Source organism: Aquamicrobium sp. LC103 (assembly GCF_001014615.2).
Taxonomy (GTDB): Bacteria; Pseudomonadota; Alphaproteobacteria; order Rhizobiales; family Rhizobiaceae; genus LBCQ02.
The window spans coordinates 173,015-286,199 of record NZ_LBCQ02000008.1 but is presented as its reverse complement, the minus strand read 5'-3'; the positions used below and the strand labels follow the sequence as shown (position 1 = coordinate 286,199).

The window sequence follows — 113,185 nt, the reverse complement described above, 5'->3', positions numbered from 1 at the left end:
CGGATCGACATAGGTCTCGTTGCGGCTGCCGCTGTAGCCGCGATAGGTGTGCGCGCTCTGGCGCGTCCCGTCCACCATCACGTTGACCCGGTTCTGCCCTTGAAGGCCGCGTATGTTGGGATCGATCGAGGCGCCGACGCGGTTGCCCGCGACGATCACGCCCGGCGTGGACTTGAAGATGTCGCCAAGAGAGCTCGGCGGCACGCGCTCCAGCTGCTCGGCGCTGATGTGGCTCGACGAACCAGGCGTCTCGAAGGGAACGTTCGCCGGATTTGCGCTGCCGTCGGTGACGTTGATGACGTCGAGAAGGAGGGAGCCGTCGCCGACAGCGCCGCTGCCCGCACCCGCACCGGACGCCACCAGCGCGGCCGAGCCGGAAGCGCCTGCCCTCACCTCGACGCCGGTACCGGCAACGAGGCGCCGCAAGGCTTCTTCCGGCGGCATTGTGCCGACGACCGAGCCGGATGTCTTGCCGCGCGCCAGTTCCGACGAATAGCTGATCTGCCATCCGGTCGCGCGAATGAACGCGTTGACGGCCGAGGAAAGCGGCTGGGCGGGAATGGAAAAGCTGACGCTCTGGCCCGCGGCCGCGGCCGGCACAGTCTGGGCATATGCGTCGGAGATCGTCGCAACTCCCGCGCAACAAAGCACGGTCGACGCCAGCAACGTCGAGATCAGGCCTCGCCTGCCCCCCGCCCCGTGAAAAATGATTGATGCGCGCGCGTCCCCAGCCCGTCCGTCCATGTCCGATCTGCCCTCTTGTCGATATGAGGGACCAAACCGGCACCGTGCCGGAACGCGCCCCTCACAAGCCTGACGTTTCGGAAAAGCGGAGTCGGAAAAAATAGTTGAGTATTTAGCGAAGGATTATGATTCCGCCCGGGAGGCCGTAGGCTTCGGCTCCGACGGCGTCCGCCAGCGTGCGGATGGCGCCTTCGACGTCGTCGAGTCGGTAGTTGCCGCTGACGGCGACATTGCCGATGCGGCCGTCGGCGACGAACACCGGTCCGCCATGATAGCGGCGCAACTCGTCGAGCACGTTTGCGAGCGGCTGATCCTCGAAGATGGCGCGCCCTTCCCGCCAGGCGAGCGCATTAGCGGCGTCGACAGGCATGGCGACCGACAGAGCGGATGCCGTCGCCGTCGTCATCTGCCCCGGCTCGAGCGCGACCTGCTCCGTCCGGTCCGTGAGCCGGCTGACCTCGACGCGGCCCCGTTCAAGGACGACACGGTCTTGCTCGTCATCGCTGCGAACCGAAAACGCCGTGCCCTTCACCTCGACCTCGCCGAACCGTCCCGCGACGCGAAAGGGACGGTCGGGATCGTTCTTCACGTCGAAGAAGGCTTCGCCTTCGAGTAGCCGCACATTTCTTCGGCCGTCCTCGAAATCGACCGCAACGGCCGAGGCCGTGTTCAGGATCATCGACGAACCATCGGGCAGGATCACCGTCGACTGACCGCCCGTCGCGGTGACGTAGTCGGCCTGCCAATACAGCATGATCGTCGGGAATTGCCGGACGCCGACCGCAAGAACCAGAACCGCGGCCGCGGCCGCCATGCCCATTGCCCAGCGGGTGGGACGGCGCGCCGGAGAAACGCGCCGCGCCGCTTCGCCTGCGGCATGGGCGCCGGCGTGAGCGCTTTCAGCCGCCTTGCCGAAGGCCGCCGATCCCCAGATCGCCTCCAGATTGCGGAACTCTTCCGCATGGCGCGGGCTCCGGGCCAGCCATGCGTCGAATTCAGCCCGCGTCGTCGCGTCCAGGGAGGCGTTGCGCGACCGGACGAACCATTCGAGCGCTTCGTCCACGACTGGATCGTCATGCGTGAACGCGTCCTCCAGCTGCCCCTCATCGTCCGCCTTGCGGTCCACTCCCGTCATCCGATGCTCGTTGCGTCACGATTCTTATAGCTGAGACGTCTGGCGCACGGGAATCCGGCAAAATTGATCCTGTGCCGGTGGAAAAGCATGCTTATACAGGGATCATGCGCGGTCGAGGCGGGCGAGTACGTCGCGGCAATGCGCCATCGCCAGCTTGATGTCGTTGAAAACCGTCCGCTCCGAAACGCCGAGCCAGTCCGCGATCTTCCTGTTGGACCATTCCTCGATACGGCTGAGCATGATCACCGTCTGCACCCGCTCGGGCAGGCCGGAGAGAGCACCCAGGAAGATCTTCAGCCGCTCGCGCTCGATGATCGCATCTTCCAGCGAAGGCATGTCGGCGGGTATGTCGAGAATTTCATGCTCGCCGAGGCTGTCCGCCTCGATCTGTCCGCGCGTCCTGCGCCGGCGCAGGTGGTCGAACGCCAGATTGCGGGCCGTCTGGTGAAGGAAGGCCTCGATATGCTCGATCGGCTCGCGCTCGAGCGCCTTTCGCGCCCGCAGATAGGTTTCCTGCGCGACGTCTTCCGCCGTCTGCGGATCGCGGACGATGCGCATCACGCTCCACATCAACGATCGGCGGTGCAGTAGGAAAACGTTGTTCAGGGTCGCAGGCATCGTTCGGCGCTACGCGTCAGATTGTTCTCTCGCACGCCTTCGCGGCGCCGAGCGGCCAATTCGTTAGAGCAAATGGAAAAACTTCGCAACGTCAATAATTTAGAGGGATTCTAGAGACCCGCGGCGTTTGCTGGGCCGCTCCCTCGCACCGAGAAAACCTTGTGGCCGCGCCATGAGACCGCTAGACGGGGCCCAACCCGCCACCCGAAGGCACTGCATGCGCCGGCCGAAAATCGACAAATATCTGATTGTCTTCATCGGCGTCGAGATTGTTCTCGTCACAGCGTTCATCTTTCGCGACGAAATCTGGAGAAACACCAGGATACCGGCGCTGATGACTCGGAACGAGCGACTGATCCGCCGCTTTCTCGGGGATTGGGTCTACGAGGCCTATATTGAAGTCACGCTGGTCGCGACGATAGCCTTCTTTCTCTCGATCATTGTCGGGCTTGTCCGGCAGAACCGGAAAAGGCGTCGGCTTAAGGGAAGCGAGTAGATGCGGAGGAACTGGCTTTCCTGGCTCGGTTATCTCGTGCTCGTCGCGGCACTTCCTTTAGCCGCGCTCGGCGCGACGCTGGATGCCAACGAGTATCGGGCGATGGGGATCGAAGCGGTCGATTGCGACGGCCCGTTGAGCGTCCTTATCTTCGCCGTTCCGGCCTTCCTGATCTACGGCGCCGGCATGGCCGCGAACGCCCGTCATACGCGAAGCCGAGGCGCCGCCGTCGTCGCCGTCGTCTGCGGACTCGTCTGCGTGGCACTGGCAGTGAACATCGCCTCCGCGATAAGCGAGGGCGCGCATCAGGAATGCAGTTCCACGGCAACTTTTCCCGACGCGGAGGCGATTGCTTGAGCCGGTCGTCTTTCGATCGGCCCTTGCGCTACGAACGCCTGCGCTTCCTCCTCGCCGGCGCAATTGCCGCCGGCTTTGCATGGTTCTGCTGGCGAGGGTTCGAGTATCTGGCCGGACTGCTCGGCATCGTCACCCGCATCCACCGCGCCCCTCCCGTCGAGCAGTGGGTCCAGATCGGAGAAAGCTGGCAATCGGTGTGGGTCTCGGAGGATTTCACCTATGCCGGCTTCATGCTGGTCGTTCTGTCCCTCGTGCTCGCCTACTACGTCGCGCGGATCGCCTATCGGCGCGACATCCGCGCGGTGCTCGACCGGCGGGCGCTCTGGCTGATCGCGGGCTGGTTCGTCGGGACGGCCGTTCTTCTCGCCGAATTGCGACTCATCGCTCTGCTCCATCGCGAAATGCCGATCCTGGCCCGATGGCACCTTGTCTCGAACCTGGCGGATTTCGTGGCGCTCGCAGGCTCGGCCAATATCTTTGCCTCGTTCTGGGGCCTGCTCATGCGCCGGCGCAAGGTTCCACCGTCCGGGCTCTGAGCGAGACGGCCCGCTGGCACGTCACAATTCGAGGATCCAGGCGATCAGCGCCATGGCGACGACCATCACCACGACGGCGATGGCCACGAGATCCGATATCGCCCCGCGCAATTCGCGCACCGGATGAGGCTCCCGTTTCTCGTATTCGCTCCAGGCGCGCGCCTTCAGCGTACCGGCGACGAGGCGCCGGAGATTCTTCGTCAGCCTGGACATGAAGAAGCCATAGCCGCTTCGAGCGTCCGTTCCAAGTTCGCACCCGCGATCACGGGTTGCAGCGGGCCCTACCGAAGGCGCGGCGCGGCGCAGCCCTGCCGACTACTCCAATTGTCCACAGGCTCATGCGAAGGCTGTTGCGTGTTACGTCCTGTATGTTACATACAACAGAAAGAGGCAGTCGCCGACGGCCTTGGGAGGATGTCGATTTTGAGTGAGGTAAAGAGCCTTCGCATCAAGCAGCCGCGTTCCTTGACGGAGCTTGTCGTCGAGCGCATGCGCGAAGCGATCATCGAGGGTCAGTTTGCGCTCGGTGAGAACATTTCCGAGGACAAGCTGGCCGAGGCGTTCGGCGTCAGCCGCACCCCGGTTCGCGACGCGCTGATGCAGTTGCAGCAGACCGGCCTCGTCGTTGTCCGCCCCAAGCGCGGCAGTTTCGTCTTTTCTCCCACCCTCGCCGATGTCGAGGAGCTTTGCGAATACCGGCTCATGCTGGAGATGCAGGCGCTTCGATTGTCGATAGCCCGCGATCATAAGGGGCTGGTGAAGGCGGTGCGGGCCGCGATCGCCGCGATGGATGGGGCGCAGGCTGCAGGCGATCAATATGCCTACGGCCGCGCCGACGCCGCCTTCCACCGCGCCGCCTTCGACCATTGCGGCAACCGGCTTGTGGAAGCGGCCTACAACACCGCCGAGGGGCAGCTCGCCGCCATCCGGACCTCGCTGAGCGAGGAATACGGCCGGCCGGGGGACGCCAGCTATCCCGAGCATCTGCAGATGGCCGAGATGATCGCTGCGAAGGACATGGAAGCCCTCGCCACGGTGATGGACGAGCATGTGTGGCGAACGATGCGCGTCGCCCGCAAATCGCTTCCCGCCCATAAGGGCACCAGGAGAGCCTGAACAATGAACCAGACCGAAAAACTTCGCAGCCTGCTGCGGGGGCCGAGGATTTTGGCCGCGCCCGGCGCACCCGACAGCCTCAGCGCCCGGCTCGTCGAGCAGGCGGGCTTCGAGGCCGTCTACATGACCGGCTTCGGCGCAACCGCCACACGGCTCGGCACGCCCGACATCGGGCTGCTGACGCAGACCGAGATGACGGAGCATGCGCGCAACATGACGCGCGCCGTTTCGATACCCGTCATCGCCGACGCCGATACCGGCTATGGCGGCCCGTCCAACATTCACCGCACGGTGCGCGAATATATCCAGGCCGGCGTCGCGGCGATCCACCTCGAGGACCAGGTGGCGCCGAAAAGATGCGGCCAGATGGCCGGTATCAGGCTGATGGATCGCGACGAGGCGGCGTTTCGTCTGAAGGCGGCGCTCGAAGCACGCGGCAACGACGATCTCGTCATCATCGGCCGAACCGATGCGCTGCCGGCCAAGGGAGCCCAGGAGGCCATCGATAGGGCGAAGCTCTATCAGGATGCCGGCGTCGATCTCGTCTTCGTCGACGGCATCAAGAAGATTTCCGAGATCGAGGCCGTCGCCAGGGCAGTGTCCGGGCCGAAGGTGGTGTCAATCGTCGACGGCAACGAGACGGTGGCGCTGAAGGCCTCCGATCTCGAGGAAATGGGTTTCACGGTCGTGTTTTACGCACTGACCGCGCTGTTGAGCGCGACTCGCGCGGTCGCCAACGCACTCGCCCATCTGCGCGACGCCGGCACGCCGGAAGGCGGACCGGCGCAACACAGTTACGCCGATTTCTGCGACATCGTCGATCTGCGCTTCCATCAGGACCTCGACGAAAGGTTCGGCCGGTGAAGGACGCCGTCGTCCTGATAACCGGTGGTGCCGCCGGCATCGGCCGGGCCATCGCCGACGCGGCGGTGGCCGGCGGCGCACGCGCGGTTCTCTGGGACGTGGATGCGGCCCGGCTCGAGGCCGCGCAGGAAGCGCTCGGCGACAAGGCACTGACGGCCAACGTCGACGTTTCCGATCCTGCTTGCGTCGAGAGCGCGGCGGCCGGGCTCTCCGGCGCCGGCTGGAAGCCGACGCATCTCGTCAACAATGCCGGCATCATCGGCCGACGCATGACGCTCGACGCAATAGATCCGGCGGAGGTCGACCGCGTGCTGGCGATCAATGTCCGCAGCGCCTTCGTCGTCACCGGCGCCTTCCTCAACCGGCGCGCCGATCATCCGAAGGCGGCGATCGTCAATCTCTCGTCGATCGCCGCGAGCAATGGCGGCGCGGCCGGCAACGCCGCATACGCCGCCAGCAAGGGCGCGCTGCAGTCGCTGACGCTTGCCATGGCGCGCGAGCTTGCACCCGGCATCCGCGTCAACGCCCTGGCGCCCGGCATCATCGATACGGACATCCAGAAAGACGTCTTCGCCGACCGCTCCGAGATGGAGGAACGCGCGACGACCATACCCCTTCACCGCCTCGGAACCGCCGGCGAGGTCGCGGAAGCCGCCGTCTGGCTCTTGTTTTCCGCGCCTTACACGACCGGGGAAGTGATCACCATTTCGGGAGGAAGGAAATGATCGACAGGGCAATAGACCTGTTCTTCAAGTTTCTCGAGCTGCTGCTCGTTCTGCTCTTGGCCGGCATGACGGTGATGGTATTCGCCAATGTCGTGCTGCGCTACGCATTCAGTTCCGGCCTCGACATCTCGGAGGAACTGTCACGGTTCTTCTTCATCTGGCTCATTTTCCTGGGCGCGATCGTCGCGATGCGGCATCACCAGCATATGGGCTTCGACCTTGTCGTCGCCTCGGCCGGGCCGGCCATGCGCCGCGTCCTGCTCTTCGTCGCCAATGGTCTGATCCTCTATGCTTGCTGGCTGCTGTTTTCCGGCGCCTGGCGGCAATCGGGCATCACGGCCACCGACCATGCGCCCGTCACCGGCATCTCGATGATCTGGGTGTTCGGCATCGTCATCCCGACCGCCATCTGCATCGGCATCATCAGCCTTTACCGCATGATCGGCGCGCTTCGCGGCACCTACGACCCCTATAAAACCCCTCGCCCCGTAGAGGTGGAGCTCACCGCATGACCCTCGCAATCTTCATCGCGACCCTCGGGGGCGCGCTGGTCGTCGGCGTGCCGGTCGCCTTCGCGCTCATTCTCTGCGCCCTCACCATGGGCCTCTATCTCGACATGTTCGACCCGCAGATCATCGCGCAGCGCATGGTCGTCGGCGCCAACAGCTTTCCGCTTCTGGCGATTCCGTTCTTCCTTCTCGCCGGCGAGCTGATGAATGCCGGCGGCATGTCGAAGCGCATCATCGCCTTCGCCACGGCATTCCTCGGTCACCGGCAGGGTGGCCTTGGCTTCGTCGCGATCCTCGCGGCCGTCATCATGGCCAGTCTTTCCGGCTCGGCGGCAGCCGACACGGCGGCCCTCATCGCCATGCTCCTGCCGATGATGCGCGCCGCCGGCTACGAGGAAGGCCGCTCGGTCGGCCTGATGGCGACGGGCGGAACCATCGCGCCCATCATGCCGCCGTCGATCGCCTACATCATCTTCGGCGTCGCAACGAACATCTCGATCACCCAGCTCTTCCTCGCCGGCATCGTGCCCGGCCTGATGATGGGCATTGGGCTTGCCGTCGCCTGGGCGATCGTGTCGCGCCGCGACAATGTCCAGACGATGGAGCGGCAGGGCTGGAAGGCGCGCCTCGACGCCACCGCCAAGGCCGGCTGGTCGCTCGGCATGCCGGTCATCATCCTGGGCGGCATCCGCTTCGGCATCGTGACGCCGACGGAAGCCGCCGTGGTCGCCGCCGTCTATGCCATCTTCGTCGGCACCGTCATCCACCGCGAGCTGAAATTCCACCACATGTTCGACGTCCTGCGTAACGCGGCGGTCACGACGGCGGTGGTGATGATGCTGGCCGCCGCCGCGCTGACGACCGCCTGGTTCATCTCGATCGCCGATCTCTCCGGCGTCGTCATGGATATGGTCGAGCCGATCGCGGAGAACCCGACGATGCTTCTCATCGTCATCATGTTGATCATCCTGGTGATCGGCATGGCGCTCGACATGGGGCCGACGATCCTGATCCTGGCGCCGGTGCTGCTTCCCGTCGTCACGGCGGCAGGCATCGACCCGGTCTATTTCGGCGTCCTCTTCGTCATCAACACGGCGATCGGCCTCGTCACGCCGCCGGTCGGCATCGTGATGAGCGTTGCGAGCGGAGTGGCGCGATTGCCGCTGCACACGGTCATCAAGGGATCCCTTCCCTTCATCGCCGCGCAGATCGTCGTCTTGTTCCTGCTCGTCCTGTTCCCGCAACTCGTTCTGGTCCCGCTGGAATTCCTGCGCTGAGCCGAAAGGGGCGCGGCACTACGTCCCCGTACAAACCTGTCTTTTGGAGGAAACGGAATGAAACTGAAAATCTTCACCGCTGCCTTGATGGCTGCTTCCATGTTCGCCGGAACCGCGTCGGCCGAGTTCAACAGCCGCACGATCAAGGTGTCGAACGGCGCCTCGAAGGACCATCCCGTCTCGGCGGGCGTCGACGCGATGTCGGCATGTCTGGAGGAAGGCTCGGGCGGCAAGATCAAGCTGCGCGGCTTCTATTCCGGGGCGCTGGGCGACGATCTCGACGCCACGCAGTCGACCCGCTCCGGCTCGATCGAGATGGTCGTCGCGGGTTCGGACGCACTGGGCGGCATCGAACCCGGCATGAACGTCTTCGGGCTGCCGTTCCTGTTCGGCTCGGACGAGGAGGCCGATGCGGTGCTCACCGGCCCCTACTATGATTATCTCGCCGAAAAGATGCCGGCGCACGGACTGGTTCTGCTTTCCTTCTGGGAGAACGGCTTCCGCAACGCGACGAACTCGAGGCATCCGGTCGAGAAGATGGAGGATTTCAAGGGCCTCAACTTCCGCGTGATGCAGAACAACATCTTCCTCGAGACGTTCCGACGCCTCGGCGCCAATCCGGTTCCGATGGCGTTCGGCGAGGTGTTCACCGCCCTTGAAACAGGCGCGGTCGACGGTCAGGAGAACCCGCTGACGCTGATCGAGGCCTCGAAATTCTACGAGGTCCAGAAGTATCTGACGCTGACACGCCACGCCTATTCGCCGACACCGGTGATGTTCTCGAAGAAGGTCTGGGACAGCTACACGCCGCAGGAGCAGGAGCTTCTGCAGAAATGCGCCGGCGAGGGCCGCACCGCGCAGCTCGCCCGCAGCCGCGAGGCGACCGGCGAGGCCCTTGCTGTCCTGAAGGAGCACGGCATGGAGGTCGGCGAGCTTTCCGAAGAGGAAATGGCGCGCCTGCGCGAAGCCGTGATGCCCGTCTACGAAGCCAACGCGGCGACGATCGGCAAGGAGGCGCTGGAGATCGTCCAGGGTCAACTCGCCGAAATGCGCGGTCAGTAAGCCCGAACAAGCCTCCCAAGGCTCCCGGCGGCACCACGTTGCCGCCGGGAAAATCTTCTCGACAAAGGACAAGAAATGACCGTCGCCTCTTCCCGTGCGAGCGCCTGTATCGAGGCGCTCACAGGATTGTTCGATAAAAACGCACTTCTGACGGGAGACGACATCCCGGCCCGTAACCGGGCCGACACGAGCTTCCTGCCGCCGGTGACACCGCTTGCCGTGTTTCGTCCCGGAACGCCCGGAGAAGTCGCGGCCGCCTTGAGGATATGCGCCGAGTACGGCGTTCCGGTCGTTCCGCAGGGCGGATTGACGGGGCTGGCAGGCGGCGCTCACCCGATCGCCGATGCGATCGCGCTGTCGCTCGAGCGCCTGCAGGGAATCGAGGAAATCGACCCGGCTGCGGCCACGATGACGGTCAGGGCCGGCACGCCGCTCGAAGTGATCCAGAAAGCCGCTGACGAGGCCGGCTTCTTCATCCCGCTCGATCTCGGCGCCCGCGGAAGCTGCGCGATCGGCGGCAATCTCGGCACCAATGCGGGCGGCAACCGGGTCATCCGCTACGGCATGGCGCGCGAAATGGTCCTCGGCATCGAGGTGGCGCTGGCCGACGGCACGCTCATCACCAGCCTCAACAAGATGATCAAGAACAATGCCGGCTACGATCTCAAGCAGCTCTTCATCGGCTCGGAAGGCACGCTCGGCGTCATCACGCGCGCCGTGTTGCGCCTGCAGCCGCAGCCCGGCTGCACCATGGCGGCGCTTTGCGGCGTCGACGATTACGAGAGCGTGGTCAAACTGCTTGGCGGCGCGCGAAAGGGCCTTGGCCCGCTCCTTTCGGCTTTCGAGGTCATGTGGCCGGACTACTGGCACGCCGCCACCGAGCGTGTGCAGGGCATCCGCAAGCCGATCGAGGGCAAGCACGCTTTCTACGTGCTGATCGAGGCGCAGGGACTCGACGAGGCCGTCGACGGCGAGCGCTTCAACCGCTGGATGGAAGCGCAGTTCGAGGCGGGACTGATCGCCGACGCGGCGATCGCCCAGAGCAGGGCCGACATACTGGCCTTCTGGCGCACCCGGGACGCAGCCGGCGAGTTCCAGACCGTGCTCGGGCCGCATTGTGCCTTCGACATCGGCCTGCCGGTCGCCGAGATGGACAGGTTCGCCGGCACCTGCCGCAAGCGGCTGGAGAACGAAGTCGCCGGGTGCCATTCGGTCTATTACGGCCATATCGGCGACGGAAACCTCCATATCGTGGCGCTTGTGGAAGGTGCCGCCGAGCAGCCTTCGAAGGAGATCAATCGCATCGTCTACGAGACGGTTCGCGGCTTCGGCGGCACGGTCTCGGCCGAGCACGGCATCGGCACGGTCAAGAAACCCTATCTGCCCTTCACGCGCAGCGCCGAGGAGCTCGCGCTGATGGCGCGCATCAAATTCGCGCTCGATCCGAAGGGCATTCTCAATCCGGGCAAGGTGATCGACCTGCCCAAGACGGAGACTTTCGCATGAACCGACTGAAAGAACGCCTCCAGGCCGGCGAGATCGTCACCGCCGCCTGGTCGGAGATGGGAAGTCCGGACAATGCCGAAGCCATGGCGATGAACGGCTGGCCGACGATCGTCATCGACGGCGAGCACGGCGTCGGCGGCATCGAGCAGGCCGTCCACGTCGCCCGCGCCGTGGAGGCTGCGGGCGGTGACGTGGTGATGCGCGTGCCGGACGGATCGGAGACGACGCTGAAGCGTGTGCTCGACCGCGGCATCAGATCGATCATCGTGCCGCAGGTGAACACCGCCGCACAGGCGAAGTCGATCGCGGATTTCTGCCGGTATCCAGGTCGCGGGCGCAGGGGCTACGCAGCTCCGATCCTGCGCGCCTCGCGCTATGGCGCGCGGCCGGACTATGCCGCCCGCGCCCACGAGGAGCTGCTGCTCATGGTGCAGATCGAGCACGTCGAGGCGGTCGAGAACCTGAAGGAGATCGCGGCGGTTCCCGGCATCGACATGCTGTTCGTCGGGCCGAACGATCTTGCCGCCTCCATCGATCATATGGAGCGCATGGAGGAACCCGCACCGCAGGAACTTCTGAAGCGGATCGAGAAAGGCGCGGCGGAAGCTGGAAAGCCGCTCGGAACCATAGTCGGCGCCGGCCGCGGCATGAGCGACCTTGCGCGGCTCGGCTATCGCTTCATCATCGGGCCGAACGACGTGTCGCTGTTGGTCAATTCAGCCCGCGCGGCAGCCGCCGAGCGAGACAGGATGTTGAGCGAATTCGCCGGCAGGACGGAAACGTCGACGTCGAACGGCGCTCCTACCTCCAACTATTGACCAAGGGCGACCGCGGCGCGTTCAAATAGGCGCGTCGCGCTGCGCCTATTTGAAGATCAGCGGCGTCGGATCCGGGAAGAGATCCGTCCAGATGGAAAGGAAGGCGCCCTCGCCCACGCCCGGCATCATTCCGAAATCCGGATATTTCTCCGCGCTGAGCTGGAAATGCAGGTGCGGCAGCCACCAGCCGTTCTCCTCGAAATCGCCCATGTCGCAGAAGGTCGTTCCAGCGGCGATGCGATCTCCCGGTTTCCAGGCCCGCGCCGAGGCATGGCTGAGATGGCCCCACAGCGACCAGAACTTCCGTCCCTCCGCGAATTCATGCTCGAGGACGAGAACGCCGCCATAGTCGAGCCGCGCATCGATGATCCGCGCGTCGACCACCTCGCCGTCCATCGGCAGGACAAGCGCGGTCCCCGCGTCGCAGAAGAGATCGATGCCGAGATGATGGTCGCGGCGTACCGAGGGATCGAACACGGAGACATAGGCATCGGTGCTATAGACCGTACGGTATTCGTGCCAGGTTCCGATGCCGAGCCGCGCCCCTTCGGCGGCCATCAGCGCGTCGTATTTCGTCTGCGCGGTCTCGCGGTCCTGCATCGCCGAAGCGGCCGCGATTTCCGCCGCCGCACCGCCGAGCTCGAGGATCGTCGTCGGGATGTCCCTGACGGAAGGCTTCAATATGCCATGCCAGCTTCCCGCGTTTGCCGCGATCCATTCGCGCAGCGCCCGACCGCCCGGCACCGGTTCGAGGCCCGCGCCCTTGCGCAGAAGCGCCCTCGCGACGACCGGATCCATGCGGCCTACCCGGCTCTCGGCCGCCGTGCCTCTGGCGATATCCGCAAGCCGCGCCAGCACCGCATCGGGACGGGCGGACAGGTCAAGCTCGCCGGCCGCATGCGGCCCGAGGGCTTCGAGCGAAAAAACAGGATTGCTCAAAAGAGCAGAAGCGGTCTGCGTCATTTTGTTCCTCGTCATGGCTGACCCGCTGGCCGGTCGCGGCCCCGCGCGGCCATCGCGCGAGGCGCAACCGACCGCTATTCGGCGTTCTTCGTCACGGCCCAGAAGCGGTGCGAGCCGCCGAGCCAACCCGAATAGCCCTTCACCGACGGAGCAAGCGCGGTGACGCTCGGAAGATTGAACAGGCCGAGGATCGGCACCTGCTGCCCCATCTCCTCGTTGAGCTCGGTGAACACCGTCTTGCGGTCTGCCGGCTCACGCAGGCCGACGACCTTCTCCAGCAATTCCTCGGCCTTGTCGTCGTCCCACATGCGTGTCGGCTCGGCGGACTTGTCGCCGATCAGCGATTGAAAGCTCAGGAGCGGGTCGAGACGCGCGGAATAGGCGAAGATGGAAAGCTCGTACTTGCCGGCGCGATAATCCTCGAGCTGCGTCGCCCAGTCGCGCACGTCGAGCTTGGCGTTGATCCCGGCCGAGGCGAGCATCGCCTGGACGATGGTGGCGACCTGGACGCGGTTCTGCCGGTTGGCGACGAGTATGGCGATGGGCTTGCCGTCATAGCCCGCCTCGGCCGCCAATGCCTTGGCCTTTTCAACGTCGTAGCTCGGCCATGCCGCGGCCGAATTGTCGTAGTAGTAGGTTCCCTCGGCGAGCACCGAGGGGTTCGGGCGATAGAAGTCGCCGCCGAGCGCCTCGGAAAGCTGCGTGAGGTCTATCGCATGGGCGATCGCCTGGCGCATGCGGACATCCTCGAGCGCCGGAGCTTCGGTCTGGATCAGCAGCGTCATCCATGCCGGGGTGGGCTGGATGTCGACCGTGATGTTCCTCGCTCGAAGCGTCTCCACCAGCGTCGGCTCGACCTCGTCGATGACGTCGATCTCACCGGACTGAAGTCCGTTCGACCGTGTGCTCGGGTCCGGCACCGTCATGAAGCGGATGTGCTCCACGCTCGGCGCCTTGTTGCCGACATTCCCGTCCGGCTTGCCAGGCAGCGCCGCGTACTCGTCGAATTTGGAAAGATCGAGATAACGGCCACTCTCCATCCGGTCGAACCGGTAGGGGCCGGTGCCGACCGGTTTGACGAAGGTGCCGCCGGCATCGACCGATGACGGACTGAGGATCCACGGCGTGCATTGAACCGTCGCCATGGTAATCGGGAAGTTGGGCGCCGGCTCGGCGAATGTGAAGCGAACGAGCGTGTCGTCGGCCGCTTCGACCTTTTCGAGCTTGGGGCCGATACCGCCATTGTAGCGGGCGGCGCACTGAAAGGCGGTCGCCGGATCGAGATAGCGCTCGAAATTCCAGACGACGTCCTGCGCGGTCAGCGTCTTGCCGTCGTGAAAGGTCACGCCGTCGCGCAGGCGGAACTCGTAGATCTTGCTGTCGTCGCTGACGGTCCAGCCCTCGGCCAGCATGGGCTTGACTGTGAGATCGTCGGCAAAGCCGACGAGGCCTTCAACCACGTGCAGAAGCACGATGTCTGAGTTGGCGTCGCGGTTGACGCCCGGATTGGTGCTTCCGATGTCGGCGTGAATTGCGACGCGCAGCGTGCCGGCATCCTGGGCGAGGCCGGGAGCGGAAAAGATCGACAGGCCTCCGGCAAGCGAGGCCACGAAGGAAAATGCGGGATATTTCATGCGCAGGCTCCTTTTACGAATGGAAGGCATCGCTCAGCGCGATGCGGTGACGATGGCGGTGAAGAAATCCTCCGCCGCGCCGACCATCTCGAACGGAGAATGGGCGATGCCCGGAACGATGTCGCGACGAACCGAAATGCCGTTGGCCTCGAAGGAGCCCGCCAAGGCCGCGATGCGCTCCAGGCGGTTGACGCCCTGCAGCTCGGCGCCCTCCATCCACAGCCTGCTCTCGCGCGGAATGGTGATCTCCCAGGTGGCATCGTCGGCGCTGCCGATCAGCGTCTGGACCTTGACCCGGCGCATCGCCTCCAGGTCGATCCCGATGCCGAAGCGGGCCTTCAGGTCGCGCACGCCTACCCACCAGTCGTAGTCGCGATCGAGCAGGGTCACCACGCCCGGCGCACCGATGGAAACGGCGCGCAGGCGTTGCGGGTGCAACATGAAGAAGCGCTGGCAGAACTGGCCGCCGCCCGAATAGCCGTACATGAGGAAGCCGCCCGGCCGGATGCGATACTTGGCCAGCACCTCGTCGACCATGGAAAGCAGGATCAGGTCGTAGCGGATGCCGTGGAATTCGATGCGCTTGTAATTCGCAAGCTCGCCCGGCTCGATGATGCCGACGGGAAACAGCGGGGCGAGGATGATGCATCCGTGCTTCTCGGCGAAGGCCGCGAATCTGTCCCGATACTGCGCGGCCGTTCGCCCAGTGCCATGAACGATGACCGCCAGGTCGTACTCCCGGTCCTCAGTTTCGCTATAATCTTCAGGGACATAGAGGCAATAACTGAAACGTTGATCGAACTGACTGGCGAAGAACGGAGTCGCACCGAAATCGTAATAGCTGAGCCTGATGCCATGGCCGTGGCGTTTCGGCGGGGACGGCGTTGCGATTGCGTCAGACATTATCCCTCTCCTCTAGTCGGCGAATGCTTTTGCGCCCTGTCCCAACTCGGTGCGCCATCTCAGCTCGACTCCGCCGGCCGGCGTCGTGTCGAGCACGGGGATCGCGCTCAGGAGCCTGCGCGTGTAGTCGTGGCGGGGCCGATCGAGTATCTCGTCACGCGAGCCCTCTTCGACGATCCTGCCCTCGTGCATGACGACGACGCGGTCGGCGATCTGCTCGACCACCGACAAGTCGTGCGTGATGAACAGGCAGGCGAAGCCGAATTGCGACTGCAAATCCGCAAGCAGCTTCAGGATTTGCGCGCGCACGGTGACGTCGAGGGCCGAAACCGCCTCGTCCGCGATCACGAATGAGGGGCGCCTGATCAGCGCGCGGGCGATCGCGACGCGCTGGCGCTGGCCGCCGGACAGCTCGTGCGGAAAGCGCGAGGCGAAGGATGCATTCAGGGCCACGCTCTCGAGCGCTTTCTCCACGCGCGCGGCATGTTCCGACGAAGGGACGTCGTGCAATGCCTGCAGGCCCTCAGCGATCAGCGCGCCGACCTTCATGCGCGGATCCAGCGAGGAGAACGGATCCTGGAAGACCATCTGGCAGTTGCGCCGATAGTCGTCATATCCGGCCGAGCCCGGCCGGATGCCGTGACCGTTGAAAAGCACATGTCCGCCCTGATGGCCGGTGAGACCGGCGATGACCCTTGCCAGCGTCGTCTTGCCGGAGCCCGAGCCGCCCACCACCGCCAGCACCTCTCCCGGACGGATATCGAGACTGACGTCGCGGACCGCATGCTTGACACCACCGCGGCCAAACAGCCCCGAGCGGGCGGCGAAGTCGACCTTCAGCTTCTCGACGGAGACGATCGGCCTCGTCTCCGGCAGCGCGCGCGCCGATGCGCGCATGGGCAGCGATGCGAGCAATTTTCTGGTATAGTCGTGCTTCGGGGCGCCGAGCAGTTCGGCGGTCTCGCCCATTTCCACGATCTCGCCGGTCTGCATGACGACGATCCTGCTGCAATAACGCGCGACCATGGGCAGGTCGTGGCTGATCAGGATGACGGCGGTGCCGAATTCGCGGGTGAGATCGACCAGCAAGTCCATCACGTCGCGCTGGGTGACGGCATCGAGCGCGGTCGTGGGCTCGTCGGCGACCAGCAGGGCCGGTCGCATCAGCATGGCGCTGGCGATCATGATACGCTGACGCATTCCACCGGAGAATTCGTGCGGATAGGCTGCGAGTGCGCGTTCGCCGTCGGCGATGCCGACCCGACGCAGCATGTCGAGCATGCGCGCCTTCCGCTCCTTGCGTCCTATGTTGCCATGAAGCTCCAGGCCTTCCTCGAGCTGGCGCCCGATCCTCATGGCCGGATTGAGCGACGTCATCGGCTCCTGGAACACCATGGTGACGCCGGCGCCGCGCAGCGCCCGCATTTCCGGCTCGCTCATGCCGCTATAGGCCGCTCCCTTGAAGTAGATCTCGCCTGCGGTCATGCTGATCGGCGCCGGAGAGAGGCCCAGAACGGCGCGCCCGAGCATGGTCTTGCCCGAACCGGATTCACCGACGATGCCGACGATCTCGCCGGGCGCGATCGCGAGATTGGCGCCCTTCACGATCTTCGGACCCGTCCGCCCGATTCCCAGGGTCACATCGCGGATTTCGAGAAGCGGGTTGCTCATCCGACGCGTCTCCGCATGCGGGGATCGAGCCGGTCGCGCAGCGCGTCGCCGAGAAGATTGATGCCGAGCAGAGCGAGCGAGATCGTCAGGCCGGGGAAGATCACCAGCCAGACGGCCTGATCGAGAAAGGACCTGCTTCCCGCCAGCATGTTGCCCCAGGTCGGCATCGGCGGCGCGACCCCCAGCCCGAGAAAGCTCAACGCGCTTTCGGCGAGCAGCGTCCAGCCGCACATGGACGTCGCCAACACCGTCAACGGCGCGATGCAGTTGGGCAGTATGTGCCGGCGCATGGTGAAGGAAAGCGAGTTTCCCATCACGTAGGATGCCTCGACGAATTCGCGCTCCCTCAGGCTGAGCACCGTGCCGCGCACGACACGCACCACCGACGACATGTAGACGAGCCCCAGCGACAGGATGATGCCGTTCTCGTTGGCACCGAGGACCGCCAGCAATCCGAGCGCGAAGAGCAGGCCGGGGAATGCCAGCAAGGCATCGTTCAGCGACATGATGATGCGGTCGGGCCAGCCGCGCAGGAAACCGCTGACGATGCCGATGATCGTGCCGGACGAGATCGCCAGGATCACGGTCAGGATGGAGATCTTCACGCTCGCCGAGGCGCCGAGCATCAGCCTGGAGAGCTGGTCGCGACCGAATTCGTCGGTGCCGAGCCAGTAACTCCAGCTCGGCGGCGCCAACCGCGACGCGAAATTCATCGCCAACGGATCGTAGGGCGTCCAGAAAGCGCCGAGGAGAGCCATCGCTCCCACGAGCCCGGTGAGCGCGAGCCCGATGACGAGATTTGGAGCAACAGGCCTCATTGCGCCGTCACCCGCGGATCGAAGATCGGGTAGAGCAGATCCACCATCAGGTTCACCAGCACGTAGATGCCGGCGATGAAGAGCAGGCAGCCCTGGATGACGGGATAGTCGCGCGCGAAGATCGAATCGACCAGCAGACGCCCGAGACCGGGTATGGTGAATACCGTCTCGATGATGGCGACGCCGGCAAGCAGATTGCCGAGGATCAGCCCCAGCAGCGTCCAGGTCGGGCCGAAGGCGTTGCGGAACGCATGGCGCCACATCACCGCGCGCTCCGGCAGGCCCTTTGCGCGCGCATGGGTGATGTAGTCGAGGCCGAGCACCTCCAGCGTCGAGGCGCGCGCCATGCGCAGGATCACGCCGACCTCGTGCAGAAACAGCGTGAAGATCGGCAGGATCAGATAGAAAGCCGCGCCCTTGAAGCTCTCCGAGAAGCTGACATAGCCGACGATGGGCAGCCAGCCGAGCTTGAGGCCGAACAGGAGCAGGAGCAACATGCCCATCCAGAAGGTCGGTACGGACATCAAGAGTGTCGCCGAAGTGACGAGGGCGATGTCGCCGAGCTTGTTCTGCCGCCATGCGGCAAACATGCCCATAGGCACGGCAACGAGGGTGGAGAGGATAACGGCCGGCACCACCACCTGGACGCTGATCAGGAAGCGGCCGATGATCGTCGGCAGCACGGGGTTGCCGGTCGCGATCGAGGTGCCCATGTCCCCTTGCAGCAGAAGCCCGGCCCAGATGAGGAACTGCTGCGGCAGGCTCTTGTCGATGCCGAGCCGTTCGCGCAGTGCGGCAAGCGCGGCCGCATCGCCAGCATCGCCCAGCATCAGGGATGCCGGGTCGCCGGGGATAACCCGAACCAGGATGAAGACGGTGACGCCGACCATGATCAACGTCGGTATCGCCATTGCCATCCGGGTTAGGGCGAAACGCAGCATCGTCAGTCTCCGACCTGGCGGGATGTGGCCCTCGCCCCCGCATCCGCCGGCAGCGCTTTCGCGTCATCCAGCACATAGGTCAGGAATTCGCGATTGAGCGCCGGAAGGGCCGCCACCTCCATGAAGCCTTCCGATGCATCGATGACGATCATGGCCACGGTGGTGGAGATGTTGCTGGTCTCGTTCTCTCGGGGAGGACGGCAGACCGAATAGGGAGTGAGAAAATCGTCGAAGAACGCGGCTTTCAGGTCGGCGCGCGCCAGCGCCTCGCCGCCAGCCTCGAGCAGGCGCCGCACGCGCCAGTCGCGATAGTAGCTTTCGGGTACCCACGGAATGCCGGTGTCGCGCAGCTTGGCAAGCGCCACGGGACTGACCCAGTGATTGGCATGAACGAGCAGGCCGTTTTCAGGAAAGATCGGAAAGGCTTCATCCGGCGCGCATTCGAAATCGATGCCGAAGCCCGCGGACGTCGCGATCATGATGTTGTTGGAGCAGGATTTCGGCGTCGTCGCCACCGCCTTGATCGCGCGCGCGAAATGCTCGTTCTGCAGCACCTTGCGGCGGATTGCGCCGAGCGGCACCCCCTGCTGCGTGAAATCGCGCTCGCATTCGAGATAATTTGCGGTGATCGACGTGCCGGATGCGTTGAAGCCGCTTCTCGCAAGCCCTCCTGCCTCGACGAAAGTCACGAAATCGGGGCCGTGCTCCTGCCTGACCCTCAGCACGATGCCAGTCTCGGCGCATTCGTAGCGCCAGTCCCAGTTCTGCCCGTGGATCAGGCGCCCGGTTGCGCTGCGCTCGGGCATGATGAGCGCGCAGGTGCATCCGTCGTCGGGCTCTTCCGGTTCCGGCTTGTCCAGCTCGGCCCGCGCCGCCGCGACGATCTCGGTGCGCGCATTGATCATTACGATGTCCTCGAAGGCGGCGCCCGAGCCCTCGGCGATGCCCTGCATCTCCTCGACATAGGTTTCGTCGAACTCGCCGATGCGGTCGGCATAACCGTGGATCAGCGCGAGCTTGCGTTCGGCGGGCAGTCCGAGCTGGTCGAGCGAGCCGGCGTAGAACTCCGCGCTGCGCCTGATGCGCCCGGAAAGAAGCACGCCGTACTGGCGGCCGCGCTCATAGGCCGATCCTGTAACCGTAATGAAGGGAAATGGCTCGACGGGCATCGGTGCTCCACGGAACAACAAAGGCAATTTGTTCGTTCTTTATTTGCACACAAAACATATGTCTAGCCGGATAGGAAAAATTTTTGGCTTATCCATCTTTATTGTGCATTTGAATAAGCACAGCTCATTCGCTATCTTGAACACGCTTCGACAAAGACCCGGCCGCCATAAGCGACTGAATCCAGAGGTTCAATGACAGTTTCATCAGACGTTTCGGAACAGCTTGCGTCCCTCAGCGGCCTTCAGTCCGAAATCGCCAGGAAGGTCCTCGGCCTCATCGGTCAGGGCCGCTGGGCGCCGAAGGAGAAGGTCTCGGATTCCGCCCTCGCCCGGGAGTTCGGCGTATCGCGAACCCCCGTCCGGCAAGTGCTCCAGGTGCTGACATCGCAGGGATTGCTCGAACAGACGGAAACGCGCGGCTTCCAGCTGGCGCGCATCCTGGACGACGGGGAGAGTATCGGGAAAATCGTGCCTCCGTCCGAAAGCGAGAGCCTCTACAACCGTCTGATGAGCGCGCGTGCCGCCGGCAAAATCCCGGAAGAGGTATCTGAAACGGAGCTGGTCGAGGAATTCGCCACCACGCGCGGCGCAATCAGGCGGGTGCTGATCCGCATGTCGGACGAGGGTCTCGCAAGCCGTCGCGCCGGCCATGGCTGGCGGTTCGCCGAATGCCTCGTCAGCAAGGAGGCGGTTGACGAAAGCTATCAGTTCCGTCTGATCATCGAATGCGGCGCGCTGCTGGTGCCGGATTATAAGCCCGACAGCGGCCAGATAAAATCGCTCGAACGCGATCAGCGCGGCATTCTGGAACGCCCCTTCCGCGCCATCAGCCGTACCGACTGGTTCAGCGTCAATGCCAATTTCCACGAGACGATCGTCTCATGGTCGGGCAATCGCTTCCTCGTGCAGAGCCTGCAGCGCCAGAACAGCCTGCGCAGGATGACGGAGCTGACCGACTTTTCACGTCTCAGCAAGACGCGGCTCAACGAGGCCTGCAAGGACCATCTCGGCATATTGGAGGCGATCGCGGGAGGCGATTACAAATTCGCAGCCGCGCTCCTGCATCGCCACATCACGCGCGCCAGCCAGGACGAGCCGGACAGCTGAAGCCACGGCTCATTTCTGGCCGCAAAGCGGCATTCACCCTGGCGTAGGACATGGCTCTCGTCCACCGACGCGTGGTGGATGAAGGCCGCTGGCAGCCGACCATGGTCAAAGCCGCAGCCCTAGCCTGAATGAGCGGACGTCTTTCCCGCCCTTCCAGCAATCCTGTGGCAGACCGTGGCTGCGCCCCCCGGGCCTTTTTCAAGCCTCAACAGGTAGCGAGGCCGAGATGTCGTCGGAAGCGGTTCTTCACTTCGACCGCATCGCGTGGCGGCAAGGAACGCGGAAGGTTCTCTGCCGAGATCTTGAGCACGAAGAGCCGCGGCCCCTCGGCGGACTCGCGCAACCGCCCGCATAACGAATCCACCTCGTCCAGCGTGCGCAGCTCGGCGGCTTCGGCGAAACCGCAGGATGACGCCACCTTGTCGAAGGCTATGCCACGGCCGGTGTGGCTTGCCTGCATCCCCGTCTCGCCGAAATGCTGGTTGTCGAGCACGATCACGTCGAGGTTCCTTGGCCGGGCGACCGAAATCGTCGCCAACGCCCCGAAGGCCATCAATTGCTCGCCGTCACCGGTTATGACCATCACCTGCCTGCCCGGCTGCGCCTGGGCAAGGCCGAGCCCGACGAGCGCGGCACCGCCCATCGCGCCCCAGAGGTAGTAGTTGTCGTCACGATCACCGGCCGCGTGGACATCGTAGCTCGGCGAGCCGAGGCCGGTGACCACGAGCGCATCACCGCGTGCGTCGAGAAGCTTTTTGACCGCGGCGCGGCGGTCCATCGTCGATGACGTCATGAGGCTCACCACTTCTTCCTGCCCAGAAGGCGCTGCCCGATCAGCACGGCGATCTGCTGGTCGGCGTCGAAAGCCATCGTCGCCGCCTGCGCCACGGTTTCGACGAGGTCGGGTCCGCTCTCCGCACGCAGCACGGTGACGCCGATCGCCTTCAACGCCGATTCGGTCGCCTGGCCCATCGGCACCTGCCACGGGTTGAACTCGGCCCATTCGCCGCGCATCGTGACGAGCACCAGAAGCGGGATGCGCGCGTGCACCGGCAGCGAGAGCATGTTGATGCAATTGCCCACGCCGGAAGATTGCATCAGCACCACGCCACGCTTTCCGCCAAGCCAGGCGCCCGCGGCGATCGCGATGCCTTCCTCTTCGGTGGTCAGCACATTGGTGACGACGTCCGGGTCGGCGCTAAACAGCCTGATCAGCGTCGAGTGACCGGCATCCGGCACGTAGGACATCTGGCTGATGCCTGCGGATTTGAGCGTCTCGTAAAGCTCGATCGGCCACTCGGTGGCCAAATCACGATCCTCGGAAATGACTTCAGCGGCACTCACGGCTCGCCTCCTTGCAGGTTCGTCGGCACTTCCGCCTCTATGCCTTGCCGAACACGACTACACATCGACCCTTTTTCACGATCAGATATACCGATATTCTATAGCAATGGACATTTCCCAGCTTCGCACCCTCATCCACGTGGCCGAGCTCGGCAGCCTGTCGAAGGCCGCGGACCGTTTGCATATCGCCCAGCCAGCGCTCAGCAGGCAGATTCGGCTGCTCGAAGAGGAGCTTGGCGCGCGCCTCTTCGACCGACATGGCCGCGGAATGATCATCACGAACAAGGGCGAGGACGTGCTGCGCCACGCCTTGCGGGTCATGGCGGAGCTCGAAGAGATGCGCGCGGCGGTGGCGGACGAGAACGCGCCGCTACGAGGCCATGTCTCGATCGGACTGCCTCCCACCGCCAGTGACATCCTGTCGGAACCGCTGGTCTCCGCCTTCCGCGACACGCATCCGGAAGCCACCCTGCGGATCGTCAGCGCCTATTCAGGCTACCTGTTCGATTGGCTGCACCGTGGAGAGGTCGACGCAGCGATCCTTTACGATCCAAAATCGGCGCGGACGCTGCGTGTCCAGCCGCTTCTCGAGGAAGCGCTCTTTTTGATCGGCCCTCCGCAATCCGCTCTTTCGCCGGATCAGCCCGTGGAGTTCGCCGATCTGGAGAACCTGCGTCTCCTGTTGCCGAGCAACAGTCATGGCTTGCGCATCATCGTCAATCGCTATGCCGAGGAAGTCGACATCCGCCTGAACGTCAAGGTCGAGGCCGATAGCTATTCGACCCTGAAATCGCTGGTGCACAGCGGCCACGGGTTCACCGTCCTCCCGCTGGCACCGATGCACGAAGAACTCACGACAGGCAGGCTTCGCGCGGCTCCGCTGATCAACCCGGTGCCGCTGCGCCGGCTGATCATGTCCTATCCCACCGATCGCCCGACACCGAGGCTCGCGCGCTTTGCCGGGCAGGTCATCGCTTCCACCATCGGCTTGCTGGTCGAGCAGGGCGTCTGGTCCGGCAGGATACTAGAAGCCGGAGGTTGAAACGCAACCACCCCGCCGCTTATAAAATTCCAGCATAGCTGATCTTGCCAATCGGTCGTTGTCGCAACGGGCGAACGGCCGCTAACAAGGGACGTGTCGCGAGGAGCCAACGGGGACATGAGCCAAGCCATCGATGCCTATTCGGATATCCGCGAAGCGGTCGCCAGGCTTTGCGCGCGGTTTCCCGGGGAATATTGGCGCTCGCTCGATCGGGAGATGGCTTATCCGCAGGCCTTCGTCGACGCACTGACCGAAGCCGGCTGGCTTTCCGTCCTCATCCCGGAAGAGTATGGCGGTGCCGGCCTGCCGCTTTCGGCCGCCGCCGCGGTGCTTGAGGAAATCCAGCACACAGGCTGCAATGGCGGCGCCTGCCACGCGCAGATGTACACGATGGGCACCTTGCTGCGCCATGGCTCAAAAGCGCAAAAGCAGCGCTACCTGCCGAGCATCGCCGCCGGAGATTTGCGCCTTCAGGCCTTCGGTGTGACCGAACCCACAAGCGGTACCGACACCTCGGCGTTGAAGACCACGGCGAGGTTGGAAAATGATCGTTACGTGGTGAACGGCCAGAAGATCTGGACCAGCCGGGCCGAACATTCGGATTTGATGCTCCTTCTCGCGCGAACCACGCCATACAGCGAAGGCATGAAACGCACGGACGGGCTGTCGGTGCTGCTCGTCGACATGCGCGAGGCCAAGGGCAACGGACTCACCATCCGCCCGATCAGGACCTTGATGAACCACGCGACGACCGAAATTTTCTTCGACAACGTGCCGGTCCCGGCGGAAAACCTCATCGGCGAAGAGGGCAAGGGCTTTCGCTACATCCTCTCCGGCATGAACGCCGAACGCATCCTCATCGCGGCGGAATGTGTGGGCGACGCCAAATGGTTCATCGACAAGGCGGGGGGCTATGCGAGGGACCGCATCGTTTTCGGCCGGCCGATCGGACAGAACCAGGGCGTCCAGTTCCCGATCGCCAAGGCCTATGCGAACATGCGGGCGGCCGAACTGATGGTGCGGGAGGCGCTCAGCCTCTACGAAGCCGGCAAGAACCCCGGCGCGGAAGCGAACATGGCCAAGATGCTGGCGGCCGACGCCTCTTTCGAGGCGGCCAATGCCTGCATCCAGACACATGGCGGCTTCGGCTTTGCCGAGGAATACGACGTCGAACGCAAGTTCCGCGAGACGCGCCTCTATCAGGTCGCGCCGATCTCGACCAATCTGATCCTGTCGTACCTGGCCGAGCACGTGCTCGGCCTCCCGCGCTCGTATTAGGAGAACCGCTTCGGATGCTCTCTGATCCTGCCCGACCGCTGGACGGCCTGCTCGTCATCTCGATCGAGCAGGCGGTCGCCGCTCCGCTCTGCACCGTGCGGCTTGCCGATGCCGGCGCCCGCGTCATCAAGATCGAGCGGCTGGAGGGGGAAACCGCACGGCATTACGATTCGACGGTCGAAGGAATGTCGGCCTATTTCGTGTGGCTCAACCGCGGTAAGGAAAGTGCCGCACTCGACCTCAAGTCGGAAGCCGATCTCGAACTGCTCTACCGCATGGTCGCGAAGGCGGACGTTCTCGTCCAGAACCTCGCACCGGGCGCCATCGATCGGCTCGGACTTTCCAAAGAGATGATCGCCGCCCGGTTTCCGCGCCTGATCGCGGTGAGCATCGTCGGCTATGGCCAGGACACGCCCTATGCAGCCATGCGCGCCTACGACCTGCTGGTGCAGGCCGAAAGCGGGCTGTGCGCCGTCACCGGAACGCTCGACACACCCAGCAAGGTCGGCGTGTCGGCCGCCGATATCGCCACCGGGATGAATGCCCATGCGGCCATCCTGGAAGCGCTGATTGCCCGGGAGAAGACCGGCCGAGGGCGCGCCATGGAGATCTCCATGTTCGACGGCATGGCGGACTGGATGGCGGTTCCGCTGCTGCACTATGAACATGCGGGCCGCGAAACCGGCCGCCACGGCCTCGCGCATGCATCGATCTATCCCTACCGGCCCTACACGTGCCGCAGCGGCGGCGCCGTCGTCATCTCCATCCAGCAGAACAGCGAATGGAAGCGTTTCTGTACGGCGGTCCTGCAGCGCCAGGACCTCCTTGCAGACGAGCGCTTCACGACCAACGCCTCGCGGGTCGCCAATCGCGAGGCACTCGACCTGGAAATCGATCCGGTCTTTGCCGCGATGGACCGCGACGAGGCCATCGCTCGCCTCGACCAAGCCCAGATCGCCTGGGGCAGGCTCACCGAGATACGCGACCTGCCGCGGCACAAGGCGCTTCGGCGGATCGAGGTCGACTTGCCGGACGGAAAACGGATCGCCGTGCCCAAACCGGCCGGACGGGCATCCCCGGGCGCGGTTTCGTCCGTCCCGGCACTCGGCGCCGACACGCACCGGCTTCGCACCGAGTTCGCGGGCTGAAAAAGAGGAGCTCTTCATGCATTCCGATGCCGTGGACCTGCAGGACTGGATCGGCCGGACGAGCGAGGCTGAGGATATCGTGACGCCCCGCCTCCTCGCAAGCTTCAGCGCAATGCTCGCACCGCATCTGGCCGCGTCCAGCGAGGGCGAAGCACCTGTCGGGCTGCACTGGTGCCTGGCTCCAGAAATCGCCGAGGCCCGTGAACTGGGAGACGACGGCCATCCCGCCAAGGGCGGATTCCTGCCCCCTGTTCCGCTTCCGCGGCGGATGTGGGCGGCCGGCGATCTCCGGTTTCTCGCGCCGCTAAGGCCTGGCGATCGCGTGCGGCGGCGTTCCACCGTCAGCAAGATCGAGGAAAAGCATGGGCAGTCCGGCCGGCTCGTTTTCGTCACCGTCCGACATGAAGCGGAAAACGAAAACGGTCCCGTCATCGATGAGGATCACGTGATCGTCTACCGCGAGGCGGGCGGGCCGAGCCGGCCAGCGCCTGCGGCAGCTTCACCGACGGAGCCAGCACCTCACCAGCAGGAAATCGAGATAGATCCCGTCCTTCTGTTTCGCTACTCGGCCCTCACCTTCAACGGCCACCGGATCCACTACGACGCGCCCTATGCGCGCGAGGTGGAGGGCTATCAAGGGCTCGTCATTCACGGCCCGCTGCAGGCGACCTTGCTGATGAACTTCGCCGCCACCATAGGCGGCCGGGCGCCGCGGCGTTTCTCCTTCCGCGGCGTGCATCCGGCGACCGGAACGCAAAAACTGCTGCTACGGGCGACGCCGGGCGAGGATGACAGCCTTGCACTGGAGGTGCTGGCGGCCGACGGCCATATCACGATGAAAGCAGCGGCGCGGTGGTAAGGCAGAGTTCTTCAACGATGAATGAACAGGAAAAGATCATGTCCGAGACGGAGCAGCCGCCCACATATGCGCTTTGCGATTTCGTCGCCCGCCTCGACTTTGCAGATGTCCCGCCACGCGTCATCGAGTTCGCGAAAGGATTGATGATCGACTGGCTGGGTTCGGCCCTCGCCGGCAAGGGATCGCGGCAGGTGGAAATCCTCGAGGCGTTTGAACGTTCGATGGGACCCGAGACCGGCCCGAGCGTCATCATTCCGAGCAGGCGGCGGACCAGCCCCTATTTCGCGGCCATGATCAACGCGGCGGCTTCCCATGTGGTCGAACAGGACGACGTCCACAACGGTTCCGTCTTTCACCCGGCGGCAGTGATTTTCCCCGCGGTTTTTGCCGCCGCCGAAGCAGAGAAGAGGACGGGGAAGGAAATCCTGGTCGCCTGCATAGCGGGCTACGAGGTGGGCATCCGCGTCGGCGAATTCCTCGGCCGCTCGCACTACGAAATCTTCCACACCACCGGAACGGCGGGCACCGTGGCCGCCGCCGCTGCCGTCGGCAAATTGCTCGGCCTGGACGCCGCCGGCCTCAACCACGCGCTCGGCTCCGCCGGCACCCAGGCGGCGGGGCTCTGGGAATTCCTGCGCGACGCCGCCGATTCGAAACAGCTTCACACCGCGAAGGCAGCCGCCGACGGGCTGATGGCGGCGCATCTTGCCCGCGACGGTTTCAAGGGCGCCTCCCGCATCCTCGAAGGCAGGCAAGGCATGGCCGCGGGCATGTCGAGCGATGCCGACCCCACAAGGCTGACCGATGGTCTCGGCAGCCGCTGGGCGACGGAAGAAACCTCCTTCAAATGGCATGCATCCTGCCGTCACACGCATCCGGCGGCCGATGCGCTCCAAGTCCTGATGGCGCGGGAAAAATTGAACGCCGCCGACGTCGCCGAGGTCGTCGCGCACGTTCATCAGGGCGCCATCGACGTCCTCGGCGCGGTCGACGAACCGCGAACCGTCCATCAAGCCAAGTTCTCGATGGGCACGGTTCTCGGCTTGATCGCCGTTCACGGACGCGCGGATCTCGATGCCTTCGAACGCCACGCGCTTTCGGACGAACGCATCGCCCACTTCCGCTCCAAGGTTGTAATGGAGCGCGACGAGGAGGTGGACGCACTCTATCCGCGGCGCTGGGTGGGAAAGCTCAGCGTGAGGACGGCCGACGGACGCTCCTTCGCCGCCCGAGTCGACGAGCCCAAGGGCGACCCCGGCAACACGCTGACGAAGGAGGAACTGGAGGCAAAGGCCATCCGGCTCGCGGAATTCCGCAATGGAGCGACGGCCGAGGAGATGCGCAACCTGATCGCGCGCGTATGGAAGCTGGACGCTGTCGACGGCTATGCCGACATTCTGCCGCGATGAGGATCAAGCAGGGTCAGGCCGCCGGCCTTCACCGAAGGGGGAAGCCCAGCCTGCCCAGCACATCGCGCAGCACGTGCCGACCCTTCAGCGATGCCACCGTGCGCAACCGCGCGACGACAAGATCCGACCAGGACGATGGGTCGAGCCCCTGATTCACCCGAAATGCCCGCGTATGGTGATCATGCCGCGCGATGGCGTCGAGTTGAGCCTCACGCGAATATGCCTCGCGATGCAGCACCGCTTCCTGCGGCAGGCGCGGCTTCACCTCCGCCCGTACGGCCGGATCGGGATAGCCGATCACGAGACCGAAGACCGCGTAGCTGCGGGGCGGCAGACCGACTTCGGCGGCGACGTCCGCCGGGTGGTTGCGCAACGCGCCTATGTAGACCGTGCCGAAGCCCAGGGATTCGGCCGCGACGACGGCGTTCTGGGCGGCGAGCGCCGCATCTATGGATGCGATCAAGAAGGTTTCCGTGAAGTCGAGCCCCTCCAATTGCAGGTCGCGCTCGGCGGCGACATCGTGATGCCGGGACAGATCGGCGACGAAAACGAGGATCAGCGGGGCATCGACGATATGCTTCTGGCCACCGGCAAGCGCCGCCAGCCGCGCCTTTCGATCCCGATCCTCCACGGCGACGACGCTCCACGCCTGGACGTTGGAGGAGGTCGGCGCCGACTGGGCCGCGGCAACGATCGTCTCGACGGTACCCGCCGGCAGCGGATCGGACAGAAAGGCCCTCACCGACCGGTGACCGAGCAGCACGCCGAGCGTTTCGTTCCACGACCCGCCGATTTCGGGAAAATCCTCGCCGTAGCGCCGGAGAACCGCGTCGCGAACTGCTGGCGGTCGCGCTTCCTCGCGAGCCGGTTGGAGGGCGTGTGCAGTGGTCATGCAGGTCTCCTACAATCAATTCTATCGCTTCGAGAGCCGAGAGTCGGCGCTACATTACCGATCCCCTATTCGGCGGCCAACCCGGCACTCGCACGGGCTATCCGCGACTGTGGAAGGCCGAGATTGCCGCGCAACGTGCTCGCTTCATATTCCGAACGGAACAATCCGCGCCGGCGCAATTCCGGAACCACCAACTCGATGAAGTCGGTCAGCCCGCCCGGCTTGATCGGCGACATGACGTTGAAACCGTCCGCCCCGTAGTTCTCGAAACGCTCCTCCATAAGATCGGCGACCTGCGCCGGCGTGCCCACGACCTGCCAGTGCCCGCGCGCGCCGGCGATGCGCTTGTAGAGCTGCCGGATCGTCAACTTCTCCCGTCGCGCAAGCTTCAGAAGCAGGTCCTGCCGGCTCTTCCCGCCGTTCGTTTCGGGCAGATCGGGAACCGGCCCGTCGAGCGGATAGGCGGAAAGGTCGGTACCGATCATTCCGGAAAGGAGATCGAGCCCCACCTCGGGCTGGATCAGTTCCTGAAGTTCCTCGAACTTCTCCTCGGCTTCCGACAACGTACGGCCGACGACCGGGAAGATACCCGGCAGCACCTTGAGATCCTCGGCCGCGCGGCCGTAGCGGCCGAGCCGTCCCTTCAGGTCGGCATAGAACCTGACCGCATCTTCCAGCGTCACCTCGGCGGCAAAGACCGCTTCGGCCGTGCGCGCGGCGAGCTCCTTGCCCGGTTCAGACGCACCGGCCTGCACGATCACCGGCTGGCCCTGCGGCGAACGGGGAACGTTGAGCGGCCCGCGCACCTTGAAATGCTTGCCATGATGATCGAGCACATGCACCTTTTCCGGATCGAAATAACGTCCGCTTTTTCTGTCGCGCAGGAAGGCGTCGTCGTCGAAACTCGCCCACAGGCCCGTCACCACATCGGCGAACTCCTCCGCCCGCTCGTACCGGTCCGCATGCAGGATCGCGGCCGAATGGCCGAAGTTGAGCGCCGATTCCGGTTCGCCCGAGGTAACGAGGTTCCAGCCCGCCCTGCCCTTGGAAAGGCGGTCGAGCGACATGAACTGGCGGGCGAGGTTGTAGGGATCGGAATAGCTGGTCGAGGCGGTGGCGATCAGGCCGATATGGCTGGTGACCGCCGCGAGTGCCGAAAGGAGCGTAAGCGGCTCGAAAGGCATGGCGCCGCTGTGCGCCTTGCGGCTGGCTGCCTCGACATTGCGCAGCCTGACGCTGACACCGTCGGCCAGGAACAGCCCATCGAACTTGGCTGCCTCCGCGAGGCGCGCAAGCGTGACATAGTCCTCAAGCTCCACATTGGTGAAGGCTTTCGGGTGACGCCAGGCGGCTACGTGATGGCCGGTGAAATAGAGGAACGCATTGAGCTTGAGCTGTTCACCGCGTCGCGACATCGCATGAAACTCCTTTGGGATCAGTTGAGGGGTTTGGGCGCCAGCAGGCGCAGGCCGTTGAGACTGCCGACCTTGGCGCGGGCCTCCGCATCGAGGCCGGCCGCCGTCAGCGCATTCTCCGCGGCGCGGCTGATCGGACCGTCGCTGACGATCGGCCAGTCACTGCCGGCGAGCACGTTGTCAACGCCGAGAATGTCGACCGCGGCGCGAATGAGTACCGGATCGAAGCCCATCGTGTCGACATGGACGTGGCGGCGCAGGATCGCCCCGATCTCCGGCCTGCGCCCGAATTCGGCACCGAAGCCCGAGGCGAGAACGATGCCGCCGATCGCCAGCGCCGTCACCACCACCTTGAGATCGGCGAGTTCATCGAACACGCCGCCCTCGATGAGCGCGATCAGACTGGCGGAATTGACGGTGCCCCGTGCCAGAAGCGTGCCCAGCCGCCCATAGGGCGCCAACTGCGTCGTAAGCGGCTCCGGGTTGACGGGGTGGACGAAAACGACGACGCCCAGCTCGGCCGCTGCCCGCAGTACCGGACGGGCTTGCGGGGCATCGAGCAGGAGAGCTCCCTTGGCGCTGTCGACGAAGACGCCTCGCAAACCAAGCTCCCGCACCGCGCGATGCAGCTCGCGGGCGGCCGCCTCACCGGCGAAGACATCGACGCTGGCGAGCGCATGGATGCGTCCGGCGTGACGCGCTGAAAGCTCGGCGAGCTGGTCGTTGATGCGGCGGTAAGTATCGTCGTCCGCCTCGGGCGCGAACAACGCCGTCGGCGTGTTGACGACGCGTCCGGCAAGGTCGCCTGCCTCGATGCTTTCCAGCAGCGCCTTCTCGTCGGCGATGCGGCGATGGATCGTCGACCACAGATCCTTCTGCGCGGGCGTGTTTCCGCGCGGCTCGGGCAGCGTCCAGCCAGGATGGACATAGTGGGTGTGAAAGTCGATGAGGGCGGGCCCGGTGGCGTTCATCGCTGGAAATCCTTCTAGCTTTCTGGATTGTCGCGGCCGGCCTGCCGCGCATCGGCTTCTGCAAGCGCCCGCGTGAGGGTATCGAGTTCCGTGCAGCCCTGCGGGCACAGCAGCCGCAGCAGCTCGACATTCGAACGCGCGCCGTCGAGATTGCCGACGGCGATGAAAAGCTCGCCCTGATACTCGATCGCCGGCCGGTGGGTGGGATCGTAGTAAAGCGCCTCGCGATACCAGCGGTCGGCTTCGTCGTAGCGGGCCAGGCTGCGAAGGCTGAAGCCGAGCAGGTTGTAGAGGTCGGCATGACGCACCTCGCCGGTCAGCGCCAGCAATGCATCGGCCGCGGCTTCGTACTCGCCCGAATAGATCTGGGCACGTATCGCCGACAGGTCCGGCACCTCGGTCGAGGGCGGCGTGTCGACGGCGCAGGCCATTCCCGCCGCCGCCAGCCAGCTTGCAACCGCGCCCGCTGAAACACTTAAACGCATCGCTCGTTCTCCTCGCGGCCGCCGTCAGGCCGCCTCGGCATGGACGTACTCGCCCATATGCTCCAGCACCTGCCGCTTGAGATCGACGAAGGCGTGGGTCGCCCGGTCGCGGGGCTGCGGCAGATCGACGTCGAGCTCCCGGACGATGCGGCCGGGGCCGGTATTCATCACCACCACCCGGTCGCTCAGATAGATCGCCTCGTCGACATCGTGGGTAACGAGGATCATCGTCACCTTCTCGGCCCGCCAGATGCGCAGGATCTCTTCTTGCAGACGCACCCGCGTCAGCGCGTCGAGCGCGCCCAGCGGCTCGTCGAGCAAGAGTATCTCCGGACGACCCACAAGCCCGCGAGCGATAGCGGCGCGTTGCGCCATGCCGCCGGAAAGCTGATGCGGGTAGGCGGTCTCGAAGCCTTTTAGCCCGACGAGCGCTATGTGCTCGGCGACCGTGCGCCTCTTCTCGTCTTCGGGAAGTTCGGCGTTCAGCAGCGCGAGGCCGATATTTTCTTCCAGCGTCAGCCAGGGCAGGAGCCGGTGGTCCTGGAAGACGATGCCGCGATCGAGGCTGGTTCCGGAGACGCGCCTGCCGTCGAGCAGGATTTCGCCGCTGTATTCGTCGTCGAGCCCGACGATCAGCCGCAGCAGCGTGGACTTGCCGCAGCCGCTTGGGCCGACGAGGCTTATGAAGGAACCGGGTTCCACCTTGAGGTCGACATCGTCCAGCACGTCGAGCCGCTGACCGTCTACCTCGTAGTGCTTGCCGACGTTGCGAATGTCGAGACTGCCGCGTTGATTCATGGAAAAGCGTCCTTGTCGTTGTTCAGGGATTTTCGGGAAACGAGGGCTCAGCCCTCGAAACCCTGCTTCCAGCGCAAGACGTAGCGCTGCAGCGCGAGCATGGCGCGATCGATGGTGAAGCCCACGGCACCGATGATGACCATGCAGACCACGAGCTGGTCGGTCAGAAGAAGCCCCTGTGCACGGAAGATGAGGTAGCCGATCCCCTCGAGCCCGCTCAGGCCTTCCGCCACCACCACAAGGGCCCAGGCGACGCCCGCCGAATAGCGCAGGCTGACCATGATCGACGGAACGGCCGCCGGCAGGATCACCTTGCGCACGAGCTGCCAGCGCGTCAGCGTCAGCACGTCGGCCAACTCGATGTAGCGCTTCTCCACGTCGCGGATGCCCTGAAGCGTGTTGAGGAAGACGGGGAAGAACACCGACTTGGCGATGACCAGCACCTTGGCCGGGGCGCCGATGCCCAGCCACAAAACGATCAGCGGCAGCCAGGCGATGCCTGGAATGTGACGGATCGTATCGAAGGTCGGCCCAAGGAAGCGCTCGACATTTCTGGAGAGGCCCGCCGCGATGCCGAGCGCCACGGCCAGCGCCGCGCCATATACGAAAGCCTGGCTTACGATGAGGATGGAGGCGGTGAAGTCGACATGCAGGTTCTGCCTGGTCAGCATCGTCCAGAAAGCCTGCACGGTCGCCAATGGCGAGGGCAGAAAGACGGGCTGGATCCAGCGCAGCGACGTGGCCGTCTGCCACAGCACCAGCAGGCCGAGCGGCAGGACGGCGCCGATCAGGTTCGCGCCACCGAGGAGGCGCGCCAGCCGGGAAGTCAGCGGCTCGGTGCGCGCGGGCGGAGAACGTTCCGCGAGGATGTTCGTTGTGCTCATGGTCGGATTCCGGGGAAAAAGCGCCGCCCAGCCGGATAAGCGGAGGGCGGCCTTGCTCGATCAGTTGTAGACGGAGAACTGGCCGCCGGCGAAGAAGCGCTCGTCGATGAAATCGTCGATTTCGGTATCGCTCAGGCGGCGGTCGACGAGGATGTCGTCGCCGTTCTCGATATACCAGGCCTGGAATTCCTTGAGATTCTCGCGCGCGGCGTCCGGATCGGTCTCGCCCGCCATGAATTCGAAGGTCGAGGGGTCGGTGATCTGGAACTTGGCTATCTCCACGGGAACGCGGGTGCCCTCGGCAATGATCTCCGCCGCCTCGTCGACATTTGCCTGGATCCAGGCCTTGGTGCGTTCATGCGCAACCAGGAAGGCCCTTATCGCTTCGGGATACTTGTCGACGAATTCGCGCATCGCGAAATAGGAAACGCGGCCGGCCCCGTTGACATAGACGCCGTCGTCGGGCGACCGGCCGATGACCTTGACCTCGCCGGAAAGATAGAGCGCGGCGGCGTTGTTGACCGCGAGATGGGCGGCGGTGGCGTCGATCGCCCCGCTCAGCAGCGCGGCGTTGACGGCGGCCGAATTGTCGATCGACTGATAGCGTACCCTGCCCTTCTCCAGGCGCGAGTCGAGCGGCAGGCCGGCCTTGTTCAAAATCTCGAAGGGCGAGGTGAAGTAGCAGCTTATCCGGCTGGACGCGAAGTTCTTGCCGTCCAGATCCTGGATATCGTTGATCGCATCGTCGTTGGCCCGGGCCAGGATCGGGGTGCGGTACTTGTCCGACGGCTCCGACAGCCAGACGATGACGGCATCGAGCCCGTTCGCCCTGTGGACCGTTGCCGGATAGACCATGCGCTGGGCGATCGCTATGGAGCCATGGTCGAGTGCTGCGGATTCGGCACCCACGAGTTCGGCGGAGCCCGACGCGATCAGGTTGATCTTGTCGATGCCGATCTTTGCATACTCCTCCCGGAGGATGCCTTTCTCCTGGGCGACGACCGTCCAGGGTCGCAATTGCAGGTTGATGTAGGGCAGCTTCTCCTTGTCGTCCGCGGCCGCTAATGTCGCGGTGGTGCCGGCGGCGATGCCGGAAACAGCAAGTGTAGCGCCCAGAAGGGCATTGCGGGCAAGCTTCGTCAGGTGTCGTTTCATCTTCCAGCTCCGGTGAACGAGGCAATGTTCATGCCCCGTTGGTAGAGAAGTATTCCGGAGAACGAGAGAAACTATTTCTATGCTTACGGCGAAAATTCCCTTTCTATAAATAATTATTTTGGCAGCAATGAAATTTATAGCATATAGTTTTATATATTTTTCCATATATAGACGGAATTTTCTTCATAACTCATAAGCCCGTTTCGTCCGAACGGCGCGAAGAATTTCTTCCGCCGGACGCTTCTTTTCCTTTCTTTGGAGCTTTCCCCATCCCTGCTAGCCCTCTCCCATGACAACGCATGGGACCCACGGATGAAGGCTGGACACTTGTTGCGCTCGACGCTTGTCGCAAGCGCCGCGGCATTGTCCGGCGCGGCGGCGGCCGGCCTCGGGCAGCCGGACCATCTGCGGATCGGCGTGGCTCATATCGCTCCGGAAATGAAGTCGACCGAATTCCGCGTCTTCACCGACGAAGGTTTCGAGCAGGAGATCGGCCGCAAGATCGCCGCTTCGCTCGGCCTGGAGGTGCGGTTCGTACGGATCGCGCCGGGCGACGGCCGGGATCTGCTGGAGACCGGCGTTATCGACATGGTGGTGGAGCGGGTCGCCTCCGAGGAGCTTGCCCTGTCGCGTCAATCCGCGCTCGACACCGGCTTTGCCTCCGCGATGACGGTTGCCATGCGCGGCGACACCGACATCAGGAACTGGAGCGATCTGGCGGGACGGACCGTTTGCGTGTCGGAGGCAAATCGCGAAGCTCGACGCGTCGCCGCCGGCCATCGCGCCAGGTTGAGGATCGAACGCGCGCCGGCACTGTCGCTGATGCTGGTGCGCACCGGCGAGTGCGACGCCGCCCTCCATGACGAAGCGACGCTTTCAGCCCTGTTCGAACAGGAGGGCTGGCAAAAGTTCTCGGCGACGCTGGAGCCCATCGAGCCTTCGTCCTTGGTTGTGGAGACGGCTGCCGCCAATGAAACGCTGCGCGGCGACGTGGCGGCCGCCCTCGCCTCGCTATCGACCAGCGAACAGTGGGAGGCGCGGCTTTCACGCTGGGCCCGCAACGTTTCCTTCGAAGTCTATCTGGAACAGGACGCACCGGATTGTCACTGATGAGCACAGTTCTCCTTCGTCTCTGCGCCGTGTTCGGCGTTTCGCTTCTCCTCGCCATTCCGGCCGCCGCACAGCAGCAATCAGGTTCGGATATCGGCGGCCCGTTCGAATTGCAGGGGGTGGACGGAGCACGCTTCGGCAGTGTCGATCTCAAGGGCAAGCCCTACGCGCTGTTCTTCGGTTTCACCAATTGCCCGGAAGTGTGCCCGATGGCGCTTGCGGAGATGAGCTTCAGCCTCGCTGCCCTCGGCGAGGACGCCGACCGCCTCACGCCCGTCTTCGTGACTGTGGACCCTGAGCGGGACACGGCCGAACACCTCGATACCTACCTCGAAGCATTCGACGAACGCATCGTCGGTCTTCGCGGCACCGACGACGAGACGGCGGCCGTGGCCGGCGCTTTTCGAGCGACCTATCGCAAGGTGCCGACTTCCGGAGACGACTACACCATGGATCACACCGCGATCATTTATCTCATCGACGCTAATGGCGCGTTCTTCGACAAGATCGACTACCGCGAGGATCATGAAGCCCAGCTCGCGAAATACCGCCGGTTGATTGCGGCCCACGAAACTGGCCATCACGAGCATTGACGCTCGCCACCTGAAGACGGCATTCGCGTCTTGGCTTCCCGTCGTTGCGACCGGCAAGATTTTCTTGCGGAGGCCTTTCGGTTTGGGTCGCCGCAGGAATATCGCGGGCTCCTGATCTGGATACTCTTCCGGACGGGAATCGCCCTTCTTGCCCTTGCGGTGTTGGCCGGTTCTGGCGCGCGGGAGCATTCCTATTCCCAAGCCCCGCCACGCCACCTTTCCGAGGCATATCGCGCTCCGCCACATGATTGGCCCGCCGCTCTGGTCGACGCCGACGGCGATTTCATCGAGCTGGGCGCGCTCCAACTTCCCACCCACGTTCGAAGCCGCGATCCCGACGAGGCTCGGCTGGGCCGCGACCTGTTTCACGATCGCTCGCTCTCGGCCGGAAACGACATCGCCTGCGGCGATTGCCATCAGGAAAGTCATGGCTGGAGCGACGGGAAGCCGGCACAGGCTCGCCGCAACACGCCCTCGCTATTCGCAGCCGCCCACCGGCGGGTATTTTCGTGGGACGGACGCCACGAGACCCTGCAGGCGCAAATGCTGGCGCCGCTGACCGACAGGCGGGAAATGGCCAATCCGGACCTGGAAGCAGTGCTCGACAGGCTGCGCAGCGATGCCGTTTATTCTTGGCGCTTTCGAAGCCTGTACGGCGACGAAGGCGTCAATGCCGCGACTTTGGCCAGTGCGTTCGCCGCCTTCGCCGCCCGGATCGAACGGCCGACCCGCTTCGACCATTTCGTGCTGGGCAACTACGATGCGCTCGATCGCGAGGAAATATGGGGGTTGCATCTCTTCCGCACGAAAGCCGGCTGCGCAAACTGCCATTTCGGTCCGCTTCTGACGGACGACCGCTTTCACAATCTCGGCCTTTCGGCTTTCGGCGAGCCGGCGGAAGACCTGGGTCGTTTCGCCGTGACGGGAGAGCCGGACGATGCTGGACGCTTCCGCACGCCCTCGCTACGCCACGTCGCGCGCACGGCACCCTATATGCACAACGGCCATTTCGGCACGCTGGAGGGCGTCATCCATTTCTATGCGCGCGGCGGCGGCGAGGTGTGGGCACGCAACGAGGCGGAGGCCAACCGCCCTCTCCACCGCTTCGCCTCACGGCTTTCCCCGCATCTTCGGCCGCTCGATCTTTCGGTGCTGGAACGACGGGCACTGGCAGCGTTTCTGCGCGCGATCTGATCCGCTTAACTCTATCTATCTAGTAGACATTAGTTTCCACTGCTATGCGAAGAAGCCTCGACAAAAATTCATGTCACCTTCGCGAAGAAAATTTGCAATCGCCGACCTCGCGGTTCCGGGGCTCTTGATGTCCAAATGGACGCATGAACGACAAACGACTCCTTGACCGCCGCAGGACGCCATCGCCCAGCCTCGCCAGGCTGCCGCCGCTGACCGCCTTGCGCGCCTTCGTCGCCAGCGCAAAGCACCTGAGCTTCACCGCGGCCGCCGACGAACTGCATGTCACTTCCGCCGCCATCGGCCAGCAGGTCAGGCTCCTGGAGGATCACCTCGGCCAGTCGCTCTTCCACCGCAATCGGGGGCAGCTCGAGCTTACCGCGACCGGTCGCCTGCTGATGCCCGGCCTGTCGGAAGCTTTCGCGTCGCTTGTCGAATCGATCGCCATGCTCGCCGAGAACGAACCCGCGGTTACGATCCGCATCTCGGTCTCGCCATCATTTGCCAGCAAATGGCTCGTGCCCCGGTTCGACGACCTGAGAAACGCCGCGCCCCACATCGAGGTGCTTGTCGAGGCAACCACGGAACTTGCCGATATCGAAGCCGAGGATGTCGACTGCGTGATCCGCTACGGACCGGACGTCGGATCAGGCCTTGTGGTCGACCGGCTTTTCCCGGAGGCGGTCGTGCCGATCTGCAGTCCCGAGTTCTATCGGAAGTACGGGCTGAACGCGGGCACGCATGCGGCACTCCGCGCGCCATTGATCCACGAGCACGGTCCCGAGCACGACACGAGTTGTCCGGACTGGAACGAATGGCTGCGGAACGAGGGGCTGACGACGCGCCCGGAGGCCGGCGGCGTCAGGGTCAATCTCTCGTCGCTGGTGGTCGACGCGGCGCTTGCCGGAAAGGGGCTCGGACTGGGCAAGCTGCGGCTGTGCGAGGCCGACCTCGCGACAGGACGCCTCGTCGTTCCGTTCGGCGATCCGAGGCCCGTCTATTTCTCCTATTACTTCGCGGCCCTGCCGCACAAAGCCAAGCTGCCACAGGTGGACCTCTTCCGGCGGTGGCTGCGCGGTCAGGCGCTTGCCCTGTCGAGCCTGGAACGGTTCCTCACCCCGTCCACCGATCCAGAACCGCTCGGTATAGTCGCCGAGTAGCCGGGATCACTCGGCCGCGACCGTCTCGAACTCGTGCCCCAGCAGGCGGTCCGCCAGGGCTTTTGCCTGGGTGAGCTGCTCCGGAATCGAGCTCGACTCCCATGCCACCCCCCTCAGCGGGTGGCCGATCGCGCGCAGGCCGGGGATGAGCTCTCCGCGGCGATCGATGATGTCTCCCTCCAGCGTGGCGTCGATGCCGAAGCCGGTCGCGTGCGGGCGCACCAGCCCTCGTTCGAGCAATCGCTGCACGAAGGGGTCGTCGATGCGCCGCCAGTCGTGCTCCTGATGCCCACGACAATCCACCACCGCGTCGAAATCGGCCTGCTCCACTTCTCCGCCGCGCCATCTGATCCGTGCGGCGAGACGATCGCCACGCGGGGAAAGGTCGAGCAACCGGCCCGCCGCGCTGGCGAAGCGGCCTTCGCGTTCAGCCTGCTCCAGCCATTTGCGGGACGGCGGCGCGGCCTGATGAAGCGTTACGTCCCAAAGCGAGCGCAGGTGTCGCGCGAAGCGCACGCGCTCGTCGGTGGAGGCGCCCCGCCAAAGATCCGCGATCCGCGGCCGGAGCACGGAGAGCAGGCTTCGCCAGTCGCCGTTCGCCGCCGCGATCGCGCGTCGTTCGGTCCGGACGCGCCTCAGAAGCTCGCGCGTGGTGCTCGGCAATGGCTGCCCGGCAAAAAAGTCCGGCCATTCCGCAACCTCTCGACGCGCCTGCACGAGGTGCCCCCTCCGGGAAATGACGCGGTAGCCGCCGCGAAAGCCCCGCGCTTCCATGCTGGCCACCACGTCGACCATGCTGAGGCTCGCGCCGATCAGCAGGATGTCGCGCGCGCCGGCTATGCGATCGAGCGCCGCCGGGTTCCAGGGATCGGCAACGAAGCCGGGATGGCCGGCGGCCGCGATTTCCGTGGGCCGCGGCTTCGCCTTGAAGACACCGAGCGCGAGCACGACATCGTCGGCGAGCAACGTTGTTCCGTTCGACAGTTCGACATGCAGGCGCTCCCCCACCCGTCGCACGTCGCTTGCCCTCGCTCGTACATGCTTGAAGGGCGCGCGGCCCGCCGCATCGGCGGCGGCACGCGCGAGTTCTTCTCCGACATAGCTGCCATAGGTCCAGCGCGGGACGAAGGTCTCGCCGGCATTGCCGGCCTCAAGCCACGGCTCGTCGCCGGCATGCCGTTCCAGCCAGCGGACGAAATGATCGGGATCCTCGGCATGCAAGGAAAAGATGCGCGCGGGACCGTTCACGAGATGGACGGTCTCGCGGGTGCTGTAGGCCACGCCCCGACCCGGTTGGTCGCGCTCGTCCACGACGGTGACGGCAAGCGGCGCATTCGCGCCATCAAGAAGCTTTATCGCCGCGACGGCGCCGGCGAAGCCACCCCCGACGATGACGAGCGAGCGCGGAGAAATTGTCCGATAATTCATGAAGGAGTGATCCGGGCTGAAGACCGCAAGGCGGAGTAAATTGCCCGTCCGATCGTAGGCGCGGTGCCCGTCGTGTCAAAAATATTAAGCTTTGCAGGGCGGAAAGGATTGCTTCGCGAAACCGGCAATGTGCCCTTCGAAGGCACATTGCCAATGTCGAAACCTGCTCCGGCATCATCCCCGCGAAGCCGTCTCCTCCGCCATTTCGGACTGCAGCGCCCGTTCCTTCTTCCGCTGTCTAAGCGCCGACCAGAACCCCCACATCAGGAGGATCGCCGTAATGCCCATGACGGTCGCGCTGATCGGGCGGTCGACGAAGGTTGCGAAATCGCCGCGCGACAGGAGCATGGCGCGCCGGAAATGTTCCTCCATCAGCGGCCCCAGCACGAAGCCCAGAAGCAACGGTGCCGCCGGAAAGTCGAAGATGCGCATCGCGTAGCCGACGAAACCGAAAAAGACGACGAGCCAGACCTCGAACGCGCTGTTGTTGACCGAATAGGTTCCGATGCAGATGAACATCAGAACGGCCGGGAACAGCAGGTGGTAAGGGATCATCAGCAGCCGGACCCACACGCCGATCAGCGGCACGTTCAGGATCACCAGCATCAGATTGCCGATCCAGAAGCTCATGATGAGCCCCCAGAATAGCGACGGCTGATCGGTCATCAGCGTGGGGCCCGGCGCGATACCGTGGATCATCAGCGCGCCGAGCATCAGCGCCATGGTCGGGCTGCCCGGAATGCCCAGCGACAGAGTAGGGATGAACGAGGTCTGGTCGGCGGAATTGTTGGCCGATTCCGGCCCCATGATCCCTTCGATCGCGCCCTTGCCGAAGCGCTTCGGCTCCTTGGCGACGCGCTTTTCGACCGCATAGGCCATGAAGGCGGCGACCGACGGCCCCGTGCCTGGCAAGGTACCGAAGAAGGCGCCGATCGAGGAGCCGCGCAGCATCGGAAACCACGACCGTTTCATGTCGTCCCGGGTAGGCTTCATCGCCCGGAACTTGACGCTCTCCGGATCGATGTCGCCGACATTGACGTTGCGCACGGAGGCGATCACCTCGGACACGCCGAACACGCCCATCGCCAGCGCGATCAGGCTGATGGCATCGGTCAATTCGAGGACGCCAAAGGAAAAGCGCGGCGTTCCGGTATAGATGTCCGCGCCCACCGTGCCGAACATGATGCCGAGCACGACCATCGCCAGGCCCTTGACCGCCGACCCGTCCGAAATCGTCGAGGCCGCGACGAGACCGAGCACCATCAGGGCGAAATACTCCGCCGACCCGAAGCTCAGCGCATAGTTTGCGATGATCGGCGAAAACAGCATCAAGAGAACGATGCCGATCGAGCCGCCGACGAAGGAGGCGACGGTCGTCATCAGGAGCGCCACGCCGCCGCGCCCCTGCCGGGCCATCGGATAGCCGTCGAGGCAGGTGACCGCATTGGCCGGGGTTCCTGGGATGTTGAGCAGGATCGAGGCGGTGTTGCCGCCATAGGACGTCCCGTACCAGATGCCGGCCAGCATGATCAGCGCGGTGGTCGGATCGAGGTAGAAGGTCAGTGGAAACAGCATCGAGATCGCCGACAGCACGCCGATGCCGGGGATGACGCCGATCAGCGTGCCGAGGAACACGCCGAGAAAGCAGTAGAACAGATTGTTGAACGTCAGCGCCGTATCGAGGCCGATCGCGATATTGGAAAGGATATCCATCAGAATGGCCACCTGTACATGGCGATCGGCAGGCCGAGCCCGACGCGGAAAACCAGCCACGCTATGACGCAGAGGCTGACGCTCAGGATCGTCAGGCTGATCGGCCGAACCTTCAATTCGGCAAAGGACGAGATGATGGAGACGGCGAGGATCGCGGGAATGAGGCCGAACGGCCGAATGAGGACGGCAAATCCGGCGACGCCGGTCAGCACGAAGAGCGGGGTCCAGATCCGCACGGACGGCACCTCGCCTCGCCGGAAGAAAGCCGGGACCGCCATGATCGCGCCGAAGCCGGCGAGCACGATCCCCAACGCGGCCGGAAACATGCCCGGCCCCATGCGGCGAAGCGTGCCGAGATCGTAATGGGTCGCCGCATACCAGGAAAAGACCAGCCCGACGATGACGAGCAGCGCCCCTCCGACGATGTCCTTGTAGTCGCGAGACAGCATCCGTTACTCCATTGCATTGAGGACGCGAGGCCGCCCGCGCCTGACGGCACGCACGGCCTCGACCATCGGCTCATCGTCAGTTGGCGTAGACGCCCGCTTCCTCGATGATCGGGCGCCACAGCTCGATCTCGCCCTCAAGCTTCGCCTGCAGGGCCGCCGAGGTCGCGTCTTCGCTCGGCGACGGCGCGGTGCCGAGGTCGGCGAAGCGCTGGGCCACGGTCTCGTCCTGCAACGCGACCTGCAAGGCCTGGCTCAGCCGCTCGACGACCTCGTCGGGAGTGCCGGCGGGCGCGTAGAGCCCGTGCCAGATGCTGACGTTAAAATCGGCAAGTCCGGCTTCGGACGCCGTCGGAAGATCGGGGAGGCTTTCGACGCGCTGCGGCACCGTCACGGCGTAGGCCTTGACCGAGCCGTCGCGAATTTGATTCGTCGTGTTGGTCGTCTGGTCGCAGAGAAGATCGACCTGCCCGCCCATCAGATCGGTCATCGCCGGGCCCGTCCCCTGATAGGGGATGGTCGTCATCTGCGTGTCGAGCGCGTTCATGAACAGCAGACCGCACAGATGCGAGGCCGCGCCGATGCCGGCATTGGCGTACATGACGTCCTCGCCGTTCTCGCGGACATAGGCCAGCAGATCCTCGAAGGTGTCGACCTCCAGATCGGCGCGACCGACGATCGTCATCGGCACTTCCGTCACGAGGCCGACATAGGCGAAGTCCTCGAGCGGATTGTAGGGAAGCTGGCGGTAGAGCGTGGCGGACGTCGCCATGCCGATATGGTGCAGAAGCAGGGTGTAGCCGTCATTGCCGGCCTGGGCGACGCGCGCGGCGCCGAGCGTTCCGCCGGCGCCGCCGACATTCTCCACCACGATCTGCTGCCCGAGATCCTGGCTCATGGCCTGGGCGACGAGACGGGTCACCGTGTCGGTCGGGCCGCCGGCCGAAAACGGAACGATGATGGTGATCGGCTGCGACGGGTAGGACTGCGCCAGCGCCGTGCCGCTCATCGCCGCGAACGCGGCCGCCATGATCATTGTCTTTTTCATATGCTTTCCTCCTGGGGATGCCCTTTGCTGGCCAGCTCGAGGCCGGCACCGCTTCAGGTGCTCGTTTTGCTGGGTCTCGGGAGAAGACATGCGGACGCGTCCGCAGAACCGGTTCCTCCCTAAACCGACATGACACGTGCGCAGTCAGTCGACCGGGCAAGGAAGATGCAACAGGGTTGCGTCGATTGTGGCGGGTTTGATCGGACTCCCGATCACTCGATGGGTGGATTTGGTAACATAGCCGCACGCACGAGGGTGGAAATCCACCCATTCACGCGTTTAGTCTTCGTCGGCGAGAACGAAATGCCGACGGTCCAGCCCGTATTTCTGCATCTTCTCGTATAGGGATTTCCGTGACAATCCGAGCGACTCGTAGACCGGCTTGAGGCTTCCGCGCTGTGCGGCAAGCGCGTTGATGATCACCGTCTTCTCGAATTCGGCGACGCGCTCGGCGAGACGCGTCGGCTGTGTCGCGGTGGCGCGCGCATCATCGAACTGCAGGCCGAGACCCAGCCCGAAACGGTCCGCTGCATTGCGCAACTCGCGCACATTGCCGGGCCAGTCGCGCTCCGCGATGGCGGAAATGATCTGCGGCGGCACCGGAACCGGATCGCGGCGATGACGCACCGCCGCTTCGTTGACGAGCTTCAGGAACAGAAGTGGTATATCCTCGCGCCGCGCCGAAAGCGGCGGGATGTTGAGCGTCACGACGTTCAGCCGGTAGAGCAAATCGGCGCGGAAGCGGCCTGCCGCCACCTCGTCCTCCAGATTGACCTTGCTGGTGGCCATGAAGCGCACGTCGAGCGGGTAGACCTCATTGGAGCCGAGTCTGGTGATGGTCCGTTCCTGAATGACGCGCAGCAATTTGGCCTGGACGTCCAGCGGCATGGCGCCGATCTCATCGAGCAGGATCGTTCCGCCTTGCGCCAATTCGAACTTCCCGAAGCGCGCGCGCATCGCGCCAAGAAAAGCGCCGGCCTCATGACCGAACAGCTCGCTCTCGATCAGGTTGCTGGGCAGGGCCGCGCAATTGATCGCGATGAACGGCCTGTCGGCGCGCGGGCTCAGATCGTGCAGGGCCCGCGCAGTCACTTCCTTCCCGGTCCCAGTTTCGCCGACGATCAGCACGTCGGCATCCGTCGGACCGGCCGCGCGGACGCGATAGCGCAAGTCGATCATGACGTTCGCACGGCCGATGAGGCGCTGTTCGAGATCGTCGCGCTGGCCGGCCGCGGCACGCAGCAGCCGGTTTTCCAGCACGAGTTGCCTGCGATCCAGCGCCCTCGCCGCAATGTCCGCGACATGGCCAACGGAGAACGGCTTCTCGATGAAATCATAGGCGCCTTCGCGCATGGTCCTGACGGCAAGCTGAACATCGCCATGTCCGGTGATAAGGATGACGGGAATGTCGGCATCGAGCTCGTGGATACGCGACATCAGCGTCACGCCATCCATTCCCGGCATGCGGATGTCGGTGATGACGATGCCGTTGAATCCGAATCCCACCAAGTCTAGCGCTCTTTCGGCGCCCGCGAACTGACGGACCCGATAGCCTGCAAGATCGAGCCCCTGCGCGGTCGCCTCGCGCATTTCCTCCTCGTCGTCTATCAGCAGAATTTCGCCGGGACTCATAGCGCCACTTCCAGATTCACGTTCCCGTCCACCGCATCTTCGGCGGCCGCATCAAGTTCGATCAGAAACTCCGCGCCGCCTTCGGGAAGGTTGGAAACCGTCAGGCTGCCGTCGAAATCCTTGACGATGTTATAGGAGATGGACAGGCCCAGCCCCAAGCCCTTGCCGACACCCTTGGTGGTGAAGAACGGATCGAATATCCGCGCCGCGATCGCCTCAGGCACGCCCGGGCCATTGTCGCGTACGGCGATGACGACGCGGTCGCCTTGCCGTCGCCCGCTGATGCCGACGAAGCGCTCGGCCTGGCCTTCCACCGCGTCTGCCGCGTTCGAGACGATGTTGACCAGGACCTGCTGCAGGCGCACGGAGCCGGCCATCAGCCAGATGGGCTCGTCGCCGAGGTCGATTGCAAGCTCGACTTCCGCCACCCGCAGGCGGGCGGAGACGATCTCCTGCATGTCGCGCACGACCTCTTCGAGCAGCACCGGCCGCAGCTTTGCATTGGGCTTGCGCGCGAAATTGCGCAGATGCCGGCTGATCGACGCCATCCGTTCAACCAGCGCGGCGATCCGGCCGATGTTCATGCGTGCGTCCGCGCCGCGGCCGCGGTCGATCAGCACCGTAGCGTTGTCGGCATAGGCGCGAACGGCCGCCAGCGGCTGGTTGAACTCATGGGACAAGGCCGCCGACATCTGTCCCAGCGCGGCGAGCTTTCCGGCCTGCACCAGGTCGGCCTGCGTCTTGCGCAACTGGCGTTCGGTCGCGCGGCGTTCGTCGACCTCTTGCTCCAGGCGCTTGTTGACTGCGGCGAGGTCCGCCGTTCGTTCCGCAACCCGCCGCTCGAGCTGCTCCTTGGCCTCGCGCTGCGTCGCCAGCCGTTCGGCCAGCCGCGCACGGCTCTGGAGGTAGACCGCAGCCCCCATCGCCGCGAGACCGACCAGGAGCAGAAGCGCCACCACGGTCATCATCGCCTGCGAACGGGCCGAAGCTGTGTCGAGGAGGACACTGACCGTCCAATCCGCTTCAGGCATCTGCTCCGACACCGTCAGGTATTCCGTGCTCCCGGCGCGATTCTCGATCGTGAGCAGGTCATAACGCTCGGCGGTGACGGTTCGCCTGACAGGCAGCTCGCGAAGCTCGGCATCGGCATATCGCCGCGTTTCGGCCGTCCTCGCCAGACGGTCCTCGGTGAGCGCCCCGATACCGGTGAACAGCCAATCCTCCCGCCCCGACATGAAGACGATGCCTTCGGGATCGGTGACGATGATCTCGTAATCCGTTCCGTGCCAGGCCTGTTCGATAACGTCCACGTCGACCTTGAAGACGACCACACCGGAAATGCCGGCATTCGTGTGGATAGGCGCTCCGAAATAATAGCCGCGCTTGAGCGAGGTGGTGCCGAGCGCGAAGAAACGTCCCTCCCCGCCGGCAACGGCATCCTGGAAATAGGGTCTGTAGCTGAAATTTTCACCGACGAAAGGGGTCGGCCCGTCGAAATTGGAAGCCGCGATCGTCGTTCCGTCCGGCATTATGATGTATATGTCGGACGATTCCAGCAGCGCGTTTATCGACTTCAAATACCGGTTGGCGGCATCCACGCGCTCTCGGTCGCCGGGATTCTCCACGAGCTCCTTGATCTGCTCGTGATCGGCGATCAGCTCCGGCAGGTTTTCGTAACGCGCCAACTCGCCGCGCAGCGCCGAGACCGCCAGCCCGAGCGTGTTGTCGCCCCGGCGCGCCGCCTGTTCCATGTAGATCGTGGTCATGTGGCTCGTGCCGAAATAGGCGATCGCCGCCGACAGGGTTGCCGCGACGGCGCCGAGAACGATCCAGTAGCGGCGCGAGACAGGCGTCATATTGCGCAGGGTTTCCTCCAAGCATGCTCAATCCCGCAGTTTAGAGACTTTCACCGTTCGCTTGAAGTGTTCCGCCGAGGGAGGCGCAATTCTTCACGGTTCGGTTTGCGGTGCCCAGCGGAAACGGCCAGCAGATCCCGTTCGCCGCATTTTGTTCCGAAGCGATTGTTCAAACCTTCTTGACCCGCGTGGATTTGCATCCGCGCGGATTTTCGGCGCATAATGCACGCGGGCACCATCGAACCTTCGGCAATCCTATTCTCAGGAGGAAAAGACGATGAAAAAGACCTGGACAAAGCCCACGATGTGCCAAGTTGCTGCAGGACTGGAGATCTCTCGCTATCTTCCCGCAGAACTCGGAGGAAAGAAAAAGTAGCCTCGAATTCGCCTCGCGCATCTCGTCTCGCGGCGAGGTGCGCGAGTTGACGAATCCCGAAAGCATCGTCGTTCCGAGAAGAGGCCGCGCTTGTCGTAGGCATAACTCGTTCGTGCCCTTCGGACGTGGGTTCCGGTCATGCGCTTGAAGATCATCGGTTCTGCCGCGGGCGGCGGCTTTCCGCAATGGAACTGCAATTATCGCCTCAGCCGCGCGGCGCGCGAGGGCGATCCCGCCGTCGAGCCGCGTACCCAGTCGAGTCTTGCCGCCAGCGCCGTGCCCGGCGACTGGGTGCTCTTCAACGCCTCGCCGGATATTCGCCAGCAAATCGCCGCGACACCGGAGCTTCAGCCGACCCAGGATGCGCCGCTGCGTTCGACGCCGATCCGCGCCGTCGTGCTGACCAACGCGGATGTCGACCACATTGCCGGCCTGCTCAGCCTGCGCGAACGCGAGCCATTCGCGCTTTATGCCGCCGAACGCGTGCTTTCCGCGATCGAGGCAAATCCGATCTTCAATGTGCTCGACCCAGCGATCGTCCCGCGCCGGCGCCTCGTCCTCGAAGGGACAACCGAAATCTGCGGCGCCGACGGCGCATACACCGGCATCTCGGTCGAGACCTTCGCCGTGCCTGGCAAGATCGCGCTGTTCCTCGAGGACGCCTCGGCCCCGGACGGCGACTACGGTTCGGAAGCCGGCGACACGATCGGCGTCCGGCTCTTCTCCGGCAAAGGCGGGGATGCCGTCTACATTCCCGGTTGCGCGCGGGTCGACGATGCCTTGAAAGCTCGGCTTACGCGAACGGACTGTCTGCTTTTCGATGGAACCGTCTACACCGACGACGAGATGATCACCGCCGGCGTCGGAACGAAGACCGGCGCGCGCATGGGCCATATCGCGATGTCCGGCGATGCCGGCTCCATCGCCACGCTCGCAGGCGTCGAGGCACGGCGAATATTCGTCCACATCAACAACACCAATCCGGTGCTCGACGCGCGCTCGGCCGAACGCGCCGCGGTGGAGACCGCGGGTTGGGAGGTCGCTTTCGACGGGATGGAGATCGAGCTTTGACGAATTTTCACGACGTCGCACATGACGGCCTGACGCCGGCGCAACTCGAAGCTGTGGTGCGCCAGGTCGGCGCCGAGCGCTACCACAACCGCCACCCGTTTCATCACGAGATGACGGCGGGCCGCCTGTCGCGGCTGCAGATGCAGGCCTGGGCGCTCAACCGCTACTGCTATCAGGCGATCATCCCGCGCAAGGACGCCACCATCATCGCGCGTTCGGACGATCCCGCCTTTCGGGCCGAATGGCGCAAGCGCGTCGAGGACCACGACGGCGAGGATGGCTGGAATGGCGGGATCGCGCGCTGGCTGAAGCTGGCCACCGGGCTGGGCCTCGACGCGGAAACGGTCAAGAGCCGACGGCTGGCTCTGCCGGCGACGCGCTTCTGCGTCGGCGCCTATCTCTCCTTCTGCGCGGACCGCACGCTGCTCGAGGCGGTGGCATCGTCGCTCACGGAGCTGTTCTCACCAGTCATCATCGCCGAACGCGTGCCCGCGATGCTGGCGAAATATGACTACGTGACCGAGGACACGCTTGCCTATTTCCGGCCAAGGGGCGAGCAGGCCACGCGCGATTCCGATTTCGCGCTCGCCTATGTGCTCGCCCATGCCGACACCCCCGAAAAACAGCAGGCGGTGATTGATGCGCTCGTCTTCAAATGCGAGATACTGTGGACGATGCTCGATGCGCTGGAGCACGCCTATGGACCACACGGGCATGTGCCGCCCGGCGCGTTCGCAAGCGAGGCGCGATGAGACCCGAACGGCGCCGGGCCTTCGTCACACCAGCATCGAGGCCACGGCTTCGTCGCCACGTTCGGCTGCAGTTCGATCCTGTACGAAACGCCTGGGCCCTGCTCTCCCCCGAACGCGTCTTCTGGCCCGATGAGGTCAGTCTCGACATTCTGCGCCGCTGCGACGGGCAGGCGACGATGGGCGAGATGGTGTCCGCGCTGGCAGCGGAGTATGATGCGGACGAACGAGAGGTGGCGGCCGACGTGACTGCATTCCTGCAGGAATGGACCGACAATCTCCTGGTGACGCTGTGACCGACGATCTCCTGCCGCCGATAGGAATGCTCGCGGAGTTGACGCATCGCTGCCCGCTGCAATGCCCCTATTGCTCCAACCCGATCGAACTGATGAAAGCCGACCGCGAGATGGACACGGGCTCCTGGCTCGATCTCTTCGACCAGGCCGCCGACCTCGGCGTTCTTCAGGTTCATCTTTCCGGCGGAGAACCGACGCTGCGCCGCGATCTGGAGGAAATGGTGTCGAAGCTTTCCGCGCGAAAGGTTTACACCAATCTGATCACCGCCGGTGTCGGCATCGGCGAAGGGCGCATCGAGGCGCTGGCAGCCGCCGGATTGGATCATGTTCAGTTGAGCCTGCAAGGCACGAACCCGGGCACGACCGAGCTCATCGGCCACTACAAAGGCGGGTTCGAAAAAAAGCTGGAAACCGCAAGGCGCGTTCGCGCGGCCGGCCTGCCGCTGACCATCAATGCTCCGATTCATCGCCATAACATTGAGGAGGTTCCGCGTTTCATAGAACTGGCACAGGAACTGGACGCGGAACGCCTGGAGATCGCCAATGTACAATATTCGGGCTGGGCGCTGGTAAATCGCGACGCGTTGATGCCGGAACGCGCCGCCGTGGAGCGCCAGGCGGATATCGTGGAGGAAGCGCGTGAGCGCCTGCGCGGCGTCCTCAACATCGATTTCGTCACGCCGGACTATTTCGCGATCTATCCGAAGCCCTGCATGGGTGGATGGGCGCGGGACGCCTTCGTGATCGCGCCCGATGGGGGCATCCTTCCCTGCCACGCGGCACGTACGATTCCCTGGCTGGAGTTCGAGCGGTTCGGCGAGTTTGACCTCGCCGAAATCTGGGCGAACTCCTCCGCCTTGAACGCTTTTCGCGGTACCGGCTGGATGCAGGAGCCATGCCGGAGCTGCGAGAGGCGCGAGCTGGATTGGGGCGGTTGCCGATGCCAGGCCATGGCGATCGCCGGCGACGCCGCCGCGACCGATCCCGCCTGCATGAAATCTCCGCTGCATGCGCGGATGCGCCAATTCGCCGAAATCCCGCATCAGGCCGAGAGCGCCGGATTCCACTATCGGCGGATCGGCGCAAAGCCGGTCTAGGACGCCTCTGCACCGCCGTTTCACAGGCCAGCATGCCGCATCATCGCCGATGTGCCGTCAATTTATCATGATAAATTATTGCATACCATGATATTTTAATGATTAATAGGAGGCTTCGCAGACGAGCCAACGGAGAGTCCCATGAACCGGATCATCCCCGCCATGCTTGCGGCATGCGCGATGATCTTCGCCCCGGCCGCCCTGGCGCAGACGCCACCCAACGTCCTGATCGTCGGCCAGATCGCCGAGCCGAAATCCCTCGATCCGCATGCGGTGACCGCCACCAATGATTTCCGGATCCTGGTCAACGTCTATGACGGTCTCGTCCGCTTTGCCGACGGCACGCTGGAGATCGAGCCCGCGCTCGCCGAAAGCTGGGACATCTCCGAGGACGGCAAGACCTACACGTTCAAGCTGCGCGAGGGCGTGACCTTTCACGACGGTACGCCGTTCAACGCCGAGGCGGTGAAGTTCAATTTCGACCGCATGCTCGACGAGACGCATCCCTTCCACAATACGGGGCCGTTTCCGCTCGCCTTTTTCTTTTCAACCGTGGACGAGGTAAACGCGCTCGACGAGCTGACGGTCGAGTTCAAGCTGAACGAACCGTTCGCGCCGTTCCTGTCGAACCTCGCCTATCCGACCGGGCTGATCGTATCGCCGGCGGCCGTCGAGAAATCCGGAACCGATTTCGGGCGAAATCCCGTCGGCACCGGAGCCTATAAATTCGTGGAATGGCAAGGCAACACGCGGGTCGTCGTCGAGGCCAACCCGGATTATTGGGACGGCGCCCCATCGCTGGAGGCGGTGGTCTTCCGGCCGATCACGGATGCCAACACCCGCGTGGCCGAAATGCTTGCGGGCGGGCTCGACGTCATGGTGGAGGTGCCGCCCGACAGCCTTGCCCAGTTCCGTACCGATGCGAATTTCGCCGTTCAGGAACAGGCCGGACCGCATGTCTGGTATCTGATCCTCAACACGAAGGAAGGGCCCTTCAAGGACAAGGCCGTACGCCAGGCCGCGAACTACGCGATCGACAAGCAGGCGCTGGTCGAAAACGTGCTGCAAGGCACCGCCGAGATATCGGCAGGCCCGGTACCGCCAGCCTTTGCATGGGCGTACAACGAGGACGTCCAGCCCTACCCTCACGATCCCGAGAAGGCGAAGGCGCTGCTGGAAGAAGCAGGGTATGACGGCGAGGAGCTGACCTTCTACGTCACCGAAGGCGGCTCGGGCATGCTCGATCCCGTCGCCATGGGCGCCGCGATCCAGGCGGATCTCGCCAAGGTCGGCATGAACGCCAAGATCGAGACCTACGAGTGGAACACCTTCCTCGGCGAGGTCAATCCGGGTCTCGAAGGCAAGGCCGACATGGCCGAGATGGCCTGGATGACGAACGATCCCGACACGCTGCCCTTCCTCACCCTGCGCACCGACGCGCTGCCCGAAAACGGCGGTTTCAATTCCGGTTACTATTCCAACCCGGAAGTCGACACCATCCTCGAGCAGGCACGCGTTTCGACCGAACCGGAAGAACGCGCCACGCTCTACCAGCAGCTGCAGGAGATCGTCCACGAGGACGCGCCATGGGTGTTCGTCGCCAATTGGAAGCAGAATGCCGTCACCTCGGCGGCCGTGACGGATTTCAAGCTGCAGCCCTCGTTCTTCCTGATGCTTCACAAGGTGTCGAAGAACTGAGGCCGCATCGACGATCAGGACGATAGGAGGCGGGTTTGGCCGCCTATACGCTAAGGAGATTGCTGGCCGCGATCCCGGTCCTGTTCGGGCTGACGCTGCTCGTGTTCCTGATGATGGCGTTGATACCGGGTGATCCCGCTACCGCAATCCTCGGGTCCTATGCGACGCCCGACAATGTCGCCCGCCTCAACGCCGCGCTCGGCCTCGACAAGCCGCTGCCTCAGCAATACCTCATCTGGCTTGGGAACCTCTTCCAGGGCGACCTGGGCCGCTCCTACGCGCTCAACCGGCCCGTGCTCGACGAGGTATTGGAGCGTTTTTCGGCCACCCTCATCCTTGCCGGCACCTCACTCGTCATCTGCTCGGTGCTCGGGCTTCTCGCCGGCATCGTCTCGGCGGTGCGGCAGTTCGGCTGGACCGACCGCATCGTCACCTTCATCGTTCTGGTCGGCATTTCGACGCCATCCTTCTTCCTCGGCCTGCTTCTCATTCTCCTTTTCGCCGTAAAGCTCCGCCTGTTTCCGGCAAGCGGGATGTATGCCGTCTATGGCGGCGGCGACCTCGCCGATCTTCTCCACCACCTCGTCCTGCCCGCGCTGACCTTGTCGGTCGTGGCCGCCGGTGTCGTCGCGCGGCTCACCCGCACCTCCATGCTGGAGGTGCTTCGGCAGGACTATATCCGCACGGCGCGCGCCAAGGGCCTGACGGAACTGCGGGTCATCTACCGCCATGCCTTCAAATCGGCCCTGGTCGCCGTCATCCCCGTGATCGGCATACAGGCGGGCTTCGTGCTGGGCGGCGCCGTCTATATCGAGACGGTGTTTCAGTGGCCCGGCATCGGCGCGATGCTGGTGAACGCGATTTCAACGCGCGACATCCTTCTCGTCCAGGGGGGCGTGCTGGTCGTGGCGGCGAGCTACGTCCTGTTCAACCTGGCCGCCGACCTGTTCCAGTCGATCCTCGACCCGAGGCTTCGCCGATGAGCGCCGTGGCACAGACCGTGAGCCGGTCGAAGGCCGGAGGCCGTCCGCAGGGGTTGCGCCTTCTTCTCAACAACCGCCTTGCCGCGGCCGGCCTCGTCGTTCTCGCATTGATGATCGCCGCGGCGCTTGCCGCGCCTCTCCTTCCGCTTGCCGACCCCAATGCAACGGCGCCCGCCGACAGGCTGCTGCGGCCGCTGTCGGAAGGTCACCTGCTCGGCACCGACGCGCTCGGGCGCGACATCCTCTCGCGTCTCGTCTGGGGCGCGCGGGTGAGCCTCGCCGTCGGCATTTCGGCTACCGTCATCGCCGCCTTCGTCGGCTCCCTGATCGGCCTCGTCGCTGGCTATGCGGGCGGGCGGACCGACAATTTGCTGATGCGCGGCATCGACATGGTGATGGCGTTTCCCTACATCCTGCTTGCGCTCGCCATCGTTGCCGTGCTCGGACCCGGGCTGCTCAACGCACTCTATGCCATCGCGGTCATCAACGTCCCGTTCTTCGCCCGCAACATACGCGGCATCACGCTCGGCCTGTCGCGGCGCGAATTCGTCGATGCGGCGCGGCTTTCAGGCAAGTCGCACCTCAAAATACTTACAACCGAAATATTGCCGAACGTGCTGCCGGTCATCGTCATCACCATGTCGACGACGATCGGCTGGATGATCCTCGAGACCGCTGGCTTGAGCTTCCTCGGCCTCGGCGCGCAACCGCCGCAGGCCGATCTCGGCTCGATGCTCGGCGAGGGCCGGAAGATACTGTTCAACGCGCCGCATGTCTCGATCATCCCGGGCGTCGCGATCTTCCTGCTCGTCATGAGCATCAACCTGGTCGGCGACGGGATACGCGACGTGCTCGACCCGCGGTTGCGGTCGGGCGCCCTCACCCGCCCGGTCGCGCGAACGGCAATCGAGCTGGACGACGAAGAGGGGCCCTCCTCGCGCACGTCCGGCGGAAACCTGCTCGACGTCGCGGGGCTTCGAACAGAGTTTCGCATCGGCCCGACGGTGCACGAGGCGGTCGGCGGTGTCGACCTTCATCTCGCCGGTGCCGAATGCCTCGGTATCGTCGGCGAATCCGGTTCCGGAAAGTCGGTCACCGCCATGTCGATCATGGGCCTCGTGCCTACGCCGCCTGGCCGCATCACCGGCGGCGCGATCACGCTGAAGGACGAGGATTTGCTTGCCGCCAGCGACGAGCGGATCCGGCAGTTGCGCGGCGGCGCGGTAAGCCATGTCTTCCAGGACCCGTTGGCCACTCTCCATCCGCTTTTCACCGTCGGCGACCAGATCGCCGAGGCGATCACCGCGCACCAGCCGGCTTCCCGAAGCCAGGCATGGAAGAAGGCCGAGGAACTCCTGCGGCTCGTTCGCATCTCCAACCCCGCGCAGCGGCTCGATGCCTATCCGCACGAGCTCTCGGGCGGCATGCGCCAACGTGTTTCCATCGCCATGGCGCTTGCCAACGATGCGGACGTGCTGATCGCCGACGAACCGACCACGGCTCTCGATGTCACGGTACAGGCGCAGGTCTTGGCGTTGATGAACAAGCTGCGCCGCGAGAAGAACGCATCGATCCTGTTCATCACGCATGATTTTGGGGTCGTTTCGGCGATCTGCGATCGTGTCGCGGTGATGTATGCCGGCAAGATCGTCGAGACCGGCCGCACCAGCGAAATTCTCGCCGCGCCGGCTCATCCATACACGCGCAAGCTGATCGATTGCGTTCCGGTGCTGGGCGAGCCCGAACGCCGACTGGACGCCATCGAGGGCTTGCCTCCGCCCGTCAGCGACCTGCCGCAAGGCTGCGCCTTCGCGCCACGCTGCCCGATCGCGCAGCCGGAATGCCGCGCACAGGCGGTCGAGCTTGCTCCATTGGGCAAGGAACGCGCAGCCCGCTGCCTCTATCCACTGACCCACACCACGGGAGTTTCCGCGGATGGATGAACGAGCCGCGCCCATCCTCGAACTGACGAAGGTCGAACGCATTTTCGGCGGCGGCAGGACCTTGTTCGCCAGGGAGAAACCCGCCGTCCACGCCGTCCAATCGGTTTCGCTCGACATCGAGGCCGGCGAGACACTTGGGATCGTCGGCGAATCCGGCTGCGGGAAATCGACGCTCGCGCGTCTCATCGTCGGCCTCGACAACCCGAGCGGCGGCACGATCCGCTTCAAGGATGCGGACCTTGCCGAGATCGCCAGGCGCGATCCCGCCGCCCTCGCGCGCCGGATCCAGTATGTTTTCCAGGATCCGGTTTCATCGCTCAACCCGCGCAAGACCATCCGTTCGATCCTCGAAGCGCCGCTGATTCATCTCCTCGGCATGAAGCGCGCGAAGCGCCAGGAGCGGCTTGTGCAATTGATGGATGCGGTCCGCCTGCGCCCCGACTTCCTCGATCGCTATCCGCACGAATTCTCCGGAGGCCAGGCGCAGAGGATCGGCATCGCGCGCGCGCTCGCCGCCGAGCCCGAGATCATCGTGCTGGACGAGCCGGTTTCCGCGCTCGACGTTTCGGTGCAGGCGCAGGTGCTGAACCTCCTCGCCGAGTTGAAGGCGCGCTTCCGACTAACCTACGTCTTCATCAGCCACGACCTCTCGGTGGTGGAGACCATCAGCGACCGCGTTGCAGTCATGTATTTCGGCCGGCTTGCGGAAATCGGACCCGCGCGCTCGATCTTCCGCAATCCGCGGCATCACTATACGCGGTTGCTCCTGCGTTCCGTGCCGGTTCCCGGCAGGGAGGTTTCAATACCGGAGACGGAGAGTGCGGAGATGCCCGATCCCTATGATCCGCCCAAGGGCTGCGCCTTCTATCCGAGGTGCCCGGCGGGCGATGCGCTCTGCGTTTCACGCCAGCCACCGCTGGAACCAGCGCCCGGATCGACGTCCCATCTTGCCGCTTGCTTCCATCCCGGTTCGGTGACAGGAGAAGCTGCGGGGTAGGTACAGATGCATCAGGAAACAGACCTTCCAGATACGGGCGATCCCGGCATCCTGCCGGCAAGAAGGCAGAAGCGTTCCGACATGATCGCGGGACGCATTCGCGATCTGATTTCTCGCCACGGCCTCGGGCCGGGCGACCGCATCCCCCAGCAATGGCTCGCCGACCAGGAGCTGAAAGCCTCCAAGGGAACCGTGAGAGAGGCGATGAAGGCCTTGGAGACCCAAGGGCTGATCAAGAGTCGGACCGGACCGGGTGGGGGCGCTTTCGTCACCGCGCTTTCGGGCGAACAGGCAATGGGATTGCTGAGCAACCTTTTTCTGTTCAACCAGCCCTCGTTCGCCGACATCTATTCCATCCGAAAATTGCTCGAACCGGAGCTGGCCCGCAGCCTTGCCGGGAAGCTCGACCAGAAGACGCTCGGCGAATTGCAGGCAATGATCGCGCTTTATGAAAGCGCCCCTTCGAACGCGGGCGAAGAGTTCTCGCAGTTCCTTCGCCAGCTCGATTTCGCAACCGCGCTTGCGGGCAATGGAGCAAACCTGCTCTTGAGCTTCGTCCTCGTCTTCCTCCACCGTCTGCTGCGCGAGGCAAGCGTCTGCCGGGATCCGGACGCCACGCCCCAGGGCCTGCAAGAAGCCGGAACCGGCTTTCAGGTGCGCCTGCTGCGTGCCATGAAGGCCGGTGACGACAGCGCCACTGCCGACGTCATGCGGGAATATATGGAGGCGGAAGAGCACTATATGCTCTCCCGCGCAATGACGAGGCAGAAACGCTCGGTTTAAGCGAGCGCAGTTTTCAGAGCATCCCCGAGGCCTTCCCGGGTGCAAGGACGGTGTCCGGCTCCCTTGCGGTCGTTTGGGAACAATCCCACGCCCGAGATGTTCCGCCCGAAACCTCCTCGAGGCAGGGACGATGGCTTCAAGATATTGGTTGTGGATCCTGGTCGTGGCCGCGGTCGCCGTGGCGCTCATTTATATGTCCGGCATCGGCGGTCGAGACGCGTCCGCTCCCGGCCAACCCGCGCCTCACGCATTGGACCAGTCGGAATGAACTTCTTGCAGGCGCTCGAAAGTTCCGCCACCTTGTCGCGGAATGCATCCAGACGAAGCGATTCGGAGTACTTCGTCCAGACACAAAGCAAACTCAGCTTTGGATCTCCATGATGGTTCTCGCAACATCCCTCCTTTTCGCCTTGATCGGTATTGCGCTTGGCGGGGGCGGACTTTGGCTCGTCTTTCTCGGTGGCAGTCTCTTCTATCTATTCGCCGGACTGATGTTCCTCGTCACCGCATTCCTGCTCTACATGCGCAGAAGCGCCGCGCTCTGGGTCCATGCGGCGCTCGTGGTCGTCGCCCTCGCCTGGGCGATATGGGAAGTCGGCTTCGACTGGTGGCAGCTCGGTCCGCGCGGCGGCGTCATCATTCTGCTGGGACTGTGGCTGCTTACGCCCTGGGTCCGGCGACAGCTTGTGTCCAGCCCCGGCGGCAGGGCCGCGAGCCCTTTGCCGCTCGCCGTGCCGGTAGCGGCTTCCATCGCGATCGCCGGTTATTCCATGAGCGTCGACCCGCACGATCTGGCCGGCAGCTTGCCCACCGAAAAGGTGGCGTCGGCATCGTTCGGCGGCGACGTTGCCGAAGACGAATGGCATCAATACGGCCGCACGCCCTATGGGCAGCGCTATTCGCCGCTCGATCAGGTCAACACTGAAAATGTCGCGACGCTAGCCGTCGCCTGGCAATACCAGACGGGCGACGTGAAGTTGCCGGACGACGTGGGGGAGACGACCTACCAGGTCACACCGCTGAAGGTCGGCAACACGCTCTATCTCTGCACGCCTCACAATTGGGCGATCGCGCTCGACGCCAGCACGGGCGAGGAGAAATGGAAGTTCGATTCCAATTCGGGGATGAACCCCGATCGGCAGCACCAGACGTGCCGAGGCGTGACCTATTGGGCGGATCCAGCAGCCGCGCCGGGCACGCCCTGCGCGGCCCGGGTCTACCTTCCGACCTCCGACGCACGGCTCATCGCCCTCGATGCGACGACCGGGGAAATCTGCACCAGCTTCGCCGATCAGGGTGAACTGCATCTCGAAACCGGCATGGAGTACAATCCGGCCGGCTATTATTACTCGACCTCGCCGCCGGTCGCCGTGGACGACAAGCTGATCATCGGCGGCGCGGTAAACGACAATTATTCGATCCACGAGCAGTCGGGCGTCATCCGCGCCTACGACATCCGCACGGGGACGCTGCTGTGGAACTGGGATTCCGGAAATCCGGATGAAACCGCACCGCTGCCGCCCGGCCAGACCTACACCACCAACTCGCCGAACAGTTGGTCCGTCTTCAGCGTCGATGAGGATCTGGGGCTCGTTTACATCCCTCTGGGAAACCAGGTGCCTGACCAGCTCGGCATGGGACGCAGCGAGAACGTCGAAAGGTTCTCCTCGTCAATCGTGGCGCTCGATACGAACACCGGGCAGATGCGCTGGGTACGTCAGACCGTGCATCACGATCTCTGGGACATGGACGTGCCGGCGCAGCCCGTGCTCTTCGACCTAACCAGGGATGACGGGACGGTGGTGCCGGCGCTCGTCGGCCCGACCAAGCAGGGCGACATCTACGTCCTCGACAGACGCACCGGCGAACCGATCATTCCGGTTCGCGAGGAACCGGCGCCCGAAGGCGCCATTCCCGAGGATTTCACCTCTCCCACGCAGCCCATCTCCGACCTGACCTTCTCGCCGCCGCCGCTGCGGGAAAGGGACATGTGGGGCATCACGCTGTTCGACCAGCTGGCGTGCCGCATCAAGTTCCATCGGCACATGTATGAAGGCCGCTACACGCCTCCTTCGCTGCAGGGCACGATCGTCTATCCCGGCAATTTCGGTGTCTTCAACTGGGGCAGCGTCGCCGTCGACCCGGAGCGGCAGATCATGTTCGGCATGCCGACATATCTGGCCTTCACCTCACGCCTGGTTCCGCGCTCTGAAATTCCTCCGAGGGGAGAGGACGAAAAAGCCAGCGAGCAGGGCCTCAACCGCAATGAAGGCGCACCCTACGGCGTCTTCATGGGACCTTTCCTCGGTCCGCTGGGCATACCCTGCCAGGCTCCGCCCTGGGGCTACGTCGCCGGGGTCGATCTACGCACAGGCGAAATCGCCTATCGGCACAAGAACGGCACCGTCTACGACATGACGCCGCTGCCGCTGCCGTTCAAGCTCGGCGTGCCGGGCATCGGCGGCCCGCTGCTCACACGGGGCGGCGTCGCCTTCCTCGCCGCCGCGGTCGACGACTACCTGCGCGCCTACGATGTCACCAGTGGCGAAAAGCTGTGGGAAGCCAGGCTGCCGGCGGGCGGGCAGGCCACGCCGATGACCTACGCCACCGAGGACGGCAAGCAATATGTGGTGATCGTCGCGGGCGGCCACGGCTCGATCGGCACGAAGCCGGGGGATCACGTGATCGCCTACACCCTGCCCTGAGACCGAAGTTCCGGGCGGCGTTGCCGCATCGATATAGGTGTCGGGAGACCTATCGCGAAGACGATTTTCGTTCGTCCAGCCACTTGCTTGCAACCAACAGCGCGGCCGGCAATTCGCTCGCTCCGTTGGCAACCGCGACCGCGCCCGACGAACGCAATATATTCGCCCGGCCCGGTCTCGGATCGGTCGGATCCACGAAGCCGATCGGCACCATGCCGGCTGCAACCGCCGCCTCGACCCCATGCGGGCTGTCGTCGATCATGACGCAACGGCTCGGATCGACGGAGAACTCGCGCGCGCAGTGAAGCAGAAGATCCGGCGCGGGCTTGGGCCGCGCGACTGCATCCGCGCTGAAGACGCGGGGCGTGAAATGATCCCAAAGTTCGAGATGGCCAAGGCTCCGCTTCAGGCGCTGCATGCTGCTGTTGGAGGCAACGCATTTCGGCCGCGAAAGCCCGCTGACGACATCGAGGATACCCGGCATGGGCGCCAGCCGCTCGGCGAAGGCTTCGAACAAGGTATCGTGCCAGGACGACAGAAGCGCGTCGACATCGGCGACCGCATAGTCGTCCTTGATCATCTGCCGGATGATGCTCACGGAATTGCCGGTAAACTTCACATGCGATTCGGCCGCCGTGATGTCGATGCCGGCGGTTCGCAGGCTTTCGGCGAGCGTGCCGCTGGCGATCGGCTCGCTGTCGATCAGCACGCCGTCGCAATCGAAGATCACCAGGTCGATATTGTCGAGGGGATCGCTTTCCGCCACGATAGCGACGGAGCTCTTTACTGATAGATTCGACAAGATCAGGCTCCTCGCAACGCTACGGCGAGATCGGGACGGTCGGTGGTGAGCTGGCGAAGCGGCTTGCCGAGCCAGTAGGAGATGTCGGCTTCGTCGTTGGGTACCCACACGCCCAGTCGGTCCAGCGGCACGAGCTCGGTGATCCTTTCCCAATGCGGTGCGAGAACGCCCTTTTCTATGGCGATCACATCGGAAAGCTCCAGCATCCTCTCCAGCCCTTCGACGAGGCCATGCCGGTCCGCCGACTTTGCGTCGAAGGACGACAATGTCCGGATATGCGGCGCGGCGCGCCTGATCTCGGCAAGCACCTCGGTGTGGAAGCTGGTGAGGATCGAGCGGTCCGACATGCCCTTTTCGTCGAGCAGGGCGGCCGCCCTGGCCTCGAGGCCCGGATAGGGCTTCCCCTCGTGATCGGCCTTGAGTTCCACATGCAGTTCGAGGGCCGTGCCGGCGAAGATGTCCAGCACGTCGTCCAGCGTCGGGATTGTCGCGCCGGCGTCGCCCTTGAGACGGACTTCGAGATTTTCCCCCGCCGCAAGAAAGGCCACCGGCCCGCTGCACTCGGTCGTCCGATCGAGCGTGGGATCGTGGATGACGAGCATCTCGCCGTCCCTTGTCAGATGGACGTCGAACTCCACGCCCTCGACCGGCAGCTTGGCGACCTCCCGAAAGCCCTCGATGCTGTTTTCAATCCACAGATTACGACCACCGCGGTGGCCGATGATATGAACCATTTACGTGCGTTCCTTTTGTGAGATGGTCGGCTACTTGCCCGAATCCACCAGGCCTTTCGTGAACCAGCGCTGCATCAGGAGGATGATCACCGCTGGAGGGAGCATGACGAACAGGGCCGCGCTCATCGCGATGTTCCACGCGGGCGCCGCATCGTTGACGGGAACGAGCCCCTTGAGGCCCAGAACGGCGGTCTGCATGTTCGCGTCCGTGGTGAACAGCAACGGCCACAGATACTGGTTCCAGCCATAGATGAAGAGAATGATCGAGAGCGCGGCGATGTTGGCCCGCGACAGCGGCAGCAGAATGTCCAGGAAGAACTTGACCGGGCCGGCGCCGTCGAGCCGCGCGGCTTCGCAAAGCTCCTCCGGTACGGTCAGGAAGAACTGGCGGAACAGGAATGTCGCAGACGCGGACGCGATCAGGGGCAGGATGAGTCCGCCATAGGTGTTGACCATGTTCCACTGCAGCGCGGCCTCGAGCCTGTATCCGGTGAGGCTTTCCACGAAGCCGGAAACACCAATCGCACCGAAGAACCAACGCAGCGGACCGGCCGCGTCCGCCACCGCCTCGTAGGTCGGGATGATGCGCACCTCGACGGGCAGCATCAGCGATACGAAGATCAGCCAGAACGCCGTCATTCTGAAGGGAAACCGGAAATAGGTGATGGCGAAGGCCGCGATCAGCGAAATCGTCAGCTTGCCGACGACGATGCCGATGGTGACGATCAGCGAGTTGATGTAGAGGCGGGAAAAATTACCCTGGTTCCAGGCTTCCGCGATGTTCTCGAGGAAATGCGAGCCGGGCAGCCAGGGGAAAGGCGCCTGCTGGACTTCCTGCAAGGTGAGCGAGCCGGCCACGAAGGCGAAGTACAGCGGCAGGCACACCACCGCCGCTCCCACGAGCAGGACCGCATGGCAGAAGATCGTCAGGCCGAGATTGCGTTCGATCATGGCTATACCTGATAGTTGACCCGTCGCTCGAGAGCGCGGAACTGCAGGATGGTGAAGAGGATCGCGACGATCATCAGGATCACCGACTGGGCGGCCGACGAGCCGAGGTTGAGTTGCACGAAACCGTCCTGATAGACCTTGTAGACGAGCGAATTCGTCGCGCCCGCCGGCCCTCCCCTGGTCACCGCGTCGATGATGCCGAAGGTCTCGAACAGGCCGTAGACGACGTTCATCACCATCAGGAAGAAGATGGTCGGCGTGATGAGGGGCAGCGATATGGTGAAGAAGCGCCGTACCGGCCGCGCGCCGTCGAGCTTCGCCGCCTCGATCAGCGACTGGGGCACGGCAAGCAGCGCAGCGACGAGGAAGATGTAGTCGTAGCAGATATGCTTCCACACCGAGGCGACGACCACCAGGAGCTGGGCGTCGAAGGGGCGGCGGTTGGGGTCCCACGGAATGCCGAGCGAGTGGATGAACTGCGCGACCGGTCCCACCGCCGGATTGAACAGGAAGGCCCAAAGCACGCCCGATATCACCGGCGCGATCGCATAGGGCATCAGGATGACGCTCTTGTAGATGCCACGGCCGCGAATGATGAAATCCGTGGCGAAGGCAAAGAGCAATGCGAGCACGATCGTCACCACGGCCTGAACGATCGTGAACCAGAGGGTGAAGACGACGCTCTGCCGATAGTCCGCGCTTCCCAGAAGCTGGGCGAAATTTGCAAAGCCGACGAATATCTGTTTCGCCCCGAACGGATCGACCTGCACGAAGGCGAGCGACAGCGCCTTGTAGGACGGAATGAAAAAGAAGAAGAGCAGGATCAGAAGCTGAGGCGCAAGCAGCGCCGCTGCTATCCCCGGCTTGCGAAAATGCGCCGTCTTCAGCCCGGAATCCGAGGTCTTGGGCAGAAGACGGCCCATTGCGAGGCCGAGCGTGAGCGGGGCGCGCGAGGACGCGCGCCCGATGCCCGCCGCGGCATTACTGTCCGGCATGAAGTTGCTCATACTGGCGCAGGATTTCGTTGCCGCGCCTCGCGGCGTTGTCGAGAGCCTCCTGAGGACTCTTCTGCCCCGTCCATACCCCCTGGATCTCCTCGACCAGGATCTGCATGGACTGGTTGTGGTTGCCGAAGCGGAATCCGCGCGAACTCTCGGTCGGCTCGCCCCGTGTCAGTTGCAGGATGGCGATCTCCCTGGTCGGATTCTCCTCGAAATAGCCCTCCGACTTCAACTCGTCATAGGCGGCGTTCGTCACGGGAACATAGCCGGTCTGCTTGCTCCACCAGACCTGCGTCTCGGGCGAGGCGATGAAATCGATGAAGGCAGCCGCGCCGGCATACTCGTCGTCGGACTTGCCCTTCAGGACCCAAAGGCCGCCGCCGCCGATGGTGCTGTTCTTGGGCTCCACACCCTCTTCATGGGGCAGGAAGGCGGCGCTCCAGTCGAACTGCGCGCCGGAGCTTATCGCCGCATGGGCAGCCGTCGAGGCGACGTAGGTCGCACAGGTGCCGGACGTGAAGAGTTGCTCGGGAGCCAGGCCCTGCCCCGCAAGCTGGAGCACGCCGTCATCCATCCACTTGGACAGGCGCTCGAGCTGGCCGACGAGAAGTGGACTCTTGTTGAAGATGAATTCCGTGCCCAGCCCGTCGAAGCCGTTGGCAAGCGTGCCGTAGGGCTGATCGTGGATCGCGGCGTAGTTCTCGATCAGGCTCCAGAAGAAATCATTGGCAAGCGCCATCGAGCAATTGCTGATGCCCTTTTCCTTGATGGCGTAGAGCTGCTTCTCCACTTCCTGCCAGGTCTCGCCCGGAGCTTCGAAGCCGGCCTCCTTGAACTTGTCGCGATTGTACCAAAAGATCGGAGTAGAGCTGTTGAAGGGCAACGCCGCCGGCACGCCGTCGACGAGGTAGAAGCCCGAAACGGGTGCGATGAAATCGTCCCAGTCGACGTCATGTCCCTGCTGCTCAAGCAGTTCGGGAACCGGCACGATCGCACCGGAATTCAGCATCGTCATGAAGCCGCGCTCGGCAGCCTGGATGATCGTCGGCTGCTGGCCGACACGATATGCCGCCACCATGGCCGCCATGTTTTCTTCGTAGTTGCCCTTGTGAACGGCAACCACCTGGTACTTGTCCTGCGAATTGTTGAAGTTCGTGACCAGCTCCTGCACGATCTCGCCGAGGCGCCCGCCATGGGCAAACCACCACTCGACCTTGACCCGATCCTGGGCCGCGGCAGGCAAGGCCATGGCTCCGGCCACGAGGCTCGTGGCTAGGATGCGCGCGATTGCGCGCGGCATGTTCCTGATAGCAAATCCGATAGTCATCTGCGTCTCCTCTCGCATCGTCATATTCCTTGCCCGCGCCTCGAAGGCCTTGCGGGGTGGGCCGCTTCCATGGCGGCGATAAAAAGAAGCTAGCGCCCACGAATTACAAATGTCAATATGATATTACAGATGTATGACAAACGCGCTGGAGGGAGCATATGGCTGATATCGAAATGGTCGACCTGCGGAAGAACTACGGCACGGTTCCGGCGGTGAAGGGCATAAATCTCGCGATTTCGGACGGTGAGATGATCGTATTGGTCGGGCCGTCCGGCTGTGGAAAATCGACCTTGCTGCGCATGGTGGCGGGCCTGGAGACCATCACTTCCGGCCATCTCCGCATCGCTGGAAAGGATGTCAGCAAGGTCGAGCCGGCCGACCGCGACATAGCGATGGTGTTTCAGAACTACGCGCTCTACCCGCATATGTCCGTGCGCCAGAATCTGGAATACGGGCTGAAGAACCGGGGCTTCGCGCGCGCCAATATCGACAAGCGCGTCTCCGAGGCGGCTGCGATCCTGGAAATCCAGCCCTATATGGAACGTCGTCCGCGCCAGCTTTCAGGCGGGCAGCGCCAGCGCGTGGCGATGGGCAGGGCGATCGTCCGCAACCCGGCGGCCTTCCTCTTCGACGAACCCCTCTCCAACCTCGATGCCAAGCTCAGGGTCCAGATGCGGGTCGAAATCCGCAAGCTGCAGAAACGCCTGGGCACGACCAGCATCTACGTGACACACGATCAGCTCGAGGCGATGACCCTCGCCGACCGGCTCGTCGTCATGAACGAGGGACGCATTGAACAAATCGGCACGCCGATCGAGGTCTACGAGCGCCCGGAGACGCTTTTCGTCGCCGGGTTCATCGGGTCGCCGCCCATGAACCTGATCGATGTCGAGAAAACCGCCGGTCATGTGGCGTGGAAGGAACTGCCTCCGAAGACCGGCATCGTGGGAATACGCCCGGATGCGATCAGCGCGGCGACGTCGCGCGACGAAAGCAGCATCGCGCTGACGGGGATAGTCGAGCTGATCGAGCCGATCGGCGGGGAAAGCCATGTCCATCTCGTGCTGGACGGGTCCGACCAGTCGGTGATCGCTTCGCTGCCCGGGCGAACGGGTATCCAGGAAGGTCAACGCGTCACCTGGCATGCAGGCCGTGCGGCCCTTCACTGCTTCGACAGATCGACCGGCTCGCGTACCGAATGACGCCGCGCGGCGCGGGCGAGCGACTGAATTGACAACGACCGCGCATGCGGTGCTATTCCCGGATCCCGCGACCAGAAAGTGCACAGAATGCTCCCCGAACAGCCGGCCCCAACTCCCGAGGAACAAATGCAGGTGCGCGTCCTCTGGCTCTATTTCATGGAGGGCAGGACGCAGGCCGAGATTGCCGACGAGCTCTCGACGAATCGCCTCAGGATCAACCGGATCATCAGCGAGGCACGCCGCACCGGGCTCGTGACGATTACCTTGAATTCCAGGCTGACGTCCTGCGTCGAGCTCGAGCGACAGCTATCCGACGCGTTCGGCCTGAACCGTGCCATCATCGTGCCGACGCCCAAGGACGTCGACCTTGTACCGGTATTGCTCGGACAGGCGACCGCCGAATATGTCAACCAGCTTCTGAGCGGCACGAAGATAGGCGGCATCGGCGTCGGCTGGGGCGCGACGCTGCGCGAGATGGTGAGGCATATGCCGTCGCTGCGCCGGCCGGAACTTTGCGTCAACTCGGTGATGGGCGGGCTCACCCGAGGCATAGAGATCAACACCTTCGACATTGCCAGCGACCTGGCGCGCCAGCTCAGCGCGGAATGCGCCTATCTCGCCGCGCCGATCTATGCCGGAAGCCAGGAATCACGCGACGCGATCATGACCCAGGACGTGTTCCGCGAAGCGTTCGAACGGATCGCGGCCAACGACATGATCATCATCAGCGCCGGCGATCTTACGGAGCGGTCCCTGCTGATGCGCTACGGCATGCCGAAGGACGTGGATATAGACGGCCTCGCGCGGGCGGGCGCACAAGGGGATCTGCTGGCCCAATTCATCAACCGGTCCGGCAAGCCGATCGACCATCCGATCAATCGCCGCGCGATCGCCCTGCCGCTGGATGCGCTGCGCGCCGTGCCGAACGTCGTGCTCAGTTCAGGCGGAATGAACAAGGCCCCCGCGATCGCCGCGGCGCTGCGCTCGGGATTGTGCGACGTGCTCGTGTGCGACGAGGATACGGCCCGCGCCGCCGCCTCGCTCGCCGCTCAGTGGCGCGAGGAGGATGCCTGACGTCGAGCCCCTCGCGGAGCGCCGCAAAAATTGCCGCGGCATGCTCAAGACAGCGCAGCGAGGATCCGGATCCAGGAACGTATGCCCTTGCGATAGCTGGAGAGATCGTATTTCTCGTTGGGGCTGTGGACGCGGTTGTCGAAACGGGCGAAACCGACAAGCAGGGCATCCATGCCCAGGCGGTTCTTGAACTCGTTGATGACGGGAATGGAACCGCCACCGCCAGATAGAGCCGCTTCCGTCTCCCATTCCTGCGTCAGCGCCTCGAGCGTCGGCGCCAGATACGGATTCTGGGTCGAGACGGTCGTCGCCCTGCTGGAGGAATGGACAGTGAAGCGCAATGCGCAGTCGGCGGGAAGCCGCGCCTCCACATATGCGCGAAACGTCTCGCAGATGCGCACGGGATCCTGTTGTCCGACCAGCCGGAAAGAAACTTTCGCCGATGCGCGTGCCGGAATAACCGTCTTGAACCCCTCGCCGCCGTATCCGCCGGTGATCCCGTTGATCTCGAAGGTGGGTCGCGCCCAGATCTGTTCGAGCACGCTGCGGCCGGTTTCGCCGGCGGGTACCGACAGGCCGACCTTGTTCAGGAACGCCTCCTCGTCGAATGGAAGTCTCTCCCATAATTCCTTGATCTGGGACGGCAATTCCTCGACTCCCTCATAGAAGCCTTCCAGCAGGATCCGCCCATCCGTGTCCCGCAGACCCGCAAGGATCGTCGCCATCACCTGGAGGGGATTGCGTGCGGCACCGCCGTAGACGCCGGAATGAAGATCGCGGCTCGCCGCCTCGATCTCGATCTCCACGCCGCACAGGCCTCGCATCATCAGCGTGATCGCAGGTGTCTGATCGTCCCACATATCGGTATCGCAGACGAGAACCACGTCGGCCTTGAGCTCATCCTGCGTTGCATCGAGGAACGGCCCCAGATTCCTGGAACCGGCTTCTTCTTCCCCCTCGAGCAGGATCGACACCGGCAGCGGCAATGCGCCATTGGCCTCGCGCCAGGCCCGACATGCTTCAACGAACGTCAGAAGCTGTCCCTTGTCGTCCGATGCGCCGCGCGCGACGATATGGGTATCGCCATTCTCGGCCGGCGCCAATTTCGGCTCGAACGGATCCGAGTTCCATTCGCCGAGCGGGTCCACCGGCTGGACGTCATAGTGACCGTAGAACAGCACGTGCGTTCCTGCCGCGGACTTCTCGTGAGCAAGCACCATCGGCTGGCCGCCCGTGGGCCGCACCGAGGCATCGAAACCCAGTTCGGCCAGTTGCCCGGCCAGCCAACGCGCAGCCGCCTCGCAATCGTCCTTGTAGGCCGGATCGGTCGAGATGCTTTTTATGCGCAACAGATCGAAAAACCGCTCCAGGCTGCCGTCAAGATTGGCGTCGGCGCGTGCGAGGGCCTTCTCGAGCGGAGAAGAAGTTGCGTTGTCGGTCATATGCTTTCGCTATTCTGCTGCGGTTCGATGAACATGGCTGGCGAGGCCCCGCCTTGGGAGGCAGGGCCCTTACGTGGGAAGGTGCTCAGATGACCTTGCCGCTTTCCGTGTCGATAAGGTGCATGTGGCTCATATTTGCCATCAGTTCGAGACGCTGGCCGGCTTGCGGATCCACCTCGGGGTCGATGCGCGCGCTGTTCGTCACGTTCCCGATCTGGAAATGTACCAGCGTTTCCATGCCCATCGGCTCGGCAACATCCACGTCGATCGTCATCGGCACGAAGTGGCCCTGCGTCGTTTCGCGACGCTCCGTCAGATGTTCGGGGCGAATGCCGAATTCGAGCTTCCTTGCCACATGATCCGCGTAGCGCTCCCGCCGATCGGCCGGCACGGAAAGGCGTTCGCCATTTTCCAGAACCACAATGAGCCCATCCGCTTCCGACTGCAGCGTGCAGGGAATGAAGTTCATCGACGGGCTGCCTATGAAGCTTGCGACGAATCGCGTGGCAGGCCGACGATAGAGTTCCTGCGGTGGTCCCACCTGCTCTATCACGCCCTGGTTCATGACCACGACGCGATCGGCGAGCGTCATCGCTTCGATCTGGTCGTGCGTGACATAGATCGTCGTCGTGCCCAGCTTCTGGTGCAGCTTCTTGATCTCGGTGCGCATCTGGACACGCAGCTTTGCGTCGAGATTGGAAAGCGGCTCGTCGAACAGGAAAACCTCGGGGTTTCGCACGATCGCACGCCCCATCGCCACGCGCTGTCGCTGGCCGCCGGACAGTTCCTTGGGCTTGCGGTCGAGCAGCGCGGACAGCCCGAGAATTTCGGCGGCGTTCTCGACCCGCTGCCTTATGTCGGCTTCCGTGGTTTTCCGCAGCTTGAGCCCGAAACCCATGTTTTCATAAACGTTCATATGCGGGTAGAGCGCATAGCTCTGAAACACCATGGCGATGTCGCGATCGCGGGGAGCGACGTCATTGACGATCTTGTCGCCGATGCGCATCTCGCCGTCCGTAATGTCCTCGAGGCCCGCGATCATCCGCAGCATCGTCGACTTGCCGCAGCCGGAAGGGCCTACGAGGACGAGGAACTCGCCGTCCGCGATATCGAGATCGACGCCTCTCACCGCCTTGTAGTCGCCGTAGTGCTTCACGATTTGGTTGATCGAAACTTTTGCCATCGCTACTCCAATCGAATTCCTGACGCTCCGCAGCAGTCGAACCGGCCGTTAGAGGGCAGGAAGAGGAAACTTGCGGGTCTTTTCATATGCACGCGCGGCACGCAGCACGGTCGCTTCGTCGCGAACCCGCCCGACGATCTGCAGGCCGATCGGCAAGCCACTTTCGTCGAAACCGCAGGGAATGGATGCGGCGGGCTGGTAGCTGAGGTTGAAAGGCGACGTGAACGGCGTCCAATCCCCTCTCCACTCGCCGCCCTTGTCTCCCGGGAAATCCTCGCCCACCGGAAAAGCGGTCCGCGGCATGGCCGGCAGGATGAGAAGATCGTAGGTCTCGTGCAGTTGCCGCATCCTGACCGCGATTTCCGCGCGCGCGACATGCAGCGCCTGCGCGTACTCGATGGCGCCGACCTTCATACCCGCGTCGGCGATGATGAGCAGTCCCGGATCGACGAGGCTGCGTTGCTCGTCCGTCAGCCCGACGAGACCGCTGCCAAGGGTCACCGACAGGATCGTCGTATAGGTCTCGACGGCGTCAGGCAGGTCGAGCTCGACCTGTTCGACCAAGGCGCCCAATTCGCCGAACACCGACGCGGCCCGCGCGACCGAGGCCGCGACCGATCCCGAGACGGACGCGCTTCCCAATGTAGGCGCATAGGCTATGCGAAGCCCGCTTACGCCGCTTTCCAAGGCGCGGAGCGCGTCGAAACCCTGATCGGGAATATTCGTCCAATCCCTGCTGTCGTCGCCGGATATGACCTGAAGCATCAGCGTCGCGTCCGCCACTGTCCGTGTCAGCGGCCCTGCCGCCGGCAACGAGCCGGCACAGGTTGCGGGCGCGCTCGCGACACGTCCGAAGCCAGGCTTTATGCCGAAGACACCGCAGAACGAGGCGGGGATTCGGATGGAGCCGCCGCCATCACTGCCGAGATTCAGCGGAGCCATGCCCGCCGCCGCCGCAACGCCCGCGCCGCAGCTCGATCCACCCGGTGTCAGATCCGTATTCCATGGGTTGCGGGTGATGCCGGTCAGGGGGCTGTCGCCCACACCCTTGTGCCCGAACTCCGTCGTCGTCGTCTTGCCGAGAAGCACGGCACCGTGTTCGCGCAATCGCGCGACGGCGGGCGCGTCCACATCGCATGCCTGATCCCGCGAGACCAGAAGCGATCCCTTCATCGTCGGCCATTTCCTGGTCAGGAACAGGTCCTTGATCGTGGCAGGCACGCCGTCGACCAGGCCGGCCGGCTCGTCGCGCATCCAGCGGACCTCCGAAGCACGCGCATCCGCGATCGCGCTGTCCTCGTCCACCAGGCAGAACGCATTAAGGGTCCCGTCGAGCGCCGCGATCCGGTCCAGGCACGATCTGGTCGCTTCGACCGGAGACAGCTTCTTCGCCTTATAGGCTGCGACGAGCTCGGTAGCGGAGAGGAGGAAAGGGTCGGACATCAGTCAGCATCCATGGTGAGCAGGAAGGCCGGAATGCCGGCCTTCCGCATGAATCACGGTGTTTTTCGGATCACTTGCGAAGCTGAGCGTTGGCCTTCGCCGCGGCATCCTTCATCGCCTTCTCGGCGGTCTCGCTGCCGCTCAACGCCAAGCTTACCCCCACCGCCAGCTCGTTGAGGATCTGCGGCGACTGCGGATGGAAGCGGGCGCGCTTGGCCAGCTCGGCATCGGCATTGTGCAGGTTTGCGAGCGCGGCCTGGGCCGCCTCCTGGCCGAACGCGCTGCGGAAGCCCTCGCTCTCCCAGGCTGAAACACGAGTGGTCGCCAATCCGCGCGCGGAAGTCTGGAGCGATGTGGCCTTGCTGGTCGCCCACAACAGGAACAGGAATGCGGCTTCCTTGTTGTTCGACTTGGAATTCACCGCCGCCTGCCAGCAGGACATGTTCGGAATGGCCGGCCTGCTGCCCGTCGTCGGGAACAGCGCAAAGCCCGCATCGGCCGCAACCTTGCTCTTCTGCGGATTGGAAATGTCCGTCGCGAAGTTGGAGGTGTCGGAAGTGATGGCGGAAGCGCCCTGCATGAAGTCGTTCAGCGCCTCGTACCAGTCGTAGTTGCTGACGCCGATCGGACCGGCCTCGCGCAGGAGCGTCGTGAACATTTCGACGGCCGCGATGGCCTCGGGGCTGTCATAGGCGACGCGACCGTCCCTGACGAGCTCGCCGCCATAGGAATAGATGAAGCCGGTGAGCGGGAAGGTCGCATTGCCCGCCGCCTTCGCCCGCATGGCGATGCCGGCGACGTCATTGCTCTTCAGAGCACGCGCAGCCGCCAGCAGCTCGTCGAACGTCTTCGGCGTATCGAGCCCCTTTTCCTTGAGATAGCCGCGATTGACGTAGAGGGTCTGTGCTTCTGCCGTGATCGCGAAGGCATAGCGCTCGCCATTTTGCCACAGCGGGTATTCACGCGCGGACTTGAGAATGTCGGCCTCGTCGTACCAGGCGGGATCGACGAGGTCCTTGTTCTCGTAATAAGCGTTCAGAGGCTCCAGCCAGCCTGCCGTGATGCCTTGCCCATAGGCCAGATACATGAAGACGTCGGGGGTCGGGCTGCCGCTGGCCAGCTTGATCGGCAACGCCGTCAGGAATTCGGTTTCGGAACGGAAATCCGTCTCGACTTCGATGCCGGTGAGTTCGGTGAACTGCGGGATGAAGGGAGTGACCGCGTTCGACCACGGATGCGTCGCGCCGCCGACCATGATCTTGGTTCCGGCATGCCTTTTCCAGTCGACATTCGCGGAAGTGTAGGCTTCGAGGCCCGCGCCACCCTGGGCGAAGGCCGACCGGCCTATGATTGCCGGCATTGCAAGCGCGGTTCCGGCCATGAAAGCGGAGCGGGTAAACGCCCGGCGGCTCAGCACAAAACGTTCCTTGTTGCGATCGGTCATGGAATTCCCCTTGTGTTAGGCAGCCACCCACTTGGCCTGCCGGTTGAAGAGCACTGCTACTTCACGGCCCCCAATGTCAGCCCGCGAACCAGTTGCCGCTGAAAAAGGATGATGAAGACGAGAACGGGCGCGAGCATCAGTGTCGCGGCGGCGGAAAGCTTGCCCCACTCGATCTGCTCGAAGCCGATATAGGCGTAGATGCCGACCGGAACGGTCATCACGTTGTTCCCGCCCAGCACCATCGAGAACAGGAATTCGTTCCACGAGGACAGGAAGGTGAGAATTCCGACGGCTGCGATGCCGGGCAGCGCCAGCGGCAGGATGACTTTCCTGAAGGACTCGAACCGGCCGGCACCATCGATGAAGGCCGCCTCTTCGAGATCGCGCGGCAGATCCTGGAAAAAGCCGCGCAGGATCCAGACGATCATCGCGAGATTTATGCCGACATGGGCGATGACGAGGCCGGTATGGGTTCCCAGCAGCCCGAGATTGTAGAAAATGACGAAGAACGGGATCAGCATCGCGATCGGCGGCGTGAAGCGCGTCGCGAGTATCCAGAAGGCGATCTTGCCGTCGCCACGGAAGCGGTGGCGGGCAAGAACGTAGGCCGCGGGAGCGCCGATCAGGAGTCCGAAGAACGTCGCGGCCAGAGCGATGATCAGGCTGTTCGTCAGGAACCCGGCGACGCGCGGATCCTGTATGACCTCCGCATAATTGACCAGCGTCGGCACGAATACGAAGGTCGGCGGCCTGGAAGCCGCATCTACGGCCTCCTTCAGCGACATGTTGACGAGCCAGTAGATTGGAAACAGGCACCAGACGGCGAAGCCCCAGAGGATGATGCGTCGCACGACAATGCCCGGTGTCAATTTGCGGGCTTTCTTCTTCATGTCAGGACTCCGCCACTGTCAGCAGGCGCGAACGGCGCAGGAAGAGCTGGGTAACGATGGTGATGATGATCAGCATCACGATGGCGACGCTGGACCCGTAGCCGAGCGAGACGAACTCGATGGCCTGCTTGTAGGCGTACATGTTGAGGGTCGTCGTCGACGTCCCGGGGCCGCCGGACGTCAGGACATAGATGATGTCGAACGTCTTGAACGCGTCGATGGACCGGAACAGGAGGGCGATCGCAAGGAACGGCTTGAGCAGCGGCAGCGTCACCAGACGGAAGGTTTGCCACGGCGTGGCGCCATCGATCTTTGCCGCCTCGAACGGATCGCCCGGCAGCGACGCCAGCCCGCCGGCGATGATGAGCAGAATGAAGGGAGCGTGCTGCCAGGTGTCGACGAGTATCAAGGACAGCAGGGCCATGTTTCCGGTTCCCAGCCAATCCTGCGGCGGCAGCCCCATACCCATGAGGATATGATTGAACACGCCGAGACTGGGATTGAACATCATGCGGAACGTGAACACCGCCGCGATCGGCGTCACCGCCATCGGAAGCAGGTAGATTGCGCGCAGGATCGGAACGCCACGCGTCTCCTCATGCAGCAGGATCGCCAGCCCCAGCCCTATCGCCGTCTGCAAAACGACGGAGCAGACGGTGAATATCAGCGTGACCCTCAGCGAACCCCAGAATTCCGGCGTCGACAGAAGCGTCATATAGTTGTCGAAACCGGCGAAACGCGCGGGCGGCAGGGAAAGGATATAGTCGGTGAAGCTGAGTCCGAAGCCGACGACGAAAGGCACCAGGATGAGCCCGGTCAGCAGCACGATGGCCGGGGTGAGCATCAGGAGAATGAAATGTCCGCGCTCGCGTCTCCACGACGCTTTCCTACCTGATCCGCCCGCAGGCCGCTTGCCCATCCGAAACTCCCCCGATTGCGCAGCCGTCAAGCCGAATCCAGGGTTCGGCAAGCGCGGCTTCCGCGCGGACGACATGTTATTTATCCATAATATTCAAATTTGCCGTGCCGTCAATAATTAGCTTTTTATCTATAAAAAACTTTTTGACGTCAAAGCACCGCGCCGATGGTCCACGGCACGAACTCATTGTCCCCATACCCGAATCGCTCGCTGGCGGACTTTTCTCCGGAAGCGACGTTCAGCAACAGGTCGTACAGTTCCGCGCCCAGTTCGGCGAGCGTGGCGTGCCCATCGAGCAGTCGGCCGGCATTCTGATCCATGTCGTCGCGCATGAGATCGAAAAGCGCGGTGTTGCTTGCAACCTTGATCGACGGCGCAGGCCGGCTGCCGAAGCACGAGCCGCGCCCCGTGGTGAAGACGATCATGTTGGCCCCGCCCGCCACCTGCCCGGTGGCCGACACCGGGTCGTACCCGGGCGTATCCATGAAAACGAGGCCCTTGCTCGTCACGGGCTCGGCGTAGTCGTAGCAGTCGGCCAGAGGTGAACGGCCTGATTTAGCCACCGCACCCAGAGATTTCTCCAGGATCGTCGTGAGCCCGCCGCGCTTGTTGCCAGGCGACGGGTTGTTGTCGAGCGACGCGCCATTGGCGGAAGCATAGCTCTCCCACCATGCTATGCGTTCCATGAGCTTGGCGGCGGTTTCCGGCGCGGCACGCGACGTCAACAAATGCTCCGCTCCATAGATCTCCGGCGTTTCGGAAAGGATCGCCGTGCCACCTGCTGTCACGAGCATGTCCATCGCAATGCCGAGAACCGGATTGGCTGTAATTCCCGAAAAGCCGTCCGAGCCGCCGCACTGGAGGCCGACCGTCAATTCCGACGCCGGCGCCTCGACCCGCTCGACCGCATCGGCGGCAATGGCGATGCCTTCGAGCACCGACATGGCCTTTTCGACCGCGGCGCGCGAGCCGCCTACCCGCTGAATGTCGAAACTGGCCCGGGTGTCGCTCGGTCCGCCGGTCGCGTAGAGCGCGATCTGGTTGACTTCGCATCCCAGACCGACCAGCAGGACGCCGCCGAAATTGGGATGCCGGCAATAGCCGGCTATCGTTCGCTGCAGCAGACGCTGGCCCTCGCCATTGGCCGCGGCGCCGCAACCGGATCCATGGACGATGGGAACGAAGCCGTCGATGTTGGCGAACCGGGGCAGCAGCGATTTGTTAGCCTCTTCCGCGATGGCTCGGCACACGGTGGTCGAGCAATTCACGCTGGCGATGATGCCGATATAATTGCGCGTCGCGACCCTGCCGCTGCTCCGTCGGATTCCCTTGAAGCTCAGCCGAGCGGGGAGCGGTAACGCGACGTCCCGGGCGACACCGGCCACCTGCCGGGCCAACCCTTGCGAAAATCCCAGATTGTGGCTGTGAACCCAGTCCCCCGCCTCTATGTCGCGAAGCGCCTCGCCGATGACCTGGCCAAACTTGAAGACAGGGCTTCCCGCAGGTATCGGCTCCACCGCCACCTTGTGACCAAGAGGAATGTCGGCGCGCGCGACGGCATTTTGCAATGCCATTTCGCCCGCGGCGATCGCGCGGATAGCGACAGCGATGTTGTCGGAAGGATCGAGGCGGATCGTCGCCATCTTGCTCATCGCCTCGACGCGCTCCGCTCGCAAATCTCGTCGAGACGGCGCATTTCAACGGCATGACCGGCTGACGTCGCCCAATCGCGGAAACCCCCTATCCGCCGCACCACTTTCATCGAATGGTTCTGGGCAATGTCGGCGAGGCGATGTTTCAGAAACGGATTGGCGAATCGCTCCATCGTCGTTCGCATGTAGTCGCGGGCTTCCACCTCCAGCCCGCGCGCGGCGAACCCCGGCAGCACCTCCTGCTCGAAAACAAGATCGAGATAAGCCCGATAGGCCGGATCGGCAACGGCCTCGCCAACGGTCATCGCGGCGGCACCGCCGGCAAGCCAACGATCGGCTAGAACCGTATGGCCGAGATTGAGGATATGCAGTTTCAAGCGCTCGTAGCGTTCGAGATCCGGAGTGACGACGACCGCGAGATGTTCGAACGGCGCATCGCCGGCTTGCATGCCCTCGATCGCCCATAGGGCGTAAGGTTCCGCCACCGCCCCGGCGGGCTCGATCGGTTCCGAAACGATGCGATCGACCAGCGTGTTCACGAAGCGTACATCGCTGGAGAGCCACTTGCGAAACGCTGGCGGGGCGCCGCACCTGATTGCCGCCTCCTCCACGACCGCGCGAAGGGCATCGCCGTTTCGGTTGACCAGCTCACATGGGAAAATCGACAGGCCGCGCGCGGTCCTTCGCCAGCGCGCGATCAGCAGCGAGGCCAGCTTGGCCGGAAAACTGACGGGGGCGCGCAGGCCGTCGCCCGCCACCTCGCCATCGCGCTCCGAAAGCCTGTATCCCTCGTCCCCGCTGTTTGAGACGACAAGGTCCGTATCTTCGGCGAAGATATCCACCAGACGCGGCCATTCGGTTTCGGCGGTCAACGCTCTTTTTACGGAGCGGACCTGGACGGTCCGCTCCACCACAGAGCCCCCATGCAAACCGCGCAGTTCGACGCGAAAGCCTCCGGGGACGGCAAGCGCCCCGACCCGATGGGCTCGGGAAGAATCGGGGGAAATTTTGGTGACGGTAATTTCGATCGCGTCCCGGCCGACGGCGTTTGCCTCGTGCGCGAACAAATCGACATGCGCCTGCAGGAAGCGGCTTGTTCCGAACTGTAGGATGCGACGAGGTTTCATGGGTTCATATCCGAACGAGCGCCTTTACCAGGCCACGCTTGTCATGCGCCCAGCGCGGCAGGTCGTCCGGCACCGCCTCCAAGGTGGTTTCGTGCGTGGCCAACTTCTCCAGCGGAACAAGCCCTGCTTCGATCGAAGCGATGACATGCCTGAAATCCTCGGATGTCGCGTTGCGGCTGCCTATCAGCGACATCTCGCGCTTGTGGAATTCCGGATCGGAGAAGGTGATGTCGTCCTTGACGACGCTCACCAGCACATATGTGCCGCCATGGGCGACATGCTGAAAGCCGTCCATGATCGAGCGGCTGTTCCCGGTGGCGTCGAAGACCACGTCGAACCCGCCGGGCTGACGCCGGCGAACCTGCCGTGCGGCATCGTCCCCGCCCATCAGGATACCGGCTTCGCCGCCGAGTATCTCCCGGCTCTGCTCGATCCGCTCTGCGCTCACATCCGCCATCGTCACGTCGAGCCCCGCGATCCATGCGAAGACGGCGACGCCCAGCCCGATGGGTCCCGCTCCCACCACGAGAGCGTTTCCCTTGCCAAGACCCGCGCGGCGAACGGCATGAGCGCCTATCGCCAGGAACTCCACCATCGCGGCATCGCGCAGGGCGAGGTCACCCGCGGGGACGAGGTTGGCGGCCGGGACGGCCAGACGCTCGCAAAGACCTCCGTCCCGGTGAACCCCCAGAACCTGGACGACCTCGCAGCAGTTCGGCTTGCCGTTGCGGCACGCGATGCAGGCTCCGCAGGCGAGATAGGGATTGACCACGACCCTATCGCCCGCCTTGAACCCGTCGACCCCGTTCGCGTCGGAAATCGTCCCTGAAAGCTCATGACCGATGACCCGCGGGTATTCCAGAAACGGGTGCTTGCCCTCGTATATATGGTAGTCCGTTCCGCACAGTCCCGCATAGTGAATGTCGAGCAGGACCCAACCTTCGGCAAGTTGCCCCGGCTCTCCCCGCTGACCGAGTTCGATGATGCCGGGCTCGCGGCAGATTACTGATTTCATTATGTTTCCCGGCTATTGTGGAGGCTGTTGCATGAGCGAAATCGAGATGGACAGACATGATTGCCGATCTCGTCCGACCCGGACGTGCTATCGGCGAATTTCTGTCTATTATCGGTAAAGCACACTTGAGCCGAATAGCCTGTTGTGTCAAAATGTTTTTTGCTTTGGAATTTAACGACTAAAAACAGCCAGGCTGCAGGGGCGCGCAAATGAAGGACAATTCCGTCTACAAGCGAAGTCACAATGCCTGTCTGGACTTGATCCGCTCGCATGCAACCGGGGCACTCCTGGGATCGGAGCCCTCGCTCGCCCAGTTCCTCGAAGTCAGCCGGACGACTGTCCGGACCATCCTGTCCTCGCTCGCCGCCGCCGGCATCCTTCACGTCGAGGGACGGGAAAAGCGCGTGCTCCGGCATCCCTACGACGACGAGTATTTCCCGGTGACGGAGACGGAGAGCAGCGCCGAGCTGGTGGAGCGCAAGTTCATGGAACTCATTCTAAAGGGCGATCTGAAGCCTGGTTCGATGATCAACACGCTTGAACTGGCGCGGCAATTCGCAGTCTCCACTTCGGCCATCCGCGAATATCTGAGCGGGTTCAACCGGTTCGGCCTGATCGCAAAGAGGCCGAACTCGAGCTGGGTTTTTCAGGGCTTCACGCGGGCCTTCGCGCTGGAGCTTTCCGACATCCGCGAATTGTTCGAGCTGAAATCGATCGAAGTGTTCGCCGAGCGGGTTGGAACCGAGCAGGGGCGGCGAAAGCTGAAGGAGCTGAAAACAGCCCATATCGATCTACTCGACAGGGTGGAGACCGATTACCATAACTTTTCCGCGCTCGACGAGAGCTTTCACCGGGCGATCAACGACGCCTCGCAGAACCGCTTCATTCGCGAATTCTACGACGTCATCTCCTTGATCTTTCACTACCATTTTCAATGGAACAAGATCGATGAACGCGAACGGAACGAAGTCGCGATCCACGAACACCTTGCGATCATGGAGGCGCTGGAGGTCGGCGATATCCGGCAGGCGCGCAAGGCGGCCGCCCATCATCTCGAATCGGCGCGAAAGACGCTTCTTCGCTCAATTCGCGACGCGTGAGTGGCAGTCACGCATCGCTTTCCGCCCAATCAATCGCATGACGCCCTGCCGGATCGTCGTTCCCGCACCGACCGGCGCAAACCTCTGACGAGGGGCGCGTTCCGCCTCTATTCCCCACGCGGAAAGCGCTGGGTCTCCTCGAGCACGTTGAGGTCCATGTGGTTGCGCATGTAGCGTTCCGATGCCCGCTGCAGGGGCTGGTGGTCCCAAGGGTAATATGACCCGTTGCGCAGCGCTTCGTAGACGACGTGGCGGCGGGCCTGGCTCGCCCGCACCTCGGCATCGAAGCGCCGCATATCCCATCGCGCTTTCGCCGCGCCGGTCATCGCGGCGAGCGTATCCGCATAGGCGGGGTTGTCGGCCAGGTTGGAAAGCTCGTGCGGGTCGTCCTCCAGATCGAAGAGCTGCGGCGGATCGAGCTCGCAGAGCACGAGCTTGAACCGGCCGTCGCGGAGAGCGACCAAAGGGGCGTGCGACCCTTCGGCCGCATATTCCATCGGCACCGCAGAGCGCCGGCGCTTGCCTGAAGCAATTTCCACCAGGCTCTCGCCGTCGGTCCAGGGCAGGACCTCGTCGAGGTCGACCCCGGCCAGGTCGGCGAGCGTCGGCACGACGTCGAGGGTGGAAACCGGCGCATCCACGTGTACGGCCGGAATGCCCGGGGCGGATATCATCAGCGGCACGCGGGCCGAGCCTTCGAGAAAACTCATCTTGAACCACAGCCCGCGCTCGCCGAGCATATCACCATGGTCGGAGAGGAAGACGACAATGGTGTCTTCCGCCTGGCGCGTGCGCTCGAGCACGTCCAGTACCTCGCCGATCTTTTCGTCGACATAGGAAATGTTGGCGAAATAGGCTTGGCGGGAGCGGCGAACATGCTCCGGCGTGATCTCATAGGCGGTGTAGTCGCTCGCGAGCATCAGCCGTTTTGAATGCGGGTCCTGCTTTTCGAAGGGAACAGGCGCCACCGTCGGATCGAGGGCGGGGCAATCGTCATGGAGATCCCAGAAGCGCCGCCGCGCCACATAGGGATCGTGGGGGTGCGTGAAGCTCACCGTCAGGCACCAAGGGCGCGGGTCCTTTCCCCGTGCCAGATCGTAGAGCTTGTGCGTCGCATGATAGGCGACCTCGTCGTCATATTCGAGCTGATTGGTGATCTCGGCAACGCCCGCTCCGGTCACCGAGCCGAGATTGTGATACCACCAGTCGATGCGCTCGCCGGGCCGCGTATAGTCCGGCGTCCAGCCGAAATCCGCCGGATAGATATCCGTCGTCAGCCGCTCCTCATAGCCATGCAACTGATCCGGCCCGACGAAATGCATCTTGCCCGAAAGGCATGTGTGATAGCCGGCCCGTCGCAGATGGTGTGCATAAGTGGGAATGTCCGAAGTGAATTCGGCGGCGTTGTCATAGACGCGCGTGCGGCTCGGAAGCTGTCCGGACATGAAGGACGCACGCGCCGGCGCGCAGAGAGGGCTTGCCGTATAGGCGTTGACAAAACGGGCCGACCGCCCGGCAAGGGCGGAAAGGTTCGGCGTATGCAGAAATCCGGCCGGTCCGTCGGGAAAGAGGGTTCCGTTCAGTTGATCGACCATCAGAACAAGGATGTTCGGACGCTTCATGATGCGTAAATGCGCTCCGGGAAAACTTTGAGGGACGTCCAGGAGGCGGCCGCAAGTCGCAGCCGCCTTCATCGATATTCTACAGGCCGAGCGACGCCTTCACCGCCGGCAGGCCGGGCTCTCCGCCAAGCGTCGTGACCTCCGCGAGCCACGGTTCGAGCACTTCGGGATGAGCTTTCAGGAACTCGGCGGCGGCGGCCTGCGGATCCTGCCCATCGTCGAGGATCTTGCCCATCATCTCGTTCTCCATGTCGATTGTGAAGACGAGATTGCGGAAGAACCGCGCGGCGTTGGGGCATTCCTCCGGCCAGCCGGTGCGCGCCAGGGTGAACACCTCCGCACCGCCAAAGTTCGGCCCGAAAACGGCATCGCCGCCGGAAAGATAGGTGATCTCGAAATTCGTGTTCATCGGATGCGGCGCCCAGGCGAGAAAGACGATCGCCTCCTCCGACCTTTCGGCGCGCGCCACCTGCGCCAGCATTCCCGTTTCGCTCGATTCCACCAGGCTCCAGTCTCCCAAGCCGAAATCGTCGGCGTCGATCATCTGCTGGATGTTCTCGTTGGCGGGAGCGCCGGGCTCGATGCCGTGGATCTTCTTGCCGAAGGCGTCGCCATGGGCATCGAGATCCTTGAAGTCGCGCACGCCCATCTCGGCCACGTAGTTCGGGACAGCCAGGGTGAATTTCGCTCCGGTGAGATTCTTGACCAGCACCTCGGCGGCCTTCGCCGCGTTGAGGTCGTCGATGAACTGCTGCTGCGCCGGCATCCAGTTGCCGAGAAACACGTCGATGTCCTGGTTCTTCAGGGACTGATAGCCCACCAGCACCGACAGCGTCTGAATATCCGTGGCATATCCGAGACCTTCGAGAAGAACGGATGCGATTGCATTGGTCGAATTGATATCCGTCCATCCGGGGTCGGAGAGGCGAATGGTTTTGCAGCTCTCCGGATCGGAGGCCGATGCAGATGCGCTCAGAAACAGGAATGCGGCCGCTGCCAGGCCGAAACGACGCAGTGCCATGACGGAGTTCCCCTTGTTTACGTTACATGTCTGCCTTGCCTTCCATTAAATCGGCATATGGGGTTATCTTTGAAGCCCTTGATCTTTGATTGTCACCATAGAGGTTGTTTATGTCCGATCGGCCAATGGACGTGGGCTGGCTGCGCATATTCGACGCGGTGGCACGCTTGGGCAGCCTGACCAGAGCCGGCCAGGAGCTCGGCCTCTCTCAGCCGGCCGTCACCTACCAGATCAGGCGCATCGAGGAGCAGCTCGGCGTCACCCTGTTTCATCGCTCGCAGGAAGGCAGCCGACTCACCGAGGCCGGGGAAACGCTTCACCGCGCTGTCCATTCCGGGTTGGAACGGATCGATGAGGCAGCCCGCGACATCCGCCGCAGAGTTCGCGCGCCGGCGATCCGCCTTTTCACCGACTACGGCTTCGCCGCCCTCTGGCTGATGCCGCGCGTGGCCGATTTCCGCCGCCTGCATCCGCAGGTGGAAGTGCACATCATCGCATCTCAAAGCCTCACGGACGAATTGGACGGAGACGCCGATGCGGCAGTGCTCTTCGGTTGCAGGGACGACTTTCAGGACGACGCCCTGTTGTTGATGCCCGAGCGCGTCGTGCCGGTCTGCACCCCCGGCTTCCTCTCACGGTTCGGTCCGTTCGATGGCCCGGCCGCGCTTGCGAGCGCGCCGCTGCTTCATCTCGAAACAGCCGGGGAACCGCGCTGGCTCACCTGGAAAACCTGGCTTTCCACGCACGGCGTGACGCGGGAGCCCACACAGGGCGACCTCGGGCTCAACACCTATGGCTTCGTCATACAGGCCGCACTTGCCGAACAGGGGATCGCGCTCGGCTGGATCGGCCTCGTGGATCAGTTTCTAGCGGCCGGCAACCTCGTTGCCATCGCCCCGGAGGTGGAGCGCAAGGACTCCGGCTATTGGGTCGTCTCGCGGCGGCCCGCGTCAGGCCCCGCGAAAGCTCTTACGGATTGGCTGGTCGGAAAGCCCTGAGCGCGGTCACACCGGACGAAATCCGCTGCTGCCTATCCCGTCCTCGGATTGGCGGCGGTCTAGATCACAGCGTTTCCGGCCAATAGAGGCGCGTGGGGTTGTCGACGAGCAGCGCCCGCAGCAATTCCGGGCGTGGCGCGATGATCTCGAGCAGATCGACCAGCGCGCCGTCGTCGGGCATGTGCTGCTTGATGTTCGGATGCGGCCAGTCCGTGCCCCAGAGAACGCGGTCGGGAAAGCGCTCGACGAGCAACGCGCCATAGGCGGCGGCGTCCACGAAAGGCGGCCCGGCACGCGACAGACGTTCCGAGCCGCATACCTTGACCCAGAAACGCTCGTCCTCCATCAGCTTCAGCAGCAGGCGAAAGGCCGGCTGGTCGACGCCGGCCGACGCGTCGATGCGCCCCATATGATCGATGACCATCGGAAGCCGAAGCTCCCGCAGGAAGGGAGCGAGGCGTTCCAGCCTGTGGGCATCGAAATGAACCACCGCATGCCAGCCGAGGGGAATGATCTTTTCGGTGATCGCGCGGATCGCGTCGAGATCGGCCGGAGCCCCCAGATGCGTGACGAAATTGAAACGGACGCCACGTACGCCGCCCTCATGGAGCTCGGCGAGTTCCGTTTCCGAGATCTCTCGATCCACCATCGCGATACCGCGGTACCGGCCGCCCGCCGCGGCGATCGCGTCCATCATCGCCGAATTGTCCGTGCCGTGGCAGCTTGCCTGAACCAGAACCGAACGATCGATGCCAAGATGGCGGTGCAGCTCGAACAGCGTCTCCTTCGGCGCATCGATCGGCGTATAGGTTCGTTGCGGTGCGAAGGGAAAGCGCGCCGACGGTCCGAAAACATGGCAATGCGCGTCGCACGCGCCTTGCGGCAGGATGATATCCGGCTTCTTCGGACTAGGGTGGAAGGGCAGCGGCGCAGGCGTCATTGAATTTCCTTGAGAATGGATCGGCATTGGAGGTTTTCAGGATCGTGCGGCTTCCGGGGCCGCCTGGTAGCCGCCGGCCATCAGACGCACGGTGCAAATGACCAGGATGGCAAGCCCGCCGAGCCGCGCCGCCAGCGTGACGATGTCGAAGGCATCGACCGGTGCAGGCCACAGGACGAGGATGGAGCCGAGCGCGAACGCGGCGCGGTCGATCCAGCTCATCGGTCGCACGAACCAACCCGCAAAGGCGACCGACAGGCCCGCCAGTCCCACTGTCGCAATCGGGATGGCAAGCCAGATCTGCAACGCGCCATCGCGCATGAGCAGGCCGGGCATCGTCACGAAAAGGAACGGCACGAGGAGCTTGACGAAGCCGAGGCGGATCGATTCCACCGCAGTGGCATTCGCATCCGCGCCCGATATGCTGGCCGCCGCGTAGGCGGCGAGCGCCACGGGAGGGGTGATCGCTGAAACCAGCCCGAAGTAGAAGATGAACATGTGCGCGACGATCGGGTCGATACCGAGCCGGATCAATGCAGGCGCCACCAGCACGGCAAGCAGCAGATAGGCCGCCGATGTCGGCAGCCCCATACCCAGCACGAAAGCCGCCAGAGCTGTCAGGACAAGCACCAGCCAGAGATTGGTGCCACCTACCTCGATGATGAGACTGGACACCATCAGGCCCATGCCGGTGAGGTTCAGCACGCCGATGACGACGCCGGCGGCGGCGACCGCCGCCACGATCGGCATGACCGAGAGCATCGTCGAGCGGCAGATCGCGACCAGGTCCACGAGATTGACACGTGTCTCCTTGCGCCACGGGCTCAGCAGCAGCGCGAATACGAGGCAGTAGACCGCCGCGCGCGTGGGCGTCATGCCGGCAATCATCAGGCCGATGAGGCCGATGAGCGGCAGGAGCAGATAGCCTCGCGCCTTGAGCGTCTCGCCAAGAAAGCGCAACCCGCCCGATGTGTCGCGATCGAGATTGAGCCGCCCGGCCTCCAGACGCACCGAGATCATCAAAGCCAGAACGTAGAGAAGGCCCGGCACCAGCCCGGCAAGCGCGATCTGGGCGTAGGGCACCCCGACGATCTCGGCCATGAGGAACGCCGCGGCGCCCATGATCGGAGGCAGTATCTGTCCGGCCGAGGAGGAAGCCGCCTCGATCGCGCCGGCCGTCTTCGCCGAAAAGCCGGTGCGCCGCATCAACGGGATCGTGAACGTACCCGTCGTCACCACATTGGCGACGGCGCTGCCGTTGATCGTGCCGAGCATGGCGCTTGCAAGCGTCGCCGACAGCCCTGCCCCGCCTTGCACACGCCCGGTGAGGCCGCGCGCGATATCGACGAACACCTCTCCCGTACCCATCTTCATCAGCACCGTGCCCAGGAGCGCGAACAGGAAGATGTACTCGACCGCAACGCCCATCGGCACGCCGTAGAAGCCTTCGGTGGAAAGGAAGAGCGTGGAGGCCAGGCGGGAAATGTCATAGCCGCCATGGCCGTATTTCCCGGGGATCAGGTAGCCGTAATAGGCGTAGACAAGCGCGATCAGCGACAGGAGCAGGAGCGACCAGCCCAGATAGCGCCGCACCAGCACGAGCACGACGAGCAGCACGCCGAGAAACATGATCTCGTCGAACTGCGTCGCGATCGCCCCGCGCATGATGATGTCGAGATAGGAGTGATAGAGATAAGGTCCGGGCAGAAGCGCGAACAGCGCGAGGCCATAGAGGACAGCGCGCAACACGGGCGACCGCAATTTGAGCGCGGCCGCCATCAGCCCCGCCGACGCCACCGCGGAGAAGAACAGGGAGCGCAGGAGAAGCGCGGTGATGGCACCGAAGAATGCGCCATATATGACGAGCGCGGTGGCGACCAGCGCCAACGCCGCATAGAGAAGCGACACGGTTGTCACCTCCCGGTTTCCCGCGCCGCTCCCGGGCAGGCGCAATTCGTCCAATGCTGGCGACATCTGTCCTCGCTTCGCGCGGCTCGTTTTGCGGCGGCGCTGTCTTTTGATGGCAAAGCCGCACGCCATGCCTTCGGCGTCGGGGCGAAGCGCCTGAACGACGCTGCGACCCGGTCATGGCGTGCAATTCGAATGAGGCAGTTCGGCCCGGAAGCCGAACCGTCGATACCGGCGCTTACTCGCCGCGCGCGTCGAAGTAGCGGCGCGCGCCTGGATGGAGCGTGACGGGCGTGTTGGTCGCCGTCTCCACCGATATCGCGCGTGCCTGCGGATGCACCTCGCCGAGCCTGTCGAGGTTGTCGAACAAGGCCCTGGTGATCTGGTAGATCGTCTCCTCCGGAGCGTCGGTGCTCGTGAAGATCGTCGCCGGATCGTTGATCGCCAGAACCATGTCGTCCTGATTGGTATAGGTGCCCGCCTCGATCTCGTAGAGCTGATAGAACGGATACTTCTCGATCAACGCTTCGACCTTGTCCGCGTCGATGGAGATGAGCTTCATGTCCCGTTGGGCGCCGAGATCGATGAGTGCTGCGGTCGGAGCGCCGGCAAGGACGACGGTCGCCTCGATCACGCCGTTTATCAGAGCCGTCGCCCCTTCCGTATAGGAGAGGAACTGGGCGTTGGCGGGATCGAAAACGCCATATGCCTCCATCAGGCGTTGAACGAGGATGGCCGAGTTCGACCCTGGCGGCCCGAGATTGATGCGCTTGCCGGCCAGATCCTCCATCTTCTCCACGCCTGTGCCTGACACGGTCGCGATCTGCAGCACGGCGGGATAGAGATAGGCGATCGCCGCGACATCGAGCGCTTCCTGAAACGGTCCTTCCGCGGCCGTGGCTTCGTAGAGGGTCGAGGAAGACGAGAAACCGAACGTCATCTGACCGGCCGCCACGCGGCGGAGATTTTCGACCGAAGCCCCCGTCACCTCCGCCCGCGCCGTCGTGTCGGGCATATGCTGATTGAGAATTTCAGCCATACCGGCACCAATGACGTAGAAAAGGCCGCCGGTGCCGCCCGTCCCGATCGACACGCGCTCGGTCGCGATTGCCGAGCTTGCGAAACTCAGCGCGACGCCCATCGCGATCATCGATTTGAAAAGTTTCATTCCCCCTGTCCTCCCTGGGATAATCGTTAAAAGGCGAGACGGATTGTCAGGCTGTTTCCGTCTGCGTTCTCACCTGTGCGGCAAGCGCGAGAAAGCTCGCGTGACTTGCCTCGACGATCTGCTCGATCGCCTGCTCGTGGTCATGACCGTTCACCTGACCGTCCGACAGACGGCTGACACGATCCGGATTGATCAAGGCGTAGTAGAGCGAGCCGAGCAGAAACTGGCTGCGCCAGATCAGGCCTTCCGGCGCGGCTCCGGGCACGCATTCCGCGATTGCCTCGATGAAGGCGCGGCTTGTGGCGTCAAAGGCGAGCGCGATGATCGAACGCGCATCCTCGTTGCCTTCGGCCGACAGGATCGCCCGCATGCGCGTGAACTCGGCGCCGCCGCCGTCACCACCATTGGAGGACGAGAATGCCGGCACGACATAGGCGCGCAGAATGGCGCGCAGCCTCTCGCTCCGATCGTGAATCCGACGCGCCTCGCCGAGCAATTCGAGACGGCGGGCGTTCATCGGCGCGGCACGCGTTTCGTAGATTTCACGCAGAAGATTGGCCTTTGACCCGAAGTGATAGGTCAGGCTCCCGACATTGGCGTCGGCGGCCTTGGCGATGTCGCGCATGGAGACGGCATTGTAGCCGTTGCGCGAGAACAACGTTGCGGCCGTCTCCAACAGCCGCTGTCGCACGTCGCCTCGCACATGGACCTCCCTATCAATCGACCAAATTTATTGTACGATTGTACTAATTGGAGAGACATGTCAACCATATTACATGGTCGAATGACCGCAACCGGCGCACGACGCGCCGGTTGCCAATCAGCAATCCGCCTCCCTGCTAATTGCCCGCATCGTCACGAAAGCAGGCCCGGTGCTATGGCTTCGAACCTCAGATGAGGTTCGAAAGCCTGATCGGCAGGCGGCGGATGCGCTTTCCCGTTGCGTGAAAGACGGCGTTCGCAATCGCGGGCGCCATGCCTACGATGGCGAGTTCGCCCACTGCCTTGCCACCGAGCGGCGTCGCATCGTAGTCGGGCTTGCCGACCGAGATCGTCTCGATATGCGGCACGTCCGCATTGGTGGCGATCCTGTAGTCGGCAAGGTTGGCACTGAGGATGCGCCCATTGCGGGGGTCGGTGACGCCCTCCTCCAGGAGCGCCATGCCGATGCCCATGACGATGCCGCCCTTGAACTGGCTGTCAGCGAGTTTCGGATTGTAGAGACGCCCTGCATCGAGCGCCGTGACGACACGCGAGACGCGGACCGTGCCGAAATCCTCGTCCACCCGCACCTCCACGAAATGAGCGCAGAATGAATGGCGCGAGACCGGGATGTTCGTGCCCCGCTCCATGCCGGCCACCGTGGTGAAGAGCTTCAGCCGGTCGTCGCTCGAGCGATCGGCTTCCGGCAGCGTGTCCCGGCTCAGTTCGATGATCTCGCGCCCCGTGGCGGTCATCAGCTCCTCGACGGCGAGCCCCTCCCCGCGCGGTGTCGATATCCGCCCTTCGGAAATGAAGAGCGTGTTCGCCCGGTCGCGCAACGGAGAACCCGGATGGTTGAGGCCAAGCGCGATGAGCTCGTCGCGCGCGGCAAGCGCGGTCTTGTGCACGGCCGCCATCATCAGATTGGCAAGCTGCGAGCCGCCGGCCACCGGAGCGCGCGGCAGGCGCGAGTCGCCGAGCCTTACCGTTACGCGTTCCGCCCTCACGCCGAGCGCGTCGGCGGCAGCCTGCGCCAGGATCGTATAGGTGCCGGTCCCCATGTCGATCGCGCTCGACAGCACTTCGACGCTGCCGTCGGCGAGTATTCTCACCGTGGCCTCCCCGGGGCTCGAATAGACGGGATGGGTACCGACGGCCATGCCCCAGCCGATCAGCTCGTGCCCATCGCGCATCGAGCCCGGACGCGGGTCGCGCCGAGACCAGCCGAAGGCCTCCGACGCGGCCGCATAGGCATCGAGCAGACGCCGCGACGACCACGGCTTGCCCGTTTCCGGATCGACCTCGGGCTCGTTGCGACGGCGCAACTCGACCGGGTCGATGCCGAGTTCCACGGCAAGCTCGTCCATCGCGCTTTCCAGCGCGAACGCGCTCGGATTCTTGCCCGGAGCCCTGAAAGCGCCGGGCAAAACGGTGTTCACAGGCACGATACGCTGACGCGAGCGGAAATTCGCCACGTCGTACATCATCGAGGTGACAACGCCGAGCGTTTCGACAAAGGTGCCGTCCGCCGCCGTCTCGTTCGCGCCGTCATGGTCGATCGCCAGCAGCTTGCCGTCCCTGGTCGCGCCGATCCTCAGTTGCTGCCACGTCGCCGGGCGGCCGCCATAGGCGGTGAAGGTCTGGGGTCGCGTGACGGCAAGCTTCACCGGCCGCCGCAGCATCCGGGCGGCGATCGCCGCCGCGGCCGAATGGGGCAGCGCCTGCGCCTTCGAACCGAAGCCGCCGCCGATGAAGGGCGAAACCACGCGCACGTTCTCGAAAGGCACGCCGAACCAGGCGGCATAGTTGTTGGCCATGCCGTCGATCCACTGGCTCGGCTCGTAGACCGTAAGGCGGTCGTCGGCCTCCCAATGCGCGATGAGACCATGCGGCTCGATCGGAAGATTGTACTCGCGGGGCGTTTCATAAGTCGCTTCGATCACCACCTCGGCGGCGGCGAGCGCGGCGTCGGGGTCACCCCAGTCCTTGTCCATGGGAACCGGATTGCCGGGGCCGGCGGAAGGGTCATCCCGCGTCGCGACGACCGTCGCGGCTTCGAACTCCACGCGCACGAGCCGCGCAGCCGCCCGCGCCTCCTCCAGCGTGTCCGCGACGACCGCGGCGACGAGCTGGCCGTTATGGGTGATGTCGCTAGCAAAGGGAGTGTATTCTTCTCCGGTCGGCCAGTTGCCGAAGAAATCGGGCTGCGGGCGTAGTTTGAGGCTGTTCGTCGAGTCGAGGACCAGGTGAACGCCGGGGCTTGCCTCGGCGGCGGCGCGGTCGACCGAGACGACGCGACCGGCGCCGACCGTCGATTGCACGATGACGCAGTGGAGTGCGTCATCCACCTTATGCTCCAGCGCGTAGGTTGCCTGGCCCTTTACCTTGGCCGGCCCGTCGGCGCGGCTGAGCGCGTTGCCGAGAGGGCCGGCGCCGTCGGTGGCGTCGCCGCGCTTGGTGTTCAGTTCGGTTAGGCTCATTGGATTCCTCCAACCTTGAGAATCGCGCGTGCGACGACGCGGGGGGCGAGTTCGATCTTGTACGCGTTGGCGCCCTGCGCCACCGCGCCTTCGACGGCCAGGCGACTGACATCGCGAATGGCCTGCTCGTCGATAATCTTGCCGCGCAGCGCTTCTTCCACCGCCAGCGCGCGCCAGGGCTTTGTCGCAAGGCCGCCGAGCGCCACGTGAATGTCGCGGATCGTCCGGCCGTCGGCTTCGAACGCCAGCCCGACAGCGGCGCTGGCCGACGCGAACTCATAGGACTTGCGCTCGCGAACCTTGAGGTAGGTGGAATTTGCCGACAAGGGTGACCGCGGAACGATGATTTCGGTGATCATCTCGCCGGGCTCGAGCACCGTCTCCCGCTGCGGCGTATCACCCGGCTCGACGAAGAAGTCACGGATTTGAATCTCGCGGAGATTGGTGCGCACCACCGCTTCCAACGCCGTCAGGGCCACGGCGAGATCGCCGGGATAGACGGCGATGCAAGCGTCGCTTGCGCCCAGCACCGCGTGATCGTGGGCGATGCCGCCAAGCGCCGCGCAGCCCGAACCCGGATCGCGCTTGTTGCATGCGGAATAACCCGCCGGGTCGCGGAAATAGACGCAGCGCGTGCGCTGCATCAGATTGCCCCCGATCGTCGCCATGTTGCGCAACTGGGCGGATGCCGCGAGCAACAGCGATTCCGAGATTGCCGGGAAGTTCTCGCGGATGCCGGCCTGCACGGCGACATGGCTCATCGTGGCGAGTGCTCCGATCGCCGCATTGTCCTCATCGAGGCGTACTTCATCCAGACCGGGAATGCGGCTGATGTCGACCAATGCGTTCGGCCTCGCGACGTCGCATTTCGAAAGATCGACGAGCGTCGTGCCGCCGGCAAGCAGCATCGCACCCGGCTGACGTGCAAGCGCCACGGCTTCGTCGATGCTCGCCGCGCGGGAATAACCGAAATCGTTCATGCGACCTCCTTCGCCGCCTTGCGGACGGCCGAAACGATGTTTGGATAGGCGCCGCAACGGCACAGATTGCCGGCCATGTATTCGCGGATTTCCTCGTCGGAACCGGCATGGCCTTCCCTGATGCAAGCCACCGCCGACATGATCTGCCCGGGCGTGCAATAGCCGCATTGGAAAGCGTCTTCTTCCACGAAGGCCGCCTGCACCGGATGCAGCGCCCCGTCAGCCTGGGCGAGACCCTCGATCGTCGTGACCTTGCGGCCTTCGGCCTGCACGGCCAGCGTCAGGCAGGCGAGAACGCGTTCCCCGTCGACATGCACCGTGCAGGCACCGCACTGACCTTGGTCACAGCCCTTCTTGGTGCCGGTCAGGCCGAGATGTTCGCGCAGCGCGTCGAGCAGGGTCACGCGCGGCTCGAGCGTCAGCGCATGCTGCCTTCCATTTATTTCCAGTTCCATTGATCTTAGAGTCGCCATGTACGGTCTCCCTCAAGAGGCGAAGGCGTCCCGATCTGCCGGTGCGACGATCGTCGACATGCGAGCATGGTTTCCGATGGTGACAGAGCGGCGTTCGGGTGCGATAAGATGGAGGCACGCCCATGATAAACGGAGGCCCCTCCGTTAAATGAAATAGTGCCGTCGGGTACCGGTTCAAGACCGGCGTTCGAATTTTTTTGCGGCGGGGAAAAAGATTGGCGGGATCACAGACAAAGCAGCAGGCGCGCAAAACGACTGATGCGCGGCCGTTGCGCGCCGACGCGCGCCGTAATCGTGACCGTCTGGTGGAAGTCGCGGCCGCCGCCTTCGCGCAATCCGGTGTCGACACCTCGCTGGAGGCCATCGCACGGCAGGCCGGGGTCGGCATCGGAACGCTCTACCGGCATTTTCCCGTCCGCGAGGCACTTATAGAGGCGGTTTACCGGCACGAGGTCGAGGCCCTCGTCGCGGCCGCGGAAGAGCTGGCTCGGACAAAGGCGCCGGACGAGGCGCTCGCCGAATGGATGCAGCGTTTCGTCGGCTACATCGCCACCAAGCGCGGCATGCGCGACAGTCTGCGTCTGTTGCTGGAATCCAAGTCGCCGCTCTTCGCGGAAACGTCCGGGCTGGTGCCGCGCACCTTCACCGGGCTTATGGAAAACGCCGTGAAGGCCGGCAAGATCCGCGCCGACGCCGACAGTGCCGATGTCCTGCACGCCCTTTCAAGCATTTATTCAGCGTCCGACGGGCCCGACTGGCAGCAACGCTCGCGTCGGCTCGTTTCGCTGATCATGGATGGTCTGCGCTACAATGCGCCGGAGAGCGGCGGCCAACGCTGACGATTCCGAGGCGTTCCGGGGTCCTCACGAACGAACGCGCCACTATATACCGTACGAATCCGACGCGGCTTGTCTCGAGCAGGACGAGATTTGAGATTGAAGACGAACCCGGTCCTTGCGAATTGCCTCGGGAAATATGCGGAAACGGCGCCGGCACCCGTTCTCCGCGAACACTTTCGGTGCGCCTGGACCAACCTGCTGCCCGAAAGGGATGTCAGCGCCGTGGCCGTCGTTCCGGATGGCTGCATCGATCTGCTTTGGCGCGACGAGCGCTTTCTGGTCGTGGGCCCGGATGTGACGGCCGCAACCCCCCCCCTACGACCGGGAACGATCGTTCTCGGCATTCGCTTCAAGCCCGGTGCAGCGGCCCGCTGGCTTGGCCTGTCGATGACGGAAATCGTCGGCAGGGAGATCGACATGCAGGACATCTGGGGGCAGAAGGCGCGCCTGATCGCGGAGAGGATGCAGGAGGCGCGAAGCCCGGACAAGCAGTTCGGATTGTTGCAGGAACTGCTCGGAAAAACTGCATCTTCGATTGAAGCTCCGCCGCCGGACGCGGGGATCATGTTCGATCTCCTTCGCGAAGGCACGGGCCACGAGCCTGATGGAATGCGCCATCTGTCGAGGACGCTGGACGTCAGCGAGCGGACGCTGCGGCGCAGAAGTCATGACTTGTTCGGGTATGGCCCGAAAACCCTCCAGCGGATACTGCGCTTCCAGAATTTCCTGTCATCCGTGCGGACCTGCGGAGATCGAGGCTTGGCGGACATGGCCTATGCCGCGGGATATGCCGATCAGGCCCATCTCAGCCGCGAGATCCGATCGCTTTGCGGCATGACCCCGGGAGAGTTCGTCCGGCAGATCGCCGCCTGATTGGCCGTTTTGTTCAATATCGACAATCCCGCCCGGACTACCCTTCGGCTTTCATTCAACGATGAAAGGTCATCTCATGGGTACGGCAGGCAATGATCGCCAGATCGACAACATCGAATTCAACGTCGGCGATATCGCACGCTCGCGCGAGTTCTACGGCAAGGTATTCGGATGGACCTTCACCGACTACGGCCCATCCTATTGCGAGTTCACCGACGGACGCTTGACGGGAGGTCTCACCACGACCGGTCCTGTCACGCCCGGCGGCCCCCTCGTCATCCTCTACGCGGACGATCTCGCGGAAACGCAGAGGCGCGTGGAAGACGCCGGCGCCAAGATCGTCAAGCCGATCTTCGCATTCCCGGGCGGCCGGCGCTTTCATTTCGAAGATCCGGACGGCTATGAACTCGCCGTGTGGTCCGCGAAGTAGGACCGCGATGATCTCCTTCCTGTATGAAGTCGGCATGGTGCTGCTCGGCGGCGTCTTCATTTGGGCCGGCACCGAGCATTTCCTCAATTTCAAGGCGATGGCCGGCCAATTGGCCGAGCAGCATTTTCCTGCTCCGGGTTTCCTTCTTGCGGCGGGATCCGTGGTGGAGATCGTCGCGGGCTTGTGCCTCGCATCGGGAATTGCGCGACCCTACGCGGCAGCGGCGCTCGTCGCATTCACGATAGCCGCCAGCGTGATGGCCCTCGATTTCTGGCGCCATTCCGGTCCGGAAAGGCAGGCGATGCGCTCCGCCTTCATGATCAACATCGCCGTCGTCGGAGGATTGATCACCGCCGCGACGGCGGATTTGCGGTGAAGGGGTCGGCCGTTTCGCCCAAACCTGACGCCGGGCGCTTTTCCGATCGGGAAGACTGCGCTACGACCTCCATGCGGCAAAGCGATGGGAAAGCCCGCATCAGGGTGAAAGGCGTCGTTTCCCTCGATGAAGATAGCGACCTTCAACATCAACAACGTCAACAAGCGTCTGCCGAACCTCCTGGAATGGCTGCGCTCGTCGAAGCCTGACGTGGTGTGCCTGCAGGAGCTGAAGTCGACGGACGACGCTTTCCCTGAAGCTGCCATAGCCGACGCAGGCTACGCCTCGGTCTGGACTGGCCAGAAATCGTGGAACGGCGTGGCGATCCTGTCACGCACGGGCGAGCCCGTGCTGACGCGCAGGCATCTGCCGGGCGATCTCGCCGACTCGCAAGCAAGGTACATCGAAGCGGCGGTCAACGGCATTCTGATCGCGTCGATCTATGCGCCTAACGGCAACCCGCAGCCCGGCCCGAAGTTCGATTACAAGCTCGCATGGCTGGAGCGGCTGCGAAACCACGCGACCGCCTTGCGCAAAACCGGCGCGCCCATCGTGCTGGCGGGCGATTTCAACGTGGCGCCTACCGATATCGATATCTACCCGACCAAATCCTGGGACGATGATGCGCTCGTCCAGCCGGAAAGCCGGGCCGCCTTCAGGCGGATCGTCGGGCGGAGCTGGACGGACGCGCTGCGTCATCTGCATCCGGATGAGCGTGTCTATACGTTCTGGCACTACCAGCGCATGCGCTGGAAACGCAACGCCGGGCTGCGGATCGACCATCTGCTCCTCAGTCCAAATCTGCGCGGCAGCCTCGCCGCGGCGGGCGTCGACCGGGACGTGAGAGCTGGCGACGGGGCCAGCGATCATGCGCCGGCGTGGGTGGTATTACGGATGAATTGACGGCATTCGAAAACATGAACTCCCGAACGTTCCGGGTCCTCGCCGGAAACGTTTTTCATGCGTCCGCCGCTTTGCTTCGAAAGGTCGCGTGAGCCTTTCACGCTGCTACGACTCAGGCCGAGATTAGAATAATCTACCTTTCCTGTAGAGATTAGGGAGTTACGATCGCCTTCAAAATGGAGGCCATGAATGTCACGAGAGACAGCAACTCGCCTGCCGACGGATTCCGTGAAGGATCCGCTGCATTTTTTCTGGTTCATACCCACGCATGGCGATGGCACCTACCTCGGGACCGATCATTTGTCGCGGCGGCCGGAGCACGGCTATTTCAAGCAGGTGGCGATCGCCGTCGATCAGCTCGGCTTCGAGGGCGTGCTGTTGCCGACAGGGCAGAGTTGCGAGGATTCCTGGATTACCGCGACCGGTCTGGCGACCGTTACCGAAAGGCTCAAATATCTCGTGGCACTGCGCCCCGGCGTGACGTCACCTACTTTTGCAGCGCGTCAGACCGCGGCGCTCGACCGGCTCTCGAACGGCCGCCTGCTGCTCAATGTCGTCGTGGGCGGCAATCCGACGGAACTTGCCGGCGACGGCATCTTTCTTGGCCATGACGAGCGCTATGAGCAGGCAGGCGAATTCCTGGAGATCTGGAAACGGTTGCTTTCCGGCGAAACCGTCGACTTCAAGGGCAAGCACTATGATCTGAAGGGCGCGCGCGTCGATTTCCCGCCGGTTCAGGCCCCGCATCCGCCGCTCTATTTCGGCGGGTCTTCCGATGCCGGGCAAACGCTCGCAGGCGAAACCGTCGACATGTATCTCACCTGGGGCGAGCCCCTGGAACAGGTGCGCGAGAAGCTGGACGCCGCGCGGGCGCGCGCAGCCAGGTTCGGCCGCAAACTGCGCTTCGGAATGCGCATCCATTTCATCGTTCGCGAGACCGAGGAAGAAGCTTGGCGCACCGCCGACCGGCTGATTGAAAACATCTCCGACGAGCAGATCGAGCGCTCGTTCAAGCGCTTTCAGCAGGAAATGGATTCCGTCGGCCAGAAACGGCAGGCGGAACTACATGGCGGCCGACGGGACAAGCTCCTGGTGGCGCCGAATTTGTGGGCAGGCGTCGGCCTCGTCCGCACCGGCGTAGGCACCGCGCTCGTCGGAACGCCGAAGCAGATCGCGGAACGTCTTCGCGAATACCAGGCGCTCGGCATCGATACGATCATCGGCTCCGGCTATCCGCATCTGGAGGAAGCCTACCGCGTCGCCGAGCTGCTGTTTCCCGAACTCGGCATCTCCGCCGCCCGTCACGGGTTGCGCGACGCGGTGGCAAACGAGTTTGCGGTCGGCAACTACGGCGGATCGGAGCTTGCCGCCGCGGGCGGCTGACATCGCTAAATCAATCATCGGGGATCATCATGACCAGGCTATCAGCGGCGCTCGCCGCATCCACCATTCTCGTCTCGGGCTTCACCGCCAGCGCCGCGCAGGCGGAAGGCCGCATCCGCATTTCCGAGCAGTTCGGCACCATCTACCTGCCGCTTCACGTCATCCGCGACCAGAACCTGCTCGAAAAGCACGCAAAGGCAGTGGGGCTGGATACGATCGAGGTGGAATGGGCGAAGATCAGCGGCGGCGCAGCCGTCAACGACGCGATCCTGTCGGGATCGATCGATGTCGGCGCGGCCGGCATCGGTCCCTTCCTGACGCTGTGGGACCGCACCGGCGGCGAGGTGAGGATCATCGGCGGACTTTCGCACCAGCCGAACTACCTCATCACCCGCAACCCGGACATCAAGACGCTCGCTGACTTCACCACCTCGGACAAGATCGCGCTGCCGGCCGTCGGAGTCTCGGTTCAGGCACGAATCCTGCAAATGGCAGCCGAGCAGGAATTCGGCGAGGGCAATCACAACAAGCTCGACGCGATCACGGTGACGCTGCCGCATCCCGACGCCACCAACGCTCTCCTGTCGGGCGCGACCGAGGTGAATTCCCATCTCTCGAACACGCCTTTTCAGGAACAGGCACTGCTCAGCGAGAACATCCACAAGGTGTTCTCGTCCTTCGACGTCTTGGGCGGACCGGTCACGCCGACCTATGTCTACTCCACCGTCGAATTCCGCGAGGAGAACCCGCTGACCTACAAGGCGTTCTTCGAAGCCTTCAAGGAAGCTTCGGCCTGGATCGAGGCCAACAAGAAGGAAGCTGCGGAAACCTATGTCCGCGTGGAAAATTCGGGCCTTGAGCCGGCATTCGTGCAGTCGCTGCTGGAATCGCCGGAATCCAGATACACGCTGGTGCCGTCGGCATCCTTCAAGTTTGCCGACTTCCTCCAGCGCACCGGTGCGATTTCGAGGAAAGCGGAGAGCTGGAAAGACTATACGTTCGAAGAGCTCCATGGCGAAGACGGGAGCTGAGGCATGCTCGCTCCCGTCGAAACGCAGCCGTCGCGAGAAGCGGTCTTCTCCGCCCGCAACCTGAGCATCGCATACCATGGCGACCGCGGTGTCGTTCAGGCGGTGGAGGATGTCTCCTTCGAGGTGGGCGAAGGTGAGCGCCTCGTCCTGCTCGGCCCTTCAGGGTGCGGCAAGTCCACCATCCTGAAGGCCGTGGCGGGTTTCATAAAACCGAGTTCCGGACAGGTCGCGGTTCGCGGCCGCCCCGTTCACGGTCCCGGCCCGGACCGGATTGTCGTCTTTCAGGAGTTCGACCAGCTTCTGCCGTGGAAGACGGTACGCCAGAATGTCGAATTTCCGCTGCGTATGTCGCGGCGTCTCGACAAGGCGGAAATCCGCGCTCGCACGGAAACAGCACTCCGGAAGGTCGGCCTGTCGCGCGCGATAGACGCCTATCCGCACACCTTGTCAGGGGGCATGAAACAGCGCGCGGCGATCGCGCGCGCGCTCGTCACCGATGCGGACGTTCTGTTGATGGACGAGCCATTTGCCGCGCTCGACGCCCTCACCCGCAAGCAGCTTCAGCAGGATCTTCTCGCCCTTGCCGAAGAGATCGGCTTCACGCTTCTCTTCGTCACCCATTCGATCGAGGAGGCAATCCTCGTGGGCACCAGGCTGCACCTGCTGAGCGCGCACCCGGGCCGCACCATTGCCACTTTCGACACGCGGGAATTCGGTTGGGAACAGTACGGCAATCGCCGCTTCGAGAAAGTCTCCTCCGAAGTGCACGACCTCCTGTTCAAGCCGCAGGCGCAAGCAGGCAAGGAGCTTGCCCATGTCTAGCGTGACTTCTGAAACAAACGTGGCCGGAGGTTTCCCGCGTCTTGCAGCCGGTCTCTGGAAATCAGCCTTCCTGCGCAAGACGTTGATCCTCGTCGTGCTCGCCCTGGTCTGGCAGGTCTCGGCGCAGATCAGCGCCAAGCCGATTCTATTTCCGACCTTCACGGCGACCATGTCGGCGCTGTGGAATGCGATCCTCAATGAAAACCTGCTGCTTTCGACCTGGGGCTCGCTTTCCGTGCTTCTCAAGGGCTACGTGCTGGCCGTGATCCTGGCGCTGATCATCGTTTCGGCGGCGGTTGCCAACTCGATCGTGCGCGAGGCGTTGCAATCGCTGATCGCGATGTTCAACCCGCTGCCCGCGATCGCATTGCTCCCGCTTGCCATGCTGTGGTTCGGTCTGGGAGAGACGAGCCTGCTCGTGGTTCTCGTCCATGCCGTTCTGTGGCCGTTCGCGCTTGCCACCCTTTCCGGATTCGATGGCGTACCGGAAACACAGCGCCTCGTTGGACGCAATTACGGCCTCAAGGGGCCGTCCTATGTATTGAGGATACTCATTCCAGCCGCGTTGCCGTCGATCCTGTACGGGCTGAAGATCGGCTGGGCGTTCGCCTGGCGCACGCTGATAGCGGCCGAACTGGTGTTCGGCGTCTCGTCCTCGTCCGGCGGCCTCGGCTGGTTCATCTTCCGCAACCGCAACGAGCTTTTCACGGACAAGGTTTTCGCGGGGCTGGCGCTGGTGATCATCATAGGCCTGATCGTGGAGGGCGTGATCTTCCGGCTCGCCGAGCGGATGACCGTTCGTCGATGGGGCATGCAGCGATGACTGCCGTTCGGCTGGCTAAGGATAGTCATCGGCCAGCATCGCATCCGCGGCGTGGTGTCCGCGTCCATTTTTCCGCAGGAGAACAATAATGACCTCGCCACACGTCGTCGCAATTTCCGGAAGCGTGAACCGGCCGTCGAAATCGCGCGCACTTGCGGAGGCGGTGGCTTCGGCCGCGCTGGATCGCATCGATATGCGGTTGTCGGTGTTCGACCTCATCGATGCCGGGCCCGGCCTTGGGGCAGCGTTCGGCCGCGACGCGCTGTCGCCGGACGCAAGCGCCGTCGTGGATGCGATCGAAAGCGCCGACGCGCTGATCGCCATCTCGCCGGTCTACAAGGGATCCTATACCGGCCTTTTCAAGCACCTGTTCGATCTCGTGGACCCCGCCTCGCTCCTCAACAAGCCCGTCGTCGTCGGCGCAACCGGCGGCGGACACCGGCACGGCCTGGTGGTCGAGCACCAGCTTCGTCCCCTGTTCGGCTTCTTCTCGGCGCTGACGGTGCCTTCTTCCATCTACGCGAGCGACCACGAGTTCGCCGAGGGCAAGCCGGTCGACCCGACGGTGCTCGCGCGCATCGACCTCGCCGGCGCGCAACTCGCCTCGCTGCTTCTTTCGAGGCGGTCCTACCTGCTCCCGGAACGCAAGGAGCAGCTTCGCGCAGCCAGCGCCGCTTGACTGGCCGGTTGCCGGGATTTCGGGTCGCGATCTTCCGTGGCCCGTTCCGTCCGAATTAACCTATTCACAAATCCGGTTCCTTGGGGTAGTCGGGGCGCAGAGAAATCTCCGGTCGCAGCCTACCCGGTAAAAACAAGGACCAATCATGAAATGCCTCGTCATCTGCTCCGGCGGATTGGATTCGGTGTCGCTCGCCTACAAGGTGGCGGCCGAGCATGAACTGGCCGGCCTCGTCTCGTTCGACTACGGCCAACGTCACGGCAAGGAACTCCAGTTCGCCGCCGCCTGCGCGGAACGCCTGAACGTCCCCCATGAGACCGTCGATATCCGCAATGTCGGTCGCAGCCTCTCAGGCTCGGCCCTGACGGACGACGTCGACGTGCCGGACGGCCACTATGCCGAAGCCTCGATGAAGATCACCGTGGTTCCGAATCGCAACGCCATCATGCTGGCCATCGCCTTCGGGATCGCCGCGGCGCAAAAGGCCGATGCAGTGGCGACGGCAGTCCATGGCGGCGATCATTTCATCTATCCCGACTGCCGGCCCGGGTTCATCGACGCGTTCCAGACCATGCAGAACCACGCATTGGATGGCTATGCGGATATCCGTCTTTACGCTCCCTACGTGCGCGTTTCGAAGGCGGAGATCGTGAGGGACGGTGCGCGCCACGGCACGCCCTTCGCCCTCACCTGGTCCTGCTACAAGGGCGGGGAGCTTCATTGCGGCCGCTGCGGAACCTGTGTGGAACGGCGCGAGGCATTCCATCTGGCCGGCCACGACGACCCGACGGAATATCAGGACCCCGACTACTGGCGCGATGCGGTCGCCAAAGGGGCCGGCTGATGTTTCGCATCACCAAGGAGTTTCACTTCTCCGCCTCGCATCAGTTGAAGAAGCTGCCGTCCGAGCATCCCTGCGCCCGCCTGCACGGGCACAACTATGTCGTCGAGGTCGAGCTTTCGGGCGAAACGCTGGACGAGAACGGCTTCGTGCGCGACTACCACGATCTGGCGGTCTTCAAGCGCTACATCGACGACACGTTCGATCATCGTCATCTCAACGACGTCTTCGGCCACGACGCCGTCACCGCCGAATGGCTGGCCAGGCATTTCTACGAGTGGTGTCGGATGCGCCTGCCCGAAATCTCGGCCGTACGCGTCAGCGAAACCCCGAAGACCTGGGCTGAGTATCGCCCATGACACCCGACATGGCGAATGTCCGAATTCGCGTTGCCGAAATTTTCGGGCCGACGATCCAGGGCGAAGGTATCCTCATCGGCCTGCCGACGGTCTTCGTCCGGACCGGCGGCTGCGACTATCGTTGTGCGTGGTGTGACAGTCTCCACGCGGTCGACCCAGCCTATCGCAACGACTGGTCGACCATGACCACGGATGCCGTATGGGCAAAGGTCAAGGCGCTTTCAGGCGGCGAGCCGGTGATGGTCTCGCTTTCGGGCGGCAATCCCGCGATCCAGCCCTTCGGCGACCTGATAAGATTGGGTCATGAAGCGCGCTACCGATTTGCGCTGGAGACGCAAGGGTCGGTCGCGCGCGACTGGTTCGTCGATCTGGACGTGCTGGTGCTGAGCCCCAAGCCGCCCTCGAGCGGCATGGATACGGACTGGCACGCTTTCGAGGACTGCCTTCGGGCGGCCGGCGAAGGACCGCAGACGGCTCTCAAGATCGTGGTTTTCGACGAAACCGACTATGCCTATGCCAGAAAGGCGGCCGCGCGCTACCCGCAGCTCCCGCTCTACCTCCAGCCCGGCAACCACACTCCGCCGCCGGCGGACGCGCAAGACGCCCCGATCGACATCACGGGCGTGATGAAGCGAATGCACTGGCTGGTCGACAGGGTGGCACGCGACAGGTGGTTCGAAGCACGCGTTCTGCCGCAGCTTCACATCCTGCTCTGGGGGAACAGACGGGGCGTATGACCCTGGTTCGGAAGGACAGCATATGACCGACAAGACAGATATCTACGCCAATCTCACGCAGCTCGGCGGCGCCACCGCCTTGCCGGAAGGCCCCGAAGAGGCCGTGCTCGAGAAAGTGCCCAATCCGCAGCAGGGAACTCCCTATTGCGTACGCTTCACCGCGCCGGAATTCACTTCTCTTTGTCCGATCACGGGGCAGCCGGACTTCGCCCATTTGGTAATCGACTACGTGCCGGGCCAATGGCTGGTCGAAAGCAAGTCGCTCAAGCTCTATCTCGGCTCGTTCCGCAATCACGGCGCCTTCCATGAGGACTGCACCGTCTCGATCGGGAAACGGCTCGTCGATCTGCTCGCACCGGAATGGCTGCGCATCGGCGGTTACTGGTATCCGCGCGGCGGGATCCCCATAGACGTCTTCTATCAGACGGGTCCCGCGCCGCAGGCGGTCTGGATACCCGACCAGGGCGTGGCGCCCTATCGCGGCCGCGGCTAGGAGCGAAGCATCGCCTCGACCGCGCGTGCAAATGGAACAAGTCTCGCGCATAACCATCGAAAAAAACGATGGTTATGCATATAATTATATCGCTATTATTACACTTCCGACTTTGTTCATGTATCCCCGATTGCCCAAGGGGCTTGGGCGGTTCAAGAAGCAGCGGCGTGGAAGGTTTCGCCGCGCATTGGAAGGGGATGTAGATGACGGTACGTTGTTCAGCGCCTGCCGCGGCGTTCCTCGTGGCTCTCGGATCGGCCGGACCCGCGATGGCGCAAGCCAATTGGGATCTTCCGCTTGCCTGGCCGGCGGAGAATTACATCGTCAAGAACGCCCAGCGTTTCGCGGAGGACGTTCGCGAAGCGACCGGCGGTGAAGTCAACATCACCTTGCACCCCGGCGGCTCGCTCGGCTTCAAAGGGCCGGAAATGTTCTCCGCGGTCCGCGACGGCCTCGTGCCGATCGGCGACATGCTGCTCAACCAGCAGGTCGGAGAAAACCCGCTGCTCGGCCTTCAGTCCCTGCCCTACCTGATCGGCAGTTTCGAGGAGCTTCAGGAGTTCGAGGCATTCTACCGGCCATTGCTCGACGAGATATTCGAACAGAACAACCAGAAGGTCCTGTTCACCGTTCCCTGGCCGCAGCAGCAAATCTACACCAAGGTCGAGATAAAGACCTTTGCCGACCTCTCCGGCATCAAGATCCGTTCGTACGACAAATCGTCGACCGAGATATTCGACGCCGCCGGAATGACGCCCGTGCAATTGCCCTGGGGCGAGGTCATTCCTTCCCTGGCCGCTGGCGCGATCTCGGCCGTGGCGACGTCGTCACCCTCGGCCGTCGATGGAGCGTTCTGGGAATTCCTGAAATACGGCTATCCGACCCGGCAGACGTGGAACACCAATATCACCAGCGTCAATCTCGATGCCTGGAATGCACTCTCGCCCGAGCATCAGCAGGCGATCGTCGACGTCGCAAAGAAGCTCGAGCCCGAGTTCTGGACGTCCGCTCAGGAAGTCGATGCCGCGCAGATGAAGATACTTGCCGATCATGGCCTGGTGAATGGCGATCTCAGCGACGAGCTGCGGGCCGAATTGCGCGACAAGGCCGCTCCGCTTCGCGAAAAGGCGATCGAGGGCATGGGGCCGAAGGCGGCCGGGGTGGTCGAGGCGTTTCAGAACCGATAGGCACGCGTAAGGGGGAAGCCGTTTTCCCCCATTCGCTTTTCAGGGCTCAGCCATGTGGCAGTCAATCTACAGGATGGCCGACGCGGTTTCACGTGTTCTGGCCTATATTTCAGGCGCCGCCATCCTCTCGATCGCGTTGATGCAGATCGCCGAGATCGTGCTCAGGAACGCCGTGGGGGTGAGCCTCCATTTCGTCTGGGAGTATGCGGCGTATTTCCATATGGGTGCCGTTTTCCTGGGAGCGGCCTTCACGCTGCGAACGGGCGGCCACATTCAGGTGACGATCCTGAAGGGATTGAACCCGCGTTTGTTCGGTTTCATGTCGACGCTCGTCGGGCTCGCCATATCGGCGTTCCTTTCCTACAGCCTGGTGATGCTGGCCTACGGATACGGGATCAGCGGCCGCACCTCCGGAACGACCAACAACGTGCCGTTGCTCTATCCCGCGATGTTCGTCGCGTTCGGCGCGGTCATGCTGACGTTGCAGCTCTTCCTTCGTCTCGTGCATCTCACGCTCGGCACGAAGGAGGAACTGCCCTGGCACGGCAGCGCCCTGGCGGAATGAGACGAGGATAACGACGATGCCGCTAGCGGTCACCTTTCCGATACTGCTTCTTTTCGCTCTGCTTGCCACCGGCGCCTGGGTGGGACTTGGACTGATGGGCGTGGGTATCGGCAGCCTCGCACTGTTCCGAAGCCTGCCGGTCGAGAAGGTCCTGGCGCAGACGGTCTGGAACGGGCTGAACTCGCCCGAACTGGTTGCGTTGCCGCTGTTCATCCTGATGGCCGAGTTGCTGTTCAGGTCGAAGTTCGTCGATGGCCTGTTCAGTTCGATCGAGCCCTGGGTTCGCCGCCTGCCGGGCGGCCTGCTGCACACCAACGTGCTCGGCTGCACCTTCTTCGCGCTGATCTCTGGCTCGTCGGCGGCCACCACGAGCGCCGTGGGAAAGATCACGATCACCGAACTGGAAAAACGCGGCTACGACCGCTCGGTCGTGATGGGCTCGCTCGCCGGCGCCGGCACGCTCGGCTTCCTCATCCCGCCAAGCATCATCATGATCATCTACGGGGTTCTTTCCCAGACCTCCGTGCTGAAATTGTTCGCCGCCGGCATCATCCCCGGCGCGCTTCTGTGCCTCTTGTTCATGGGCTATCTTGCGGTGCGGTCGTTCTTCGTGCCCGCGGTGCCGCTCCAGAAAGATGCTCGAGGCGGAAGCATCTGGCAGGAACGTTTCCGCGGCCTGCCGGCACTGCTTCCCTTCCTGCTCCTGATGACCGTGCTGCTCGGTTCCATGTATGGCGGCTTCGCGAGCCCGTCGGAGGCGGCGGCGGTCGCGGTCGGGATGACCATGGTGATCATGGCGTTCGAGCGCACCCTGACCTGGAAGGCGCTGAAGGATGCCTGCCTCGGAACGGCCCGTACCGCCAGCATGCTCGGGCTCATCATCGCGGCGGCGTCGTTTCTGTCGACCGCGATGGGCTATCTCGGCCTGCCGCAGGCGATATCAGCGCAAATACAAGCGCTGGAGCTTTCTCCCCTTGCGCTGGTCGCCCTGCTTCTCGTCATCTACATCGCGCTCGGCAGCTTCCTTGAAGGCATGTCGCTGATCGTCATGACGATTCCCATCGTTCTCCCGATCGTGCTACATGCCGGCTACGACAAGATCTGGTTCGGCGTCTTCCTCATCGTCATGGTCGAGATGGCGCAGATAACTCCCCCTGTCGGAATGAATCTCTTCGTCATTCAGGGTCTGACCGGCGAGAAGCTGGCGACGATCGTGCGCTCCGTCATCCCGTTCTTCCTTGTCATGCTGTTCTTCGTCTTCCTTCTGGCCATCTTCCCGGAGATCGTCACCTTCCTGCCCAACCTCGTATAGTTGGCATGCAAGGACGCATCCGCGCGGACGAACGACCGCCGGATCAGAACGGAGCGACGCGGTAGCCGCAATCCAGCACCGCCGACCTGATCGCGCCGGCCAGTTCGACTGCTCCGCTCGTGTCGCTGTGTATCAGGATCGAATCCGTCTGCATCGGCACGAGCGTTCCGTCGATCGCCTCGACCACGCCTTCCTGCAGGACCCGCATGACACGCCGGCGCACCATCGCGAGGTCCTTGATCACGGACCCCGCAATCTGCCGGGAGACGAGAATGCCTTCCGGCGTGTAGGCGCGATCGGCGAGGAAGGAGCGTACGAGCTCGATGCCCTGAGCTTCGGCTTCCCTCGCGGCTTCCGTGTGGGGAAGGCCGACGAATTTAAGAGCCGGATCGAAGGACTTCACGACGCCCAGGAGGGTCCTTGCGACATCGCGGTCCACGAAGGAAAGATTGCCGAGGGCTCCGTGGAAATTCGCATGCGTCAATCTCGCGCCGGCATTGCGCGCGATCGCGCTCAGCGCGCCGAGCTGAGTGAGCGTCAGCAGTTCCAATTCCTTCAGCGAGAGATTGATCGCGCGGCGCCCGAAACCCTCCCGATCGGCATAACCGATATGCGCGCCGACGATGACCCCGCGCTGCGTGGCGAGGCGGACCGTCTCGTCCATGACCAGAGGGTCGCCCGCATGGGCACCGCATGCGATATTGGCGGAGGAAACCATATCGAGCAGCGCCCGATCGTCGGCGATGCGGTACGGTCCGAAGCCTTCGCCGAGATCGGAATTCAGGTCGATCGTGGTCATTACCGTTCCTCCTTGCCCGCCGCCTCCGGAAGGAGGCCGAAGACGGGCGTCCCATAGCCCGCGACGGCGCCGTCGCCAACCAGAAGCTCCTGCATCTCGCCGTCGAAATCCGATACGACCGGAAACAGGATGAAACCATTTTCCAGATAGGCTTCGACGCTTCCCGCACCGGTTCGGCGCGGCAAGGAGCCGATTTCCGCATCCCCGTCGGGGTGTGTCAGGCGTATGAAGCCGGGGCAGGACGCCGTGATCTCCTTGCGGCTGGGCGCCGGTATGGTCCCATGGTCCGACGGTATCGTGGTTTCCAACCACAATTCGAGGAGATCGTCACCTTCCTGAAGGCGCAGAAGGGCGATTCCTCTTTCCGCGGCATAGGCCGCGACCTCGGCGATCTCGGCAACCGTGGGGACCGAATGACGGCTCGTACCGCACTCGTTGTCGGCCTTCATTGGACGAACCGCCGTGCCAGGGTGCATTGCGTTGCGATCTGCTGCAGAACGCGCTGCTGCTCCTTCAGCGCCTCCACCGCTTCTCCAGCGGTCACGAGGCTGAAACGCACCAGCCCGCCGAGCCGGAGCTGGGCAAATTTGCGCAGGTCGGCAGCGATGACGACGCCCAGCTTGGGGTAGCCGCCGCACGTATTGGCGTCGTTGAGCTGCACCACGGGCTTGCCGGAAGGCGGAACCTGCACCGTCCCGGGAAGGATGCCATGCGAAAGTAGCTCCTTGACATTCCCGGTATCGAGGGCTGCTCCGTCGAGCCGGTAGCCGATGCGATTGCTGTCTGGAAGCACCTTCCAATGCGCGTCCAGGAACTCCTCCCGGGCAAGCGGCGGGAAGACTTCCCATTCGGCCGCCGGGAGCATGCGCACCGCCGTCGCCTCTTCCGAGACGATCGGTATCAGTGATGCCTTTCGCGCGGAAAGGCCGAAGCCCCGCTTGAGCCGGGATGCATCCGCGGGTTCGTGAAGATCGAGCATGTCCCCCGCCGCCAGCGCCCGCCCCGCAAAGCCGCCGAAGCCGCCCTTCAGGTCCGTCGAGCGGGAACCCATGACCTCCGGAACATCGATGCCACCGGCAAAGGCGACATAGGTGCGCATGCCGAGCCGCGGCGATCTCGCCTTCAGCACCTGGCCCGCCCTGGCGTCCTGGGCCCACCAACAGGGAATGGCGCCGCCGTCCAGCGTGACATCCGCGTCCGCACCGGTGACGGCGAAGCTGGTGTCGCGGGTGAAACGCAGCTCGAAACCTCCGAGCGTCGTTTCGATACCCGCAGCCGAGCTCGGGTTTCCGACCATGATGTTGGCGACCTTGAGCGCCAATTCGTCCATCGCCCCAGACAAGCCGACGCCGATCCTGCGATAGCCGGGACGGCCGAGATCCTGGATCGAGGCCAGAATTCCCGGATGCACGATCTCGATCATGCCTTGATCTCCTTTACGACAAACCAGAGCTTGTCGCCGGGCAGGAGCAAGGTCGGCTCGGCCTCCTCCGGATTGAAGAATTCGAGCTCGGTTCGCCCGATGATGTGCCATCCCGACGGCGTGGTGCGTGAAAGCACGCCGGCCTGGGCGCCACCTATGATGACCGACCCGGCCTCGACCCGGGGACGCGGCGTCTCGCGGCGCGGCGTGGCCAGCCGCATGTCGAGGCCGCCCAGATAGGCGAAACCGGGTTGGCTGCCCAGGGCATAGACGGTGTAGTCGCCCGCGGCGTGAAGCGAGACGAACTCCTCGACCGAAAGGCCAGCTCTCTCAGCGATCCAATTGAGGTCTTCGCCGTCGACCCCGCCATAGGAGACGGGAACTTCGACGATCTTACCGGCCACGGCACGCGCCTTGCCACTCGCCCAACGGTCGGTCAGCAATGCCGCCAGCGCGCGTGGATCTGCGTTGAGGGGATCGAACATGACGAGCAGATTGTTCATGCCCGGGACGACTTCGCGGACGCCTGGCTCGCGCTCAATGTCATCCGCGAGAGCCCAGAACCGTTCCTGTTCTGAAAGATCCAGTCCGGCGGTCGCGGTCTGGCAGAGCAGCGCGGCCTCGCCCATCGCGGAGAAATGCAATTCGGGCTCGTCCGACCGGCTATCCATTTTCGGCTCTTTCCAGTTTCGCCTCCAGATAATGGATGCTGGCGCCGCCCGCCAGAAACGCTTCGTCGACCATTATTTCGCGATGCAACGGTATATTGGTCTTGATGCCGTCGATGCGGGTATTGGCAAGTGCTTCGCGCATGCGCCGGATGGCTTCGTCGCGGGTGCGCCCGTGTGTCACGATCTTGGCGATCATGGAATCGTAATGCGTCGGGATCGCATAGCCGGGCATGATGTGCGTATCGACCCGTATGCCCACTCCCGAAGGCGGCTGCCAATTCGATATGACGCCGGGCGAAGGGGCGAAGGTCACGGGATCCTCGGCATTGATGCGGCATTCCAGTGAGTGGCCGCGGAATTCGATATCCGCCTGATCGAGCCAGAGCCGCTCGCCGCCGGCAATCCGCAATTGCGCCTGGACTATATCGATGTCGGTGATTGCTTCGGTGACGGGATGCTCGACCTGGAGGCGCGTGTTCATCTCGATGAAGAACAGCTCGTTCTTCTCGTATAGGAATTCGAAAGTGCCCGCGCCGCTATAACCAATGCGGCGGCAAGCCTCGACGCATCGGTCGGCGGCATTCGCGACGAGAGCGCGCGGGATGCCGGGCGCCGGCGCCTCCTCGATGATCTTCTGATGCCGCCGCTGCATGGAACAGTCGCGCTCGCCCAGCCAGACGACATTGCCATGGGCGTCCGCCAATATCTGGATCTCCACATGGCGAGGCTCACCAAGATAACGCTCGATATAGACGGCCGGATTGCTGAAAGCGGCGCGAGCCTCTTCACGCGTCGTAGCGACGGCTTCCGCCAGTTCGCCCTCGTGGGCGGCCACGCGCATGCCGCGCCCACCGCCGCCTCCGGCAGCCTTGACGATGACGGGGTAGCCTATCGTGGCGGCGATGCCGCGGCATTGCTCGAAATCGTCCGGGAGCGCGCCCGGCGAACCCGGAATGCAGGGGACGCCGGCCGCCGCCATCGCGGTTCGCGCCGATATCTTGTCGCCCATGATGCGGATGGCCTGCGCCGACGGGCCGATGAAGGTCAGTCCGGCCGCCTCGACCGCCTCGGCGAATTCGGCATTCTCCGAAAGAAAGCCGTAACCGGGATGAACGGCGTCGCAGCCCGTGGCCCGGGCGGCGAAAATCACGGCGGGAATGTTCAGGTAGCTCTTCGACGAGGAAGCCGGCCCGATGCAGATGGCGGCGTCCGCAAGGCGCACATAGTCCGCCTCGGCGTCGGCCTGCGAATAGGCCTGGACGGCTTTCATTCCGAGCGCCCGGCAGGCGCGCTGGACGCGAAGCGCGACCTCCCCGCGATTGGCTATGAGCACGGTCCCGATCATGTTTCCGTTGCCCGCTCGGCGTTCGGGACCAGACCGAAGAGCGGCTGGCCGGCGGAAATCGTTTCTTCGTTGGCCACCCGCACCGTCGCTATGATCCCCGCCGTTTCGGCGGCGACCGCGGACAATGTCTTCATGGCCTCGACCAAGGCAACCGTCTGTCCCGGCTTCACCTCGTTGCCGGCGAGCACGAAAGGAGGCTCGCCCGGCCCGGGAGAAAGATAGACGACACCCGGCATGGGGGAGGCAATGACGGTTTCGCGGGAAGCCCGATCGGTCTCGGCCTTTTCGGAAACGCGCATTTTCCGTGGCGACGGTCCAGCGGTCGGCAATGTCTCGGATCGCTCGATCCGGATCGACCCGTTCCCGTCTTTCAGTTCCAGCGCCTTCACGGGCGAAACGGAGACAAGGTCGATCAAGGCTTTGATGCGTTCAACGTCCATGTCCAGCTCTCGAAGGCTTCGGGCGAATCGATGAATCGGCAGCCGGCGACAAGATGCCTTCCACCGTGTGTTTCATGGGCATGCCACGAGAATGACCGACCTCATGCTCGGTAATCGTGACAGGATTAGCCGTGCAAATTCAGCAATAAAAGCGATTAAAAATTATGGTTTTAAATCGCTTTCTCTAATACGATCGGCGCCGCTAACTTTGAAACTGCCTCGAAAAATCACAGACCCGCATCGTCAGTTCCGCGATGGCCGACGTCACGGCGGAAGGGCGGTCGTTGCGGAACATGGAGACGTAGGGCACCGGCGGCAGCGACGGCTTTGTGGGAATGACGACCAGCTTCCCCTCATCGACCAAGGGCTGGAAGCATTGCTCCGGAACATAGCTCACGCCGAGTCCCGCGATCGTCAGCCCCAGAAGGGCGGTGAGGCTGTCGCTTGAAAGCACTTTCGGGAACGTGACGCCTTCCGCCTTCAGCCATTTGTTGAAGTAGAGACCGGAGCCGGAGCGTCCGCCCTGGGTGAGGATCGGGTAATTCGCCAGCTCGGCCAGATAAAGCGGCTCGCCTATGTTCACCAGCCCCGGCTTGGCCATCCAGACGTTGGAGACGTCCGCCAGATGCACGGCCGATATCTCGGGATCGGTGAATGCCTCCGGAATGACGATCAGATCGATCGTTTCTTCCACCAGTCGCTCATAGAGATTGCGGCTCATGTCGACTTCGGGCTCGAGCGAAACCGAGGGATAGGTCTCGCGCAGCGCCGTCACGAGACGAGGCAGCCATGTCATCGCAGTCAGCTCGGTGACGCCGATCCGCAGGCGCCGCAACGGCGTATGCCGGCTGTCCTTGAGTTCGGCGATGCGGTCGTGCAGCCCCAGCATCTCCTCGCCGATCGCCAGGAGGTGCTCCCCGCGTTCCGTCAGCCGCGCGCCGCGCTGGCTACGGTCGAAAACGGCGATGCCGGTGGCGAGTTCAAGCTCCTGTATCCGCTTGGAAACGGCGGATTGCGTGGTGTTGAGCTTGGCCGCCGCACGTTCGAACGTTCCGAGCTTGGTGATCCAATAGAGAGCTTCGAGCTGCTTCAGCGTGATTGAGATGGGCATCGGGGTCCGGATCCAAAGCATTCTTAAAAGTGCTGGTAAACTATCAGTTTTTATCGGTTTTCTGAATGGAAATGCAACTCTAGTTTCACACGTGCTTGCCGTTCTCGCGTTCGGAGAAGGCGCCCGCCTCAACTGGAGAGTTTTCATGTCGTTCAAACTTTCGGATCGGGTCTCCAATCTGAAACCGTCGGCAAGCATTGCGGCCAAGAAAAGGGTGACGGAGCTGCAGGCGGCGGGCCGGCAGATCATCGATTTCACGATCGGCGAACCGGATCTCGACACGCCGGATTTCATCATCGACGCGGCTATAAAGGCGATGCGGGAAGGCGACACGCACTACACCGCGACCCAGGGCACGCCGGCCTTGCGCGATGCCATCTGCAACAAGCTCAAGCGCGAAAACGGCATCGACGTGCAGCCTGAGAACATCGTCGTCGGCTGCGGTGCCAAGCAACTGATTTTCGAGGCCTTCGCGGCCACCCTGGACGAGGGTGACGAGGTGATCGTGCCGGCGCCTTACTGGGTCTCCTATCCCGATATCGTCAAGGTCAACGGCGGCACGCCGGTGATCGTCGAATGTGGCGCCGACGTGGACTTCAAGCTGAAGCCCCACGCCCTGAGCGCCGCGCTGACACCGAACATGCGCTGGCTGATACTCAACTCGCCGAACAACCCCACCGGCGCGGTTTATAGCGCCAAGGAACTGGCGGCCCTGTTGGACGTGCTGCGCCTGCATCCGCAGGTCTGTCTCATCATGGACGACATCTACGAGCACCTCGTCTATGACGGCGCAAGCCATGCCAGTCCCCTCCAGATCGACCCAGCTTTCGCGGAGCGCTCCCTTCTGATCAACGGGGTTTCGAAGGCCTACGCCATGACCGGCTGGCGCGTCGGCTACGCGGCCGGACCGAAGCCTCTCGTCGCGGCGATCGGAAAGCTGCTCGGGCAGAACACCACCTGCGCCAGCTCCATCAGCCAGGCGGGGGCCACGGCCGCCCTGGAAGGCGATCAGGCTCCCGTTCGCGAAATGACCGCGCTTTATGAGCAGCGGCGCAACCGCATGATCGAATTGCTCGAGGACGTTCCGGGCTTCGATGTCAGCGTGCCGTCGGGTGCCTTCTATCTCTTCCCCTCTGTCGCGGAGTTGATCGGCCGCAGGACGCCGCAGGGCCAGGTCCTGCACACCGACCTCGACGTGGCCGCCTATCTGCTCGAAGCCGCCAACGTGGCCGTCATGGATGGCTCTTCCTACGGGCTTTCACCTTACTTGCGGCTCTCCTTCGCGACTTCGACGGACAGGATCGAGGAAGGCTGCCGCCGGATCCGCAAGGCAACCGAAGCGCTTGCTTGAGAGAAACGCAGACCCGGCCAAATCAGGCCATCAGCCAGACAGACAGTTGGAAGAGCGACCATGATCGGAAACAGACGCAACGCCAGCGCCGCACAGGCCGACCCCGAACTGGTCGAAGCCTTTCGCAAGACCGCGACGGCCAATATCAGCGACAATCTGCATCGCCAGCCGGGAGCCGTCGGCTTGCGCCCCTTCTACAAGGGCGGGGTCATGGCAGGCACCGCCCTGACGGTGCGCACCCGCGCCGGCGACAATATGGTCATTCACGAGGCGCTCGAACTCGTCAGACCCGGAGATGTGATCATTGTGGATGGCGAAGGGGATACCAGCCGGGCGCTGATCGGCGAGATCATGACCGCGATCGCGCGCAAACGCGGCGCTGCCGGTTTCGTCATCGACGGCGCCGTGCGGGATGCGGGCGTATTGCTGCAATCCAGCTTTCCGTGCTTCGCCCGAACCGCGATCCACCGCGGCCCCTACAAGGAAGGGCCGGGGGAGATCAACGTGCCGGTTTCCATCGGCGGTCTCGTCGTCCAGCCCGGCGATGTCGTCGTCGGTGACGAGGATGGCGTGGTCGCATTTCCGCAAGCGATCGCGCCCGCCTTGCTCGAAGCCGTCCGCCAGCAGGAAGCCAAGGAAGCGGCCATCCTGGCGAGCATCGAGGAAGGAACCTATGCCGGAGCGTACGGCAAGCCCGCGGGACCACGCTAGATCACAATGCGTCGGAACGGCGCGCAGGAAGCGCGCGAGCGCCGCGCTCCGTCGGCCATTTCACCGGCTATCCAGCAGACACACCGAGGCGTGCCGCGAGCAGTTCGAGCGCAGCCGGCGCATCGACCCCGAGCGCCACGCTGACAGCCGGTCCTCCACTTTCTCCCGCGAGAAGCGCGCCGGCATCCGAACCAACTCCGGTGTCGACCGCGATGCGAATATCCTCGGTGGAAAAGAGCGCCGGATTCTCGGCGAAAAGCATCACGCAGGGATCGTGGAGTGGCCGGCTTTCGCCACCGCTCGCCGACTGGAAATAGGCCTCGATCAGGTTGGCCGAGGCAGCCGCCGCAGCCGTATCGCGGGCCCGCAAAGCGTCGAGATAACCGCGGTCAGCCCGTACTTTCCGCGTCACGTCGAGCGGTATGAGCACCGTCGGCAGGCCGGCTGAAAACACCAGCTCAGCGGCTTCCGGATCGGCGGCGATGTTGAATTCGGAACGCGGGCCGACATTGCCGGGCTCGTGGATCGCGCCGCCCATGACGATCAGGCGGCGAATGCG

General features: G+C 63.7%; 112 protein-coding genes (2 of these 112 cut by a window edge). 55 read left to right on the top strand and 57 right to left on the bottom strand.

Features of this window, described 5'->3' with window-relative positions:
* The 3 genes from XW59_RS17370 to XW59_RS17360 form a co-directional block, all read right to left on the bottom strand.
* Positions 1-744, bottom strand: the start of a protein-coding gene (locus XW59_RS17370; RefSeq protein WP_082137635.1) for a TonB-dependent receptor. The gene continues 1,878 nt to the left of window position 1, outside the view; 744 of the gene's 2,622 nt are visible here — the first part of the coding sequence; its start codon is at positions 742-744; the stop codon falls past the left edge of the window.
* A 112-nt stretch (positions 745-856) separates the two neighbouring features.
* A complete protein-coding gene (locus XW59_RS17365) occupies positions 857-1,879 on the bottom strand; it encodes a FecR family protein (RefSeq protein WP_047146427.1) in 1,023 nt (340 codons plus the stop codon).
* A 102-nt stretch (positions 1,880-1,981) separates the two neighbouring features.
* Positions 1,982-2,497, bottom strand: a complete 516-nt coding sequence (locus XW59_RS17360; protein ID WP_047146428.1) for an RNA polymerase sigma factor — start codon at positions 2,495-2,497, stop codon at positions 1,982-1,984.
* Between the two features lie 217 nt (positions 2,498-2,714).
* Here XW59_RS17360 and XW59_RS17355 point away from each other — a divergent pair, with 217 nt between their 5' ends.
* The 3 genes from XW59_RS17355 to XW59_RS17345 are packed head-to-tail and all read left to right on the top strand — an operon-like array spanning position 2,715 to position 3,886.
* Positions 2,715-2,993 carry a hypothetical protein gene (locus tag XW59_RS17355; RefSeq protein ID WP_047146429.1) on the top strand — a complete coding sequence of 93 codons (279 nt, stop codon included), beginning with the start codon at positions 2,715-2,717 and terminating at the stop codon, positions 2,991-2,993.
* Entirely contained in the window at positions 2,994-3,350 is a 357-nt protein-coding gene (locus tag XW59_RS17350; RefSeq protein WP_047146430.1) for a hypothetical protein, read from the top strand.
* Positions 3,347-3,886, top strand: coding sequence for a hypothetical protein (locus tag XW59_RS17345; protein WP_136068277.1), 540 nt, complete (start codon positions 3,347-3,349; stop codon positions 3,884-3,886). Before XW59_RS17350 ends, XW59_RS17345 begins: the two co-directional genes overlap by 4 nt.
* 21 nt (positions 3,887-3,907) lie before the next feature.
* On the opposite strand, the gene XW59_RS17340 is transcribed toward XW59_RS17345, so the two are convergent.
* Positions 3,908-4,099, bottom strand: a complete 192-nt coding sequence (locus tag XW59_RS17340) for a hypothetical protein (protein ID WP_047146432.1) — start codon at positions 4,097-4,099, stop codon at positions 3,908-3,910.
* A 210-nt stretch (positions 4,100-4,309) separates the two neighbouring features.
* Here XW59_RS17340 and XW59_RS17335 point away from each other — a divergent pair, with 210 nt between their 5' ends.
* The 8 genes from XW59_RS17335 (at position 4,310) to XW59_RS17300 (ending at position 11,763) form a co-directional block, all read left to right on the top strand.
* Positions 4,310-5,002 carry a GntR family transcriptional regulator gene (locus tag XW59_RS17335; RefSeq protein WP_082137650.1) on the top strand — a complete coding sequence of 231 codons (693 nt, stop codon included), beginning with the start codon at positions 4,310-4,312 and terminating at the stop codon, positions 5,000-5,002.
* Between the two features lie 3 nt (positions 5,003-5,005).
* Positions 5,006-5,866, top strand: coding sequence for an isocitrate lyase/PEP mutase family protein (locus XW59_RS17330; RefSeq protein WP_047146434.1), 861 nt, complete (start codon positions 5,006-5,008; stop codon positions 5,864-5,866).
* The gene (locus XW59_RS17325) at positions 5,863-6,591 is read left to right on the top strand and encodes an SDR family oxidoreductase (protein ID WP_047146435.1); all 729 of its coding nucleotides are present in this window, start codon (positions 5,863-5,865) and stop codon (positions 6,589-6,591) included. The genes XW59_RS17330 and XW59_RS17325 overlap by 4 nt, the downstream gene beginning before the upstream one ends.
* The gene (locus XW59_RS17320) at positions 6,588-7,103 is read left to right on the top strand and encodes a TRAP transporter small permease (protein WP_082137636.1); all 516 of its coding nucleotides are present in this window, start codon (positions 6,588-6,590) and stop codon (positions 7,101-7,103) included. Before XW59_RS17325 ends, XW59_RS17320 begins: the two co-directional genes overlap by 4 nt.
* Entirely contained in the window at positions 7,100-8,377 is a 1,278-nt protein-coding gene (locus XW59_RS17315) for a TRAP transporter large permease subunit (RefSeq protein ID WP_047146436.1), read from the top strand. The genes XW59_RS17320 and XW59_RS17315 overlap by 4 nt, the downstream gene beginning before the upstream one ends.
* A gap of 57 nt (positions 8,378-8,434) precedes the next feature.
* On the top strand, positions 8,435-9,439 hold the full coding sequence (locus XW59_RS17310) for a TRAP transporter substrate-binding protein (protein WP_047146437.1): 1,005 nt from the start codon (positions 8,435-8,437) through the stop codon (positions 9,437-9,439).
* A gap of 75 nt (positions 9,440-9,514) precedes the next feature.
* Entirely contained in the window at positions 9,515-10,945 is a 1,431-nt protein-coding gene (locus XW59_RS17305) for an FAD-binding oxidoreductase (RefSeq protein ID WP_052958200.1), read from the top strand.
* Positions 10,942-11,763, top strand: a complete 822-nt coding sequence (locus XW59_RS17300; protein WP_047146438.1) for an aldolase/citrate lyase family protein — start codon at positions 10,942-10,944, stop codon at positions 11,761-11,763. The genes XW59_RS17305 and XW59_RS17300 overlap by 4 nt, the downstream gene beginning before the upstream one ends.
* A gap of 45 nt (positions 11,764-11,808) precedes the next feature.
* On the opposite strand, the gene XW59_RS17295 is transcribed toward XW59_RS17300, so the two are convergent.
* From XW59_RS17295 to XW59_RS17265, 7 genes are all read right to left on the bottom strand, one after another.
* On the bottom strand, positions 11,809-12,726 hold the full coding sequence (locus XW59_RS17295) for a peptidoglycan DD-metalloendopeptidase family protein (protein WP_170990168.1): 918 nt from the start codon (positions 12,724-12,726) through the stop codon (positions 11,809-11,811).
* A gap of 74 nt (positions 12,727-12,800) precedes the next feature.
* Positions 12,801-14,360, bottom strand: coding sequence for an ABC transporter substrate-binding protein (locus XW59_RS17290; RefSeq protein ID WP_047146440.1), 1,560 nt, complete (start codon positions 14,358-14,360; stop codon positions 12,801-12,803).
* 33 nt (positions 14,361-14,393) lie between these two features.
* On the bottom strand, positions 14,394-15,263 hold the full coding sequence (locus tag XW59_RS17285; RefSeq protein ID WP_047146441.1) for a hydrolase: 870 nt from the start codon (positions 15,261-15,263) through the stop codon (positions 14,394-14,396).
* A gap of 12 nt (positions 15,264-15,275) precedes the next feature.
* Complete coding sequence (locus XW59_RS17280) at positions 15,276-16,934, bottom strand: ABC transporter ATP-binding protein (RefSeq protein WP_047146442.1); 1,659 nt, start codon at positions 16,932-16,934, stop codon at positions 15,276-15,278.
* Positions 16,931-17,752, bottom strand: coding sequence for an ABC transporter permease (locus tag XW59_RS17275; protein WP_047146443.1), 822 nt, complete (start codon positions 17,750-17,752; stop codon positions 16,931-16,933). Before XW59_RS17275 ends, XW59_RS17280 begins: the two co-directional genes overlap by 4 nt.
* The gene (locus XW59_RS17270; protein ID WP_047146444.1) at positions 17,749-18,693 is read right to left on the bottom strand and encodes an ABC transporter permease; all 945 of its coding nucleotides are present in this window, start codon (positions 18,691-18,693) and stop codon (positions 17,749-17,751) included. The genes XW59_RS17275 and XW59_RS17270 overlap by 4 nt, the downstream gene beginning before the upstream one ends.
* Before the next feature lie 2 nt (positions 18,694-18,695).
* Complete coding sequence (locus XW59_RS17265) at positions 18,696-19,862, bottom strand: C45 family peptidase (protein ID WP_047146445.1); 1,167 nt, start codon at positions 19,860-19,862, stop codon at positions 18,696-18,698.
* Positions 19,863-20,054: 192 nt separating this feature from the next.
* Between XW59_RS17265 and XW59_RS17260 the strand changes: the two genes are divergently transcribed.
* On the top strand, positions 20,055-20,969 hold the full coding sequence (locus tag XW59_RS17260; RefSeq protein ID WP_047146446.1) for a GntR family transcriptional regulator: 915 nt from the start codon (positions 20,055-20,057) through the stop codon (positions 20,967-20,969).
* Between the two features lie 205 nt (positions 20,970-21,174).
* On the opposite strand, the gene XW59_RS17255 is transcribed toward XW59_RS17260, so the two are convergent.
* Positions 21,175-21,762, bottom strand: a complete 588-nt coding sequence (locus tag XW59_RS17255) for a thiamine pyrophosphate-dependent enzyme (protein ID WP_047146447.1) — start codon at positions 21,760-21,762, stop codon at positions 21,175-21,177.
* A gap of 5 nt (positions 21,763-21,767) precedes the next feature.
* Positions 21,768-22,313: a thiamine pyrophosphate-binding protein gene (locus tag XW59_RS17250; protein WP_047146448.1), complete on the bottom strand. Its 546-nt coding sequence runs from the start codon at positions 22,311-22,313 to the stop codon at positions 21,768-21,770.
* A gap of 106 nt (positions 22,314-22,419) precedes the next feature.
* On the opposite strand from XW59_RS17250, the gene XW59_RS17245 reads away from it, so the two are divergent.
* The 5 genes from XW59_RS17245 (at position 22,420) to XW59_RS17225 (ending at position 28,049) form a co-directional block, all read left to right on the top strand.
* Positions 22,420-23,355 carry a LysR substrate-binding domain-containing protein gene (locus tag XW59_RS17245; RefSeq protein WP_047146449.1) on the top strand — a complete coding sequence of 312 codons (936 nt, stop codon included), beginning with the start codon at positions 22,420-22,422 and terminating at the stop codon, positions 23,353-23,355.
* Between the two features lie 117 nt (positions 23,356-23,472).
* A complete protein-coding gene (locus XW59_RS17240; RefSeq protein ID WP_047146450.1) occupies positions 23,473-24,633 on the top strand; it encodes an acyl-CoA dehydrogenase family protein in 1,161 nt (386 codons plus the stop codon).
* 14 nt (positions 24,634-24,647) lie between these two features.
* Complete coding sequence (locus tag XW59_RS17235; RefSeq protein ID WP_047146451.1) at positions 24,648-25,781, top strand: CaiB/BaiF CoA-transferase family protein; 1,134 nt, start codon at positions 24,648-24,650, stop codon at positions 25,779-25,781.
* 31 nt (positions 25,782-25,812) lie between these two features.
* Positions 25,813-26,640, top strand: coding sequence for a MaoC family dehydratase N-terminal domain-containing protein (locus XW59_RS17230; protein ID WP_246666119.1), 828 nt, complete (start codon positions 25,813-25,815; stop codon positions 26,638-26,640).
* 38 nt (positions 26,641-26,678) lie between these two features.
* The gene (locus tag XW59_RS17225) at positions 26,679-28,049 is read left to right on the top strand and encodes an MmgE/PrpD family protein (RefSeq protein ID WP_047146646.1); all 1,371 of its coding nucleotides are present in this window, start codon (positions 26,679-26,681) and stop codon (positions 28,047-28,049) included.
* Positions 28,050-28,077: 28 nt separating this feature from the next.
* Here XW59_RS17225 and XW59_RS17220 read toward each other — a convergent pair whose 3' ends face one another.
* The 7 genes from XW59_RS17220 to XW59_RS17190 form a co-directional block, all read right to left on the bottom strand.
* Entirely contained in the window at positions 28,078-28,941 is an 864-nt protein-coding gene (locus tag XW59_RS17220) for an NADPH-dependent oxidoreductase (protein ID WP_047146453.1), read from the bottom strand.
* 65 nt (positions 28,942-29,006) lie between these two features.
* Complete coding sequence (locus XW59_RS17215; RefSeq protein WP_047146454.1) at positions 29,007-30,356, bottom strand: LLM class flavin-dependent oxidoreductase; 1,350 nt, start codon at positions 30,354-30,356, stop codon at positions 29,007-29,009.
* A 20-nt stretch (positions 30,357-30,376) separates the two neighbouring features.
* Positions 30,377-31,327: an amidohydrolase family protein gene (locus XW59_RS17210; protein WP_052958201.1), complete on the bottom strand. Its 951-nt coding sequence runs from the start codon at positions 31,325-31,327 to the stop codon at positions 30,377-30,379.
* 14 nt (positions 31,328-31,341) lie between these two features.
* Positions 31,342-31,812 carry a tetratricopeptide repeat protein gene (locus XW59_RS17205; protein ID WP_047146455.1) on the bottom strand — a complete coding sequence of 157 codons (471 nt, stop codon included), beginning with the start codon at positions 31,810-31,812 and terminating at the stop codon, positions 31,342-31,344.
* 24 nt (positions 31,813-31,836) lie between these two features.
* Positions 31,837-32,610, bottom strand: coding sequence for an ABC transporter ATP-binding protein (locus XW59_RS17200; protein WP_047146456.1), 774 nt, complete (start codon positions 32,608-32,610; stop codon positions 31,837-31,839).
* A gap of 47 nt (positions 32,611-32,657) precedes the next feature.
* A complete protein-coding gene (locus XW59_RS17195; protein WP_047146457.1) occupies positions 32,658-33,494 on the bottom strand; it encodes an ABC transporter permease in 837 nt (278 codons plus the stop codon).
* Between the two features lie 60 nt (positions 33,495-33,554).
* Entirely contained in the window at positions 33,555-34,649 is a 1,095-nt protein-coding gene (locus tag XW59_RS17190; protein ID WP_047146458.1) for an ABC transporter substrate-binding protein, read from the bottom strand.
* 312 nt (positions 34,650-34,961) lie between these two features.
* Between XW59_RS17190 and XW59_RS17185 the strand changes: the two genes are divergently transcribed.
* From XW59_RS17185 to XW59_RS17170, 4 genes are all read left to right on the top strand, one after another.
* On the top strand, positions 34,962-35,759 hold the full coding sequence (locus tag XW59_RS17185) for a transporter substrate-binding domain-containing protein (RefSeq protein ID WP_082137638.1): 798 nt from the start codon (positions 34,962-34,964) through the stop codon (positions 35,757-35,759).
* Positions 35,759-36,352, top strand: a complete 594-nt coding sequence (locus XW59_RS17180; protein WP_047146460.1) for an SCO family protein — start codon at positions 35,759-35,761, stop codon at positions 36,350-36,352. The genes XW59_RS17185 and XW59_RS17180 overlap by 1 nt, the downstream gene beginning before the upstream one ends.
* A gap of 30 nt (positions 36,353-36,382) precedes the next feature.
* Complete coding sequence (locus XW59_RS17175; protein ID WP_052958202.1) at positions 36,383-37,546, top strand: cytochrome c peroxidase; 1,164 nt, start codon at positions 36,383-36,385, stop codon at positions 37,544-37,546.
* Positions 37,547-37,689: 143 nt separating this feature from the next.
* Positions 37,690-38,703 (top strand): LysR substrate-binding domain-containing protein, encoded by a 1,014-nt coding sequence (locus tag XW59_RS17170; protein WP_047146461.1) that lies wholly within the window; start codon positions 37,690-37,692, stop codon positions 38,701-38,703.
* Positions 38,704-38,709: 6 nt separating this feature from the next.
* On the opposite strand, the gene XW59_RS17165 is transcribed toward XW59_RS17170, so the two are convergent.
* From XW59_RS17165 to XW59_RS17140, 6 genes are all read right to left on the bottom strand, one after another.
* Positions 38,710-40,131, bottom strand: coding sequence for an FAD/NAD(P)-binding protein (locus XW59_RS17165; RefSeq protein WP_047146462.1), 1,422 nt, complete (start codon positions 40,129-40,131; stop codon positions 38,710-38,712).
* Between the two features lie 174 nt (positions 40,132-40,305).
* Positions 40,306-41,844: a tripartite tricarboxylate transporter permease gene (locus tag XW59_RS17160; protein WP_047146463.1), complete on the bottom strand. Its 1,539-nt coding sequence runs from the start codon at positions 41,842-41,844 to the stop codon at positions 40,306-40,308.
* Positions 41,844-42,293 carry a tripartite tricarboxylate transporter TctB family protein gene (locus XW59_RS17155; protein WP_047146464.1) on the bottom strand — a complete coding sequence of 150 codons (450 nt, stop codon included), beginning with the start codon at positions 42,291-42,293 and terminating at the stop codon, positions 41,844-41,846. Before XW59_RS17155 ends, XW59_RS17160 begins: the two co-directional genes overlap by 1 nt.
* A 76-nt stretch (positions 42,294-42,369) precedes the next feature.
* Complete coding sequence (locus XW59_RS17150; RefSeq protein ID WP_047146465.1) at positions 42,370-43,338, bottom strand: tripartite tricarboxylate transporter substrate-binding protein; 969 nt, start codon at positions 43,336-43,338, stop codon at positions 42,370-42,372.
* A 279-nt stretch (positions 43,339-43,617) separates the two neighbouring features.
* Positions 43,618-44,970, bottom strand: a complete 1,353-nt coding sequence (locus tag XW59_RS17145; protein WP_047146466.1) for a sigma-54 dependent transcriptional regulator — start codon at positions 44,968-44,970, stop codon at positions 43,618-43,620.
* Entirely contained in the window at positions 44,967-46,826 is a 1,860-nt protein-coding gene (locus XW59_RS17140; RefSeq protein ID WP_082137653.1) for an ATP-binding protein, read from the bottom strand. The genes XW59_RS17145 and XW59_RS17140 overlap by 4 nt, the downstream gene beginning before the upstream one ends.
* Before the next feature lie 514 nt (positions 46,827-47,340).
* On the opposite strand from XW59_RS17140, the gene pqqB reads away from it, so the two are divergent.
* The 10 genes from pqqB to XW59_RS17085 all read left to right on the top strand — a co-directional run bounded on the left by pqqB (position 47,341) and on the right by XW59_RS17085 (position 59,524).
* On the top strand, positions 47,341-48,273 hold the full coding sequence (gene pqqB / locus XW59_RS17130) for a pyrroloquinoline quinone biosynthesis protein PqqB (RefSeq protein ID WP_047146467.1): 933 nt from the start codon (positions 47,341-47,343) through the stop codon (positions 48,271-48,273).
* Positions 48,270-49,025 (top strand): pyrroloquinoline-quinone synthase PqqC, encoded by a 756-nt coding sequence (gene pqqC, locus XW59_RS17125; protein ID WP_047146468.1) that lies wholly within the window; start codon positions 48,270-48,272, stop codon positions 49,023-49,025. The genes pqqB and pqqC overlap by 4 nt, the downstream gene beginning before the upstream one ends.
* Complete coding sequence (gene pqqD / locus XW59_RS17120) at positions 49,022-49,318, top strand: pyrroloquinoline quinone biosynthesis peptide chaperone PqqD (RefSeq protein ID WP_047146469.1); 297 nt, start codon at positions 49,022-49,024, stop codon at positions 49,316-49,318. Before pqqC ends, pqqD begins: the two co-directional genes overlap by 4 nt.
* A complete protein-coding gene (gene pqqE / locus XW59_RS17115; protein WP_047146470.1) occupies positions 49,288-50,415 on the top strand; it encodes a pyrroloquinoline quinone biosynthesis protein PqqE in 1,128 nt (375 codons plus the stop codon). The genes pqqD and pqqE overlap by 31 nt, the downstream gene beginning before the upstream one ends.
* A gap of 141 nt (positions 50,416-50,556) precedes the next feature.
* The gene (locus tag XW59_RS17110; protein WP_047146471.1) at positions 50,557-52,113 is read left to right on the top strand and encodes an ABC transporter substrate-binding protein; all 1,557 of its coding nucleotides are present in this window, start codon (positions 50,557-50,559) and stop codon (positions 52,111-52,113) included.
* Between the two features lie 35 nt (positions 52,114-52,148).
* Positions 52,149-53,096, top strand: coding sequence for an ABC transporter permease (locus XW59_RS17105; protein ID WP_047146472.1), 948 nt, complete (start codon positions 52,149-52,151; stop codon positions 53,094-53,096).
* Positions 53,093-55,039, top strand: coding sequence for a dipeptide/oligopeptide/nickel ABC transporter permease/ATP-binding protein (locus XW59_RS17100; protein ID WP_047146473.1), 1,947 nt, complete (start codon positions 53,093-53,095; stop codon positions 55,037-55,039). Before XW59_RS17105 ends, XW59_RS17100 begins: the two co-directional genes overlap by 4 nt.
* The gene (locus XW59_RS17095; protein ID WP_047146474.1) at positions 55,032-56,036 is read left to right on the top strand and encodes an oligopeptide/dipeptide ABC transporter ATP-binding protein; all 1,005 of its coding nucleotides are present in this window, start codon (positions 55,032-55,034) and stop codon (positions 56,034-56,036) included. The genes XW59_RS17100 and XW59_RS17095 overlap by 8 nt, the downstream gene beginning before the upstream one ends.
* Before the next feature lie 6 nt (positions 56,037-56,042).
* Entirely contained in the window at positions 56,043-56,819 is a 777-nt protein-coding gene (locus XW59_RS17090; protein ID WP_047146475.1) for a GntR family transcriptional regulator, read from the top strand.
* Between the two features lie 377 nt (positions 56,820-57,196).
* The gene (locus XW59_RS17085) at positions 57,197-59,524 is read left to right on the top strand and encodes a glucose/quinate/shikimate family membrane-bound PQQ-dependent dehydrogenase (RefSeq protein WP_047146476.1); all 2,328 of its coding nucleotides are present in this window, start codon (positions 57,197-57,199) and stop codon (positions 59,522-59,524) included.
* A 49-nt stretch (positions 59,525-59,573) separates the two neighbouring features.
* Here the strand turns inward: XW59_RS17085 and XW59_RS17080 are convergent, their stop codons facing one another.
* The 5 genes from XW59_RS17080 to XW59_RS17060 are packed head-to-tail and all read right to left on the bottom strand — an operon-like array spanning position 59,574 to position 64,261.
* A complete protein-coding gene (locus XW59_RS17080; RefSeq protein ID WP_246666118.1) occupies positions 59,574-60,326 on the bottom strand; it encodes an HAD family hydrolase in 753 nt (250 codons plus the stop codon).
* Positions 60,327-60,328: 2 nt separating this feature from the next.
* Positions 60,329-61,060 (bottom strand): glycerophosphodiester phosphodiesterase family protein, encoded by a 732-nt coding sequence (locus XW59_RS17075; RefSeq protein WP_047146477.1) that lies wholly within the window; start codon positions 61,058-61,060, stop codon positions 60,329-60,331.
* Positions 61,061-61,090: 30 nt separating this feature from the next.
* Positions 61,091-62,011 carry an ABC transporter permease subunit gene (locus XW59_RS17070; protein WP_047146478.1) on the bottom strand — a complete coding sequence of 307 codons (921 nt, stop codon included), beginning with the start codon at positions 62,009-62,011 and terminating at the stop codon, positions 61,091-61,093.
* A gap of 2 nt (positions 62,012-62,013) precedes the next feature.
* Entirely contained in the window at positions 62,014-62,934 is a 921-nt protein-coding gene (locus XW59_RS17065) for an ABC transporter permease subunit (protein ID WP_047146651.1), read from the bottom strand.
* 58 nt (positions 62,935-62,992) lie between these two features.
* Complete coding sequence (locus tag XW59_RS17060; RefSeq protein WP_246666122.1) at positions 62,993-64,261, bottom strand: extracellular solute-binding protein; 1,269 nt, start codon at positions 64,259-64,261, stop codon at positions 62,993-62,995.
* A 236-nt stretch (positions 64,262-64,497) separates the two neighbouring features.
* On the opposite strand from XW59_RS17060, the gene ugpC (XW59_RS17055) reads away from it, so the two are divergent.
* Positions 64,498-65,541: a sn-glycerol-3-phosphate ABC transporter ATP-binding protein UgpC gene (ugpC, locus tag XW59_RS17055; protein ID WP_047146479.1), complete on the top strand. Its 1,044-nt coding sequence runs from the start codon at positions 64,498-64,500 to the stop codon at positions 65,539-65,541.
* A gap of 126 nt (positions 65,542-65,667) precedes the next feature.
* A complete protein-coding gene (locus tag XW59_RS17050; protein ID WP_246666117.1) occupies positions 65,668-66,615 on the top strand; it encodes a sugar-binding transcriptional regulator in 948 nt (315 codons plus the stop codon).
* Positions 66,616-66,659: 44 nt separating this feature from the next.
* Here the strand turns inward: XW59_RS17050 and XW59_RS17045 are convergent, their stop codons facing one another.
* From XW59_RS17045 to XW59_RS17010, 8 genes are all read right to left on the bottom strand, one after another.
* Positions 66,660-68,057 (bottom strand): M20/M25/M40 family metallo-hydrolase, encoded by a 1,398-nt coding sequence (locus XW59_RS17045; RefSeq protein ID WP_137327049.1) that lies wholly within the window; start codon positions 68,055-68,057, stop codon positions 66,660-66,662.
* 85 nt (positions 68,058-68,142) lie between these two features.
* Entirely contained in the window at positions 68,143-69,240 is a 1,098-nt protein-coding gene (gene ugpC / locus XW59_RS17040) for a sn-glycerol-3-phosphate ABC transporter ATP-binding protein UgpC (protein WP_047146482.1), read from the bottom strand.
* A gap of 48 nt (positions 69,241-69,288) precedes the next feature.
* Complete coding sequence (locus tag XW59_RS17035) at positions 69,289-70,683, bottom strand: amidase (RefSeq protein WP_047146483.1); 1,395 nt, start codon at positions 70,681-70,683, stop codon at positions 69,289-69,291.
* 70 nt (positions 70,684-70,753) lie between these two features.
* On the bottom strand, positions 70,754-72,127 hold the full coding sequence (locus XW59_RS17030) for an extracellular solute-binding protein (RefSeq protein ID WP_047146484.1): 1,374 nt from the start codon (positions 72,125-72,127) through the stop codon (positions 70,754-70,756).
* Positions 72,128-72,183: 56 nt separating this feature from the next.
* The gene (locus XW59_RS17025) at positions 72,184-73,017 is read right to left on the bottom strand and encodes a carbohydrate ABC transporter permease (RefSeq protein ID WP_047146485.1); all 834 of its coding nucleotides are present in this window, start codon (positions 73,015-73,017) and stop codon (positions 72,184-72,186) included.
* A 1-nt stretch (position 73,018) separates the two neighbouring features.
* Complete coding sequence (locus tag XW59_RS17020) at positions 73,019-73,936, bottom strand: sugar ABC transporter permease (protein ID WP_047146486.1); 918 nt, start codon at positions 73,934-73,936, stop codon at positions 73,019-73,021.
* 149 nt (positions 73,937-74,085) lie between these two features.
* Positions 74,086-75,588 carry an altronate dehydratase family protein gene (locus tag XW59_RS17015; protein WP_047146653.1) on the bottom strand — a complete coding sequence of 501 codons (1,503 nt, stop codon included), beginning with the start codon at positions 75,586-75,588 and terminating at the stop codon, positions 74,086-74,088.
* The gene (locus XW59_RS17010; RefSeq protein ID WP_348639323.1) at positions 75,585-76,460 is read right to left on the bottom strand and encodes a mannitol dehydrogenase family protein; all 876 of its coding nucleotides are present in this window, start codon (positions 76,458-76,460) and stop codon (positions 75,585-75,587) included. The genes XW59_RS17015 and XW59_RS17010 overlap by 4 nt, the downstream gene beginning before the upstream one ends.
* Before the next feature lie 51 nt (positions 76,461-76,511).
* Here XW59_RS17010 and XW59_RS29860 point away from each other — a divergent pair, with 51 nt between their 5' ends.
* Positions 76,512-76,697 (top strand): hypothetical protein, encoded by a 186-nt coding sequence (locus tag XW59_RS29860; protein WP_348639322.1) that lies wholly within the window; start codon positions 76,512-76,514, stop codon positions 76,695-76,697.
* Between the two features lie 22 nt (positions 76,698-76,719).
* Here XW59_RS29860 and XW59_RS17005 read toward each other — a convergent pair whose 3' ends face one another.
* Positions 76,720-77,730: a zinc-binding alcohol dehydrogenase family protein gene (locus tag XW59_RS17005; protein WP_047146488.1), complete on the bottom strand. Its 1,011-nt coding sequence runs from the start codon at positions 77,728-77,730 to the stop codon at positions 76,720-76,722.
* 209 nt (positions 77,731-77,939) lie between these two features.
* Here XW59_RS17005 and XW59_RS17000 point away from each other — a divergent pair, with 209 nt between their 5' ends.
* Entirely contained in the window at positions 77,940-78,830 is an 891-nt protein-coding gene (locus XW59_RS17000; protein ID WP_047146489.1) for a GntR family transcriptional regulator, read from the top strand.
* 107 nt (positions 78,831-78,937) lie between these two features.
* On the opposite strand, the gene betC is transcribed toward XW59_RS17000, so the two are convergent.
* Positions 78,938-80,452: a choline-sulfatase gene (gene betC, locus XW59_RS16995; protein WP_047146490.1), complete on the bottom strand. Its 1,515-nt coding sequence runs from the start codon at positions 80,450-80,452 to the stop codon at positions 78,938-78,940.
* Between the two features lie 79 nt (positions 80,453-80,531).
* A complete protein-coding gene (locus XW59_RS16990) occupies positions 80,532-81,473 on the bottom strand; it encodes a choline ABC transporter substrate-binding protein (protein WP_047146491.1) in 942 nt (313 codons plus the stop codon).
* Positions 81,474-81,583: 110 nt separating this feature from the next.
* Here XW59_RS16990 and XW59_RS16985 point away from each other — a divergent pair, with 110 nt between their 5' ends.
* Positions 81,584-82,471: a LysR substrate-binding domain-containing protein gene (locus XW59_RS16985; RefSeq protein WP_047146492.1), complete on the top strand. Its 888-nt coding sequence runs from the start codon at positions 81,584-81,586 to the stop codon at positions 82,469-82,471.
* Between the two features lie 64 nt (positions 82,472-82,535).
* Here XW59_RS16985 and XW59_RS16980 read toward each other — a convergent pair whose 3' ends face one another.
* From XW59_RS16980 to XW59_RS16950, 7 genes are all read right to left on the bottom strand, one after another.
* Positions 82,536-83,411 carry an amidohydrolase family protein gene (locus XW59_RS16980; protein WP_047146493.1) on the bottom strand — a complete coding sequence of 292 codons (876 nt, stop codon included), beginning with the start codon at positions 83,409-83,411 and terminating at the stop codon, positions 82,536-82,538.
* A gap of 36 nt (positions 83,412-83,447) precedes the next feature.
* Positions 83,448-85,328: a TRAP transporter fused permease subunit gene (locus tag XW59_RS16975; protein WP_206077719.1), complete on the bottom strand. Its 1,881-nt coding sequence runs from the start codon at positions 85,326-85,328 to the stop codon at positions 83,448-83,450.
* A gap of 229 nt (positions 85,329-85,557) precedes the next feature.
* On the bottom strand, positions 85,558-86,487 hold the full coding sequence (locus XW59_RS16970) for a TAXI family TRAP transporter solute-binding subunit (RefSeq protein ID WP_047146494.1): 930 nt from the start codon (positions 86,485-86,487) through the stop codon (positions 85,558-85,560).
* Between the two features lie 46 nt (positions 86,488-86,533).
* Positions 86,534-87,190, bottom strand: coding sequence for a TetR family transcriptional regulator (locus XW59_RS16965; protein WP_052958204.1), 657 nt, complete (start codon positions 87,188-87,190; stop codon positions 86,534-86,536).
* 187 nt (positions 87,191-87,377) lie between these two features.
* The gene (locus XW59_RS16960; protein WP_047146496.1) at positions 87,378-89,669 is read right to left on the bottom strand and encodes a xanthine dehydrogenase family protein molybdopterin-binding subunit; all 2,292 of its coding nucleotides are present in this window, start codon (positions 89,667-89,669) and stop codon (positions 87,378-87,380) included.
* On the bottom strand, positions 89,666-90,649 hold the full coding sequence (locus XW59_RS16955; protein WP_047146497.1) for a xanthine dehydrogenase family protein subunit M: 984 nt from the start codon (positions 90,647-90,649) through the stop codon (positions 89,666-89,668). Before XW59_RS16955 ends, XW59_RS16960 begins: the two co-directional genes overlap by 4 nt.
* Positions 90,646-91,122: a (2Fe-2S)-binding protein gene (locus tag XW59_RS16950; RefSeq protein ID WP_047146498.1), complete on the bottom strand. Its 477-nt coding sequence runs from the start codon at positions 91,120-91,122 to the stop codon at positions 90,646-90,648. Before XW59_RS16950 ends, XW59_RS16955 begins: the two co-directional genes overlap by 4 nt.
* 215 nt (positions 91,123-91,337) lie before the next feature.
* Here XW59_RS16950 and XW59_RS16945 point away from each other — a divergent pair, with 215 nt between their 5' ends.
* From XW59_RS16945 to XW59_RS16865, 17 genes are all read left to right on the top strand, one after another.
* Complete coding sequence (locus XW59_RS16945) at positions 91,338-91,961, top strand: TetR/AcrR family transcriptional regulator (RefSeq protein WP_047146499.1); 624 nt, start codon at positions 91,338-91,340, stop codon at positions 91,959-91,961.
* 69 nt (positions 91,962-92,030) lie between these two features.
* A complete protein-coding gene (locus XW59_RS16940; RefSeq protein ID WP_348639321.1) occupies positions 92,031-92,834 on the top strand; it encodes a helix-turn-helix domain-containing protein in 804 nt (267 codons plus the stop codon).
* Between the two features lie 76 nt (positions 92,835-92,910).
* Positions 92,911-93,264: a VOC family protein gene (locus XW59_RS16935; RefSeq protein WP_047146501.1), complete on the top strand. Its 354-nt coding sequence runs from the start codon at positions 92,911-92,913 to the stop codon at positions 93,262-93,264.
* Positions 93,265-93,271: 7 nt separating this feature from the next.
* The gene (locus XW59_RS16930) at positions 93,272-93,640 is read left to right on the top strand and encodes a DoxX family protein (RefSeq protein WP_047146502.1); all 369 of its coding nucleotides are present in this window, start codon (positions 93,272-93,274) and stop codon (positions 93,638-93,640) included.
* Between the two features lie 126 nt (positions 93,641-93,766).
* Entirely contained in the window at positions 93,767-94,543 is a 777-nt protein-coding gene (xth, locus tag XW59_RS16925) for an exodeoxyribonuclease III (protein WP_047146503.1), read from the top strand.
* A gap of 189 nt (positions 94,544-94,732) precedes the next feature.
* Positions 94,733-95,926 (top strand): FMNH2-dependent alkanesulfonate monooxygenase, encoded by a 1,194-nt coding sequence (gene ssuD, locus XW59_RS16920; protein WP_047146504.1) that lies wholly within the window; start codon positions 94,733-94,735, stop codon positions 95,924-95,926.
* A gap of 29 nt (positions 95,927-95,955) precedes the next feature.
* Positions 95,956-96,957 (top strand): ABC transporter substrate-binding protein, encoded by a 1,002-nt coding sequence (locus XW59_RS16915; RefSeq protein WP_047146505.1) that lies wholly within the window; start codon positions 95,956-95,958, stop codon positions 96,955-96,957.
* A 3-nt stretch (positions 96,958-96,960) separates the two neighbouring features.
* Positions 96,961-97,779 carry an ABC transporter ATP-binding protein gene (locus XW59_RS16910; protein ID WP_047146506.1) on the top strand — a complete coding sequence of 273 codons (819 nt, stop codon included), beginning with the start codon at positions 96,961-96,963 and terminating at the stop codon, positions 97,777-97,779.
* The gene (locus XW59_RS16905; protein ID WP_047146507.1) at positions 97,772-98,602 is read left to right on the top strand and encodes an ABC transporter permease subunit; all 831 of its coding nucleotides are present in this window, start codon (positions 97,772-97,774) and stop codon (positions 98,600-98,602) included. The genes XW59_RS16910 and XW59_RS16905 overlap by 8 nt, the downstream gene beginning before the upstream one ends.
* Positions 98,603-98,690: 88 nt before the next feature.
* Positions 98,691-99,281: an FMN reductase gene (gene msuE / locus XW59_RS16900; protein WP_047146508.1), complete on the top strand. Its 591-nt coding sequence runs from the start codon at positions 98,691-98,693 to the stop codon at positions 99,279-99,281.
* A gap of 145 nt (positions 99,282-99,426) precedes the next feature.
* Positions 99,427-100,125 (top strand): 7-cyano-7-deazaguanine synthase QueC, encoded by a 699-nt coding sequence (queC, locus tag XW59_RS16895; RefSeq protein WP_047146509.1) that lies wholly within the window; start codon positions 99,427-99,429, stop codon positions 100,123-100,125.
* Positions 100,125-100,481, top strand: a complete 357-nt coding sequence (queD, locus tag XW59_RS16890; protein ID WP_047146510.1) for a 6-carboxytetrahydropterin synthase QueD — start codon at positions 100,125-100,127, stop codon at positions 100,479-100,481. The genes queC and queD overlap by 1 nt, the downstream gene beginning before the upstream one ends.
* An 8-nt stretch (positions 100,482-100,489) precedes the next feature.
* Positions 100,490-101,218 carry a 7-carboxy-7-deazaguanine synthase QueE gene (queE, locus tag XW59_RS16885; RefSeq protein ID WP_047146511.1) on the top strand — a complete coding sequence of 243 codons (729 nt, stop codon included), beginning with the start codon at positions 100,490-100,492 and terminating at the stop codon, positions 101,216-101,218.
* 22 nt (positions 101,219-101,240) lie between these two features.
* A complete protein-coding gene (queF, locus tag XW59_RS16880) occupies positions 101,241-101,711 on the top strand; it encodes a preQ(1) synthase (protein WP_137327048.1) in 471 nt (156 codons plus the stop codon).
* Positions 101,712-101,914: 203 nt separating this feature from the next.
* The gene (locus tag XW59_RS16875; RefSeq protein ID WP_047146513.1) at positions 101,915-102,898 is read left to right on the top strand and encodes a TRAP transporter substrate-binding protein; all 984 of its coding nucleotides are present in this window, start codon (positions 101,915-101,917) and stop codon (positions 102,896-102,898) included.
* A 52-nt stretch (positions 102,899-102,950) separates the two neighbouring features.
* Positions 102,951-103,463, top strand: coding sequence for a TRAP transporter small permease subunit (locus XW59_RS16870; protein ID WP_047146514.1), 513 nt, complete (start codon positions 102,951-102,953; stop codon positions 103,461-103,463).
* 16 nt (positions 103,464-103,479) lie between these two features.
* The gene (locus tag XW59_RS16865; protein ID WP_047146515.1) at positions 103,480-104,775 is read left to right on the top strand and encodes a TRAP transporter large permease subunit; all 1,296 of its coding nucleotides are present in this window, start codon (positions 103,480-103,482) and stop codon (positions 104,773-104,775) included.
* 43 nt (positions 104,776-104,818) lie between these two features.
* Here XW59_RS16865 and XW59_RS16860 read toward each other — a convergent pair whose 3' ends face one another.
* From XW59_RS16860 to XW59_RS16830, 7 genes are all read right to left on the bottom strand, one after another.
* On the bottom strand, positions 104,819-105,574 hold the full coding sequence (locus XW59_RS16860) for a 5-oxoprolinase subunit PxpA (protein WP_047146516.1): 756 nt from the start codon (positions 105,572-105,574) through the stop codon (positions 104,819-104,821).
* Positions 105,574-106,023: a hypothetical protein gene (locus XW59_RS16855; RefSeq protein WP_047146517.1), complete on the bottom strand. Its 450-nt coding sequence runs from the start codon at positions 106,021-106,023 to the stop codon at positions 105,574-105,576. Before XW59_RS16855 ends, XW59_RS16860 begins: the two co-directional genes overlap by 1 nt.
* The gene (locus XW59_RS16850; RefSeq protein ID WP_047146518.1) at positions 106,020-106,997 is read right to left on the bottom strand and encodes a biotin-dependent carboxyltransferase family protein; all 978 of its coding nucleotides are present in this window, start codon (positions 106,995-106,997) and stop codon (positions 106,020-106,022) included. The genes XW59_RS16855 and XW59_RS16850 overlap by 4 nt, the downstream gene beginning before the upstream one ends.
* A complete protein-coding gene (gene pxpB, locus XW59_RS16845) occupies positions 106,994-107,668 on the bottom strand; it encodes a 5-oxoprolinase subunit PxpB (protein ID WP_137327047.1) in 675 nt (224 codons plus the stop codon). Before pxpB ends, XW59_RS16850 begins: the two co-directional genes overlap by 4 nt.
* Complete coding sequence (gene accC, locus XW59_RS16840; RefSeq protein ID WP_137327046.1) at positions 107,661-109,013, bottom strand: acetyl-CoA carboxylase biotin carboxylase subunit; 1,353 nt, start codon at positions 109,011-109,013, stop codon at positions 107,661-107,663. The genes pxpB and accC overlap by 8 nt, the downstream gene beginning before the upstream one ends.
* Entirely contained in the window at positions 109,010-109,453 is a 444-nt protein-coding gene (locus XW59_RS16835) for a biotin/lipoyl-containing protein (protein WP_047146521.1), read from the bottom strand. Before XW59_RS16835 ends, accC begins: the two co-directional genes overlap by 4 nt.
* A gap of 202 nt (positions 109,454-109,655) precedes the next feature.
* Positions 109,656-110,564, bottom strand: coding sequence for a LysR family transcriptional regulator (locus tag XW59_RS16830; protein WP_047146655.1), 909 nt, complete (start codon positions 110,562-110,564; stop codon positions 109,656-109,658).
* 145 nt (positions 110,565-110,709) lie between these two features.
* Here XW59_RS16830 and XW59_RS16825 point away from each other — a divergent pair, with 145 nt between their 5' ends.
* Positions 110,710-111,915, top strand: coding sequence for a pyridoxal phosphate-dependent aminotransferase (locus XW59_RS16825; RefSeq protein WP_047146656.1), 1,206 nt, complete (start codon positions 110,710-110,712; stop codon positions 111,913-111,915).
* A 60-nt stretch (positions 111,916-111,975) separates the two neighbouring features.
* The gene (locus XW59_RS16820; RefSeq protein ID WP_047146522.1) at positions 111,976-112,626 is read left to right on the top strand and encodes an RraA family protein; all 651 of its coding nucleotides are present in this window, start codon (positions 111,976-111,978) and stop codon (positions 112,624-112,626) included.
* Between the two features lie 67 nt (positions 112,627-112,693).
* Here the strand turns inward: XW59_RS16820 and XW59_RS16815 are convergent, their stop codons facing one another.
* Positions 112,694-113,185 carry the 3' portion of a nucleoside hydrolase gene (locus XW59_RS16815; RefSeq protein ID WP_047146523.1) on the bottom strand. Its footprint extends 435 nt past the window's final position, so 492 of the gene's 927 nt are visible here — the last part of the coding sequence; the start codon falls outside the window, past its right edge — the gene reads right to left on this strand; the stop codon is at positions 112,694-112,696.

Bases quoted from the DNA above. Each gene is read 5' to 3' on its own strand.
- XW59_RS17235 (WP_047146451.1), top strand. From the start codon at position 24,648: ATGCTCTCTGATCCTGCCCGACCGCTGGACGGCCTGCTCGTCATCTCG.
- XW59_RS17085 (WP_047146476.1), top strand. From the start codon at position 57,197: ATGATGGTTCTCGCAACATCCCTCCTTTTCGCCTTGATCGGTATTGCG.
- XW59_RS16910 (WP_047146506.1), top strand. From the start codon at position 96,961: ATGCTCGCTCCCGTCGAAACGCAGCCGTCGCGAGAAGCGGTCTTCTCC.
- pxpB (WP_137327047.1), bottom strand. From the start codon at position 107,668: ATGGATAGCCGGTCGGACGAGCCCGAATTGCATTTCTCCGCGATGGGC.
- XW59_RS17265 (WP_047146445.1), bottom strand. From the start codon at position 19,862: ATGCCCGTCGAGCCATTTCCCTTCATTACGGTTACAGGATCGGCCTAT.
- accC (WP_137327046.1), bottom strand. From the start codon at position 109,013: ATGATCGGGACCGTGCTCATAGCCAATCGCGGGGAGGTCGCGCTTCGC.
- XW59_RS17290 (WP_047146440.1), bottom strand. From the start codon at position 14,360: ATGAAATATCCCGCATTTTCCTTCGTGGCCTCGCTTGCCGGAGGCCTG.
- XW59_RS17150 (WP_047146465.1), bottom strand. From the start codon at position 43,338: ATGAAAAAGACAATGATCATGGCGGCCGCGTTCGCGGCGATGAGCGGC.
- XW59_RS16860 (WP_047146516.1), bottom strand. From the start codon at position 105,574: ATGACCACGATCGACCTGAATTCCGATCTCGGCGAAGGCTTCGGACCG.
- XW59_RS17200 (WP_047146456.1), bottom strand. From the start codon at position 32,610: ATGAATCAACGCGGCAGTCTCGACATTCGCAACGTCGGCAAGCACTAC.
- XW59_RS16985 (WP_047146492.1), top strand. From the start codon at position 81,584: ATGTCCGATCGGCCAATGGACGTGGGCTGGCTGCGCATATTCGACGCG.
- XW59_RS17270 (WP_047146444.1), bottom strand. From the start codon at position 18,693: ATGCTGCGTTTCGCCCTAACCCGGATGGCAATGGCGATACCGACGTTG.
- XW59_RS17190 (WP_047146458.1), bottom strand. From the start codon at position 34,649: ATGAAACGACACCTGACGAAGCTTGCCCGCAATGCCCTTCTGGGCGCT.
- XW59_RS17170 (WP_047146461.1), top strand. From the start codon at position 37,690: ATGAACGACAAACGACTCCTTGACCGCCGCAGGACGCCATCGCCCAGC.
- ssuD (WP_047146504.1), top strand. From the start codon at position 94,733: ATGTCACGAGAGACAGCAACTCGCCTGCCGACGGATTCCGTGAAGGAT.
- XW59_RS16950 (WP_047146498.1), bottom strand. From the start codon at position 91,122: ATGGCGACTCTAAGATCAATGGAACTGGAAATAAATGGAAGGCAGCAT.
- XW59_RS17160 (WP_047146463.1), bottom strand. From the start codon at position 41,844: ATGGATATCCTTTCCAATATCGCGATCGGCCTCGATACGGCGCTGACG.
- pqqE (WP_047146470.1), top strand. From the start codon at position 49,288: ATGGACCGACAATCTCCTGGTGACGCTGTGACCGACGATCTCCTGCCG.
- XW59_RS17180 (WP_047146460.1), top strand. From the start codon at position 35,759: ATGAGCACAGTTCTCCTTCGTCTCTGCGCCGTGTTCGGCGTTTCGCTT.
- queC (WP_047146509.1), top strand. From the start codon at position 99,427: ATGAAATGCCTCGTCATCTGCTCCGGCGGATTGGATTCGGTGTCGCTC.
- XW59_RS17350 (WP_047146430.1), top strand. From the start codon at position 2,994: ATGCGGAGGAACTGGCTTTCCTGGCTCGGTTATCTCGTGCTCGTCGCG.
- XW59_RS16905 (WP_047146507.1), top strand. From the start codon at position 97,772: ATGTCTAGCGTGACTTCTGAAACAAACGTGGCCGGAGGTTTCCCGCGT.
- XW59_RS17030 (WP_047146484.1), bottom strand. From the start codon at position 72,127: ATGACCGATCGCAACAAGGAACGTTTTGTGCTGAGCCGCCGGGCGTTT.
- XW59_RS16875 (WP_047146513.1), top strand. From the start codon at position 101,915: ATGACGGTACGTTGTTCAGCGCCTGCCGCGGCGTTCCTCGTGGCTCTC.
- XW59_RS17275 (WP_047146443.1), bottom strand. From the start codon at position 17,752: ATGAGGCCTGTTGCTCCAAATCTCGTCATCGGGCTCGCGCTCACCGGG.
- XW59_RS17100 (WP_047146473.1), top strand. From the start codon at position 53,093: ATGAGCGCCGTGGCACAGACCGTGAGCCGGTCGAAGGCCGGAGGCCGT.
- XW59_RS16830 (WP_047146655.1), bottom strand. From the start codon at position 110,564: ATGCCCATCTCAATCACGCTGAAGCAGCTCGAAGCTCTCTATTGGATC.
- XW59_RS17000 (WP_047146489.1), top strand. From the start codon at position 77,940: ATGAAGGACAATTCCGTCTACAAGCGAAGTCACAATGCCTGTCTGGAC.
- XW59_RS17240 (WP_047146450.1), top strand. From the start codon at position 23,473: ATGAGCCAAGCCATCGATGCCTATTCGGATATCCGCGAAGCGGTCGCC.
- XW59_RS16970 (WP_047146494.1), bottom strand. From the start codon at position 86,487: ATGAAACTTTTCAAATCGATGATCGCGATGGGCGTCGCGCTGAGTTTC.
- XW59_RS17145 (WP_047146466.1), bottom strand. From the start codon at position 44,970: ATGAGTCCCGGCGAAATTCTGCTGATAGACGACGAGGAGGAAATGCGC.
- XW59_RS17260 (WP_047146446.1), top strand. From the start codon at position 20,055: ATGACAGTTTCATCAGACGTTTCGGAACAGCTTGCGTCCCTCAGCGGC.
- XW59_RS17220 (WP_047146453.1), bottom strand. From the start codon at position 28,941: ATGACCACTGCACACGCCCTCCAACCGGCTCGCGAGGAAGCGCGACCG.
- XW59_RS16825 (WP_047146656.1), top strand. From the start codon at position 110,710: ATGTCGTTCAAACTTTCGGATCGGGTCTCCAATCTGAAACCGTCGGCA.
- XW59_RS17205 (WP_047146455.1), bottom strand. From the start codon at position 31,812: ATGCGTTTAAGTGTTTCAGCGGGCGCGGTTGCAAGCTGGCTGGCGGCG.
- xth (WP_047146503.1), top strand. From the start codon at position 93,767: ATGAAGATAGCGACCTTCAACATCAACAACGTCAACAAGCGTCTGCCG.
- XW59_RS17360 (WP_047146428.1), bottom strand. From the start codon at position 2,497: ATGCCTGCGACCCTGAACAACGTTTTCCTACTGCACCGCCGATCGTTG.
- XW59_RS16850 (WP_047146518.1), bottom strand. From the start codon at position 106,997: ATGATCGAGATCGTGCATCCGGGAATTCTGGCCTCGATCCAGGATCTC.
- XW59_RS17165 (WP_047146462.1), bottom strand. From the start codon at position 40,131: ATGAATTATCGGACAATTTCTCCGCGCTCGCTCGTCATCGTCGGGGGT.
- XW59_RS17295 (WP_170990168.1), bottom strand. From the start codon at position 12,726: ATGACGCAGACCGCTTCTGCTCTTTTGAGCAATCCTGTTTTTTCGCTC.
- XW59_RS17155 (WP_047146464.1), bottom strand. From the start codon at position 42,293: ATGCTGTCTCGCGACTACAAGGACATCGTCGGAGGGGCGCTGCTCGTC.
- queF (WP_137327048.1), top strand. From the start codon at position 101,241: ATGACCGACAAGACAGATATCTACGCCAATCTCACGCAGCTCGGCGGC.
- XW59_RS17140 (WP_082137653.1), bottom strand. From the start codon at position 46,826: ATGACGCCTGTCTCGCGCCGCTACTGGATCGTTCTCGGCGCCGTCGCG.
- XW59_RS17020 (WP_047146486.1), bottom strand. From the start codon at position 73,936: ATGGGCAAGCGGCCTGCGGGCGGATCAGGTAGGAAAGCGTCGTGGAGA.
- queE (WP_047146511.1), top strand. From the start codon at position 100,490: ATGGCGAATGTCCGAATTCGCGTTGCCGAAATTTTCGGGCCGACGATC.
- XW59_RS16990 (WP_047146491.1), bottom strand. From the start codon at position 81,473: ATGGCACTGCGTCGTTTCGGCCTGGCAGCGGCCGCATTCCTGTTTCTG.
- ugpC (WP_047146482.1), bottom strand. From the start codon at position 69,240: ATGGCAAAAGTTTCGATCAACCAAATCGTGAAGCACTACGGCGACTAC.
- XW59_RS17225 (WP_047146646.1), top strand. From the start codon at position 26,679: ATGTCCGAGACGGAGCAGCCGCCCACATATGCGCTTTGCGATTTCGTC.
- XW59_RS29860 (WP_348639322.1), top strand. From the start codon at position 76,512: ATGCAAACCGCGCAGTTCGACGCGAAAGCCTCCGGGGACGGCAAGCGC.
- XW59_RS16820 (WP_047146522.1), top strand. From the start codon at position 111,976: ATGATCGGAAACAGACGCAACGCCAGCGCCGCACAGGCCGACCCCGAA.
- XW59_RS17340 (WP_047146432.1), bottom strand. From the start codon at position 4,099: ATGTCCAGGCTGACGAAGAATCTCCGGCGCCTCGTCGCCGGTACGCTG.
- XW59_RS17285 (WP_047146441.1), bottom strand. From the start codon at position 15,263: ATGTCTGACGCAATCGCAACGCCGTCCCCGCCGAAACGCCACGGCCAT.
- XW59_RS16955 (WP_047146497.1), bottom strand. From the start codon at position 90,649: ATGAACGATTTCGGTTATTCCCGCGCGGCGAGCATCGACGAAGCCGTG.
- XW59_RS16835 (WP_047146521.1), bottom strand. From the start codon at position 109,453: ATGGACGTTGAACGCATCAAAGCCTTGATCGACCTTGTCTCCGTTTCG.
- XW59_RS17050 (WP_246666117.1), top strand. From the start codon at position 65,668: ATGCAGGTGCGCGTCCTCTGGCTCTATTTCATGGAGGGCAGGACGCAG.
- XW59_RS17210 (WP_052958201.1), bottom strand. From the start codon at position 31,327: ATGAACGCCACCGGGCCCGCCCTCATCGACTTTCACACCCACTATGTC.
- XW59_RS17095 (WP_047146474.1), top strand. From the start codon at position 55,032: ATGGATGAACGAGCCGCGCCCATCCTCGAACTGACGAAGGTCGAACGC.
- queD (WP_047146510.1), top strand. From the start codon at position 100,125: ATGTTTCGCATCACCAAGGAGTTTCACTTCTCCGCCTCGCATCAGTTG.
- XW59_RS17300 (WP_047146438.1), top strand. From the start codon at position 10,942: ATGAACCGACTGAAAGAACGCCTCCAGGCCGGCGAGATCGTCACCGCC.
- XW59_RS17005 (WP_047146488.1), bottom strand. From the start codon at position 77,730: ATGAAATCAGTAATCTGCCGCGAGCCCGGCATCATCGAACTCGGTCAG.
- msuE (WP_047146508.1), top strand. From the start codon at position 98,691: ATGACCTCGCCACACGTCGTCGCAATTTCCGGAAGCGTGAACCGGCCG.
- XW59_RS17320 (WP_082137636.1), top strand. From the start codon at position 6,588: ATGATCGACAGGGCAATAGACCTGTTCTTCAAGTTTCTCGAGCTGCTG.
- XW59_RS17280 (WP_047146442.1), bottom strand. From the start codon at position 16,934: ATGAGCAACCCGCTTCTCGAAATCCGCGATGTGACCCTGGGAATCGGG.
- XW59_RS17015 (WP_047146653.1), bottom strand. From the start codon at position 75,588: ATGAGCAAGATGGCGACGATCCGCCTCGATCCTTCCGACAACATCGCT.
- XW59_RS16980 (WP_047146493.1), bottom strand. From the start codon at position 83,411: ATGACGCCTGCGCCGCTGCCCTTCCACCCTAGTCCGAAGAAGCCGGAT.
- XW59_RS17305 (WP_052958200.1), top strand. From the start codon at position 9,515: ATGACCGTCGCCTCTTCCCGTGCGAGCGCCTGTATCGAGGCGCTCACA.
- XW59_RS17355 (WP_047146429.1), top strand. From the start codon at position 2,715: ATGCGCCGGCCGAAAATCGACAAATATCTGATTGTCTTCATCGGCGTC.
- XW59_RS16935 (WP_047146501.1), top strand. From the start codon at position 92,911: ATGGGTACGGCAGGCAATGATCGCCAGATCGACAACATCGAATTCAAC.
- XW59_RS17330 (WP_047146434.1), top strand. From the start codon at position 5,006: ATGAACCAGACCGAAAAACTTCGCAGCCTGCTGCGGGGGCCGAGGATT.
- XW59_RS16870 (WP_047146514.1), top strand. From the start codon at position 102,951: ATGTGGCAGTCAATCTACAGGATGGCCGACGCGGTTTCACGTGTTCTG.
- pqqB (WP_047146467.1), top strand. From the start codon at position 47,341: ATGCGCTTGAAGATCATCGGTTCTGCCGCGGGCGGCGGCTTTCCGCAA.
- XW59_RS17215 (WP_047146454.1), bottom strand. From the start codon at position 30,356: ATGTCGCGACGCGGTGAACAGCTCAAGCTCAATGCGTTCCTCTATTTC.
- XW59_RS17060 (WP_246666122.1), bottom strand. From the start codon at position 64,261: ATGGCCTTGCCTGCCGCGGCCCAGGATCGGGTCAAGGTCGAGTGGTGG.
- XW59_RS17035 (WP_047146483.1), bottom strand. From the start codon at position 70,683: ATGTCCGACCCTTTCCTCCTCTCCGCTACCGAGCTCGTCGCAGCCTAT.
- ugpC (WP_047146479.1), top strand. From the start codon at position 64,498: ATGGCTGATATCGAAATGGTCGACCTGCGGAAGAACTACGGCACGGTT.
- XW59_RS16855 (WP_047146517.1), bottom strand. From the start codon at position 106,023: ATGAAGGCCGACAACGAGTGCGGTACGAGCCGTCATTCGGTCCCCACG.
- XW59_RS17065 (WP_047146651.1), bottom strand. From the start codon at position 62,934: ATGGGCCGTCTTCTGCCCAAGACCTCGGATTCCGGGCTGAAGACGGCG.
- XW59_RS17045 (WP_137327049.1), bottom strand. From the start codon at position 68,057: ATGACCGACAACGCAACTTCTTCTCCGCTCGAGAAGGCCCTCGCACGC.
- XW59_RS16960 (WP_047146496.1), bottom strand. From the start codon at position 89,669: ATGAGCCTAACCGAACTGAACACCAAGCGCGGCGACGCCACCGACGGC.
- XW59_RS17365 (WP_047146427.1), bottom strand. From the start codon at position 1,879: ATGACGGGAGTGGACCGCAAGGCGGACGATGAGGGGCAGCTGGAGGAC.
- XW59_RS17315 (WP_047146436.1), top strand. From the start codon at position 7,100: ATGACCCTCGCAATCTTCATCGCGACCCTCGGGGGCGCGCTGGTCGTC.
- XW59_RS17255 (WP_047146447.1), bottom strand. From the start codon at position 21,762: ATGACGTCATCGACGATGGACCGCCGCGCCGCGGTCAAAAAGCTTCTC.
- XW59_RS17245 (WP_047146449.1), top strand. From the start codon at position 22,420: ATGGACATTTCCCAGCTTCGCACCCTCATCCACGTGGCCGAGCTCGGC.
- XW59_RS17310 (WP_047146437.1), top strand. From the start codon at position 8,435: ATGAAACTGAAAATCTTCACCGCTGCCTTGATGGCTGCTTCCATGTTC.
- betC (WP_047146490.1), bottom strand. From the start codon at position 80,452: ATGAAGCGTCCGAACATCCTTGTTCTGATGGTCGATCAACTGAACGGA.
- XW59_RS16865 (WP_047146515.1), top strand. From the start codon at position 103,480: ATGCCGCTAGCGGTCACCTTTCCGATACTGCTTCTTTTCGCTCTGCTT.
- XW59_RS17110 (WP_047146471.1), top strand. From the start codon at position 50,557: ATGAACCGGATCATCCCCGCCATGCTTGCGGCATGCGCGATGATCTTC.
- XW59_RS17075 (WP_047146477.1), bottom strand. From the start codon at position 61,060: ATGGTTCATATCATCGGCCACCGCGGTGGTCGTAATCTGTGGATTGAA.
- pqqD (WP_047146469.1), top strand. From the start codon at position 49,022: ATGAGACCCGAACGGCGCCGGGCCTTCGTCACACCAGCATCGAGGCCA.
- XW59_RS17070 (WP_047146478.1), bottom strand. From the start codon at position 62,011: ATGATCGAACGCAATCTCGGCCTGACGATCTTCTGCCATGCGGTCCTG.
- XW59_RS16915 (WP_047146505.1), top strand. From the start codon at position 95,956: ATGACCAGGCTATCAGCGGCGCTCGCCGCATCCACCATTCTCGTCTCG.
- XW59_RS17185 (WP_082137638.1), top strand. From the start codon at position 34,962: ATGAAGGCTGGACACTTGTTGCGCTCGACGCTTGTCGCAAGCGCCGCG.
- XW59_RS16930 (WP_047146502.1), top strand. From the start codon at position 93,272: ATGATCTCCTTCCTGTATGAAGTCGGCATGGTGCTGCTCGGCGGCGTC.
- XW59_RS17025 (WP_047146485.1), bottom strand. From the start codon at position 73,017: ATGAAGAAGAAAGCCCGCAAATTGACACCGGGCATTGTCGTGCGACGC.
- XW59_RS17195 (WP_047146457.1), bottom strand. From the start codon at position 33,494: ATGAGCACAACGAACATCCTCGCGGAACGTTCTCCGCCCGCGCGCACC.
- XW59_RS17090 (WP_047146475.1), top strand. From the start codon at position 56,043: ATGCATCAGGAAACAGACCTTCCAGATACGGGCGATCCCGGCATCCTG.